109 protein-coding genes, 1 tRNA gene and 1 pseudogene (1 of these 111 only partly in view) are annotated in these 112,047 nt (G+C 65.6%); 62 read left to right on the top strand and 49 right to left on the bottom strand.

Going from position 1 to position 112,047, the window contains the following annotated elements; all coding sequences use genetic code 11:
• Both ACWPM1_RS14190 and ACWPM1_RS14185 read right to left on the bottom strand, forming a co-directional pair.
• Positions 1 to 526 carry the 5' portion of an HpcH/HpaI aldolase/citrate lyase family protein gene (locus tag ACWPM1_RS14190; protein ID WP_455695563.1) on the bottom strand. It extends 362 nt beyond the left edge of the window, so 526 of the gene's 888 nt are visible here — the first part of the coding sequence; it begins with the start codon at positions 524 to 526; its stop codon lies off the left edge, out of view.
• On the bottom strand, positions 523 to 975 hold the full coding sequence (locus tag ACWPM1_RS14185; RefSeq protein ID WP_455695562.1) for a MaoC family dehydratase: 453 nt from the start codon (positions 973 to 975) through the stop codon (positions 523 to 525). Before ACWPM1_RS14185 ends, ACWPM1_RS14190 begins: the two co-directional genes overlap by 4 nt.
• Before the next feature lie 95 nt (positions 976 to 1,070).
• On the opposite strand from ACWPM1_RS14185, the gene ACWPM1_RS14180 reads away from it, so the two are divergent.
• Both ACWPM1_RS14180 and ACWPM1_RS14175 read left to right on the top strand, forming a co-directional pair.
• Positions 1,071 to 1,865, top strand: a complete 795-nt coding sequence (locus ACWPM1_RS14180; RefSeq protein ID WP_455695561.1) for a transglutaminase domain-containing protein — start codon at positions 1,071 to 1,073, stop codon at positions 1,863 to 1,865.
• Positions 1,866 to 1,947: 82 nt separating this feature from the next.
• Positions 1,948 to 2,601 (top strand): L,D-transpeptidase family protein, encoded by a 654-nt coding sequence (locus ACWPM1_RS14175; protein WP_455695560.1) that lies wholly within the window; start codon positions 1,948 to 1,950, stop codon positions 2,599 to 2,601.
• Here ACWPM1_RS14175 and tilS read toward each other — a convergent pair whose 3' ends face one another.
• The 5 genes from tilS to ACWPM1_RS14150 all read right to left on the bottom strand — a co-directional run bounded on the left by tilS (position 2,602) and on the right by ACWPM1_RS14150 (position 8,254).
• The gene (tilS, locus tag ACWPM1_RS14170; RefSeq protein WP_455695559.1) at positions 2,602 to 3,516 is read right to left on the bottom strand and encodes a tRNA lysidine(34) synthetase TilS; all 915 of its coding nucleotides are present in this window, start codon (positions 3,514 to 3,516) and stop codon (positions 2,602 to 2,604) included. It lies immediately after the preceding gene.
• 82 nt (positions 3,517 to 3,598) lie between these two features.
• Positions 3,599 to 4,549 carry a tetratricopeptide repeat protein gene (locus ACWPM1_RS14165; RefSeq protein ID WP_455695558.1) on the bottom strand — a complete coding sequence of 317 codons (951 nt, stop codon included), beginning with the start codon at positions 4,547 to 4,549 and terminating at the stop codon, positions 3,599 to 3,601.
• Between the two features lie 145 nt (positions 4,550 to 4,694).
• Positions 4,695 to 5,531 (bottom strand): helix-turn-helix domain-containing protein, encoded by an 837-nt coding sequence (locus tag ACWPM1_RS14160; RefSeq protein WP_455695557.1) that lies wholly within the window; start codon positions 5,529 to 5,531, stop codon positions 4,695 to 4,697.
• A gap of 126 nt (positions 5,532 to 5,657) precedes the next feature.
• Entirely contained in the window at positions 5,658 to 7,925 is a 2,268-nt protein-coding gene (gene ptsP, locus ACWPM1_RS14155; protein ID WP_455695576.1) for a phosphoenolpyruvate--protein phosphotransferase, read from the bottom strand.
• A gap of 170 nt (positions 7,926 to 8,095) precedes the next feature.
• Complete coding sequence (locus ACWPM1_RS14150) at positions 8,096 to 8,254, bottom strand: YdcH family protein (protein WP_455695556.1); 159 nt, start codon at positions 8,252 to 8,254, stop codon at positions 8,096 to 8,098.
• 216 nt (positions 8,255 to 8,470) lie between these two features.
• On the opposite strand from ACWPM1_RS14150, the gene ACWPM1_RS14145 reads away from it, so the two are divergent.
• Both ACWPM1_RS14145 and ACWPM1_RS14140 read left to right on the top strand, forming a co-directional pair.
• On the top strand, positions 8,471 to 8,668 hold the full coding sequence (locus ACWPM1_RS14145; RefSeq protein ID WP_455695555.1) for a YdcH family protein: 198 nt from the start codon (positions 8,471 to 8,473) through the stop codon (positions 8,666 to 8,668).
• 94 nt (positions 8,669 to 8,762) lie between these two features.
• Positions 8,763 to 9,218: a DUF1465 family protein gene (locus tag ACWPM1_RS14140; RefSeq protein ID WP_455695554.1), complete on the top strand. Its 456-nt coding sequence runs from the start codon at positions 8,763 to 8,765 to the stop codon at positions 9,216 to 9,218.
• Here the strand turns inward: ACWPM1_RS14140 and ACWPM1_RS14135 are convergent.
• A complete protein-coding gene (locus tag ACWPM1_RS14135) occupies positions 9,215 to 10,675 on the bottom strand; it encodes an FGGY family carbohydrate kinase (RefSeq protein WP_455695553.1) in 1,461 nt (486 codons plus the stop codon). The genes ACWPM1_RS14140 and ACWPM1_RS14135 overlap by 4 nt on opposite strands.
• Before the next feature lie 55 nt (positions 10,676 to 10,730).
• On the opposite strand from ACWPM1_RS14135, the gene ACWPM1_RS14130 reads away from it, so the two are divergent.
• From ACWPM1_RS14130 to nadA, 5 genes are all read left to right on the top strand, one after another.
• Positions 10,731 to 11,603: an MBL fold metallo-hydrolase gene (locus tag ACWPM1_RS14130; RefSeq protein ID WP_455695552.1), complete on the top strand. Its 873-nt coding sequence runs from the start codon at positions 10,731 to 10,733 to the stop codon at positions 11,601 to 11,603.
• Positions 11,588 to 12,283, top strand: a complete 696-nt coding sequence (locus ACWPM1_RS14125) for a DUF4230 domain-containing protein (RefSeq protein WP_455695551.1) — start codon at positions 11,588 to 11,590, stop codon at positions 12,281 to 12,283. Before ACWPM1_RS14130 ends, ACWPM1_RS14125 begins: the two co-directional genes overlap by 16 nt.
• Positions 12,284 to 12,337: 54 nt before the next feature.
• Positions 12,338 to 13,132 (top strand): hypothetical protein, encoded by a 795-nt coding sequence (locus ACWPM1_RS14120; RefSeq protein WP_455695550.1) that lies wholly within the window; start codon positions 12,338 to 12,340, stop codon positions 13,130 to 13,132.
• 64 nt (positions 13,133 to 13,196) lie between these two features.
• Positions 13,197 to 13,760, top strand: a complete 564-nt coding sequence (locus ACWPM1_RS14115; RefSeq protein WP_455695549.1) for a hypothetical protein — start codon at positions 13,197 to 13,199, stop codon at positions 13,758 to 13,760.
• Entirely contained in the window at positions 13,757 to 14,755 is a 999-nt protein-coding gene (gene nadA, locus ACWPM1_RS14110; protein WP_455695548.1) for a quinolinate synthase NadA, read from the top strand. Before ACWPM1_RS14115 ends, nadA begins: the two co-directional genes overlap by 4 nt.
• Here the strand turns inward: nadA and ACWPM1_RS14105 are convergent.
• A complete protein-coding gene (locus tag ACWPM1_RS14105) occupies positions 14,752 to 15,669 on the bottom strand; it encodes a DMT family transporter (RefSeq protein ID WP_455695547.1) in 918 nt (305 codons plus the stop codon). The two genes, nadA and ACWPM1_RS14105, sit on opposite strands and share 4 nt — an antisense overlap.
• A gap of 54 nt (positions 15,670 to 15,723) precedes the next feature.
• Between ACWPM1_RS14105 and ACWPM1_RS14100 the strand changes: the two genes are divergently transcribed.
• The gene (locus ACWPM1_RS14100) at positions 15,724 to 16,833 is read left to right on the top strand and encodes an alkene reductase (protein ID WP_455695546.1); all 1,110 of its coding nucleotides are present in this window, start codon (positions 15,724 to 15,726) and stop codon (positions 16,831 to 16,833) included.
• Between the two features lie 3 nt (positions 16,834 to 16,836).
• Here ACWPM1_RS14100 and ACWPM1_RS14095 read toward each other — a convergent pair whose 3' ends face one another.
• Both ACWPM1_RS14095 and lipB read right to left on the bottom strand, forming a co-directional pair.
• The gene (locus ACWPM1_RS14095) at positions 16,837 to 17,166 is read right to left on the bottom strand and encodes a hypothetical protein (RefSeq protein ID WP_455695545.1); all 330 of its coding nucleotides are present in this window, start codon (positions 17,164 to 17,166) and stop codon (positions 16,837 to 16,839) included.
• An 11-nt stretch (positions 17,167 to 17,177) separates the two neighbouring features.
• A complete protein-coding gene (gene lipB / locus ACWPM1_RS14090; protein ID WP_455695544.1) occupies positions 17,178 to 17,843 on the bottom strand; it encodes a lipoyl(octanoyl) transferase LipB in 666 nt (221 codons plus the stop codon).
• Between the two features lie 68 nt (positions 17,844 to 17,911).
• Between lipB and ACWPM1_RS14085 the strand changes: the two genes are divergently transcribed.
• On the top strand, positions 17,912 to 18,739 hold the full coding sequence (locus ACWPM1_RS14085) for a glycerophosphoryl diester phosphodiesterase membrane domain-containing protein (RefSeq protein WP_455695543.1): 828 nt from the start codon (positions 17,912 to 17,914) through the stop codon (positions 18,737 to 18,739).
• Between the two features lie 2 nt (positions 18,740 to 18,741).
• Here ACWPM1_RS14085 and ACWPM1_RS14080 read toward each other — a convergent pair whose 3' ends face one another.
• Positions 18,742 to 19,350, bottom strand: coding sequence for a class I SAM-dependent methyltransferase (locus tag ACWPM1_RS14080; RefSeq protein WP_455695575.1), 609 nt, complete (start codon positions 19,348 to 19,350; stop codon positions 18,742 to 18,744).
• A 126-nt stretch (positions 19,351 to 19,476) separates the two neighbouring features.
• On the opposite strand from ACWPM1_RS14080, the gene ACWPM1_RS14075 reads away from it, so the two are divergent.
• A complete protein-coding gene (locus tag ACWPM1_RS14075) occupies positions 19,477 to 20,826 on the top strand; it encodes an MFS transporter (protein WP_455695542.1) in 1,350 nt (449 codons plus the stop codon).
• Here ACWPM1_RS14075 and ACWPM1_RS14070 read toward each other — a convergent pair.
• Positions 20,823 to 21,167 (bottom strand): arsenate reductase family protein, encoded by a 345-nt coding sequence (locus ACWPM1_RS14070; protein ID WP_455695541.1) that lies wholly within the window; start codon positions 21,165 to 21,167, stop codon positions 20,823 to 20,825. The two genes, ACWPM1_RS14075 and ACWPM1_RS14070, sit on opposite strands and share 4 nt — an antisense overlap.
• 120 nt (positions 21,168 to 21,287) lie before the next feature.
• Here ACWPM1_RS14070 and ACWPM1_RS14065 point away from each other — a divergent pair, with 120 nt between their 5' ends.
• Positions 21,288 to 23,396: a TonB-dependent receptor gene (locus ACWPM1_RS14065; RefSeq protein WP_455695540.1), complete on the top strand. Its 2,109-nt coding sequence runs from the start codon at positions 21,288 to 21,290 to the stop codon at positions 23,394 to 23,396.
• 33 nt (positions 23,397 to 23,429) lie between these two features.
• On the opposite strand, the gene ACWPM1_RS14060 is transcribed toward ACWPM1_RS14065, so the two are convergent.
• Positions 23,430 to 23,969 (bottom strand): (2Fe-2S)-binding protein, encoded by a 540-nt coding sequence (locus tag ACWPM1_RS14060; protein ID WP_455695539.1) that lies wholly within the window; start codon positions 23,967 to 23,969, stop codon positions 23,430 to 23,432.
• 17 nt (positions 23,970 to 23,986) lie between these two features.
• The gene (locus tag ACWPM1_RS14055) at positions 23,987 to 24,745 is read right to left on the bottom strand and encodes a class II aldolase/adducin family protein (protein ID WP_455695538.1); all 759 of its coding nucleotides are present in this window, start codon (positions 24,743 to 24,745) and stop codon (positions 23,987 to 23,989) included.
• Between the two features lie 141 nt (positions 24,746 to 24,886).
• Here ACWPM1_RS14055 and ACWPM1_RS14050 point away from each other — a divergent pair, with 141 nt between their 5' ends.
• The 7 genes from ACWPM1_RS14050 to ACWPM1_RS14020 all read left to right on the top strand — a co-directional run bounded on the left by ACWPM1_RS14050 (position 24,887) and on the right by ACWPM1_RS14020 (position 33,006).
• Positions 24,887 to 27,232: a chemotaxis protein CheA gene (locus tag ACWPM1_RS14050; RefSeq protein WP_455695537.1), complete on the top strand. Its 2,346-nt coding sequence runs from the start codon at positions 24,887 to 24,889 to the stop codon at positions 27,230 to 27,232.
• Complete coding sequence (locus ACWPM1_RS14045) at positions 27,229 to 27,666, top strand: chemotaxis protein CheW (protein WP_455695536.1); 438 nt, start codon at positions 27,229 to 27,231, stop codon at positions 27,664 to 27,666. The genes ACWPM1_RS14050 and ACWPM1_RS14045 overlap by 4 nt, the downstream gene beginning before the upstream one ends.
• 69 nt (positions 27,667 to 27,735) lie before the next feature.
• Positions 27,736 to 28,101: a response regulator gene (locus tag ACWPM1_RS14040; RefSeq protein WP_455695535.1), complete on the top strand. Its 366-nt coding sequence runs from the start codon at positions 27,736 to 27,738 to the stop codon at positions 28,099 to 28,101.
• 5 nt (positions 28,102 to 28,106) lie between these two features.
• Positions 28,107 to 29,210, top strand: coding sequence for a chemotaxis-specific protein-glutamate methyltransferase CheB (cheB, locus tag ACWPM1_RS14035; RefSeq protein ID WP_455695534.1), 1,104 nt, complete (start codon positions 28,107 to 28,109; stop codon positions 29,208 to 29,210).
• Positions 29,207 to 30,061, top strand: a complete 855-nt coding sequence (locus ACWPM1_RS14030) for a CheR family methyltransferase (protein ID WP_455695533.1) — start codon at positions 29,207 to 29,209, stop codon at positions 30,059 to 30,061. The genes cheB and ACWPM1_RS14030 overlap by 4 nt, the downstream gene beginning before the upstream one ends.
• Positions 30,062 to 30,139: 78 nt before the next feature.
• Entirely contained in the window at positions 30,140 to 31,663 is a 1,524-nt protein-coding gene (locus ACWPM1_RS14025) for a putative bifunctional diguanylate cyclase/phosphodiesterase (protein WP_455695532.1), read from the top strand.
• On the top strand, positions 31,660 to 33,006 hold the full coding sequence (locus tag ACWPM1_RS14020; protein WP_455695531.1) for a methyl-accepting chemotaxis protein: 1,347 nt from the start codon (positions 31,660 to 31,662) through the stop codon (positions 33,004 to 33,006). The genes ACWPM1_RS14025 and ACWPM1_RS14020 overlap by 4 nt, the downstream gene beginning before the upstream one ends.
• 12 nt (positions 33,007 to 33,018) lie before the next feature.
• Here the strand turns inward: ACWPM1_RS14020 and ACWPM1_RS14015 are convergent, their stop codons facing one another.
• Positions 33,019 to 36,420 carry an amidohydrolase family protein gene (locus ACWPM1_RS14015; RefSeq protein WP_455695530.1) on the bottom strand — a complete coding sequence of 1,134 codons (3,402 nt, stop codon included), beginning with the start codon at positions 36,418 to 36,420 and terminating at the stop codon, positions 33,019 to 33,021.
• A gap of 157 nt (positions 36,421 to 36,577) precedes the next feature.
• Here ACWPM1_RS14015 and ACWPM1_RS14010 point away from each other — a divergent pair, with 157 nt between their 5' ends.
• The 3 genes from ACWPM1_RS14010 to ACWPM1_RS14000 are packed head-to-tail and all read left to right on the top strand — an operon-like array spanning position 36,578 to position 41,118.
• Entirely contained in the window at positions 36,578 to 38,770 is a 2,193-nt protein-coding gene (locus ACWPM1_RS14010) for a DUF305 domain-containing protein (protein WP_455695529.1), read from the top strand.
• Positions 38,771 to 38,827: 57 nt separating this feature from the next.
• A complete protein-coding gene (locus ACWPM1_RS14005) occupies positions 38,828 to 40,318 on the top strand; it encodes a flavin-containing monooxygenase (RefSeq protein WP_455695528.1) in 1,491 nt (496 codons plus the stop codon).
• 38 nt (positions 40,319 to 40,356) lie between these two features.
• A complete protein-coding gene (locus ACWPM1_RS14000; RefSeq protein ID WP_455695527.1) occupies positions 40,357 to 41,118 on the top strand; it encodes a competence/damage-inducible protein A in 762 nt (253 codons plus the stop codon).
• 62 nt (positions 41,119 to 41,180) lie between these two features.
• Here the strand turns inward: ACWPM1_RS14000 and rplA are convergent, their stop codons facing one another.
• Positions 41,181 to 41,876, bottom strand: a complete 696-nt coding sequence (rplA, locus tag ACWPM1_RS13995) for a 50S ribosomal protein L1 (protein WP_455695526.1) — start codon at positions 41,874 to 41,876, stop codon at positions 41,181 to 41,183.
• A 4-nt stretch (positions 41,877 to 41,880) separates the two neighbouring features.
• Positions 41,881 to 42,312: a 50S ribosomal protein L11 gene (gene rplK, locus ACWPM1_RS13990; protein ID WP_455695525.1), complete on the bottom strand. Its 432-nt coding sequence runs from the start codon at positions 42,310 to 42,312 to the stop codon at positions 41,881 to 41,883.
• A 231-nt stretch (positions 42,313 to 42,543) separates the two neighbouring features.
• Here rplK and ACWPM1_RS13985 point away from each other — a divergent pair, with 231 nt between their 5' ends.
• Positions 42,544 to 43,614 (top strand): retroviral-like aspartic protease family protein, encoded by a 1,071-nt coding sequence (locus tag ACWPM1_RS13985; RefSeq protein ID WP_455695524.1) that lies wholly within the window; start codon positions 42,544 to 42,546, stop codon positions 43,612 to 43,614.
• Between the two features lie 18 nt (positions 43,615 to 43,632).
• Here ACWPM1_RS13985 and nusG read toward each other — a convergent pair whose 3' ends face one another.
• The 3 genes from nusG to ACWPM1_RS13970 all read right to left on the bottom strand — a co-directional run bounded on the left by nusG (position 43,633) and on the right by ACWPM1_RS13970 (position 45,016).
• A complete protein-coding gene (gene nusG / locus ACWPM1_RS13980; RefSeq protein ID WP_455695523.1) occupies positions 43,633 to 44,169 on the bottom strand; it encodes a transcription termination/antitermination protein NusG in 537 nt (178 codons plus the stop codon).
• Positions 44,170 to 44,194: 25 nt separating this feature from the next.
• On the bottom strand, positions 44,195 to 44,389 hold the full coding sequence (gene secE, locus ACWPM1_RS13975) for a preprotein translocase subunit SecE (RefSeq protein ID WP_455695522.1): 195 nt from the start codon (positions 44,387 to 44,389) through the stop codon (positions 44,195 to 44,197).
• A gap of 551 nt (positions 44,390 to 44,940) precedes the next feature.
• Positions 44,941 to 45,016, bottom strand: a tRNA-Trp gene (locus ACWPM1_RS13970).
• A 76-nt stretch (positions 45,017 to 45,092) separates the two neighbouring features.
• On the opposite strand from ACWPM1_RS13970, the gene aat reads away from it, so the two are divergent.
• Positions 45,093 to 45,821, top strand: a complete 729-nt coding sequence (aat, locus tag ACWPM1_RS13965; protein WP_455695521.1) for a leucyl/phenylalanyl-tRNA--protein transferase — start codon at positions 45,093 to 45,095, stop codon at positions 45,819 to 45,821.
• Positions 45,822 to 45,856: 35 nt separating this feature from the next.
• Here aat and ACWPM1_RS13960 read toward each other — a convergent pair.
• The 4 genes and pseudogenes from ACWPM1_RS13960 to ACWPM1_RS13945 form a co-directional block, all read right to left on the bottom strand.
• A pseudogene (locus ACWPM1_RS13960) lies at positions 45,857 to 46,096 on the bottom strand (DUF2155 domain-containing protein); the annotation flags it as partial.
• Between the two features lie 152 nt (positions 46,097 to 46,248).
• Positions 46,249 to 46,662: an NADH:ubiquinone oxidoreductase subunit NDUFA12 gene (locus tag ACWPM1_RS13955; protein ID WP_455695520.1), complete on the bottom strand. Its 414-nt coding sequence runs from the start codon at positions 46,660 to 46,662 to the stop codon at positions 46,249 to 46,251.
• Between the two features lie 54 nt (positions 46,663 to 46,716).
• Positions 46,717 to 47,196 (bottom strand): DUF192 domain-containing protein, encoded by a 480-nt coding sequence (locus tag ACWPM1_RS13950; protein WP_455695519.1) that lies wholly within the window; start codon positions 47,194 to 47,196, stop codon positions 46,717 to 46,719.
• A complete protein-coding gene (locus ACWPM1_RS13945; protein ID WP_455695518.1) occupies positions 47,193 to 47,708 on the bottom strand; it encodes a regulatory protein RecX in 516 nt (171 codons plus the stop codon). Before ACWPM1_RS13945 ends, ACWPM1_RS13950 begins: the two co-directional genes overlap by 4 nt.
• Positions 47,709 to 47,893: 185 nt before the next feature.
• Between ACWPM1_RS13945 and ACWPM1_RS13940 the strand changes: the two genes are divergently transcribed.
• The 4 genes from ACWPM1_RS13940 to ACWPM1_RS13925 all read left to right on the top strand — a co-directional run bounded on the left by ACWPM1_RS13940 (position 47,894) and on the right by ACWPM1_RS13925 (position 52,001).
• Entirely contained in the window at positions 47,894 to 49,633 is a 1,740-nt protein-coding gene (locus ACWPM1_RS13940) for a fatty acyl-AMP ligase (protein WP_455695517.1), read from the top strand.
• Positions 49,634 to 49,736: 103 nt separating this feature from the next.
• The gene (locus ACWPM1_RS13935; RefSeq protein WP_455695516.1) at positions 49,737 to 50,939 is read left to right on the top strand and encodes a toxic anion resistance protein; all 1,203 of its coding nucleotides are present in this window, start codon (positions 49,737 to 49,739) and stop codon (positions 50,937 to 50,939) included.
• 1 nt (position 50,940) lies between these two features.
• Positions 50,941 to 51,708: a hypothetical protein gene (locus ACWPM1_RS13930; RefSeq protein ID WP_455695515.1), complete on the top strand. Its 768-nt coding sequence runs from the start codon at positions 50,941 to 50,943 to the stop codon at positions 51,706 to 51,708.
• A complete protein-coding gene (locus ACWPM1_RS13925; protein ID WP_455695514.1) occupies positions 51,708 to 52,001 on the top strand; it encodes a polyhydroxyalkanoic acid system family protein in 294 nt (97 codons plus the stop codon). Before ACWPM1_RS13930 ends, ACWPM1_RS13925 begins: the two co-directional genes overlap by 1 nt.
• 1 nt (position 52,002) lies before the next feature.
• Here ACWPM1_RS13925 and ACWPM1_RS13920 read toward each other — a convergent pair whose 3' ends face one another.
• Positions 52,003 to 52,443, bottom strand: coding sequence for a DUF2721 domain-containing protein (locus ACWPM1_RS13920; RefSeq protein WP_455695513.1), 441 nt, complete (start codon positions 52,441 to 52,443; stop codon positions 52,003 to 52,005).
• Between the two features lie 87 nt (positions 52,444 to 52,530).
• Here ACWPM1_RS13920 and ku point away from each other — a divergent pair, with 87 nt between their 5' ends.
• The 4 genes from ku to ACWPM1_RS13900 are packed head-to-tail and all read left to right on the top strand — an operon-like array spanning position 52,531 to position 57,099.
• A complete protein-coding gene (gene ku / locus ACWPM1_RS13915; RefSeq protein ID WP_455695512.1) occupies positions 52,531 to 53,427 on the top strand; it encodes a non-homologous end joining protein Ku in 897 nt (298 codons plus the stop codon).
• Entirely contained in the window at positions 53,427 to 53,897 is a 471-nt protein-coding gene (locus ACWPM1_RS13910; protein WP_455695511.1) for an MgtC/SapB family protein, read from the top strand. Before ku ends, ACWPM1_RS13910 begins: the two co-directional genes overlap by 1 nt.
• Entirely contained in the window at positions 53,894 to 56,434 is a 2,541-nt protein-coding gene (ligD, locus tag ACWPM1_RS13905) for a DNA ligase D (protein WP_455695510.1), read from the top strand. Before ACWPM1_RS13910 ends, ligD begins: the two co-directional genes overlap by 4 nt.
• 11 nt (positions 56,435 to 56,445) lie before the next feature.
• On the top strand, positions 56,446 to 57,099 hold the full coding sequence (locus ACWPM1_RS13900; protein ID WP_455695509.1) for a glutathione S-transferase family protein: 654 nt from the start codon (positions 56,446 to 56,448) through the stop codon (positions 57,097 to 57,099).
• Here ACWPM1_RS13900 and ACWPM1_RS13895 read toward each other — a convergent pair.
• Both ACWPM1_RS13895 and ACWPM1_RS13890 read right to left on the bottom strand, forming a co-directional pair.
• A complete protein-coding gene (locus ACWPM1_RS13895) occupies positions 57,092 to 57,892 on the bottom strand; it encodes an SDR family oxidoreductase (protein ID WP_455695508.1) in 801 nt (266 codons plus the stop codon). The two genes, ACWPM1_RS13900 and ACWPM1_RS13895, sit on opposite strands and share 8 nt — an antisense overlap.
• 147 nt (positions 57,893 to 58,039) lie before the next feature.
• Positions 58,040 to 59,203 (bottom strand): acyl-CoA dehydrogenase family protein, encoded by a 1,164-nt coding sequence (locus ACWPM1_RS13890; RefSeq protein WP_455695507.1) that lies wholly within the window; start codon positions 59,201 to 59,203, stop codon positions 58,040 to 58,042.
• A 95-nt stretch (positions 59,204 to 59,298) separates the two neighbouring features.
• Between ACWPM1_RS13890 and ACWPM1_RS13885 the strand changes: the two genes are divergently transcribed.
• Entirely contained in the window at positions 59,299 to 60,189 is an 891-nt protein-coding gene (locus tag ACWPM1_RS13885; protein WP_455695506.1) for an alpha/beta fold hydrolase, read from the top strand.
• 48 nt (positions 60,190 to 60,237) lie between these two features.
• Here the strand turns inward: ACWPM1_RS13885 and ACWPM1_RS13880 are convergent, their stop codons facing one another.
• The 4 genes from ACWPM1_RS13880 to ACWPM1_RS13865 all read right to left on the bottom strand — a co-directional run bounded on the left by ACWPM1_RS13880 (position 60,238) and on the right by ACWPM1_RS13865 (position 63,429).
• Positions 60,238 to 60,369, bottom strand: a complete 132-nt coding sequence (locus ACWPM1_RS13880) for an entericidin A/B family lipoprotein (protein WP_455695505.1) — start codon at positions 60,367 to 60,369, stop codon at positions 60,238 to 60,240.
• A 130-nt stretch (positions 60,370 to 60,499) separates the two neighbouring features.
• Positions 60,500 to 61,441 carry a hypothetical protein gene (locus tag ACWPM1_RS13875; protein ID WP_455695504.1) on the bottom strand — a complete coding sequence of 314 codons (942 nt, stop codon included), beginning with the start codon at positions 61,439 to 61,441 and terminating at the stop codon, positions 60,500 to 60,502.
• 78 nt (positions 61,442 to 61,519) lie between these two features.
• Positions 61,520 to 62,668 carry a CaiB/BaiF CoA transferase family protein gene (locus ACWPM1_RS13870; protein ID WP_455695503.1) on the bottom strand — a complete coding sequence of 383 codons (1,149 nt, stop codon included), beginning with the start codon at positions 62,666 to 62,668 and terminating at the stop codon, positions 61,520 to 61,522.
• Positions 62,668 to 63,429 (bottom strand): crotonase/enoyl-CoA hydratase family protein, encoded by a 762-nt coding sequence (locus tag ACWPM1_RS13865; protein ID WP_455695502.1) that lies wholly within the window; start codon positions 63,427 to 63,429, stop codon positions 62,668 to 62,670. The genes ACWPM1_RS13870 and ACWPM1_RS13865 overlap by 1 nt, the downstream gene beginning before the upstream one ends.
• A gap of 97 nt (positions 63,430 to 63,526) precedes the next feature.
• Between ACWPM1_RS13865 and ACWPM1_RS13860 the strand changes: the two genes are divergently transcribed.
• The 4 genes from ACWPM1_RS13860 to terL all read left to right on the top strand — a co-directional run bounded on the left by ACWPM1_RS13860 (position 63,527) and on the right by terL (position 68,757).
• A complete protein-coding gene (locus ACWPM1_RS13860; protein WP_455695501.1) occupies positions 63,527 to 64,786 on the top strand; it encodes an acetyl-CoA C-acetyltransferase in 1,260 nt (419 codons plus the stop codon).
• Positions 64,787 to 65,265: 479 nt separating this feature from the next.
• Entirely contained in the window at positions 65,266 to 66,774 is a 1,509-nt protein-coding gene (locus tag ACWPM1_RS13855; protein ID WP_455695500.1) for a DNA modification methylase, read from the top strand.
• Positions 66,767 to 67,291, top strand: a complete 525-nt coding sequence (locus ACWPM1_RS13850; RefSeq protein WP_455695499.1) for a hypothetical protein — start codon at positions 66,767 to 66,769, stop codon at positions 67,289 to 67,291. The genes ACWPM1_RS13855 and ACWPM1_RS13850 overlap by 8 nt, the downstream gene beginning before the upstream one ends.
• Positions 67,288 to 68,757 carry a phage terminase large subunit gene (gene terL, locus ACWPM1_RS13845; protein ID WP_455695498.1) on the top strand — a complete coding sequence of 490 codons (1,470 nt, stop codon included), beginning with the start codon at positions 67,288 to 67,290 and terminating at the stop codon, positions 68,755 to 68,757. The genes ACWPM1_RS13850 and terL overlap by 4 nt, the downstream gene beginning before the upstream one ends.
• Before the next feature lie 167 nt (positions 68,758 to 68,924).
• On the opposite strand, the gene ACWPM1_RS13840 is transcribed toward terL, so the two are convergent.
• Positions 68,925 to 69,323, bottom strand: a complete 399-nt coding sequence (locus ACWPM1_RS13840; RefSeq protein ID WP_455695497.1) for a helix-turn-helix domain-containing protein — start codon at positions 69,321 to 69,323, stop codon at positions 68,925 to 68,927.
• A gap of 282 nt (positions 69,324 to 69,605) precedes the next feature.
• On the opposite strand from ACWPM1_RS13840, the gene ACWPM1_RS13835 reads away from it, so the two are divergent.
• Genes ACWPM1_RS13835 through ACWPM1_RS13825 form a run of 3 tightly spaced genes read left to right on the top strand, consistent with a single transcriptional unit; the run spans position 69,606 to position 71,930 of the window.
• Positions 69,606 to 70,688 (top strand): YqaJ viral recombinase family protein, encoded by a 1,083-nt coding sequence (locus tag ACWPM1_RS13835; protein ID WP_455695496.1) that lies wholly within the window; start codon positions 69,606 to 69,608, stop codon positions 70,686 to 70,688.
• Positions 70,685 to 71,545: an ERF family protein gene (locus ACWPM1_RS13830; protein ID WP_455695495.1), complete on the top strand. Its 861-nt coding sequence runs from the start codon at positions 70,685 to 70,687 to the stop codon at positions 71,543 to 71,545. The genes ACWPM1_RS13835 and ACWPM1_RS13830 overlap by 4 nt, the downstream gene beginning before the upstream one ends.
• On the top strand, positions 71,538 to 71,930 hold the full coding sequence (locus ACWPM1_RS13825; RefSeq protein WP_455695494.1) for a DUF968 domain-containing protein: 393 nt from the start codon (positions 71,538 to 71,540) through the stop codon (positions 71,928 to 71,930). The genes ACWPM1_RS13830 and ACWPM1_RS13825 overlap by 8 nt, the downstream gene beginning before the upstream one ends.
• Before the next feature lie 430 nt (positions 71,931 to 72,360).
• On the opposite strand, the gene ACWPM1_RS13820 is transcribed toward ACWPM1_RS13825, so the two are convergent.
• The 4 genes from ACWPM1_RS13820 to ACWPM1_RS13805 form a co-directional block, all read right to left on the bottom strand.
• Positions 72,361 to 73,611: an acyltransferase family protein gene (locus ACWPM1_RS13820; protein WP_455695493.1), complete on the bottom strand. Its 1,251-nt coding sequence runs from the start codon at positions 73,609 to 73,611 to the stop codon at positions 72,361 to 72,363.
• Between the two features lie 550 nt (positions 73,612 to 74,161).
• A complete protein-coding gene (locus tag ACWPM1_RS13815; protein ID WP_455695492.1) occupies positions 74,162 to 74,644 on the bottom strand; it encodes a hypothetical protein in 483 nt (160 codons plus the stop codon).
• Positions 74,645 to 74,789: 145 nt separating this feature from the next.
• Complete coding sequence (locus ACWPM1_RS13810; protein WP_455695491.1) at positions 74,790 to 74,999, bottom strand: hypothetical protein; 210 nt, start codon at positions 74,997 to 74,999, stop codon at positions 74,790 to 74,792.
• 109 nt (positions 75,000 to 75,108) lie between these two features.
• Entirely contained in the window at positions 75,109 to 75,693 is a 585-nt protein-coding gene (locus ACWPM1_RS13805) for a PEPxxWA-CTERM sorting domain-containing protein (protein WP_455695490.1), read from the bottom strand.
• 256 nt (positions 75,694 to 75,949) lie between these two features.
• On the opposite strand from ACWPM1_RS13805, the gene ACWPM1_RS13800 reads away from it, so the two are divergent.
• Positions 75,950 to 76,654 (top strand): FkbM family methyltransferase, encoded by a 705-nt coding sequence (locus ACWPM1_RS13800; protein WP_455695489.1) that lies wholly within the window; start codon positions 75,950 to 75,952, stop codon positions 76,652 to 76,654.
• Between the two features lie 450 nt (positions 76,655 to 77,104).
• Here ACWPM1_RS13800 and ACWPM1_RS13795 read toward each other — a convergent pair whose 3' ends face one another.
• From ACWPM1_RS13795 to ACWPM1_RS13785, 3 genes are all read right to left on the bottom strand, one after another.
• Complete coding sequence (locus ACWPM1_RS13795) at positions 77,105 to 77,377, bottom strand: hypothetical protein (RefSeq protein ID WP_455695488.1); 273 nt, start codon at positions 77,375 to 77,377, stop codon at positions 77,105 to 77,107.
• Positions 77,378 to 77,815: 438 nt separating this feature from the next.
• Entirely contained in the window at positions 77,816 to 78,523 is a 708-nt protein-coding gene (locus ACWPM1_RS13790) for a hypothetical protein (protein ID WP_455695487.1), read from the bottom strand.
• Between the two features lie 121 nt (positions 78,524 to 78,644).
• The gene (locus tag ACWPM1_RS13785) at positions 78,645 to 78,851 is read right to left on the bottom strand and encodes a hypothetical protein (RefSeq protein ID WP_455695486.1); all 207 of its coding nucleotides are present in this window, start codon (positions 78,849 to 78,851) and stop codon (positions 78,645 to 78,647) included.
• A gap of 1,193 nt (positions 78,852 to 80,044) precedes the next feature.
• Here ACWPM1_RS13785 and ACWPM1_RS13780 point away from each other — a divergent pair.
• From ACWPM1_RS13780 to ACWPM1_RS13720, 13 genes are all read left to right on the top strand, one after another.
• On the top strand, positions 80,045 to 80,371 hold the full coding sequence (locus ACWPM1_RS13780) for a helix-turn-helix domain-containing protein (protein WP_455695485.1): 327 nt from the start codon (positions 80,045 to 80,047) through the stop codon (positions 80,369 to 80,371).
• A gap of 581 nt (positions 80,372 to 80,952) precedes the next feature.
• Complete coding sequence (locus ACWPM1_RS13775) at positions 80,953 to 82,164, top strand: hypothetical protein (RefSeq protein WP_455695484.1); 1,212 nt, start codon at positions 80,953 to 80,955, stop codon at positions 82,162 to 82,164.
• Positions 82,165 to 82,331: 167 nt separating this feature from the next.
• Positions 82,332 to 83,003: a hypothetical protein gene (locus tag ACWPM1_RS13770; protein WP_455695483.1), complete on the top strand. Its 672-nt coding sequence runs from the start codon at positions 82,332 to 82,334 to the stop codon at positions 83,001 to 83,003.
• Between the two features lie 118 nt (positions 83,004 to 83,121).
• Positions 83,122 to 83,943, top strand: a complete 822-nt coding sequence (locus ACWPM1_RS13765; protein ID WP_455695482.1) for a metallophosphoesterase family protein — start codon at positions 83,122 to 83,124, stop codon at positions 83,941 to 83,943.
• Positions 83,944 to 84,119: 176 nt separating this feature from the next.
• Positions 84,120 to 85,508 carry an O-antigen ligase family protein gene (locus tag ACWPM1_RS13760; RefSeq protein WP_455695481.1) on the top strand — a complete coding sequence of 463 codons (1,389 nt, stop codon included), beginning with the start codon at positions 84,120 to 84,122 and terminating at the stop codon, positions 85,506 to 85,508.
• Positions 85,505 to 86,548: a glycosyltransferase gene (locus tag ACWPM1_RS13755; protein WP_455695480.1), complete on the top strand. Its 1,044-nt coding sequence runs from the start codon at positions 85,505 to 85,507 to the stop codon at positions 86,546 to 86,548. The genes ACWPM1_RS13760 and ACWPM1_RS13755 overlap by 4 nt, the downstream gene beginning before the upstream one ends.
• Complete coding sequence (locus tag ACWPM1_RS13750) at positions 86,548 to 87,348, top strand: hypothetical protein (RefSeq protein ID WP_455695479.1); 801 nt, start codon at positions 86,548 to 86,550, stop codon at positions 87,346 to 87,348. The genes ACWPM1_RS13755 and ACWPM1_RS13750 overlap by 1 nt, the downstream gene beginning before the upstream one ends.
• A gap of 126 nt (positions 87,349 to 87,474) precedes the next feature.
• Positions 87,475 to 88,179, top strand: coding sequence for a class I SAM-dependent methyltransferase (locus tag ACWPM1_RS13745; RefSeq protein WP_455695478.1), 705 nt, complete (start codon positions 87,475 to 87,477; stop codon positions 88,177 to 88,179).
• A gap of 31 nt (positions 88,180 to 88,210) precedes the next feature.
• Positions 88,211 to 89,614 (top strand): oligosaccharide flippase family protein, encoded by a 1,404-nt coding sequence (locus tag ACWPM1_RS13740; protein WP_455695477.1) that lies wholly within the window; start codon positions 88,211 to 88,213, stop codon positions 89,612 to 89,614.
• Positions 89,607 to 90,581, top strand: coding sequence for a glycosyltransferase (locus ACWPM1_RS13735; RefSeq protein ID WP_455695476.1), 975 nt, complete (start codon positions 89,607 to 89,609; stop codon positions 90,579 to 90,581). Before ACWPM1_RS13740 ends, ACWPM1_RS13735 begins: the two co-directional genes overlap by 8 nt.
• Positions 90,578 to 91,837 carry a glycosyltransferase family 4 protein gene (locus ACWPM1_RS13730; RefSeq protein ID WP_455695475.1) on the top strand — a complete coding sequence of 420 codons (1,260 nt, stop codon included), beginning with the start codon at positions 90,578 to 90,580 and terminating at the stop codon, positions 91,835 to 91,837. Before ACWPM1_RS13735 ends, ACWPM1_RS13730 begins: the two co-directional genes overlap by 4 nt.
• Positions 91,834 to 92,895 carry a Gfo/Idh/MocA family protein gene (locus ACWPM1_RS13725; RefSeq protein WP_455695474.1) on the top strand — a complete coding sequence of 354 codons (1,062 nt, stop codon included), beginning with the start codon at positions 91,834 to 91,836 and terminating at the stop codon, positions 92,893 to 92,895. Before ACWPM1_RS13730 ends, ACWPM1_RS13725 begins: the two co-directional genes overlap by 4 nt.
• The gene (locus ACWPM1_RS13720; RefSeq protein ID WP_455695473.1) at positions 92,892 to 93,863 is read left to right on the top strand and encodes an NAD-dependent epimerase/dehydratase family protein; all 972 of its coding nucleotides are present in this window, start codon (positions 92,892 to 92,894) and stop codon (positions 93,861 to 93,863) included. The genes ACWPM1_RS13725 and ACWPM1_RS13720 overlap by 4 nt, the downstream gene beginning before the upstream one ends.
• Before the next feature lie 47 nt (positions 93,864 to 93,910).
• On the opposite strand, the gene ACWPM1_RS13715 is transcribed toward ACWPM1_RS13720, so the two are convergent.
• Positions 93,911 to 94,696, bottom strand: coding sequence for a WecB/TagA/CpsF family glycosyltransferase (locus ACWPM1_RS13715; RefSeq protein ID WP_455695472.1), 786 nt, complete (start codon positions 94,694 to 94,696; stop codon positions 93,911 to 93,913).
• The gene (locus tag ACWPM1_RS13710; RefSeq protein ID WP_455695471.1) at positions 94,693 to 96,192 is read right to left on the bottom strand and encodes a tetratricopeptide repeat protein; all 1,500 of its coding nucleotides are present in this window, start codon (positions 96,190 to 96,192) and stop codon (positions 94,693 to 94,695) included. Before ACWPM1_RS13710 ends, ACWPM1_RS13715 begins: the two co-directional genes overlap by 4 nt.
• Before the next feature lie 151 nt (positions 96,193 to 96,343).
• On the opposite strand from ACWPM1_RS13710, the gene ACWPM1_RS13705 reads away from it, so the two are divergent.
• The 4 genes from ACWPM1_RS13705 to ACWPM1_RS13690 are packed head-to-tail and all read left to right on the top strand — an operon-like array spanning position 96,344 to position 100,558.
• Positions 96,344 to 97,027, top strand: coding sequence for a polysaccharide biosynthesis/export family protein (locus ACWPM1_RS13705; protein WP_455695470.1), 684 nt, complete (start codon positions 96,344 to 96,346; stop codon positions 97,025 to 97,027).
• Between the two features lie 8 nt (positions 97,028 to 97,035).
• Positions 97,036 to 98,277, top strand: coding sequence for a hypothetical protein (locus ACWPM1_RS13700; protein WP_455695469.1), 1,242 nt, complete (start codon positions 97,036 to 97,038; stop codon positions 98,275 to 98,277).
• Positions 98,274 to 99,758 carry a GumC family protein gene (locus ACWPM1_RS13695; RefSeq protein WP_455695468.1) on the top strand — a complete coding sequence of 495 codons (1,485 nt, stop codon included), beginning with the start codon at positions 98,274 to 98,276 and terminating at the stop codon, positions 99,756 to 99,758. Before ACWPM1_RS13700 ends, ACWPM1_RS13695 begins: the two co-directional genes overlap by 4 nt.
• A gap of 2 nt (positions 99,759 to 99,760) precedes the next feature.
• Positions 99,761 to 100,558, top strand: coding sequence for a CpsD/CapB family tyrosine-protein kinase (locus tag ACWPM1_RS13690; protein WP_455695467.1), 798 nt, complete (start codon positions 99,761 to 99,763; stop codon positions 100,556 to 100,558).
• 17 nt (positions 100,559 to 100,575) lie between these two features.
• On the opposite strand, the gene ACWPM1_RS13685 is transcribed toward ACWPM1_RS13690, so the two are convergent.
• Complete coding sequence (locus tag ACWPM1_RS13685; RefSeq protein WP_455695466.1) at positions 100,576 to 101,631, bottom strand: cell wall hydrolase; 1,056 nt, start codon at positions 101,629 to 101,631, stop codon at positions 100,576 to 100,578.
• Positions 101,632 to 101,825: 194 nt separating this feature from the next.
• Here ACWPM1_RS13685 and ACWPM1_RS13680 point away from each other — a divergent pair, with 194 nt between their 5' ends.
• Positions 101,826 to 102,935, top strand: a complete 1,110-nt coding sequence (locus ACWPM1_RS13680; protein WP_455695465.1) for a glycosyltransferase family 4 protein — start codon at positions 101,826 to 101,828, stop codon at positions 102,933 to 102,935.
• Positions 102,878 to 104,104: a glycosyltransferase family 2 protein gene (locus ACWPM1_RS13675; RefSeq protein ID WP_455695464.1), complete on the top strand. Its 1,227-nt coding sequence runs from the start codon at positions 102,878 to 102,880 to the stop codon at positions 104,102 to 104,104. The genes ACWPM1_RS13680 and ACWPM1_RS13675 overlap by 58 nt, the downstream gene beginning before the upstream one ends.
• 222 nt (positions 104,105 to 104,326) lie before the next feature.
• Here ACWPM1_RS13675 and ACWPM1_RS13670 read toward each other — a convergent pair whose 3' ends face one another.
• The 6 genes from ACWPM1_RS13670 to ACWPM1_RS13645 all read right to left on the bottom strand — a co-directional run bounded on the left by ACWPM1_RS13670 (position 104,327) and on the right by ACWPM1_RS13645 (position 110,883).
• Complete coding sequence (locus tag ACWPM1_RS13670; protein ID WP_455695463.1) at positions 104,327 to 105,406, bottom strand: hypothetical protein; 1,080 nt, start codon at positions 105,404 to 105,406, stop codon at positions 104,327 to 104,329.
• A 58-nt stretch (positions 105,407 to 105,464) separates the two neighbouring features.
• Positions 105,465 to 107,087, bottom strand: coding sequence for an MBOAT family O-acyltransferase (locus ACWPM1_RS13665; RefSeq protein ID WP_455695462.1), 1,623 nt, complete (start codon positions 107,085 to 107,087; stop codon positions 105,465 to 105,467).
• A gap of 123 nt (positions 107,088 to 107,210) precedes the next feature.
• Positions 107,211 to 108,098: a hypothetical protein gene (locus tag ACWPM1_RS13660; RefSeq protein ID WP_455695461.1), complete on the bottom strand. Its 888-nt coding sequence runs from the start codon at positions 108,096 to 108,098 to the stop codon at positions 107,211 to 107,213.
• Between the two features lie 52 nt (positions 108,099 to 108,150).
• Positions 108,151 to 108,843, bottom strand: a complete 693-nt coding sequence (gene epsI / locus ACWPM1_RS13655) for an exosortase-associated protein EpsI, V-type (protein ID WP_455695460.1) — start codon at positions 108,841 to 108,843, stop codon at positions 108,151 to 108,153.
• Positions 108,840 to 109,709 (bottom strand): exosortase V, encoded by an 870-nt coding sequence (gene xrtV, locus ACWPM1_RS13650; RefSeq protein WP_455695459.1) that lies wholly within the window; start codon positions 109,707 to 109,709, stop codon positions 108,840 to 108,842. The genes epsI and xrtV overlap by 4 nt, the downstream gene beginning before the upstream one ends.
• 217 nt (positions 109,710 to 109,926) lie before the next feature.
• Entirely contained in the window at positions 109,927 to 110,883 is a 957-nt protein-coding gene (locus tag ACWPM1_RS13645; protein ID WP_455695458.1) for a UDP-glucuronic acid decarboxylase family protein, read from the bottom strand.
• 296 nt (positions 110,884 to 111,179) lie between these two features.
• On the opposite strand from ACWPM1_RS13645, the gene ACWPM1_RS13640 reads away from it, so the two are divergent.
• The coding region (locus tag ACWPM1_RS13640; RefSeq protein ID WP_455695457.1) for an NAD(P)-binding protein at positions 111,180 to 112,047 on the top strand (868 nt) is incomplete at its 3' end.

The raw sequence follows: 112,047 nt of genomic DNA, 5'->3' as shown, positions 1-112,047 counted from the left end.
CGTCGGGCCCGCGATTGCCGGTCGCGCCCAGCGCGGCGGAGAGGTCTTCTGCGCCCCAGGTGATTCCGCGTAGCCGGGTGAGCCCGGCGGTCGCGTAATCTCCGAGCCGGAATGGCGCGATCGCGGTCTCGGTCGCAACCGGGATTACGCCGATCGATCCCAGCTTGAGGCCGTGCGCCAGCTCCATGTGATCGAGCAGGCTGGACACCTTGGCGACGTCCTCCGGGCCGTCGGGCTTCGGCTGGATGATGCCATCCGGACGTGCCGGGACGATTGCGGCGAGGTCGCTTTCAGCGAGACGGCTGTCGAGCGGGTTGATGCGAACCCACAGCTCGGGGGCGTTCTCGATTCGCTCGAACGTGCGCAGGAACTCGGCCACCTTGTCGCGGGCGTCGGCCTTGTTGGCCGGCGCCACCGCATCCTCGAGGTCGAGGATTACCGCGTCGGCGCCGCAGCCTGCGACTTTGGCGAGCTTCTTGTCGCTGTCGCCGGGGATGAACAGCAGGCTGCGCAGCGCGCGGCTCATGCCGGTTTCCTCCGCTGGAGCCCGCTGCGCTTGCAGGTGGCGACGAGCTTGCCGTCCTGGTTGAAGGCGCGGTGAGCGAAGGTGACGATGCCGGCTTCGGGGCGCGACTTGCTGTCGCGCAGCTCGACCACCTCGGTCTCGATCCGCAAGGTATCGCCGACGAACACCGGCGCGGGAAAGCGCACTTCGTCCCACCCCAGGTTGGCGACCGCGGTGCCGAGCGTGGTGTCGCCTACGGAAACCCCGACCATCAGCGACAGCGTGAAGCAGGAATTGACGAGGATCCGGCCATACTCGCTTTCCTTCATGTACTCGGCGTCGAGATGCAGCGCGGCGGGGTTATGGCTCAGGGTGGTGAACAGCAGGTTGTCGGTTTCGGTCACCGTCCGGCGGATCGGATGATCGAAAGTCTGCCCCACGGCGAGTTCATCGAACCACAGGCCCGGCATACGCGTCTCCTTCGACGAAGCGACTAGCGCGGGGCCGCGATGAATGACAGGGGGTGCGCGAAACCCAGCCCCCTTCCAACCGTTGCGCCCCCACCATGCCCATCGCCATCTCCACCCGGTTCGACTTCATGCTCGACCAGCCGACCGACCTCATCCTCCAATTCGAGGCGGCGACGATCCCTGAGCAGACCGTCCTGTCGGCCCACACCGACCTCACCTGCGGCGCCGACTATGCGCGGGTACCGGCACACGACGGAGTCGGCGAGCGCGTGCTGGTCCACGCCGAGGGGCGCTTCGAAGTCGGCTACGAGGCGCTGGTCGAGGTCAAGCGGCTGTCGCCCGAGCTGGCCGGCCTCGCGCAGCTTCACCCGCACGAGCTGCCGGGGGAAACGCTCGATTACCTGCTCGATTCGACCTACTGCCCGGCCGACCGCCTGCAATCGTTTGCGCAGGACGAGTTCGGCGCCCTCGGCGGCGGCGACCGGGTGCTGGCGATCCGCGACTGGATCGCGAGCCATTTCACCTACACCCAGGCCAGCACCAGCACGACCACGGCGCTCGACAGCTTCGTCGAACGACGGGGCGTGTGCCGCGACTACGCGCACGTCCTCATCACCCTCGCCCGCGCATCGACGATCCCGGCGCGTTACGTTTCCTGCTTCGCTCCCGGGGTCGATCCGCCCGACTTCCACGCGCTCGCCGAGGTGTTCCTCACCGACCCCACGACTCCGGGCGGCGGAGCGTGGTACATCGTCGACGCCACCGGCATGGCGAATCCGGCAGACACGGTGAAGATCGGCATCGGGCGCGACGCCGCCGACGTCAGCTTCCTTACCAGCTTCGGCCCGGCCCAGTTCGGCGACAAGACCGTGGCGGTAACCCGGCGGTAACCTTTTCGCGGGCGTCGTCCCGCGGGGGGACGCGGCCCCGCGCGAGGTGGAACGCAAAGCCTTGCCCGCGCATAGTGACGCCATGGAAGCGATGATCAAATGGATCGGAGGGGCGACGGCCTCGATACTGCTGGGCTTCACCGGCGCTGCGGTAGCCAGCGGCGCGCTCGCCCCCACCGCTCAGCCCACGCCGCAAGCGGCCCAGGCGATTCCGGTCGACGGGCAGCGGTTCGCGCTCCCCAAAACGACCGCCGCGCCTAAGCCTGCCGCCAGCCAATTCACCGTCAAGCGCGTTCTCCCGATCACCGGCCCGATCAAGTACGGCGAATGGCACTGGGACGATGACGGGGTGCCGCCCGGGCCCGTCGTGATCACCGTCGATCTCGAGGCGCGGGTCATGTCGGTGTTTCGCGGCGGTTACGAGATCGGCGCGGCCGCCGTGCTGCTCGGGACCGACGAATACCCCACACCGCTGGGCACGTTCCCGATCCTCGCCAAGCAGCGGCACAACAAGTCCGAGAAGTACGACGACGCGCCGATGCCGTGGAGCATGTTCCTGACCCGCGACGGCGTCGCCATCCACGGCGGCAGCCTGATCGAGAACGGCTACGCCAGCCACGGCTGCATCGCCGGCCCCGACAGTTTCGTCGCCAAGGTCTTCGCTGAGACCGAGCCCGGCGACAAAGTGGTGATCACCCGCGGGGTCCAGTTGGCGATGGGACAGCCGATCGTCTGATCAACCCGAGCGGCGGGGGTTTTCGCGCTCGAACTTCCAGGCGTCGACTTGCGTGCCGGGCTCCTTCCGATGGAAGGCCCGCCGCGCCATCACGCCGGCCAATGTCGAATGATGCTCGGCCGTCAGTTGACCGACCATCTGGGCGATTGCCGAACGCGGCGCTTCCGCGCCAAGCTCTCGCAGGATCGCGCCGACGACCTCTATTTCGATCAACCGTGAGTGGCCCCATTCGAACCAGATCGCGCTGCCGTCGCGATGAACCGCGCGCGCCATGACCACGGCGGCGGCGTCGGCGATGGCATCCTCCGCCTCCTGCAACAAAGCGGCACTTCGCGCGATGGCGAACGGATCGAGCCATGGCATGTCCGCCAGTCGGCGGCGCATCTGCACCCGGTCGAACCGTGCGTCGTCGTTGGAAGGATCGTCCGCTGCCACCAGCCCGACGTGCTCGACGACCGCGGCGAGCTCCGCGCGCCGCCAGTCCAGCAGAGGGCGCGCGACGAGGAATCCTCCGAGCGGCTCGGGCGCGGTCACGATCCGTCGCGCCCTGATCCCCGCGAGACCCGACAGCCCGCTGCCGCGGCCGAGACGCATGAGCACGGTTTCGGCCTGGTCGTCGGCATGATGGGCGGTCGCGAAGACCCGAGCGCCACGCTGCGCGAACGAGGAGCAGAGCGCGGTGTAGCGCGCATCGCGAGCACGATCCTGCAGGTTGCCTGCCTCGACCGCCACCGTCAGCGTCTCGTGCGGAATGCCGCGCTCGCGGCAGACCTCGGCGACCGTCCGAGCCTCGGCAGCGTTTTCTTCGCGCAGCCGGTGATCGACCGTGGCAGCGATCACCCGCCCCGGCAGCGCGGCGTTCGCGAGCAACAGCAGGGCGAGGCTATCGGGGCCGCCGGAAACCGCTACGCCCAACCGGCCGCCTTCGGCGACCTCGGGCCAGACTTTCCGCAGGCCCGCGCGGAAGCGCTCGATCAGGTCAGGATCGATCCCCGTATCAATTGCATTTAACCTTCGCGCGGTTCGCGTCGTACTGCGCCTTCAGACGTCCGGTAGCCGCCGCCGGATATGTCTCGCCGAATTCAGCCAGCGCGATGCACGCGCGCTTGGTGTCCTTCATGGAGATCATCGTTTCCGCGAGGAACAGGAGGCTGTCGGGCGCCCGCGCGCCCTGCTTGTCGCTCTGGTAGTTCTTGAGGAACCACGGCGCCGCTTCCTTGGCCTTGCCATCGTCGAGGAACGCCCGGCCGAGCAGGTTGCGGCCGTAGCTGATCTGCTTGTGGTTGGGATACTTCTCGACGAACAGCGAGAGTTGCTGCTGCGCCTCGGGATAGAACTTGGCGTCCCACAGGCGGAAGCCGTAGCTGTATTCGTCGTCGCCGGCATCGTCGGTCTGCGGCTTGGCGATCGCCTGTACGGCTGCCAGCCGCTGGGCCGTCGGGCCCGCCGGCTTCGCGGCTGCAGGTGTCGTAGTAACCGCCGCCGGCGTCGGCGTAACCGCCACCGGACGCGCCGAGGCGCCGCCGGTCATCGCCGACAGATTGACATCGGCCGCCGCCGGCTTGGCCACGGCCGCGGACGCCGCGGCCCCGCTCGTTACCTCCAGGGCGCCCAGGCGCGTGCCGAGTTGCGCGATCGCGTTGGTGTTTTCTTCGGTCTGCGAGGTCAGCCGCGCGATCTGTCCCTCGAGCGCATCGAGCCGGGCGAGGATGTCGGTGACCGCAGTGGTCGAGGGCGTCGCGGTGCTGGCCGTCGGCTGCGCCGAGGTGATCTGCGGTTCAAAGAACTTGCCGTCGCCGCCCGGGAACACCTTGCGTTGGAGCGCGCGGATTTCGGCCTCGGCCTTCTTCAGCCGCGCGTCGGTCGCGGCATCCTGCGCCTGTGCGGGCACGGCGGCCCCGGCAATGGCGACGAGCGCCAGCGGAGCGGCAGCCCAGCGAATGTTCATGATCCCCATCATCAGTTCCCGTAAGTCTTCCCGTCCGTCGTTTCGCGCGCGGCTGGCGAACCGCTGATGAACGACGCTTCCTCTGGTTAATGCCCCGCTCCGGCCCTTGTCGAGCGACGCGCCCGGCAAAGCGGGGGACAGCCGATCAGGTGCCCTCGGCCATCGCGGGGGTTGCCCGCGTGGCTCCTGAGACAGCGCGGCGAAGAAGCGCTTCCGCCGTGACGGGCACGTCCTTCATCACGCTCTCGCTTTCGGCAAGCTTGGGCACCGTGCGGCCGCCCACGGTTATCGCCAGCGCGTCCGGCCGCCCGGTCCACACCTGCGGTCCGCTCGCATCGGTGGGGACCGTGTAGGTTTCGCCTTTGGCCATCTGCTTCTGCATCAACTGCGCGCCGGTGCCGTCGTAGAATTTCACCCACACACCATCCTCTAGCGAGGTGAACACCACAGGTCCCCCGGTCGGTGCCGTCGGCCCGGCCTTGGATACTGCCGCCTTGGGCGAGGACACCGCTTGTCTGGCAAGTCGCTCCTGATCCAGCAGGGAGCCCGGCCCGGATCCGGGGGAAAGCATCCGATTGTAGAACATGATCCCGCCGACGAGTAGCAGGGCCACGGCGAGCAGGCTCATCAGTGCGAGCCCCCGCGAGGGAACGCGCGCCGGATCGCCCGGTTCGAACCGCGCGCCGCGATAGCGCTCGGCCGGATCGGAAGCCGCGAGCTCTTCGCTCACGTCTTCAACGATCCCCTTGGGCTCCAGCCCCACTGCCTTGGCGTAAGTGCGGGCAAACCCGGTGGCGTAGGTCCGCGCGGGAAGCGCGTTCCAGTTGCTCGCTTCCATGATCACCAGGTGTCGCTGCGGAATGCGCGTTTCTGCCGCGAGCTGCTCGAGCGTCATCCCCGCCTGCTCGCGGGCGACACGCAGCCTCTCGCCGACGCTGTGCAGCGGCAGCTGATCATCGAGCGAACCCGTGTTTTTATCCATCTAGCGTCCCGAAAATTTCGAACAACGCCCCCGCAATCGACTCAACCGAGGCGGCGCGGCGGTGTCAAGCGTTCCGAAGAACCGTCCGGCGGCTAGCGACGAAGCGCGCCGCACCAGCGATGAAAATCAGTCCGTATCGATTCCCCGTGCTTCAGCCCAGGCCTGAAGCTCGCCGCGCAGCGACACGGGCGGAGAAGAAAGCCAGCCGTTCATGGCCGCGCTGATCTCCGCCAGATCAACCTTGCGCACCAATTCCTTGATCGGGCCCACCGCGACCGGCGTGATCGAGAGGCGCCGGAAGCCGATGCCGAGCAGCGCCAGCGCCTCGAGCCGGCGGCCACCCATCTCGCCGCAAATGCCGAGATCGACCCCGGAGCCCGCCGTACCCAGCACCACGCGGCGCAGGAAGCGCAGGATCGCCGGGCTCAGCCAATCGTACCGCTCGGCGAGTTTCGGGTTCGCACGATCGGCAGCGAACAGAAACTGGGTAAGATCGTTGGTGCCGACCGAGATGAAGCTCACTTTGGGCAGCAGGATGTCGAGCGTCTCGGCAAGCGCCGGGACTTCGAGCATCGCGCCGTAGCGGATGGCATCGGGCAGCAGCTTTTTCTGACCCTTGAGATAGGCGAGCTGCTGGTCGAACACCGCCTTGGCCGCGTCGAATTCCCACGGTTCGGATACCATCGGGAACATCACATAGAGCGGCTTGCCCGCCGCGGCCTCGAGCAGCGCGCGCGCCTGCACCTTGAGCAGCCCGCTCCGCTCGAGCGAGAGCCGCAGCGCCCGCCAGCCCATCGCGGGGTTTTCTTCCTGGTCGGTGCTATCGCTGTCGAGATAGGGCACGGCCTTGTCGCCGCCGATGTCGACCGTGCGGAAAATGACCGGCTTCTCGCCGGCTGCCTCGAGAACGTCGCGATAGAGACGGGTCTGTCGCTCGCGCGCCGGTAGGGTAGCCGACACGAGAAACTGGAACTCGGTGCGGAACAGCCCGATCCCGTCGGCGCCGACGAGGCTCAGCGAAGCGATGTCGTCGCGCAGGCCCGCATTGATCATCACCTGGATCCGGGTGCCGCAGCGCGTGAACGGCTCGACATCGCGCATTTCGGCGTAAGCCGCCTGGCGCTGCTTGGTCTGCGTGAGCCGCTCCGCGAACAAGTCCTGCGTCTGCTGGGTCGGGCGGATGTGGGCGATCGCCTTGTCGGCGTCGATGAGGATCTCGTCGCCCTCGCGCACGAGGCCCCGCAAGCCCCGCACACGGCCGAGCACCGGAACCCCCATCGCCCGCGCCACGATGACGACGTGCGCAGTGAGCGAGCCTTCTTCGAGCAGCACGCCTTTCAGCCGCCGCCGGTCGTACTCGAGCAGTTCGGCGGGCCCGAGGTTCTTGGCGATGAGGATCGTGTCGCGCTTCAGGCCCTGCGTCGCCGCTGTACCGAGCTGGCCGGAGACGATCCGCAGCAGCCGGTTCGACAGATCCTCGAGGTCGTGCATCCGGTCGGCGAGCAACGGGTCGTCGATCTCGCGCATCCGCATCCGGGTGCGTTGCTGGACCCGCTCGATCGCCGCTTCGGCGGTCAGGCCTGAATCGATCGCCTCGTTGATCCGGCGTCCCCAACCTTCGTCGTAGGCGAACATCTTGTAGGTCTCGAGCACCTCGTCGTGCTCGCCGCCGACGCCGAATTCGGCCTGGTTGGCCATCGCGTCGATCTGGTCGCGCATCTTGTCGAACGCGCGATAGACCCGCTGGCGCTCGGCTTCGGTATCCTCGGCGACCACCTGATCGATGTGGACCCGCGGCTGGTGGAACACGGCCGAACCGCCGGCGAGACCCTTAACGAGGGTGAGCCCCTGCGCGACATGCGGCCCCGAGAGCGCTTCGCCGAGCGCGGTGTCGTCCTCGTCGACAAGGTCGGCGTTGGCGATGAGTTCGGACAATACCATCGCGACCGTCTGCAGAGCCTCGATTTCCACGTCCTCGTAGCGACGCGGCTCGGCGTGTTGCACGCACAGGGTGCCCACGGCGCGCTCGCGATGGACGATCGGCACGCCGGCGAAGGAATGGAACTTTTCCTCGCCGGTTTCCGGGCGGTAGGCGAAGTCGGGATGGCTTGCCGCTTCGGCGAGGTTCAGGGTCTCGACGCGCTCGGCGATGATCCCGTTGAGGCCTTCTCCGACCGCCAGCCGGGTGACGTGCACCGCGCTCTGCTCGAGACCGCGGGTGGCGAACAGCTCGAGCATCCCCTCGCGCAGGAGGTAGATCGAGCAGACTTCGCTATCGAGGCTCTCGCCGATGATCTCGACGACCCGGTCGAGCTTGCCTTGCGGATGCAACCGCGACGCCATCACCTCGTGCAAACGGGTGAGGATCGTGCGGGCGGCGGCGGCGGCTGTCATGTCTGGCAACGCGTAGCCCATAGTCCGCGCCATAGGGAAGGGCGGCGGGCCGCGTGCATACGAAAAAGCAAATGGCGCGCGCGGCCGCTACAGAGCAGCCGCCGCGCGCCATCCCTCCCGTCGCCGAAGCGTGCGAACCGGCGGCGACTCAGGATCGTCCGCCGGCCAGATCAGATCGCGCTCAGCTCTTCCTTGATACGGAGCTTGGCCTTCTTCAGTTGCTGGATCGTCCCGGCGTCGGGCACCGGCCGACTCATCTCCTCGCGCAGGCGCGCATCGAGCCCGGCATGCTTGGTTTCCAGAGAATTGGCATGGGACGATGATAGCATCTGTGTCTCCTTTCGGGTGGTAAGTTCCGCGTTGCGGCCCCGCCCATTGACGACCCCCGGTCGAGCGACTCGTACCCTCGCAGGCACGAGCCGCGAAATGCCAGTGAACCACAAGAATGATACCTTGCGAACCCCCCGCGATTGCCTAAGCGACGGGCCGCGCCCGTGTTTGCGACGAGGCGATTCTGGGCGGGACCTTTGGGGGGTCGGTAACGGGTGACCGAGCAAGAACTGAAGAAGCTCTTGGCGATGCTGCGCACCGAGCACCGCGACCTCGACGCCGCTATCGACGCGCTGAGCGCGGCGGGCTCGACCGACCAGTTGCAGATCGCCCGGCTCAAAAAGCGCAAGCTGAGGCTGAAAGACCAGATCGCCGTGGTCGAGGACCAGCTGTTACCCGACATCATCGCCTAAAACCGTTCCACTGCGGGACGCCGCGAAGTTACCGTTGGATTCTTTCGTTACCGACATGGCGGCCTGACTCAGGGCCGGTTAGCGGTGTCGAGACATGACCAGTCCCAGCGACATCAACCAGCCGATCATCGAGACGCTGTATTGCGAGGCGCTTGTCCTCGCGGACGAGGTGCGCTCGGCGTTCGATCTTGCGCCGACGCGCGCCGGGGGCGAGGATCTGGTGCGGATTGCCCTTTCGGTGGAGGGACTGCGGACCACGACCCGGATGATGCACGTGCTCGCCTGGCTGCTCAATCACCGCGCCTACTTCAGCGGTGAGCTGAGCGAATTCCAGCTGCGCCGGCACGGCGTGCTGCCGCCCGACCGGCCGGCGGACCCGGAACAGCTCGCGCTGCTGGAAGCCGAGACCTGCGTGCTCATCGCCGAGACCGAGGCGTTCCACAGCCGCATCGCGCGGCTCGATGCAGCATGGCGCGACCGCTTCGTCGTGCGCTCCGACGCCGTGCACCGCTTGCGCGAGCGGCTCGGGCGCGAATTCGGGACCGGCTAGACCGCTTGCAAGGCTCGCGCCCAGCGCGCGAGCCGTTCCTGCCGCACATCGCCGTCCATCGCCGGTTCGAACCGGCGGACGGCGCCGCGCATCGCCCGCGCCGCGTCGGGTAGGCTGGCGAACAGCCCGACGCCGACCGCCGCGAGCATCCCAGCGCCGAGCGCGGTGGTCTCGACCATGTCGGGCCGCTCGACCGGGATCGCGAGCATGTCGGCCAGGTCTTGCGCCATCCAGTCGTTGGCGCTCATCCCGCCGTCGATCTTGAGACTCGCCCAGGGGGCCCCGTCGGCGGCGAAGGCGGCCGCGAGATCGTGTGTCTGGTGCGCCATCGCCTCCAGCGCCGAGCGGGCGATCTGCGCCCGGCCGCTGGCGAAACTGAGGCCGGCGATCACTCCCCGCGCCTCAGATCGCCAGTGCGGGGCGCCCAGCCCCGACAGCGCGGGGACGATCGTCACTCCGCCGCTGTCCGAGACCGAACGCGCGAGGGCCTCGGTTTCCGCAGCGCTCGTGATCAGCCCGAGCGAATCCCGCAGCCATTGCACGAGGCTGCCGGCTACGAACACGGAGCCTTCCAGCGCATAAGTCCGCTCGCCGCCCTCCTGCATCAACACGGTGCCGAGCAGCCGGTTGCCGGATTCGGGCAAGGCCCGGCCCATGTTGGTCAGCACGAAGGCGCCCGTTCCGTAGGTCGACTTGGTTTCGCCCGCGGTGAAACAACACTGGCCGATTGTCGCGGCCTGCTGGTCGCCGGCGAGCCCCGCGATCGGCAAACGCCGCCCCAGCAGATCGGTTGTCGCAAGCGGCCCCTGGGTGTCCACTACCTCCGGCAGCGACCCGCGCGGCACGCCGAACAGGTCGCACAGCCCCTCGTCGAACTGGGCCCCGTCGAGGGATAGCAGCTGCGTGCGGCTCGCGTTCGACGCGTCGGTGAGGTGCGCTCCGCCCGACAGCTTCCACACCAGCCAGCTCTCGACCGTGCCGACCGCGAGCCTCCCCGCCTCGGCGGCGGCCCGCACTTGGCCGTCGTTGTCCATCAGCCAGCGCATCTTGGTGCCGGAGAAGTAGGGATCGAGCAAAAGCCCGGTGCGCCGCTGGACTTCAGCCTCGTGCCCCGCCGTCTTCAGCTCCGCGCAAAAATCAGCCGTCCGCCGGTCCTGCCACACGATCGCGCGGGCCAGCGGATCGCCGCTTTCCCGGTCCCAAGCCACCACCGTCTCGCGCTGGTTGGTGATGCCGATCGCGGCGATCCGCCCGGCCCCCACGGCCTCGGCGACCTCGCGCGCGCAATCGAGCGTGCTCTGCCAGATCTCGCCCGCGTCGTGCTCGACCCAGCCCGGCCGGGGATAGTGCTGCGTGATCGCGCGCTGCGCCACTCCCCCCACTTTGCCCGCCAGGTCGAAAGCGATCGCACGGGTCGAGGTGGTCCCGGAATCGAGAACTAGAATGTGGTCCGCCAAGCGCTTCCTCCCTTGCCCCGTGACATGCGGCAGGCGTGGCCCCATATGCAAGGGCATGGCAGGCCCGCCGCCCAAACCCTGGCCCACCGGCAAGACCGAACAGCTCGAGCCGCTGGTGCGCCGCGTGCTGGCCCCGAACCCCTCGCCCTACACCTACACCGGTACGCAGACGTACCTTGTGGGGAACGAAGATCGAATCGCAGTGATCGACCCGGGCCCTGCCGAGCCGCCCCATCTCGCGGCACTCGAAGCGGCGATCGGCGATGCCCGGGTCGCCGCGATCATGTGCACCCACACCCACCGGGACCACTCACCCGCCGCCCGGCCGCTGGCCGACCGCACCGGGGCGCCGATAGTCGGTTGCGCGCCCCTCGTGCTCGACGACAGCGGCCCCCGTGCCGATGCCGCGTTCGACCGCGGCTACGTGCCCGACAGGGTGATGGAGGACGGCGAGTCGATGACCGGGCCCGGCTGGACGCTCACTGCAGTCCATACGCCGGGGCATACCTCGAACCACCTGTGCTTCGCGCTCGAGGAAAGCGGCGCGCTGTTCACCGGCGACCACGTGATGGGCTGGTCGACCAGCGTCGTGGTCCCGCCGGACGGGGACATGGCCGCCTACATGGCCAGCCTCGACAAGCTCTACGCGCGGGGCGACCGGGTTTACTACCCGGCGCACGGACCGCAGATCGACAACCCGCGGCAGCTCGTGCGCGGGATGATCGGCCATCGCCGCCAGCGCGAGAACCAGATCGTGCGCATCCTGTCGGAAGGCCCTCTCAGCGCCGCCGGCTTCGTACCGAAGATGTACAAGGGTCTCGACCCGCGGCTCAGCGGGGCGGCCGAGATGAGCGTCACCGCGCACCTCATCGATCTGGAACGCCGCGGCATCGCCGGCCGTTCGGGGGATGAATGGACCGCCCAGTAGAAACGGCTTCGGCCCAAACGGACCTCCGCGAGCCGGTGGTCGACGAGCGCCCACTCACCCGCGTGCGGGCGACGCCGTGGCTGCTGGTGATCTTCCTGCTCGCCGCGGCGGCCTGGCTCGGCTGGCGGGCGTTCATCTACAACGAGGAAGGCGATCCAGTGGGAAGCGCCATGCTGGCGTTCGAGAAGCAGAACTCGCTCAACGTCTTCTCCAGCCGGTTCGAAGTTGTCGCCGAAAGCACCGACAATCGCGGCCTGCTCGGCATCGACCTGTTGAAGAGCCGTCAGGCGACGATCATCCCCGCCGATGTCACCTACCGCCTCGACCTCGCGAGCATGGACCGCGACGCGTTCGGCTGGGATCCGGCCAGCGAAACGCTCAGCGTCGTGCTGCCCCCGTTACGCATTTCGCGGCCCAATCTCGACGAGGCACAGGCGCGCGTGTTCACCGAAGGCAACTGGGTCACCGCCAATGCGCAGCGCGATCTCAGCCGCAACAACTCGCTCCAGGCCGAACGCAAGGCTGCGGTGTTCGCCAAGAACCCGGAGGTGCTGGCATTGGCGCGTAACGCGGCGAAGCAGGCGATCCGCCAGAACCTCGCCATCCCGCTGCAGGTGGCCGGGTACCGCGAGGCGAAAGTCGCCGTGCGGTTCGAGGGTGAGCAGCCCGCCGCCGATTGAAGATTACGGACGGATAAAGTATTACCTCCCCCGGGGTCGAAGGAGGGGGAGCCGATGGCCACGCTTGCAGCAGACGTAACGCACGAAGAACCCGCGCGCGAGGAACGCTTCTTCAGTACGCTCGCCATCGCCATGGCGGTGGTCATCGTCGCCGGTTTCTCGACCCAGTATCTGATGGGACGCTCCACCTTCGCCTCGCCGCTGCGCGTGCATGTGCACGCGGTCCTGTTCATGGGCTGGGTTGGGCTGTTCGTTCTGCAAAGCTGGCTCGCGACTCGGGGACCGCTCGCCCTGCACCGCAAGGTCGGCTGGATCGCGGCCATCTGGATGGTGCTGATGGTGCCGGCCGCGATCATGGTCATCGTCGTGATGCTGCGAGGCGGCACCTCCCCATTCTTCTTCCGCCCTCAGGAATTTCTGATCGGAAACCCGCTGTCGGTTTCGCTCTTCGCCGGCTTCACCGTGGCCGCGATCGTGATGCGCAAGCGGACCGACTGGCACGCGCGGCTGCATATCTGCGGCATGACGATGATCATGGGCCCGGGCTTCGGCCGGCTGCTGCCGATGCCGCTCCTGATCCCATATGCGTTCGAGATCACGGGCGTGGTCGCGCTGACGTTCATCTTCGCCGGTATGTTCCGCGACCGCCGCAAGTTCGGTCGCGTTCACCCGGCCTGGTGGATCGGCGTTGCCGCCATGGCGGCGTTGATCGTCGTACCGAAGGTTCTCGCCCCGAGCGCGTTCGGCGAATGGCTGTATGCGACCACTGTGGCGGGGTATCCGGGGGCAAGCGTGGACGGCATGGCCTTTGCGCCGCCGCCGGCAGGCGCCTTGATGACCGGCCGCTAGTCCCCCGGCCGCCACGGCAGGAAGCACTTTCCTACAGCCGGCGGTCTGTGGCTTAAGCTGGCGGATGAAGAGCTATCCCCGCCGCCAGCGCCGCAAGGCGCGTCACCCCCGGGTTCCCGGTTTCCTCCCCGTTCCCTTGCGCGCCCGGGCCGACGGCTGGACCGCCGAACGGCAGGCGCGGTTCCTTGCCGCGCTCGCCGTTACCCGATCGGTGTCGGCCGCCGCGCGCCAGGTCGGCATGGCGCGGGAGACTGCCTATCGCCTGCGCAGCAAGCCCGGGGCGGAAAGTTTCGCCGCCGCATGGGACGCGGTGCTCGGCCGCGGCGCCGGCAAACGCAAGGTCACAACCGCCGAGCTCCGGCGACGCGCGCTCGCGGGGCTCCTCCAGCCCCGGATCTATCGCGGCGAACTCACGCACATCGGTCAGAAGCCGGACAATTCCGCGCTTCTGCGCTACCTCGCGCAGCTCGACCGCGCGGACAGGAACGACTTCGACGCGAGCGAATGGTCTCACAGTTTCGCCGACGCTTGTGTGTGCCAAGGGTCGCCATTGCCGCCACGCCGCCGGGCTCCTATCTCGACCGTGCGGCGCGACGATGAAGCGCCGGTTCTTCGAGGAAGACGATGACTGACCAGACCCGCGTGCCGCTCGCCGGCGCCGACCTGCTCGCCGAGATCGACCGCCTGCGCAAGGAGCGCAATGCGGTGATCCTGGCGCATTATTACCAGGTGCCGCAGATCCAGGACATCGCCGACTTCGTGGGCGATTCCCTCGAGCTGTCGCGCAAGGCGGCGGAAACCGATGCGGACGTGATCGCATTCTGCGGGGTCAAGTTCATGGCCGATACCGCCAAGATCCTCTCCCCCCAGAAGATCGTCGTGCTGCCCGACATGGACGCCGGCTGCAGCCTCGAGGATTCGTGCCCGCCGGAAAAGTTCAGGGCCTTCCGCGAGGCGCACCCCGATCATATCGCGCTCACCTACATCAACTCGTCGATCGAGGTGAAGGCGCTGTCCGACGTGATTGTCACCAGTTCCTCGGCGGAGACCATTATCAGTCAGATACCGCCCGAACAGAAGATCATCTTCGGGCCCGACCGTCACCTGGGCGGCTATCTCGCCCGCAAGTTCGGGCGTGAGATGCTGCTGTGGCCGGGCGTATGCATCGTCCACGAGGCCTTCAGCGAGACCGAGCTCCTCAAGCTCAAGGCCCAGCATCCCGGCGCCCCCGTCGCCGCGCATCCCGAATGCCCGCCGACGATCGTCGAGCACGCGGACTACGTCGGCTCGACCAGCGGCATCCTCCAGTTCGCCAAGACGTTCGAAGGCGACACGCTGATCGTCGCCACCGAGCCGCACATCATTCACCAGATGGAGCTGGCGCTGCCGGAGAAGAACTTCATCGGCGCGCCGGGGGCGGACGGCAACTGCAGCTGCAACGTGTGCCCCTATATGGCGCTCAATACGCTGGAGAAGCTCTACGTCGCGTTGCGCGACCTCGAACCGCGTATCGAGATCGAGGAAGGCCTGCGGCTCGCCGCGAAGAAGAGCCTCGACCGCATGCTCGAAATGGCAGGCGGCACGATCGGCAAGGGCGACCTCGGGCCGCCGAGCGGCGACTAGGCCCGCGCCCGGGGAGCACCGCCGGGCGCTTTGGCGCGGGCGAGCACCAGTGCCACGCTGACCAGCGCCATGCCGAGGAAGTCGAGCGGGCCGAGCGTCTCGCCGAACGCCAGCCACCCCACCGCAGCGGCGATCGCCGGCTGGGTCAGCAGCGCCATGCCGACAATCAACGGCGAGAAATGCTTGAGTGCGTAGACCAGCAGCCCTTGGCCTACCACCTGGCTACTGACCGCTAGCGCTACGACCGGGGTCCACCCGGCCGGGCCCGGCAGGACCGGTTCGCCCAGCACCAACGCGATCGCCAGCAGCGGCGGAGCGGCCGAGGCGCACACCAGCGCCAGCACGCTCCACTGCCCCAGCGTCTCGCGCGCGCGTTGGGCGGGGACGAGGTAGAAGACGTAGAAGACGCCCGCCAGCAGGCAAAGTAGGTCGCCGATGACTGAAGTGGTCGAAATCTCGAGGCTGCGCCCCAGCAGAATGCCCGCCCCGCCGAACGCCGCCACGAGCGCCAGCACTTCGGGGCGGCTCGGCAAGCGGCGCAACGCGATCACGCCCCATATCACCAGCAGCAGGCTCCCCGCGTTGCCGAACAGCGTCGCGTTGCCGAGCCGGGTCTGTTCGATCCCGACGTGCCAGCTGGCGAGATCGGCAGCGAAGAACGCGCCCGCCGCCAGCAGCAGCCAGACGGTCCGCGCGCTCGCCGTCCAGGTGACCCGCTCGCGCCATGCCAGCCAGGCGAACAGGGGCAGGGGCAAGAGCATGCGCCAAAATCCAGCCGCGACCGGCCCGGTATCGGTCAGCCGCACCAACCACGGCCCGAGCGCGAGCGCGGCGTTGCCGCCGATCAGCGCGGCCAAGTGCCAGCCGCCCGCCTGATAGCCATTCTTGTCCGCCGGGTCGGTTGCACTCGACATTCGGGCCAACTAGCTCGGTTGCGAAACGAAACCAGCGAAAAGGACCAGCCGCCGATGCACGAAGCCTTGTTCACGCCTGTCGATCTCGGCGAGATTCGCGCGAAGAACCGCATCCTGATGGCGCCCCTCACCCGCGGCCGCTCGACCCAGCCGGGGTCCGTGCCTAACGAGATGATGGTCGAATACTACCGTCAGCGCGCGGGCGCCGGGCTGATTATCAGCGAGGCGACGGGGATCAGCGTGGAGGGTCTCGGCTGGCCAGCCGCGCCGGGCATCTGGAGCCAGGAGCAAGTCGAAGGCTGGAAGCCGGTTACCAAGGCGGTCCACGATGCCGGCGGCCTGATCGTGCTGCAGCTGTGGCACATGGGCCGGCTTGTCCACCCCGACTTCCTCGGCGGCAATCCGCCGGTCTCGGCGAGCGCGACGTGCGCTCCCGGCCATGCGCACACCCCGACCGGCCGGCAGGATTATCAGCAGGCCCGCGAGCTGGCGAAGGACGAGATTGCTCGCGTGGTCGGTGACTACCGCACGGCGGCTGAGAACGCGAAAGCCGCCGGCTTCGACGGCGTGCAGCTCCACGGCGCGAACGGCTACCTCGTCGACCAATTCCTGCGCGATGCGACCAACCTGCGCTCCGACGAATATGGCGGCAGCGCGTTGAACCGCACCCGCTTCCTGCGCGAGGTGCTGACTGCCCTGATCGACGTTTGGGGCGCGGGCCGCGTCTCGGTGCGCCTCAGCCCCAACGGCGAGACCCAGGGCTGCGACGACAGCGATCCGGCGACCACGTTCGGGGCCGCTGCGAAAGTCTGCGAAGAACTCAGCTTGGGCTTCGTCGAACTGCGGCAGCCGGGGCCCGCCGGAACCTTCGGACGCACCGACGTGCCGCAGCAGGACGGCGTAATCCGCAAGTTCTACACCGGCCCCATGGTGCTCAACAGCGACTACACCGCCGAAAGCGCGGAAGCGGACATCGTGAGCGGGCGGTGCGAGGCGATTGCCTTCGGTCGGCCGTACATCTCCAATCCCGACCTCGCCGAGCGCATCGCGGTCGGCGCGGAGTGGGCGGAAAACGTCAATGTCCCGGCGAGCTGGTACCTCCCCGGCCCGGCGGGCTACATCGACTATCCAGCGATGGACGAGGAACGCGCCGCCGCGGAGTGAGGCTTATTCGGTTGGCTCTTCGCTCTCCGCTGCTTCCGAGTCGGTGGCGGGCGTCGCCGGCGCCGGAGCAGAATCTCGCGGTGGCTCGCCCGGGCCCCCTTCGGTGTCGCGCGGCGGAGCCGTCGAGCCGTCGATCGCATCGGTGCCGCTGCCAGCCTCTTCGCGCAGCGGCGGGCTCTGCGAGGTAACGGTGTCGAGCGGCAGCATTTCGTCGCTGATCGTTCCACCCAGCACTTCACCGGCAGCGGTCTTGCGTTCGCCTTCGGCACCGGCATTGTCCCCGCATCCCGTGAGGGCGAGCAGCGGAAGGCAAAGCAAGGCGGCGGTCTTCATGGCGATCCCCATCACTTTTTCGGGCAAGTTCCCAGCGCGGCGAGGAAGTCGCCGGCGCGAGCGAGCAATGCCGCATCGAAGGCCTCGGGCGCAAGGTCGACGCCCAATTTCTCGAGGCTGGTGACCCCGTATTCCGCTATCCCACACGGCACGATACCACCGAAGTGAGCCAAGTCGGGCGCCAGGTTCACAGAGAACCCGTGCATCGTTACCCATCGGCGAACGCGGACACCGATCGCCCCGATCTTGGCCTCCGAGCCGTCCGCATCGTGGGTCCAGATGCCGATCCGCCCCGGCGCGCGCCAACTGTCCACTCCCACGGCGGCCAGCGTGGCGATGACCCAGCCTTCGAGCGAATGGACGAAGTTGCGGACGTCCCTGCCCCGCTCACCGAGATCGAGGAGGACGTAACCGATCCGCTGGCCGGGCCCGTGATAGGTGTAGCGACCGCCGCGCCCGGCCTCGACCACCTCGAAGCGCGGGTCGAGCAGTTCGCCATCTCCGGCGCTGGTTCCGGCGGTGTAGACCGGCGGATGTTCGAGGAGCCAGATCAGTTCGCGCGCCTCGCCCATGGCGATTTGGCGGTTGCGCGCCTCCATCTCGTCCAGAGCCTGGCGGTAAGGCACCCTGCCTTGCGCGATGCGCAGTTCGATGTCGAATGGAAGCTTTGTGGACACGGGCGTTGCGTGGGGCGGCGCGGGGCGCTTATCAAGAGCCAACTGGTCGCGAGCGAGAGGGATCACCGATGAAGTTCGACATGAGTGCTGCGTGGAGCGAAGTGACGCGGTTGCTGTCGGCCAACCGGCAGGTCCTGCTGATCGTGGCAGGGGTGTTCTTCTTCCTGCCGTCGGTAATCTACGGACTGGTCTTCAACAGCGAGCTGGCCGGCCTCGAAGCGGCCCAAGCCGGCGAGCCGGATCTCGAGGCCATGACCCAGGGCTTCGCGCGTGTCTTCGGGCAATACTGGTGGATCCTGCTGCTTACCACCATCGTGCAATGGTTCGGCACCCTCGCCATGCTCGTTCTGCTCACCGACCGCAGCCGGCCGACTGTCGGCCAGGCGCTCGGGTCCGGCCTGCGGCTCTTGCTGCCCTATTTGGGGGCGCAGATCTTGATGAGCTGCGTCTTCGGCATACTGCTACTGCTGCCCTTCGCCATCGCCGCGAGCGCAGGCACTGGCGCGGGGGTGCTGGTCGGCTTCCTGGCGCTCGTGGCGTTGATCTATCTCTATACCAAGTTCCTGCTGGTCGCGCCCGCCGTGGCGACAGAGGGGATCGTCAATCCGATGGTGGCGATTGGCCGATCCTGGCGGCTAACCAAGGGTAATTCGCTACGCCTGTTCCTGTTCGTGTTCCTGCTGGCCGTCGCTTTTATCGTAGTCGGTGGAGTGGCGAGCATGATCGCCGGCCTGGCGTTCGCGCTTGCGGGGTCTGATGCCGCGCTCGTCGGCGACGCGATCATCTCGGGCCTAGTGAACGCGCTCTTCACCGCGATTTTCGTCGCCGCGGTCGCCGCGGCCTACCGCCAGCTCGCAGGTCCCGCTCCGGCGACGGTTAGCGAGACCTTCAGCTGAAGCTAGTCCTTCCAACCCCAGAACAAGCGGCAAGGGAGCACGTTGAGCGCTTCGAACCCGCTATCGATGCGAGCGAAGTGCTTTGCCATGTAATCGCGCGCGGCGGCGCTGAACTGATACACCAGGAAAGCACCGCCCGGTCGCAGCACACGGTGCGTGGCTGCGGCAATGCCAGGGCCGACACCCTCCGGGAGGGTCGAGAACGGGAGGCCCGACAGGACGTAGTCCGCGTGATCGAAGCCATGGGCGCGCACGATTTCTTCGACATCCGCCGCGCTACCCAAGACCGCGTGAAAGCGGCCGTCGGGGATCGTCTTCTTGAGGTAGTCGATATAAAGCGGGTTCGTGTCGATCACGATCAACGTGCCGTCGCGGCGCAGACGCTCGAGTACCGGGCGGCAGAAGGTGCCAACACCGGGGCCGTATTCCACGAACAGCTGACACTCGTCCCATCTCACCGGACCGAGCATCTTCTCGATCGTGAACCGCGATGACGGGATAATCGAGCCGACCATCTTGGGATGCTCGAGGAAACCGCGGAAGAACACGCCCCATTGGCCGAAGAATCGGCCCGCGCGCTGACCGAAAGTCTCGCCGCGGTCGATCGTCATTTCATTAGTATTGGTCAAGAACAGCGCTCTATCTGGCACCCTGCGGCAGGGCGAAATCCGGCTGGCGGACCTGACAGCTTGGCGTGGCGATTGCAAGCGATGAGCGCTGGCGCTAGCCCGCCGTCCATGGCTGAGACAGACCCTAGCCCGATTGTCACCGCTGCGCCGCGCAAGCCGATCTCGCGCGAACGCATGGCGCTGCTGTTCATGGTCATGCTGACGACGGCAGCGGGCAACACGGCGATGCAATCGGTCATGCCTTCGATCGGCACCGAGCTCGGGGTGGCCGACGTGTGGATCAGCCTCGCCTACACCTGGTCGGCGTTGTTGTGGGTCATCTGCGCGCCGCTATGGGCGCGCCGCTCGGACCGGCGGGGGCGCAAGGCAATGATGGCGCTCGGCCTCATCGGTTTCAGCGCGAGTTTCGCGCTATGCGGCGTGGTCCTCCTGTTCGGACTTGCAGGCACTCTTCCGGCGCTATGGACCCTATTGTTCTTCGCTGCGGCCCGCAGTCTTTACGGCGGATTCGGCTCGGCGGCGCCGCCCGCCGTGCAAGCCTACGTCGCCAGCCGGACGCCGCGCGATGAGCGCACAAAGGCGATGGCGCTGATCGCCTCCAGCTTCGGGCTGGGCACGGTGATCGGCCCGGCCCTCGCGCCGCTGTTGGTCTTCCCCGCCACCGGGCTGGTCGGCCCGTTCTTCGCCTTCGCCGTCGCCGGGCTCATCGTGCTGTTCGCGCTCCGGGCGAGCCTGCCCGACGACGATCCGATGTTCGCTACCCGCAGCGAAGTGGTCGCTGCGCCATTCAGCGCCAACTCGAACCCTCGCCCGAGCGAGCGGAACGAGGAGGACGACGGCGTGGGCGGAGACATTCCCCGCTTGTCCTGGCGCGACCGCCGCCTGCGGCCCTGGCTCGTGGCCGGCCTCGTCGGCGGGCACGCGCAGGCGGCGTTTCTCGGCATCGTGGGGTTCTTCATTCTCGACCGGCTCGGTCTTCGCGGCGACCCCGAGATCGGCGCGGGCCCCATCGGGCTGGTGCTGATGAGCGGCGCGGTCGCCACACTGCTCGCGCAATGGGGCCTCATCCCCATGCTCAAGCTCGGCCCCCGTTCGTCGACGCTGTGGGGAATGGCGCTGGCGGTGCTCGGCATCGGCGTGTTCGCCGCCTCGGCGACACTGCATGCCATGTCGGTGGGCATGGCGATGGCCTCGCTCGGCTTCGGGCTTTACCGGCCCGGCTTTACCGCCGGGGCTTCGCTGGCCGTGACCCGTGCCGAACAGGGCCAGATCGGCGGCATCGTCGCATCGGTGAACGGAGCGGCCTATGTCGTCGCTCCCGCGCTCGGGGTCTGGCTGTACGGCCATCACGAGACGATCGGGTTCGTGACGATCTGCGCTCTGTGCGCCGCGGTGTTCGTTCACGGCTGGCTGGCGCTCGATACCGACAAGGCGCTCGAGGCGCCCCGGTTGAGCTAGAGGATTTCTTCGACCCGCTCGGGCGGACGGCAGAGCCGCACGCCCCTTTCTGTTTCCACCAGCGGCCGCTCGATCAAACGGGGCTCCGCCATCATCGCATCGAGCACAGTGTCATCGTCGGCCGCGGTGAGGCCTCGCTCCTCGGCATCCGTCTTGAAGGTCCGCACACCTTCGCGCGGAGCGATGCCGGCTACGCTATAGAGCTGGATCAGCTTTGAGCGTTTTGGTGGGTCCCGAAGATATTCGATGACGGTCAGCTCCAAGCCGGGACGCTGCTTGAGGATCTCGAGCGTCGCGCGCGACTTCCCGCATTCGGGATTGTGCCAGATGGTTGCCTTCATCGGTCGCCGTTTAGCAGTAGAGGCCGAACCTCGCAAATCGCGAAGCTTTCCGGATCGGCATTTGCAAACGCGAATGAATCGCAATAGTGGACTTGCGAATCGATCGCAAAAAGGGGTCTCATGTCCATTCCTCACTCGTCCGTTGGTGCCCTATGCAGCATCGCCGCGTTGGCCTTCGGCACCAGTTCACTAGCGGCGGAGACATCGGCTGCCGAAGGCGAAGCGCCCGGCGCCAGCCAGATCGTGGTCACCGGTCACCACGACGGCTACGCGGTGGCAGACAGTTCGGCGGCGACGAAGACGCCCACCCCGTGGATCGAAACCCCGCAATCGATCACCGCGATCGGCCGGGACCAACTCGACGATCAGGCGGTGCAGCAGTTGGGCGACGCCCTCCGTTATGTCCCCGGAGTCGTTCTCGGCCAGGGCGAGGGCCATCGCGACCAAGTCACGTTGCGCGGGCAAAACACCACGGCCGACTTCTTCCTCGACGGCTTGCGCGACGATACGCAGTACCACCGGCCGCTCTACAACATCGAGCGGGTCGAGGTGCTCAAGGGCGCCAATGCGATGATCTTCGGCCGTGGGGGTGGCGGCGGCGTCATAAATCGCGTCGGCAAGGCCGCAGATCCCACGACCACCTTTGCAAGGGCATCGATTTCCGGAGACAGCTTTGGCGCATTTGACGTGGCGGCCGATCTCAACGGCCCGCTCGGGGCCGCTGTCGCCGGCCGCCTGAATGCTGTTTACGAGGAGCTGGACAACCATCGCCAGGTTTTCGAGGGGCGCTTCATCGGGGTAAGCCCGACCGTAGCCGCTTCCCTTGGAGAGACAGTCCGACTCACCCTCGGCTATTCCTACGATGACGACGCGCGAGTGACTGACCGCGGAGTTCCGTCGTTCGCCGGCAGTCCCCTGCGCGGGTTCGACGATACTTTCTTCGGCAAGGAGGGCTTCAACCGCAGCCGGGTGAAAGCTCACCACGGCCGCGCACGGATCGATGCCGAGCTGGCCGAAGGCCTGTCTGGCAACGCCACGGCGGTGTTTACCGATAGCGGCAAGTTCTACGCCAACGTCTATGCGGTGGGCGCCGCGGCGACCTCGGCCACGCTCGAAGGCTATGCCGACGGAACCGAACGCCGGAACTTCATCGGTCAGGCCAACCTCGTCTGGACGGGAGCGACGGGAGGCCTGGCCCACACCCTCCTCGCAGGGGCGGAGTTTGCCGACCAGGATAGCGACAACCGCCGCAACAACGTGCTGTTCGCGGGCGGGGTCAATGGCGGATTGCGCGTCGTCGTTCCGCTCGCCGAGCGGATTGCCGCGCCCGCGGTGTCGCTGACCCCGCTAGTCAACAACCGCGCTTCGCGGCTCACGGTGCGTTCCGCCTACCTCCAGGACCAGATTGCGATCGGCAGCCATTTCGAGGTGATCGGCGGCATCCGCTACGACGACTTCGAGATCGAGACGGTGAACCTCGTCAACGGTTTCGCCGCCGCGCGCAGCGACGGCAAGTGGTCGCCGCGCCTCGGCCTGATCGTCAAGCCGGTAGCCAATGCCTCGATCTACGTCAGCTACGCCAAGAGCTTCCTGCCGCAAGCCGGCGACCAGTTCCTCTCGCTCGATGCGACGACCGCCACGCTCGCGCCCGAGATCTTCCAGAATCTCGAGGCGGGCGTGAAGTGGGTGCCCAAAGAAGGCCTCACCGTCAGTGCCGCGGTGTTCCAGTTAGACCGCGACAACACGCGCGCGCCGGACCCCACCAGCCCGACCCGCGTGCTCCAGACCGGCAAGACCCGGACTCAAGGCTTCGAGGCCCAGCTCGCCGGCCAGTTGACCCCGACGTGGCAAGCGAGCCTCGGCTATTCGCATCAGACAGGTGAAATTCGCTCGACCACCTCGGCCGCTCCGGCGGGTCGTAAACTGGCGCAATTGCCACGCGACCAAGTAGCGCTCTGGACGCGGTATGACGTCACTCCTGAACTGGGTCTGGGCCTCGGCGTGGTTCATCAAGCAAAGAGCTTCGCCACCATCAGCAATGCGGTGACGCTGCCTGCTTTCACCCGGGTCGATGCAGCAGCCTTCTGGAGGATCGGTGAACGTTGGTCGCTGCAGGTCAATATCGAGAACCTGTTCGACGAGCGCTATTTCCCGAGCGCCCACACTGACAACAACATCACCCCTGGCGAGCCATTCAACGCCCGGCTTGGCATTCGGGTGAAGTTCTAGAGGAAATCTGCCTGGCCGCCCTCTGGGAGCAGCTTAGTCGTCGCGGTTCATGGCTGGGACGGCCCGAGCGGCATCCTCCGGGCTGATCCCGGGCGCGGGGGCGGCGGTGATGATTTCCACCCGGCGCGCCGCGCGGCCCGCCCGCTGGATCGCCCGCACCAGCCGCGGATAGACCCCGCACCTGCAGAGATTGGGCACCGCCGCCTTGATGTCAGCTTCGGAGGGCGCTGGATTGCGGGCAATCAGAGCCGCGGCGGCCATGGCGATGCCAGGGGTGCAGAAACCACACTGGATCGCTTGTTCCGCCACGAGCGCCTGTTGCACGGGATGGCTTCGGTCGCGGCTCAGGCCCTCGATCGTCGTAACGTAGCGGCCTTCCGCCTCGGCCACGGTCACCAGGCAGCTACGGAGCGCCTCCCCGTCGACGAGAACGGTGCACGCGTGGCAGTCGCCGTCGCCACAGCCGAACTTCGTTCCGGTGAGGTTCGCGGCCTCGCGCAGGGCGTGGAGGAGCGGGGTCGCCGGATCGAGATCGAAGCGGACGGGCCGTCCGTTGACGGTAAGCGCGGTCATGCGGGGGGGTCAGGCCCTCAGTCGCGCCACGAGCGGTCTATGCGGTCGATCTTGCGCTTCCACGCCTCGAAATCGGCCTTGCCCGGCCCGCCTGGGAGCGCAACCTGGCCGAGGTCGCGCTGGTGTACGTCAATAACCTCCTGCGGGACGTCTATCGGCTCGCCCTGACTGAGCGTGGCAATCTGAATTTCGCAGGCACGTTGGAGCGACCATGCGGTCACGAACATTTCGGGGATCGTGCGGCCCATCACGACCGGCCCGTGGTTCTTGAGCATCAGAATGCGCTTCCCGCCGAGGTTCTGTAGCAGGCGCTCGCCCTCTTCGGGCCGCACGGTGACGCCCTCGAAGTCGTGATAGCCGATCTGACCCTGGAAATTGCAGGCGTAGAAGCTGATCGGCAGCAACCCGCCCTTGTGGCTTGAGACGGCCATGCCTTCCGTCGTGTGGGTGTGGCAGATTGCATGCGCCCACTCGAGGTGGCGGTGGAAGTAGGCGTGCTGGGTGAAACCGGCCTTGTTCACCGGGTAGTTGCCGGACAGGACGTTTCCATCGATGTCGATCTTGACGAGGTTCGAGGCCGTGACTTCGTCGTACATCAGGCCGAAGGGGTTGATCAGGAACGAATGATCCTCGCCGGGCACTTTCAGGCTGATGTGGTTGTAGATCGATTCCGACCAGCCGAGGTGATCGAAGATGCGGTAGCATGCCGCCAGTTCCAGGCGAGCTTCCCATTCCGCCTCGGTGCATTCGATCCGCGGCTTGAGCTGGGTGGCCATCACGAGTCTCCTGTAAACGTTGCTCGGCGCTACCTATCGCAGCCTTCGCCATCGCGCCAGCCACGCTGCAGGGGCCTGATCGCATACCCATCGTTAACCATCGCGGCTGCATAGCGGTCTCTGGGGCACTCGGGGGCTTTGATGGACGATCTGTTGGCCGAATTCCTGGCCGAAACACGCGAAATGCTAGAAGCCATGGGCGGCGAACTGGTCGCCTGGGAGGCCGAGCCTTCGGATCGCGCGCGGCTCGACACGATTTTTCGCTTCGTCCACACGGTCAAGGGCAACTGCGGGTTCTTCGACTTTCCGCGGCTCGAGGCGCTGAGCCACGCGGCGGAAGACGCCCTGGCAGATGTTCGGGCAGGCCGTCGCGCGGCCGGTCCGCAACTGGTGACCGCTGTTTTGGCCATAATCGACCGTATCTCGGCCATGGCCGATGCCATCGAGAGTGGGAAAGACTTTCCCCAAGGCGGCGATGATATCCTGATTGCTGCGCTGAACGCCGAAGGCGACGATATCGAAGTCGTCGGCAACGTCGATGCGAGCCCGGTCAGAACAGCGCCGGCCGGCCCGCAGCGCACCATCCGGCTGCCGGTCAGCCTGCTCGACGACGTCATGGCGAGCGTCTCCGACCTCGTGCTCGCGCGCAACGATCTCGCCCGCCGCATCCGCGATGCAGGTGCCGATCCCGCGGTCCATGGCCCGTTCGAGCGCTTGAACGGCATCCTGGACGGAGTTCGCGATGCGGTGACGCGGATGCGGATGCAACGCATCGAGCACCTTTACTCGGCACTGCCTCGCCTCGTTCGCGACCTGGCGTCTGAACTCGGCAAGCAGGTCATGATCGATCTCGAAGGGGGTGAGGTCGAGCTCGACCGTGAAATGATCGAGATGGTCCGAGATCCGCTCACTCACATCATTCGCAACGCAATCGACCACGGCATCGAAACGCCGCCCCAGCGTCTGGCAGCCGGCAAGCGCGAGATCGGTACTCTTCACATTTCCGCACGGCAGAGCGGCAACCGTATCATCCTCACGGTATCCGACGACGGTCGCGGGATCGACGGCGATGCCCTGCTGGCCAAAGCGGTTGCCGCCGGCGCGCTCTCCAACACGGACAGCGCGGCTATGGGTGACGCCGACAAACTGGCTCTCATCTTCGAGCCAGGACTATCCACCGCATCCGCCGTGACGGCCGTCTCCGGCCGCGGCGTAGGCATGGACGTCGTCCGCGCGAACATCGAGCGCATCGGCGGGTCGATCCAAGTCAAGAGCTCGCCCGGCGAGGGAACGCGCATCCTGCTGCGCTTGCCGCTCACCCTCAGCATCATCCCCTCGCTTACGGTGCAATCCGGCAGCCAGCTATTCGCCATGCCCCGCTCGTACGTCGAGGAGATCGTCCACGGGCGCGCCGGTCACATCGAGTTCGCCCAAGCGGGAGATGCGACGCTGGTCACCGTGCGTGGCCGCCGGATCGCCTGCCTGCCGCTTGCCGCCGTGCTGGGACTGCCGGGTGAGATTGCGCCCGAGCGTTGCACGCTGGTGTTGGTCCGCCTCGCCGGTGGCGACCTGTTCGCGCTCGCGTGCGACCGCGTGCTGGATCACGAGGAACTCGTCATCAAGCCGCTGGCGCCTGCCATCATGGGCACGGGTATCTACACGGGCAGCACCCTCCTCGACGACGGCAACCCCGTTCTAATGCTCGACGTGGCCGGCATTGCACGAAGGGCCAACATCGTTGGTGAAGTGCAGGAACGCGCCCGCGCTGACATCGACGACGAGAGCGCCGTTCTGGAGCGCCCCGGCGTGGCCGCGATGCTGTTCGTGGGTCTGGACGGCAGGCGCAAGGCCGTCCGGCTGTCCCTCGTCCGCCGCATCGAGCGGGTTGCAGCTTCGTGCTTCGACCTCGGCGGCGAGCGCCCTCAAGTGGTCATTGGAGACGCCATCTTTGCGCTCGCGGGCGCCGAAGCGGGTCAGCTCCCGCGCGACCAGGCAAGTGTGCTGAGGCTGGGTGATGGAACGAACGAGATTGCCTTCGTGATCGACCGCATCGTCGACACCGTGGAGCTTCCCGACGAAGTCGTGCCGGCCGGGCGTAGCGGGCCGGTCGAGGGGACCGTGCTGATCGGAGGTGAACCCGCCGATCTGCTTGACGCACATTGGCTCTTCGCCGCCTTCGCATCCCCAGTCCGTGCGGCCGGGAGGCCGACTTGCCGCCTACCGGCGGGAGACCCGTGGGCTCAAACCATACTCGCGCCGCTCATCGAGAATGCCGGATACACTGTCGTCGACGAGACGTTCGCAGGCAATGCCGATGTGGCGATCGCCACCGACGATTCCGAGCCGCAGGTCCTCGCGGGGGCCACTGTTATCACATTGAGTGCCGACCCCGGAGGCACACTCGACGGCAGCGAGAAACTCTATCGATACGACCGTGCGGGCCTCCTCGCACGGCTAGCTGCGCTGCGCACCGGGAGGGCGGCATGAACGATCTTGTCCTGGTTTTGATCGTCGCAGGCCAGCGCTCCGCTCTTCGCACTGCTGCGGTTCATTCCGTAGTCGAACTGGACGTTGTAGCCTCGGTGCCTCAGGCGCCGCCATTCGTGCTCGGTCTCAGCGCCCTGCGATCGATCACGCTGACGGTGATCGATACCGCCGCGGCGCTCGGCTTGAGGTCTCCCGTCTGCCCCGAACCTGGTGCCCGCGTGGCGGTCGTGGATCATGCAGGCCATCGCTATGCTCTGGTTGTCGACGAGGTTGAAGACGTGGCCGAACTGCTCGCCGCGCCTGCGCCGGTGCCGGGAGAAGTCGGAGAGGGCTGGCACCGCGCGAGCGAAGGTCTGGTCGAAACGACCCGTGGGCCGGCGCTTCTTCTTTCCCTCGAAGCGCTCATCGCCGGGCCCGCGGCCCTCGCGGCTTAACGGGATGCTTACCCCCCTAACCTACGCAGAACCTCCAACGGGTCGACAAGAAAAACGGATCGCTTGCCCATGAAACACTGCCTCGTCGTCGACGACTCGCGGGTCATCCGTAAGGTGTCGCGCCACATTCTCGAATCTCTCGGCTTCTCGGTCGACGAGGCGGAGAACGGTCAGGAAGGTCTCCAGCGCTGTGAAGAGGCGATGCCCGATGTGGTGCTGCTTGACTGGAACATGCCCGTGATGAGCGGGATCGAGTTCATCGTTCAACTCCGCCAGCGGGATGGGGGCGACAAGCCGAAGGTCGTTTTCTGTACCACCGAAAACGATGTCGCCCACATCCGCGAAGCAATTAGCGCGGGCGCCGACGAATATGTGATGAAGCCGTTCGATCACGAGACGCTGCAGATCAAGCTTCAACTCGTCGGCTTCGCCTGACTCGAATGAACCGGGGGGTCGCAACCACCGAATTGCAGCCCGTGAGGGCGCGTCAGCATCACATCCGGGTGATGGTGGTCGACGACTCGCTTGTTGCCCGCACGGTTCTTTCACGGATCATCGAAGCCGAACCCGATCTCGAGATCGTGGCCAAGGCCACTACGGGCGAAATGGCGATCGCGCGTCTCGCGGAAACTCCCGTCGACGTCATCCTGCTCGATCTCGAAATGCCTGGCATCGGCGGAATGGGCGCGTTGCCGCGCATCCTGCAACTGGCGAGGGGTGCCAAAGTCCTCGTCGTCTCATCGCTGACCGAACAGGGTGCCGAAGCGACGCTGGGGGCCCTCTCGATGGGCGCGGCCGATACCATGCTCAAGCCGCGCTCCGGAGAGTTCGATGCCGGCTACGGGCGCATTCTGGTCGGAAAGATCAGGGCATTGGCACCAGGACCGCGAACGCGGTCCGCCAGCGCCCTGACCAAGATCGCAATGCCAGCATCGAGGGCTTCTTCAAGTGGACAGCCACAGGCACTTGCCATCGGCGCCTCGACGGGCGGAATTCACGCACTGTGTCTCCTTCTGGGAGCGCTGCCAAACCGCTTCACAGTGCCTATCCTCGTAGTCCAGCATCTGCCCGAAAGTTTCATGGCGACCTTGGCGCGCCAGCTCACGCTGGCCTCGGGCCGTCCTGCCAAGGTCGCCGGCGGCGATACAGCGCTTAAGCCCGGCGAGATACTGGTCGCGCCCGGCAACGGTCACATGATCGTCCGACAGGTCGCGGGAAGGCTAGTTACTGGAATAGCTCATCACGCCGCCCCGAGCGGCTGCACGCCCTCCCTCGACCCGCTGTTCGAAACGCTGGCCGATGCAACCGGCGGGAAGGCGCTTGGGGTGGTCCTGTCGGGCATGGGACGCGACGGAGTGATCGGTGCTGCACGCCTTGTCGGCGCCGGAGGCACCCTCTTTGCACAAGACGCCGCCACCGCCGCCGTCTGGGGCATGCCGCGCGCGGTCGCCGAGGCCGGGCTGGCCACTGCGGTCCTGCCGCCCGAGGCCATTGCGCACCGGCTCATGCTGCTGTCCGGAGTCGACGAGCCGGTGCGGTCATGAGCGAGATCTCGCATCGCATCGTCGCAGACTTGCTCTTCACGCGGACCGGGCAGCACCTGACCGAGAGCCGCCGGTGGCGCATCCAGACCGCGCTGGCTGGGCTTTTCCGGGAACGGGGGATCAGCAATCTCGACCAGCTCGTGTGCCTTCTGGCCGATCCCCGAGAACAGACGCTCGCACAAGAGGTGGTCGAGGCGTTGCTCAACAACGAGACCTACTTCTTCCGTGATCGGATCATGTTCGACCTGCTAGCGCGCGAAGTATTGCCGGATCTGGCCACGAAGCGCTCGGCCACTCGCCGCCTGTCGATCTGGTCGGCAGGTTGCTCCACCGGCCAGGAAGCGCTTTCACTTGCCATGCTGTTCGCCGACGAACCGAAGCGGTGGGACGGCTGGCGGATCGATATTCTGGGCACCGATATCTCCTCGAAGGCGATCGGTGCGGCTCGCTCGGGATGCTACTCGCAGTTCGAGATCCAGCGTGGGCTGGGCGTCACCCAGATGTTGCGCTGGTTCAACGAAACCCCGCAAGGCTGGCGCCCGCGGCGCGAGCTTGATCGTCGTGTGCGGTTCGAGCAGCGCAACGTGCTCGATCCGCCGCCCGGTCCGGGCTGCTTCGACCTCGTGCTCTGCCGGAACGTCCTACTGTACTTCGATCGCGCCAATCGGGCTCGCGGGTTCGCGCAGCTGGGTGAGGCCGTGGCGCGGGACGGCTGGCTGATGATCGGAGCGGGAGAATCCGCCTCCGGGCATTCGACCGAATTCATTCCGGCCTGCGACACGAGCGGGCTTTATCGGCGGAAGCTTATCGAGAGCCCGACGCCCGCCTGCTTGCGTCGAAATGCAAGGTAAACAGCGATTTAACCGCTTGTTAGGCTCTCCCTTCTACGGTCTCCCGGGGGCGCGTAAGAAGCGCTGGGGGGAGCGCGCGTGACAGCACTAGGCGGCCGAGAACCGATCGGATCGAAGGTGCTCGTGTTTGCACCTTTGATTATCCTGTCTGCGCTGTTCGGCGGTTTCGCCGCTTTGTTTGTGCTCGGGGCCCATGTGCCAGCCATTCCACTGGCCTGGATCGCCGGAGCCGCAGTGCTTACCTATGGAGCCGTCGTCGTTCTGCTCGGGCGATATGGCCTTCGCCAGATAACCCGTCTGGAAGGACTGAGCCGGACCGATAGCCTGAGCGGTCTGCCCAATCGGCGGGCTCTCCATGAGGATGCTGCACGGCTTGGGAAGTCCGGAGAGGAAGTCGCGGTCGCGTTGATCGACCTCGACGGCTTCAAGCTCGTGAACGACCACTATGGTCACGTCGTCGGCGACCAAGTGCTGTGCGAGTGTGCCGAGGTTTTGCTGGAGATCTGCGGCAGCGAAGCCCGACCCTACCGCCTGGGCGGTGACGAGTTCGCCATCCTCAAGGTCGGCCCGCTGGCAGGCACGATCCTGGAAGGAATTTGCCGCAGTCTCATCGAACGAATGGGTTCGCCTATTCCCGTCCGGGATAGACGCATCCCCGTGGGCGCGAGCATCGGCCTTGCCCGATCTCCCAGTGGCGAGAGGCATGGCTCCTCCGAGTTGCTACGGCGGTCCGACGTGGCGATGTACGCTTCCAAACGCGGCGGCAAGATGCGCTGCACGTGGTTTTCGGACGACTTCGACCGCACGCGTGAAGCGACCCACCAGCTCGATATCGAATTGCGGGAGGCGCTCACCCGCGGCGAGTTCGCAGTCGCCTATCAGCCGCTGGTCGACGCGCGAACCGGCGTGATCGTGGCGGTCGAGTCCCTGGTCCGGTGGAACCGCCCCGACGGCAAGAAAATCGGTCCCAATGTGTTCATCCCGGTGGCCGAGGAGTCGGGTCTGATCAACGCGATCGGCCTGTGGGTTCTGGAAACCTCGTGCCGTGACGCGCTGGATTGGGATGGGATCAAGCTATCGGTCAACCTTTCTGCGGCCCAACTGCGCAACCCAGAATTTCCCATTCAGCTCGGTCAGATCCTGGAAGACACCGGTTACCCACCCGAGCAGCTCGAGTTGGAGATCACCGAAACCTGCCTCGTGCTCGATCCGGTGGTCGCCGAGCGCAGCCTCGGCCTGATCCGTCAGTTCGGGGTCAATATCGCGCTCGACGATTTCGGCACAGGCTATGCCTCGATCGGCTTCCTGCGGCAGTTTCGGTTCGAGAAACTGAAGCTCGACCGTTCGCTGGTCGTGCAGGCCCAACTGGATAACGGCAGCCGGGCGATGATGCTTTCGAGCATCTCGGTTGCCCGCGCCATGGATATGGACGTCACGGCAGAGGGCGTCGAAACCGAAGAGCAGGCCGATCTGGTCCGCGCCGCCGGGTGCGACCAGATCCAAGGTTGGCTCTATTACAAGGCGATGCCCGCCGAAGAAGTGGCGGGTCATCTAGGAAAGACCGCGAGCCGTCATCGGGGCGCGGGGACGAGGGCAGCATGAACGCGATGACTTCAATTGAGCAGGATCTGCACCAGGAAATCGCTAGCGTGACGCTGGCGGCGGGCACGGTGTCACAGCAACGCGAACGATGGATCGCGGCGCGCTGGTTCAATGACCTGCCGCTCGCCCGCAAGCTGGCGCTTCTGATTGGCGGATTGCTATTCGGTCTGACCGCCAGCACGGCAGTCACCTACGCCGCCTATATCGCGTTGCTCAGTTTCGAAGCCGCATTAAGCATGATAGCAGCGGTCTGGTTTCTCGGATTCGGGCTTGGCGGAATCGCGTTGCGCCGAATCCTGATCGATACCGCCATCCCGCTCCGGAAGCTGACCGACGACATGGAGCGCCTAAGCGCGGGAGACCGCTCCTTCACGCTGGGATATCTCGACCGGGCGGACGAGATCGGCGGCATGGCGCGAGCTTTCCAGGTCTTCGTGAAGTCCGGGCACAAGCTCGATGAAATGTTCGAGCAACGCAAGATTGCCCGCATAGAACAACAGAGAATGCTACTTCAACTGGCCGCCAACTTCGAACGCGAAGTAGGCGATGTGGTGACCGCGGTCGCCTCAGCTGCCAATCAGCTTGAACATGCAGCAGGGTCGATGGCTACGGCCGCCGACCAATCCGCCAACCAGGTCGATCTGGTCTCCCACTCGATGAACGACGCTTCGTCCGGGGTCGCAGCCGCCGCCGCCGCGAGCGACGAATTCGCCATGTCGATCGGCGAGATAAGCCGCCAGGCCGCTCAGTCAGCCGGTCTGGCACGAGAGGCGACGACGGCCGCCGAGCAGGCAGACGGCACGGTTCAGGCGCTGGCGGCTTCGGCGGAGCAGATCGGCCAGATCGTCGAGATGATCAGTTCAATCGCCCGCCGCACCAATCTCCTTGCGCTGAACGCCTCGATCGAGGCCGCCCGCAGCGGCGAAGCGGGTCGTGGCTTCGCGGTCGTTGCAAGCGAGGTCAAGGAACTCGCGGCGCAGACCGGGAAGGCGACGGACGAGGTCGCAGCCCAGATCCGCGCTATGCAGGAATCGACCGGCGCGAGCGTGGGCGCGCTCAAATCGATTGCCGAGCAAATTCAACAGCTCGAGGCGACGGCGGTATCCATTGCGTCCGCCGTCGATCAGCAATCGGTGGCCGGGCAGGAATTGGCACGCAACATCGACACCGCCGCGCGCGGCACGGGGGATGTCTCCGCCAGCGTAGTGCAAGTGCGCGAGACCGCATTGGCAACGGGCGCGACCGCCAGCCAGGTCCTAAGCTCTGCGAGCGAGCTTAAATCTCAGGCCGCCAGCCTACGCAGCCAGGTCGACGGCTTCCTGAGGCACGTCCGCGCGGCTTGAGCGCTGCGGCGGCTAGTCCCTGTCGCCGTGGCTGGACGACTGGCCACGGCCAGGGTTGGCCGAGCCCGTGCGGCTTGTATTCTCCCACCAATATGGTGCGCGGCGAGCGGAGCCGGTCTCCACCTCGTCCATCGTCCGGGCATCGTAGAGCCGGCCACCCAGCATGACCTGGTCGATCTTGTCCGAGTTACGAATGTCGGCGCTGGGGTCGGCGGAGAGCACGATGAGGTCCGCGAGCTTGCCCGGCTCCAAACTGCCGATATCCTTGTCCATTCCCAGCGAGCGGGCAGCGGCGATCGTTCCTGCACGTAACGCATCGACCGGGGTCATGCCGCCGCGCACGAAGCTCCACAGCTCCCAGTGCGCGGCGATGCCGGGCTGCTGGCCGTGGGCACCGATGGCGACCTCGATTCCCCGCTCCGCGACCTTCTTCGCCTCGCGCGCGCTATCGTCGTCGACGAACGACCACTCCGGCGCGGTCACACGCCGGGCGGTATCCGCCAGCAGTTGTTTGGGGGGTGTGTGCACCATCAACGGGTTTTCCCACACATTGGTAGCCTGCCGCCAATAGGGATCGCCCGCCAGCCCGCCGTATGTGACGCCCAGCGTCGGCGTGTAGTTGGTCTGCGACTGGCGCCAGTACTGCAGCACGTCATGGTAGAAAGTCTCGATCGGCACGTTGTGCTCGAGCGTCGAGTTACCATCGGCAATGAGGTTCATGTCGAACCCGAACAAGCTTCCTCCCTCGGCGACGACGAGCATGTCCTCGGCCCGGCTCGCAGCGACGATCTGCTGCCGCTGCTCGCGGCGGGGCTGATTGTAGTTCTTGATCGAATGGCCGCCCTGCGCCTTGATCCGCCGGACGTGCGCCAGCGCATCGTCGTAGCTGTCGATCCTCGCATATACGTCCGGGGCCTTCGCGCCGTAGACGATCTCACCGGTCGAGAAGATGCGCGGCGCGAGCAGGAGCCCGGCGCGCTGACGCTCGGCGGCGGCGAATATCTGGCTTGCCTGCGCCGAGGGATCATGCAGCGTGGTGCTCCCGAGGGCGAGCGCCTGGATGAGCGCCCAATTCTGTTGCGGCACCAGGTCGCCCTCGCCCTGGGGTCCGTGCGCGTGGGCGTCGATGAGTCCGGGCATAATCGTCTTGCCCGAAGCGTCGATCACCCGCGCTCCAGCGGGGATGATCACGGCGTCGCGTGGACCGACCGCTGCGATCCGGTCGCCCTCGATCACTACTACGCCGTCATCGATCGCCCCGGCCTCCTCGCCGGCCATAGTAAGCACGCGTGCGCCGACCAGTGCTACGCTGCCGCGCGGCTTGGCGGCCGCGACGGACCGGCCGAGGTCGATGCCGCTCGAAGGGGAAACGAACTTGGCCGCATCCTTCTCGTGGGGGGCATCGGCAAAAAAAGAGGAGCGCTCGGCGGTGTACACCGTCGGCCCCATGCTCCAATGCAGCTGCGAGCCATCGCCCGACCAATGGATATAGTCCGCGCCGCCCGACGAGACCTTCGTTACCGGCAGGGGGCCGCCTTTCTCGTCAACAGAGACGGCCTGACCGCCGGGCATCAGGGGCATGGCGAAGACTTCGTAGTTCTGCCGAAAAGCGACCGTCCTGCCATCGGGCGAGACGCGGAAGTCGTTCACCAGTTCGCCCTCGGCATGGACGCGCTTCGCCTCGCCGTTCAGGTCCGTCGAGATGAGCTGATTCTTGCCGCTCGAACTTCCCACCATGAAGACGCGCGAACCGTCCGCTCCGAATTGCGGAGAGGCATTCCCGCGCCCGATCAGCGTGGGGATCCCACCGGCGGCCGGCACGCGGTAGACGCCGGGATTCTCGGACCAATCGGGCGACGTGAGCGAGCCTCCGCCGCGCTTTTCAAATACGATCGCTGTCCCGTCGGGCGAGAACGCCGGGTTGGCATAATGTCCGGGCTGGCCGGTAAGCGCCTTTACCGCGCCTCCACCGGCTGCGACTATCATGAGCTTGCCCAGCCTATCATCCGTCCAGCTAACGAATGCGATGCGCTTTCCATCTCGTGACCACGCAGGGTAAAGCTCGAGCGCGTCGCCGCCACTGGAGACGAGACGGCGGGCCGACCCGCCCTGGGTCGGCCGGATCCATAAATGGCCCAGCGATTCGTAGACGACCTGGCGGCCATCCGGCGAGATCGCGGCGAAGCGGATCATCTTGGTCTTGAAACTGTCCTCCCCCACCGGGATGCGGGGATGAGGCGCCTCGGCAACCGAGCGGGTGTCGTCGATCGCAAACGGGATCACGCCGGCCGCCCCACTATTCGCGTCGATCCGGCGAATCTTCCCGCCCGACCAGAACACGATCGATCCGCTGTCGGGGGTCCAGTCCATGTTGGGGTAGACCCCGGTCACGGCCCAAGTCTCCTGCACGTCCCGATCGAGATCGTCGGCAAGCCTGCGCTCGATCCCGCTGACGATGTCCTTGACCCACAAGCCGGTCTTATCCGCGTCACGCCTTACGAACGCGATCCGCTTGCCATCGGGCGATGGCGTCGGGCGAACCGCTCCGCCGAGGCCTGAAACCGCGTCGGTGGTTTCACCCGTGGCGATATCGTAGCGCTGGATGTCGAATATCCCCTGCACCGAATCCTGGGCGTATTCGAAGATCGGGCCGGGGGTATTGTTGCGGGTGAAATAGACCGACTTGCCATCGGGCGCGAACGTCGGCTCTCCCAGTTCCTTCTGATGTTGCTCGCTGGGCCGCGCCACCAGCTTTACGCCGCCACCGCCGGACACGTGATAGAGCCATACTTCGCCGGTGCCGAGTGAGCGACCGGTCGTGAAATGCTTCTTGGCGACGATGTACTGCCCGTCCGGGCTCCAGCTGGGCTGGTTGAGCAGGCGGAAGTCTTCCTTGGTCAGCGCCACCTTGCCGCTGCCGTCGGCATTCATGAGCCAGATGTTGTCGCCCCCGCCCCTGTCGGTGACGAAGGCGATGCGGCGGCCATCCGGGCTGAAGCGCGGCTGAACCTCCCACGCGAGCCCCTCGGCGATGCGTGTGGGCGTGCCGCCGGCAATCGGCATGGTGTAAATGTCGCCCAGCAGCGAGAACGCGAGCACGCGGCCGTCGGGCGACACGTCCACGTCCATCCACGTGCCCTCGATGGTCCGTATCGTTGCGTGCCGCAGAGTAACTCCGCGCGGCGCCGTGACATCCCATTTTGCCTCGTCGCCAGGCGCCGGGTCGGCAGGTGCGACGGACGTGGCCTGACCGCTATCAGGAAGTGGCAACTTGCCCTCCTGAATGACGGGGCTGGTCGCTTCGTTCTCGGGCGCCTCGGTCGTTTCCACGGGGGGCAGGGGTTTAGCCTCCTGTGCCTGTGCAGCCGATATCGCGAGCAGGCCGGCAAGAACCGAAGCGACCGAATAATGCATGAAATGTGTCCCCGGGTATGAATGGCCGGGCGTCTAATGTGCGCGGTTCGCCACGTCACGTCGCTAATCGACGAACGCCATGAACATCCGAGCGGCGTGCTTGACGGACTGCAAAGCCGGTTGGCAGAAGCGCAATTCGTCTTTGGGGACTCTTCACATGACCGTTCGCGCCGCTGCCGTGCTTCGCCTCGCCTTGCTTGCGGGGGTTTCCTTCCCCGCCAGCGCTTTCGCCGCCGATGAGGCGCCCATCTCCCTCCCCGGTGCGCCGGGCCAGCCGAGCCGGACGCTCACTCCTGCGGAAGCGACGCAGCTTGCCAAAACCCGTTACGCGCCTGGCGACGTCGCGTTCATGCAGCACATGATCGTCCATCACAAACAAGCGCTCGACATGGCCACGCTCGCCCGTTCGCGAACGAACAACGCTGCCATCCTGAAGGTCGCCGACCGTATCGAGTCGAGCCAGAAGGACGAGATCAAATTCATGACCACCTGGCTGACCGACCGCAACGAAGCGGTCGCCATGGCTGGCATGGGACACGCGCATCACGCCATGAAAGGTATGGCCTCGCCCGAGCAGATGGCCGCGCTTGCCGCCGCCAATGGCACTGCGTTCGACCGCATGTTCCTTCGTCTCATGACCGCCCATCACCAAGGTGCGGTCGACATGGTCGAGGAACTACACGAGCAGCCCGGTACCGCCTACGATCCGGTGATGTTCGAATTCACCAGCGAGGTGGTAACCGACCAGAAAGCCGAGATCGACCGCATGAACTCCGTCGCGGCCAGCCTTTCGCGAGATCCCCGCGCAACCCTGGCCGCGGGTTTTCGCGACGCCGGGGAAGCGATCCTGAACATGCGCAAGATTGCGGCATTGCCGAAGCCCCCCGGTTTCTTCGACCCCGCCAACCCGGCGCAGCTCCAGCCGCTCAAGCCCAAAAAGGATGGCGAGGCGCCGAAGCCGGACAAGGATGGCGAGCCCGCGAAGCCGGACTTCTCCGAGCGCGGCTCGCTGCTCGATTTCGCGACGACCGACATCGCGTTCAAGGACGACTTGATGTTCGCCGGCAGCTATCACGGGTTCAACATCTACCGTCTCGGCGCGGACGGCGTGCCCAGCCTCGTGAGCTCGACCGTCTGCCCCGGGGGACAAGGCGATGTATCGGTAGTCGGCAACTTGCTGATCATGAGCGTGGAGGACAACCGGGGCCGGGTCGATTGCGGACTACAGGGCGTGAGCGACAAGATGAGCGCGGAGCGTTTCCGCGGCATCCGCGTGTTCGACATCTCGAACCTTTCGCGCCCCGTTCAAGTCGGCCAGGTGCAAACGTGCCGCGGCAGCCACACGCACTCGGTGGTCTTGGCTGACAAGGACCGCATCGTCGTCTACAACTCGGGCACCAGCTACGTGCGCGACGAGAAGGAGCTTGCCGGCTGCTTCGATACGCAGGGCGACGACCGCACAGCCCTGTTCTCGATCGACGTCATCGAGATTCCGTTGGCCAATCCGGCCCAAGCGCGCATCGTCGACCGGCCGCGGGTGTTTGCCGCGGGAGGCCAGATCGCCGGGCTGTGGCGCGGTGGGGACCATGGCGACGGAACTCAGGAAACCAGCCAGACTGACATGTGCCACGATATTACCGTCTTCCCGGCCAAAAAGCTGGCCGCGGGGGCATGCTCGGGCAACGGCATCATTCTCGACATCTCGGATCCGCTTAAGCCAAAGCGGATCGACGACGTGACCGACAAGGGCTTCGCCTACTGGCACTCGGCCACCTTCAACAACGACGGCACCAAGGTTCTGTTCACCGACGAGTGGGGCGGTGGCGGCCGGCCGCGCTGCCAGGCCGGCGACCCGATGAACTGGGGCGCGAACGCGTTCTACGCGATCGAGAATGGCAAGCTCGTATATCGCGGCACATACAAGTTGCCCGCGCCACAGAGCGACAAGGAGAACTGCGTCGCGCACAACGGCTCGATTGTGCCGGTGCCTGGACGCGACGTTTTCGTGCAGGCTTGGTACCAGGGCGGCATAAGCGTGATCGACTTCACCGATCCTGCAAACGTGAAGGAGATCGCGTACTTCGACCGCGGCCCGGTCGACAAGGACCAACTCGTCACCGGCGGCTACTGGTCGGCCTACTGGTACATGGGGCGCATCTACGCGACCGAGATCGCCCGCGGAATCGACGTGTTCGCGCTCTCACCCAGCGAATTCCTGACCGCCGAGGAGATCGCCGCCGCCGAGGCGGCGCAGTATCCTGGCGACGTGTTCAACCCACAGACGCAGACGCAAGTCACCTGGCCTGCCGGCGTAGCGGCGGCAGCGGAGGCCAGCCGCACGGGCGGTTAGGAATCGTTGCACACTGCAACGGAACGGTTTACGCTCGCGTCAACCGGGAGAGATGCGATGGCCCTGACTCACTGCGACCACGACGTGCTTATCGTCGGGGCCGGAATTTCCGGTATAGGAATGGCCGCGCATCTCGAGATGATGTCCCCGCGCCGCACTTACGCGGTCCTCGAGCGGCGCGCCGACCTCGGCGGCACGTGGGACTTGTTCCGATATCCGGGCATCCGCTCGGACAGCGATATGCACACGCTCGGCTTCGTGTTCGAGCCATGGAAGCACGAGAAATCGATTGCCGATGGCCCGGCGATCCTCGACTATCTCCACCGCATCGTCGACGAGCGCGGCATACGCGAGAAGATCAGCTACGACTGCAAGGTCATCTCGGCAGACTGGCATTCCGGCGAGGCATGCTGGCGCGTGACCGTGGAGCGGGGCGGCAAGCGCGAGACGATGACGGCCAACTGGCTCTACCTTGGCACCGGATACTACGATTACGACGATCCGTACGACGCCGGATTCGATTTCTCGTCCTTCGAAGGCCAGGTAATCCACCCGCAATTCTGGCCGCAGGATCTGGACTACAAGGGCAAGAACGTCGTCGTCGTGGGCTCGGGCGCGACCGCGGTCACCATCGTCCCAGCGATGAGCGAGCAGGCGGCGAAGGTCACCATGCTCCAGCGCACGCCGACATGGATGTTCTCACGCCCGGCGAAGGATGCGATCGCCAACTTCCTGCGCAAGTGGCTGCCGGAGGAGACCGCCTACAAGATCACCCGCTGGAAAAACGTTTTGCTCCAGGACATCGGCTTCAAGCGCGCGCGCAGCCAGCCCGAGAAGGTCAAAGAAGCGCTTCATAAGCGCATCAAAACGTCTCTCGGGGACCGTTACGATGCTGAAACATGGACGCCGCCGTACAATCCCTGGGAGCAACGGCTTTGCCTGGTGCCCGACGACGACTTGTTCCAGGCGATCCGTCACGACAAGGCCGACGTCGTAACCGGCAATATCAAGGGGTTCGAGAGGGACGGCGTGCGGCTTACCGACGGGCGCTTGCTTCCGGCCGACATCATCATCACCGCCACCGGCCTCAAGCTGGCGGTGGCGGGCAAGATCGCCGTGAGCCAGGACGGCGCGGCGGTCCAGTTCGCGGACCGCTTCTACTACAAGGGCTGCATGTTTTCGAACCTGCCGAACTTCTCGGTCGTATTCGGGTATCTCAACGCCAGCTGGACGCTGCGGGCCGACATAAATTCGGAGTACGTCTGCAAGGTGCTCAACCACATGGAGCAAGTCGGCGCCAACGTCGCCTGCCCCGTGCTCCCCGAGAACCATGGCTTGGTGGAGGACGACCTGTTCGACTTCTCGAGCGGCTATATCCAGCGCGGCAAGCACATCATGCCCAAGAGCGCGACCACCCTCCCCTGGCGGCTCAATCAGGATTACCGCTTCGACCGGAAGGCTCTGGCGACCACGCCGGTGGCCGACGGGGTACTCAAGTTCGATCATGTCGAGGCGGGCCAGGAATCCCAGCTCGAAGCGGCCGAGTAACTCTGGCGCCGGTTGTGCCTTTGGCCTAGCGCTCGCCGATGGCAACCGATCGCATCTGGACCGCCGCCCTCGTCGTAATCGGCGACGAGATCCTTTCCGGCCGCACGCACGACAAGAACATCGCACAGATCGCGAGTTGGCTACAGGTGCAAGGTATCCGCCTCGCCGAAGTGCGCGTGGTGCCCGACATCGAGGATCGCATCGTCGAAGCGGTCGACGCCCTGCGGGCCCGCAACGATTATCTGTTCACCACCGGCGGGATCGGACCGACGCACGACGATATTACCGTGGACGCCGTGGCCAAGGCGCTCGGGGTGCCGGTCGTCATCCACCCCGAAGCGCGGGCCATGCTGGAGCGATACTATACCGGGCGCGGCCAGGCGCTGAGCGAGGCGCGGCTGCGCATGGCGCGCGTGCCCGAGGGCGCCCAGTTGATCCCCAACCGGATGTCGGGAGCGCCCGGCATCCGCATCGGCAACCTCTTCGTGATGGCCGGCGTCCCGCACATCACCGCGGGCATGCTCGAGGCGCTCACCGGCACGCTCGAAGGGGGCGCGCCCCTGGTCAGCGAATCGATCGGCTGCTGGGCCGCCGAGAGCGAGGTCGCCGACCTCCTTCGGGGCGCCGAGCAGGACCATGAAGGGGTGCAGATCGGCAGCTATCCCTTCTTTCGCGAGGGGCGCGTTGGCGCCAACTTCGTCGTCCGCTCGACCGATCCCGAAACGGTCGCGCGCTGCGTCGAGGCCCTGTTCGCGGCGCTCGCCGAACAAGGGCATTCGGTCACCCGCGGCGAGATCTGATCGCACAAACGAAAAGGCCGGCGGATCTCTCCGCCGGCCCTCTTGCCGCTAGTGCGTAATGATCAGGCGCCTTCGACCTCGGCGAGATCGACCTTGAGGCCCGGGCCCATCGTGGTGGTCAGCGAGACCTTGCGCACGTACTTGCCCTTGGAGCCCGACGGCTTGGCCTTGACGACCGCCCCGGTCAGCGCGTCGAAGTTCTTCTTCAGCGCCTCGTCCGAGAACGACAGCTTGCCGAGGCCCGAGTGGATGATGCCCTGCTTCTCCACGCGGAATTCGACCTGGCCGCCCTTGGCGTCCTTCACGGCCTGCTCGACATTCGGCGTGACGGTGCCGAGCTTGGGGTTCGGCATCAGGCCCTTGGGCCCGAGGACCTTACCCAGGCGGCCGACCACGCCCATCATGTCGGGGGTGGCGATCACGCGATCGTAATCGAGATTGCCGGCCTGCATGTCTTCCATGAGGTCCTCGGCACCGACTTTGTCGGCTCCGGCGGCAAGCGCCTTGTCGGCGTTGTCGCCGCGGGCGAAAACCGCGACCTTGACGTCCTTGCCGGTACCCGAGGGCAGCGAGACCATGCCGCGGACCATCTGGTCGGCGTGGCGCGGGTCGACGCCGAGGTTCAAGGCGACTTCGAGAGTCTCGTCGAACTTCTTGCTGGCGTTCTCGCGGAGCATCTTCAGCGCATCGCCGAAGGTGTAGAACTGGTCACGGTCGATCTGGGCGACGACCTTCTGCTTTTTCGATTGCTTGGCCATCGGATCAGCCCTCCACCACTTCAAGGCCCATCGAGCGCGCGGAGCCCTCGATGATGCGGGTCGCCATCTCGATGTCGTTGGCGTTCAGATCTTTCATCTTGATCTCGGCGATTTCCGAGAGCTTCGAGCGCTTGATCGTGCCGGCCTTGACCTTGCCCGGCTCCTTCGAGCCTGACTTCAGGTTTGCGGCCTTCTTGATCAGGAAGCTCGCGGGCGGCGTCTTCGTGACGAAGGTGAAGCTACGATCCGCAAAGACGGTGATCACGGTCGGGATCGGCATGCCCTTGTCGAGGCTGTCGGTCGCGGCGTTGAACGCCTTGCAGAATTCCATGATGTTGACACCGCGCTGCCCTAGCGCGGGGCCGATCGGGGGTGACGGATTCGCGGCGCCCGCAGGCACCTGCAGCTTGATATAGCCGTCGATCTTCTTGGCCACGGATGGCCTCCTTTCTCACTGTCGCTCCGTTGCAACGGAGCTCATGGTAAGCGGTCGAACGAAGTGCCTTGCGGCGCCTCTCCCGCGTGGATTCCCGATGCTATCGCTTGGGAAGGCGCGCGCCTAGGCGAATGACGCCCGCAAATCAAGGGCGAAGCGGTTCGACGGCGCCTGTGGCCACCTTGCCGAGCGCTATTGGCAGCAGGACGTACCTGACGGTATCGTGCATCGATGCCGAACCCGATCCCTCGCCTTGTTTTCCTGCGCTTCGCAGCTTGCGCGCTCTGCCTCCTAGGCACGCCCGTCCATGCCAATGAGCTGGCCGCGGCCGAGAAACCGAAACCGATCGATCCCGCGGCGAGGATGGACGATCTTCCGCCGGCGGTGATCGACGATGCGCTGGCGATCGGCGGCGAGGATATCGCTGCGCGCAAAGTGCGCACCCGCATGACCGTGGCGGTCAACGTGAACGGAACCGGGCCGTATCGCTTCGTCGTCGACAGCGGTGCGGACACGTCGGTCGTCGGCGAACGGCTCGCCAATGCCTTGAAGCTCCCTTCCGGCACCCCGGTCCTTCTCAATGGGATAACTGCGAGCAGCATGGTTGATCGGGTGCGGGTGGACCAGCTCCAAGTCGGGCCAAGCTCGATCTACAACCTTCACCTGCCCGTCCTCAAAGAGCTACATATCGGCGCAGAGGGAATGCTGGGTCTCGACGCCCTGGTCGAGCAGCGGTTGATGCTCGACTTCGAGAAGCGCGCGATCAACGTCGATGATGCTTTGAGCCCCGCGCCCCGAATGGACGGCGAGATCGTTGTCACGGCGCGCCTGAAGCGCGGTCAACTGATCCTGACTGAAGTGAAGGCTGGCAATACCGCGGTCGACGCGGTGGTCGACACCGGCTCGGAGATTACCATCGGGAACACTGCGCTGCGCGACAAGCTGTTCCAGCGCTACCATGACGACTTCGAAACGGTTCAGGTCGTTGGGGTGACCGGGGTCGTGTCCGACCTGCAACTCGTGCGCGTGCCAGAACTTAGGCTTGGCTCGATCAGGCTACGCAACGTGCCGATCGCCTTCGCCGACATCCCGCCGTTTCAGGTGTTCGGGATTAGCGAGAAGCCTTCGCTGCTGCTCGGCACCGACCTGATGGAAGTGTTCCGGCGCATCTCGCTCGACTTCCGCGCGCGGAAGGTGCGGTTCCAGCTCCGCAAGTGCGATCAGGCCCAGATCAGGATCAGTAGCATGCCGAGCGGTTTCGCCCGGCTTAGCACGGACAACGCATCGACTTGCATCCGCTGAGCGGAACACTCGAGAGGGTTACTTGACCAGTTCGACCTGCTCGAAGTCGAGCTCGACGGGGGTAGCCCGGCCGAAGATCGAGACCGAAACCTTGACCTTCTGCTTGTCGAAATCGAGCTCCTCGACCAGTCCGTTGAAGCTGGCGAAGGGCCCGTCGAGCACCTTGACCTGGTCGCCGATCTCGTAGTCGACGTTAACGTGCTTCTTGGGCTCCGCCTTGGCGGCTTCGACGCCGCCGAAGTAGCGGGCGGCCTCGCGCTCCGAAATCGCCTGGGGCTTCTGGCCGGAACCGAGGAAGCCGGTCACCTTCGGGGTGTTCTTGACCAGGTGGTAGACGTCGTCGGTCAGGGCCAGCTTGGCGAGCACGTAGCCCGGCATGAACTTGCGCTCGACCTGGACCTTCTTGCCGCGCTTGACCTCGGTCACGGTCTCGGTCGGCACTTCGACCGCCTCGACCGCCTCCGACAGGCCCAGCCGCTCGGCCTCGGAAATGATCGAGTCGCGAACCTTGTTCTCGAAGCCGGAGTAGGCGTGGATGATGTACCAACGAGCCATGAAAGTGCGTTCGTCCCGTAGCTGCTCAGGCGAGCGACAAAAGCCAGCGCATACCCGCGCTGAACAGGGTGTCGACGCCCAGGAAAAATATCGAGAGGATCAGCATCATGATGGCCACGAAGATCGCGGTACGAACCGTCTCTTCACGGCTCGGCCAGACAACCTTGCGCGCCTCGGCACGAACCTGGTTGATGAATTCTGCCGGACTTGTCTTGGCCATGACGATGAAGCTTTCGCCCCCCACAAAATGAACGCTGGTTCCGGGATGGGGTCAGCGCCGCCCCGGTTCAAGTCCGGGAGGGCAAACAGTCGTTCCATCTGTGCGGAAAAAGCCCGGTCGCCCTAGCCCCGGCAATAGGCAAAATCAAGCGGCCCCGAAACGGCGCGGGGCCGGCCACCCTCAGGCGACCGGCCCCGGACGTCGTTGGCTGGGTAACGTCAGCGCAGGCCGAACAGGCGCGCAAGCAGTCCCGGCTCTTCCATCGGCCGGATGGGGCCGAAGATCCGATAGCGCTGCGACGCATCGCTGAACGGACGTGGCTGGACCCATGAATCCGGCCGACTGCTACGAAACGACAAACCTGACATGGTAACCTCCATGAACCGAATTGCCCCTCCGGCTGTCGCTGATAACCCTCGGCTGGTCGGCGCGGTTCCCGGCTAACCTGCTGCTAACCCTCCGATTGTCGCCTAACTCACAGGTGCGAACGGACAAATTTTCTCGCGGCGGCCCGGGGACCGCCGATCCGTTAATCCAGCACGAAAGGAAATTGGCAGGGGTGACAGGATTCGAACCCGTGGCCCTCGGTTTTGGAGACCGATGCTCTACCAGCTGAGCTACACCCCTGCGCTCGGGTGGCGCGCTTTAGGTGCAAAAGCCCTGCATCGCAAGCGGGCAAACCCTGCTAGTAGCCAGGCAACCGATGCACGCGCCCGCCCTCCCGATAATTCCCAGCGACCTCTTGCTGTTGGCTTATCGCAACGGCATCTTTCCCATGTCCGACAGCCGCGACGATCCCGAAGTATTCTGGGTCGAGCCGCGGCGGCGGGCGATACTACCGCTCACTGGGTTCCGGGTGTCGAAGTCGCTCGCCAAGGCGATCCGCCAGGACCGCTTCCGCGTGACGTGCAATGCTGCTTTCGACGAAGTGATCGCCGCTTGCGCGGAGCCCCGGCCGGGGCACCCGGACAGCTGGATCAGCGACCGCATCATGGCCAGCTACCGCGCGCTCCACGAGGCGGGCAGCGCGCATTCGATCGAATGTTGGGACGCCGACGACCTCGTAGGCGGGCTCTACGGCGTCGGGTTCGGCGGCGTGTTCTGCGGCGAGTCGATGTTCAGCCGGGCGGACAATGCCAGCAAGGTCGCGTTGGCATGGCTGGTCGCGCTGATGTTGCGGGGCGGCGCGAAACTGCTCGACTGCCAGTTCATGACCGAACACCTCGCCTCGCTCGGAGCGATCGAGATTCCGCAGGACCGCTACGTGACGTTGCTGGGCGAGGCCTCCGGACTCGGCGAGGGTGACGCGGCAGGCCGAGGCGGAGGCTCCGCCTCGCTACCCGATGCCTTCGGGGCGCTGCTCGCCGAAGCGGAAGGAGCGGGCCTGCCGCCGTCGAAGGTCATCCTGCAATCCTTGACCCAGACGTCGTAGATCGGGTGCTCAACGACGTTCAGGCTGGGCGTTTCCTTGAACAGCCAGCCCGAAAAGACCTTGCCCCAGTCGCCGTCCTCGCCCGCGGCTCGGACGAAGACCTGGGCGAAGGCGCCCGTCTGGCGCGGAAACTCCCACGGCGCCGTGCGTTCGCATGCCGCGAGCCGCACGATCAGGTCGCCCCAGCGCCGCGCTTCGCCCGGCTTCACCTCGATGGTTTGCGTCAGGTTGTTGCGCTTGTTGAGCAGCCCGATCACCGCCACGCGGTCCTTCATCGGCATGCCCTGCCCGGCATCGACCGGACGCACCGGCCGCGGCGCGCGCAGTTCGGCCGGAATCTCCGTCTCGACCGGGCGCGGCTCCGGCGGCGCCTCGGAGCAGGCGGCCAACACTCCGAGTGTGAGAACGGCGAGCGCCCGGCGCATCGTCAGGCGTCCGGGGTCCATGCCTCGTAGTCACCCGTGGCCGCGGCCCGCTTGCCACCGCGCTCGAGCGCGCCTTGCGGGCGATAGGCAGTATCAGTGCCGGTGGCGTTCGGGCTGTAGTCGACTTCCCAGATGCGCGCCGGGGGCAAGCGGCTTTCCGGCACGTCGTCGAAGCTGCCGTGAAGCCAGCCGTGCCACTCGGGCGGCACGTTGCTGGCGTCGTTCGCGCCCGAATAGATGACCCAGCGCCGCTCCGACCCAGCGAAGGGCTGGCCGTTGGGCACGCGCTTCTTGGCGCGGAAATACTTGTTGCCGGCGAAATCGGTGCCGACCTGCTCGCCGTTCAGCGCGCTCCACAGAGAGGTGCCGATGGTCGCGCCGTCCCACCAAGTGAAAATCTTCGAGAGCATGCCCATGGGCCGCGCGCCTAGCCGATTCGGCCCATGCCGCCAAGCATCTCGGCGAGCCCATTACCAGTTGACCCGCGTGCCCGGGCCGATGCCCAGTTCGGCAGCGCGGCCCGCGTTGAGTTCGAGCACCGCCGCCGTCAGTCCACGCGCCCCGACCGGTTCGAGGGAATACGGCACGGTGTTCGCCGCTACGTTGATAACCTTGCGGTCGGTGCCGATGAAGATGATGTCGAGCGGCAGCGGCGTGTTCTTCATCCAGAAGCTCGCGATGTCGGGCGGATTGCGCGGGAAGATCATGCCTTCGTCCCGCCCCATCTCGGTGCGGAACATCAAGCCCTGCGCCTGCTCGGCGGCGGTAGCTGCGACTTCGACCCGGAAGGCGTGCTTCCCGCTGTCGGTCGTGACCGTCAGCGGGATCACCCTCAGCCCGGATACGGAATGGGTCGCGCTGGTTTGAGCGGCGGGCGTCGCCTGGGCAGCCGGTTGCGGCGAACACGCCGCCAGCAGCACGGCGATAGCGAGGACGGGAAAGCGGATCATTCATTCTCCTCGGCCTCTTCGGCCCATGCCTCTGCGTCGGCGATGCTGGCCGCGTCGACTACCGCGCGGGCGGCGTCGAATCCATGGCCTGCGCGCAGCATGGCGGCGATTTGCTTCTGCCGCCTGTCGCCATCGTCGGTCCGTTCGCCCCATGGGCCGAAGCGGCGGCGCGAGGCGAGGGCGAGCGCGGCGCGGCGTTCCTCCGCTTCCCCCAACCGCGCCTCGTTGCGGATATCCTCCGCGATGCCCGCCGCGGCCAGCGTCTGGTTCACCCGCCGCTGACCGTAACCACGGCGCGAGAGCCCGCCGCTCTTGGCCCGCGCCCAGGCCTCGTCGTCGATATAGCCCAGTTCGACGAACCGATCGACGATCGCGCGCGGGTCTGCGGTCTTCTTGTCGTCCCAGCCCCGCTCACGCAGCTTACGGACAAGATATTGCTCGACTTTCGCGGCACTCGTGGCGAACCGCGCGACGTAGGCCAGGGCCAATTCGTCGAGCTTGCGCGCCGTCAATGGCGGCGCCTGCCGGCGCTCCGTGTTCCGATTGCGAACCATGGCCGCCATATTCGTGCCACACTGTGTAACGAATGGGAAACCTTGGACCATGCGCGGGGAAGCGCTAAGAGGGATTGCGCACGCCGAGACTGCATACGGGAAGCGCTTAAAAAGCGCGCAGACAACGGGTTTACGCTCCACACATGACCGATTCGATACTGAAGCCGACGCCGAATGACTGCCCGCTGCCACGGCGGCGGTCGGACTTCGCGACTTTCGCCGAGGCCATCGATTACGCCGCCAAGAGCGAAAAAGGACTCAACTTCCACGATATGCGGGGCGATCTCGACCGCGCCTATCCTTTCGCGGAGATGCGCGCCGACGGCCTCGAGATGGCGCACCGGCTGGTGGCCGCCGGCATCGGCAAAGGGGACCGGGTCGCCCTCGTCGCCGAAACCAGTCCCGAATTCGCCGCCCTCTTCTGCGGTTGCATCTACGCCGGCGCGTGGCCGGTGCCGCTGCCCCTGCCGACCACCTTCGGCGGCAAGGAAAGCTACATCGAACAGCTCGCGGTGCAGCTCGAGAGCAGCGATCCCGAGGTGCTGTTCTATCCCGCCGAGATCGCCGAGATGGCCAAGGCCGCGGCCGACCGGCAAGGCTGCAAAGGGATGAGCTGGGAGGACTTCGCCGCCAACGACGCGCCCGAAGTGCCCCTCCCCGCGCCCCAGCCGGACGATATCTGCTACCTGCAGTATTCGAGCGGCTCGACGCGCTTTCCCACCGGCGTCGCGGTCACTCACCGGGCGTTGCTGCATAACCTCTATGGCCACGCGACGGGGGTCGATCTCGGCACCAACGACCGGGTGGTGAGCTGGCTCCCTTGGTATCATGACATGGGCCTCGTCGGGTGCTTCCTATCGCCGATCGCCAACCAGGTAAGCTGCGACTACCTCAGGACCGAACACTTCGCGCGCCGGCCGCTGGCTTGGCTCGACCTCATCAGCCGCAATCCGGGCCACACGTTGAGCTATTCGCCCACCTTTGGCTACGACATCTGCTCGCGGCGGATCTCGTCGCAGAGCCACGTCTCGGAAAGGTTCGACCTCTCGCGCTGGCGCACCGCGGGGAACGGCGCAGACATGATCCGGCCCGACGTGATGCAGAATTTCGTCAACGCTTTCGCGGAAGCCGGCTTCAAGGCGAGCGCCTTCACACCGAGCTACGGCCTTGCGGAGGCGACGCTGGCCGTGACCGTGATGCCGCCAGGTGAAGGCATCCGGGTCGAACTGGTCGAGGAAGAACGCCTTTCGGGAAGTCCCCGCGACCTCAGCCGCCCGGCGCGCTACCGGGCAATAGTCAATTGCGGCAAGCCGCTCCCCGGAATGGAAGTCGAGATTCGCGGCGAGCACGGCGAGATCAAGGGCGATCACCAGATCGGCAAAGTCTGGTGCCGCGGCGAGAGCGTGATGCACTCCTACTTCCGCAACGAGGAAGCTACCAACGACTGCCTGGTGGATGGCTGGCTCGACACAGGCGACATGGGCTACCTCGGCGACGGCTACCTGTTCATCGTCGGACGGGCGAAGGACATGATCATCATCAACGGCAAAAACCACTGGCCGCAGGATATCGAATGGGCGGTCGAACAGCTCCCCGGCTTCAACCACGGCGATATCGCCGCATTCAGCGTCGAATCCGACAACGGTGAGGAAGTCCCCGCGGTACTGGTCCACTGCCGCGTGTCGGACCCCGAAGAACGGGTGCGATTGCACGACCAGATCCGCGACAAGGTGCGCTCGATAACCGGCATGAACTGCGTCGTAGAGCTTGTCCCGCCGCGCACCTTGCCGCGCACAAGCTCGGGCAAACTCAGCCGGGCGAAGGCCAAGCGGCTCTACCTCGCGGGTGAGATCGAGCCGATTAAGCTGCTCGAGGCGGCCTGAACTTCTCGCAGAACTGGTTCACCCTCGCGTCTGGCGTGCTAGACGGGGTTGAAACGCGCGTAGACTGTCTTATCATGCTAACACAGCGCGCTGAGAGGAATCCATGGCCGAAACGCAGACCAAGACCGCGACCGACCTAAACCTGACCCCGCCCGACCCGGTGCCGGTTGTGGCGGCAGCGCAGGCTTCGGGCCTGGTCCCGGTGACCGACGAGAAGAAATCGAAGCTCGAGGAAAAGGCCGATGCGTTCGTCGCCGACCTCGTGGCACAGGACGCCAACTCGCCGGAATTTGGCAAGAAGGTCGACCAGATCACCAACATGGGCCGCAAGGAAATCATGGCGGCGGCGGGCCACTCCAACCGCTTCCTCGACCGGCCGGTGCGGGCGATGAGCAAGGACGAAGGCGTCGGCGCCAATCTCGCCGAGCTGCGCCGGGTGGTCGAGGATCTCGATCCGGGTCGCCGCGGGGCCAAGAGCGGCACGCGCAAGTTTCTCGGGATCATCCCGTTCGGCAACAAGCTGACCAACTATTTCCGCAGCTACCAGAGCGCGCAGACGCACATCCAGTCGATCCTCGGCAACCTCGCCAGCGGCAAGGACGAGCTGCTCATGGACAACGCGGCGATCGACGTCGAACGGCAGAAGCTGTGGGAGGCGATGGGCAACCTTGAGCAGATGATCCACATCTCCAAGGTGCTCGACGAGAAGCTGGAAGAGAAGGCCGCCGATCTTGACGCGACCGATTCGGCCAAGGCCAAGGCGATCCGCGAGACCGCGCTGTTCTACGTCCGCCAACGCACGCAGGACCTGCTCACCCAGATGGCGGTTTCGGTGCAGGGCTACCTGAGCCTCGACCTGGTCAAGAAGAACAACGTCGAGCTGGTGAAGGGCGTCGACCGCGCCAGCACCACCACCGTCGGCGCACTGCGCACCGCGGTGACCGTGGCCGAGGCGATGACCAACCAGCGGCTGGTCCTCAACCAGATCACCGCATTGAATACCACCACCGCCAACATCATCGACAGCACGAGCACGCTGCTGCGCGAGCAGACCGGCAAAATCCACGAACAGGCCGCCGCGAGCACCATCCCGCTCGAGACGCTGCAACGCGCGTTCCAGAACATCTACGACACGATGGACGAGGTCGACGCGTTCAAGCTGCGCGCGCTCGATTCGATGAAGCAGACCGTGACCACGCTCTCGGCCGAGGTCGAGAAGTCGAAGGGCTATATCGCCCGCGCCGAAGGGCAGGCGAAGGCTTCGGCGTCGGTCAGCGAATCCAAGTTCCTGACCGCGGAGGCCTGAGTTGGGCGAATTGACCCGCCAGTCCGACCGCGTGCTCGACGAAGCGCGCCGGGTGCGCGACGACAATCGCGCGGGCGGGCGGCACCGCCGCGAGCTGGGGCGGTCGATCGGCACGGAATCGCGAAAGCTAAAGCGGCGTCATCGCGGGAAGAAGCTGCGCAATATCGTGATCGCCCTGTTCGCGATTTGGGTGGCGACCGGGATTATCGGGTCGATGATCGAGGGCATCGGGTTGATGGGGGTGGTGGCGTTGGTGCTCGCCAGCGTGCTGGTGATCACCCTGCTGGGTCAGTTCCCGAAGATGAAGGTCCCCAGGCGCGCGGACCTCACCAAGGCCGCCGATGCAAAGCAGTTGGTCGGAAGGACCGAACTGTGGCTGGAGGCGCAGCGGCCCGCCCTGCCCGCTCCCGCCGCCGACATGGTCGGCAAGATCGGTGTCCAGCTCGATGCGCTGGGATTGCAGCTCGACGGGATCGATCCGCACCATCCTGCCGCCGCCGAGGTGCGCACGCTGGTGGGCGATACGTTGCCCGAAATGGTCGACAGCTACCGCCGCATCCCCCAGCAGTTGCGCACGGAGCAGCGCGGAGGGGTCACGCCCGACGACCAGCTCACCAGCGGTCTCGGCAAGATCAGCAGCGAGATCGACCGGGTCACTCGCCAGCTTGCCGAGGGCTCGCTCGACGATCTTGCGGTCAAGACCCGTTACCTCGATTACAAGTATGGCGATGAAGCCATGCTCGAAGACAAGACCAAGGATCACGCCTGATGCGCGTCGCCATTCCCCACAGTCTCGATAACGACACGGTGCGCGAACGACTGAAGTCCAAGAGCCACCAGATCGGCAACGCCATCCCCGGCGGCGGCGCGGTGAGCACGGCATGGCCGAGCGAAGACCGGATGACGATGGACATTTCGGCCATGGGCCAGAACCTGCGCGCCAACGTCGATCTGGAGCCCGGCCAACTGGTTCTCGACGTCGACCTGCCGCCGGCGCTGGCGTTCATGGAGCCGATGGTGGCCGGCGCCATCAAGAGCCAGGGCCAGAAGCTGCTGACCTGAGCTAGAGCCGCCGTTCGCGCTCGAGATACTCCTCCGGAATTCGCAGAGCGGCCGAGGCGGCCTGGGTCTCGCGCAGGAACAACACCAGCGCCCACATCATCATTCCTACGGCGAGCAGGAATGTACCGGCCGCGACCCTCTGCAGGTCAGCGTCGACCAGCTCATCGAGAAACAGCACCGCTACCGTGACCCCGATCGCGAGGCCACTACCGACCAACAAACGCAGCGCGCGCCCGATCAGGCGGATGCGAGTATCGACCACCCGAATCTCGCGCACCACCATGTCATGCTCGCCGCCCTCGGTCTTGCCGTGGCGCTCTTGCAGCGCGCGGCTGCGATCGACCACCCGGCCGAGGCGGGTGGAGAGCAGGTTCATGATGTTGCCGATCGCCACCAGCACGAACACCGGTGCGAGGGCTAGCTGGATGGTCTGGGCGATCATGCGCGCGCGATAACCGCCACCGGATGCGATTGGAACCGAATCCCCGCGTGAATCGCTGACTTGGCGAATCCGAAGGGGAATACGAAAATGGCCGCACGCGCCTATTGGCAGGGACAGATCAGACTCGCGCTGGTTTCCATCCCGGTCGAGATCTATCCGGCGACGAAATCGGGCGCCACCATCAGCTTCCGGCAGATCCACGAGCCGACCGGCAAGCCGATCAATTACGAGAAGGTGGTGCAGGGCATCGGCCCGGTCGACCGCGACGAGATCGTCAAGGGCTACGAGGTGTCGAAGGGCAACTTCGTGCTGCTCGACGAGGACGAAATCGAGGCCGCCAAGGTCGAGAGCAAGCGCACGCTCGAGCTCGTCCAGTTCGTCGACGCCAACGAGATCGACATCTTCTACTTCGAGAAGCCCTACTATGTCGTCCCGCAGGACGACCTCGCGGAGGAAGCCTACGTCGTGCTGCGCGAGGCGCTGAAGGCGAAGAAGAAGGTCGCGCTCGGTCAACTGTCGGTGCGCGGGCGCGAGCAGCTCGTCAGCCTCAAGCCGTGCGGCAAGGGCCTAGTGATGGAGACCTTGCGTTACGAAGATGAGGTCCGCCGCGCCCAGGGCTACTTCAAGGACATTCCGGCGACCAAGCCGGCCAAGCCGATGCTGGACCTGGCCGGATCGCTAATCGATCAGAAGAGCGGTCCCTTTGATGCCAGCGAATTCCACGACCGCTACGTCGAAGCGCTCAAGAGGATCATCGACAAGAAGGCCAAGTCGAAGGGCAAGAAGGTGCTGGAAGACGTGGAAGAGCCCGCTGCCCGCGGCTCGAACGTCATCGACCTGATGGCGGCGCTCAAACAGTCGGTCGGCGGCAAGGCCGCTGCGAACGATAGCGGAGACGCGAAGCCCGCAGCGAAGAAGGGCACGACGAAGAAGGCGCCGGCCAAGAAAGCCGCGCCCGCCGCGAAGGCCCGGAAGCGCGCCTGATGGAGCTCAACCCGCCGGTCTTCGTCCATTGGATCGATACCGATGTAATAATGCGGATCGGCGCGGCCGCGATCATCGGGCTCCTGCTGGGGATCGATCGCGAAGTGCGCGGGCGGGCGGCGGGACTACGCACCCACGGCCTGATCTGCGTCTCCGCCGCGACGATGACGGTGGCGATGATCTCGCTCTACCACCAGGTCGGCGGCGAAGGGGCCGACGTGCTGCGCATCTTCGAAGCCACGGGCACCTTCATCGGTATCATCGGCGCGGGGCTGATCGTGTTCAGCAAGGGCAAGGTCAAGAACCTGACCACCGCCGCGCACCTGTGGCTCACGGCCGTGATCGGGATCGCTTGCGGCGCCGGTTTCTGGCCGCTGGTGGTGATCGGGTCGGTCATCTCCGTGGTGATGCTGACTGGGATCGGGATGCTCGAGCGCAAATTCTGGCCTGACGAGGACTTCACCGAATGAGCCGCGCCGACCCGCTAGCCGAGTACAACAAGAAGCGTGACTTCAAGAAGACCGCCGAGCCGGCTGGCAATCGCACTACGGGCGCGGCGGGCAAGGAAGGCGGGCGGCTGGTGGTCCAGAAGCACGACGCGACGCGCCTCCACTGGGACCTGCGACTGGAGGCCGATGGCGTGCTCAAGAGCTGGGCGGTCACCAAGGGCCCCTCACCCGATCCCGAGATTAAGCGGCTCGCGGTGCAGACCGAGGATCACCCGATGTCCTACGGCGACTTCGAGGGCACGATTCCCAAGGGCGAGTACGGCGGCGGCACGGTGATGCTGTGGGACACCGGCACCTGGGAGCCGGTCGAGGGCAAAAGCTGGAAGGACCTCGCCAAGGGCCACCTCCACTTCCGCTGCGACGGGGAGCGGATGAGGGGCGAATGGCTGCTCATTCGCCTGAAGCGCCGCCCCGGTGAGAAGCGCGACAACTGGCTCTTACGCAAGATCAACGACGAGTTCGCCCAGGAAGGCGACCCGCTGGTCGAGCACGCGCTGACCAGCGTGAGCACAGGTCGCACGATGGCGGAGATCGAGGCCGACGTCGCGGGTTCGCATTCGCTCAAGGGCAAGCGCGGCAACGCCTTCGCCGCCGAGATGGAGAGGGCCAAGAAGCATACCGGCAGTGTCGCCAAACGAGTGGTGAAGAAGGGCACCAAGGTTTCGGGCAATCCGCCCCAGTTCCGGGAGCCGCAACTCGCCACGCTGGTCGACAGCGTTCCGGCCGGCAACCGCTGGATGCACGAGATAAAATTCGACGGCTATCGGGCGCTGATCGCCGCGGCGGGGGTCAAAGTCAGCGTCTACACCCGCAAGGGCCTCGACTGGACCGACAAGTTCGCCCCGCTCGCCGAAGCGGTCGCCGCGCTCGACCTTCCGCCATGCCTGATCGACGGCGAGATCGTCGCCTACGGCGAGGACGGCAACCCGGATTTTTCCTCGTTGCAGTCGGTGCTGAAGCGCGGACATGGCGCACAGTCGAAGAAGGACAAGCTGACGTTCCATGCGTTCGACCTGCTCGAGGCGAACGGCGAGGACCTGGCCAAACTCCCGAACATCGAGCGCAAGGAACGACTCGAGGGGCTACTTAAAACCGCGCAGCCGCCGATCCACGTCGCCGACCACGTGATCGGTGCGGGCGAAAAGCTGTTCAAGGCGATGTGCGATGCGAGGCAGGAAGGGATCATCTCCAAGGCAATCGACGCGCCCTATCGCTCCACTCGGACCAAGAGCTGGGTCAAAGTGAAGTGCACACGGCGCCAGGAATTCGTCATCATCGGCTGGAAGAAGTCGAGCGCGGCGGGGCGGCCGTTCTCCTCGATCCTCCTCGCGCAGCACGAAGGTAACCAGCTAGTATACAAAGGTAACGTCGGCACCGGGTTCAACATGGACACGCTCGGCGATCTCGCCGCGCAGTTCGCCAAGATCGAGCAAAGCGAGCCCGCGGCGGAAGTCGACCGCCCCTCACGCAGAGGTGTCACCTGGCTCAAGCCCGAGTTAGTCGCCGAGATCGCCTTTGCCGAATTCACCGCGGACGGCAGCGTGCGCCACGGCAGTTTCCTCGGCCTGCGCGGTGACAAGAAAGCCGCCGAGGTCGTCCCCGAAGTGTCGCAAGCCGCTCCGGCCGAGCCGCCCACGAGTTCGGTCAAGATCTCGAATCCCGACCGGGTGATCTTCCCCGAGACCGGCGAGACCAAGGGCCAACTCGCCGATTACTACGCCCGGATCGCGCCGCTGATGCTGCCGTGGGCGGCCAACCGCCCCGTCAGCCTCGTCCGTTGTCCCCAAGGGCGCGGCAAGAAATGCTTCTTCCAGAAGCACGACAGCGGCTCGTTCGGCCCCCACGTCCACCATGTCCCGATCCGCGAGAAGAAGGGCGACATGGAGGACTACCTCTATGTCGAGGATATGGAGGGCCTGCTTACCTGCGTGCAGATGGGCACGATCGAGTTCCACGGGTGGGGCAGCCGCACCAGCGACGTCGAGGCGCCCGACCGGATGGTGATCGATCTTGACCCCGACGAGGGGCTCGATTTCGAGGACGTGAAGCAGGCCGCGATCGATTTCCACGCGCACCTCGAGGACCTCGGCCTCGCCAGCTACGCGATGCTCTCGGGCGGCAAGGGCGTGCACGTGGTGATCCCGCTTACCCCGGGGCACTCGTGGGAAGCGCACAAGGACTTCTCCAAGCGCTTTGCCGAGGCGATGAGCATGGCCGAGCCCGACAAGTACCTCGCCAACATGAGCAAGGCGAAGCGGGTGGGGAAAATCTTCATCGACTACCTGCGCAACCAGCGCGGCAGCACCGCCGTGCTGCCCTACTCCGCCCGCGCTCGCGCCGGCGCGCCGGTGGCGGTTCCGGTGTCGTGGGACGAGTTGCCGGGCTTCAAGACGGCGCACGAGTTCACCATCCTCGACGCGGACAAGCTGCTCGAGCGCGCGCAGAGCAAGGCGCTCGCCGGCTGGGGCTTTGCCGAGCAGGCGCTGCCCGATCTCTAGGGAGAACGCGCGTGAAGCCGGTGATCACTGCCTTCAAGGATTCGCCCGACGGCGGGCACGGCCATGCGCGCGACATGCGAGTCCGCTGGGCCCTGGAGGAAGTCGGCCAGCCCTACGATGAGCGTCTGGTGACGTTCGCGGAGATGAAACAGCCGGCGCACCTCGCGATCCATCCGTTCGGCAAAATCCCGACTTATCAGGAAGGCGATCTCGCGCTGTTCGAATCGGGCGCAATCGTGCTCCATCTAGCCGAGCGCCACCCGGGGCTGCTGCCGGACGAACTCGACGGCCGATCGCGCGCTATCGTGTGGCTGTTCGCCGCGCTCAATACGGTTGAGCCGCCTATCGTCGAGCGCGAGCAGGCCCGCGTCATGGAAAGCGAAAAACCGTGGTTCCATGCCCGCTCGCCGTTGCTCGACGATGCGGTGCGCCAGCGGCTCGGCGAATTGTCGGCGTTCCTCGGCTCGGGCGAGTGGCTCGACGGTGCCTTCTCGGCCGGCGACCTGATGATGGTGATGGTGCTGCGCCGGCTTGAAGATGGGCCCAACCTGCTCGAGGAGTTTCCCAACCTGCTTGACTACGTGGCGCGCGGCGAAGCGCGCCCCGCCTATCAGCGCGCTTTCGCCGCCCAGCGCGAAGTTGCCGTGCGGGCCGCGGCTAGCTGAGGCCCTTGGCGATATCCATCCGGCCCGCGTCACCCACCGAGCTGCCGCCGTCGACGTCGAGGATCGTGCCGGTCACGTAGCTCGCCGCGGGCGAGCAGAGGAACACCGCCGCCTCGGCGATTTCCTCGATCTCGCCCCAGCGCTTGAGCGGAATGCGGTGCTCGCTCGCCTGCTTTAGCTCCGGATTGGGCGCCAGCCGGGCCATGCCCTCGGTACCCGCGATCGGTCCAGGGGAGATGCCGTTGACGCGCACGTCGGGGCCCCATTCGATCGCCAGCGTGCGGATCACCTGGTTGACCCCGGCTTTGGCCGCGCAGGCGTGGACCTGCAGCGCCATCGCCTGCTCGGCCTGGCCGGCGGTGATCGCGATGAGCGAGGCGGGCGTGGCGAGCAGGTCGTGACAGGCCCGAAAGGTGTTAAAGGTCCCGAGCAGATCGATGTCGACCACGGTCTTGAAGGCGTTCGCCGACATGCCGAGCGCCGGTGCGAGGAAGTTCCCCGCCGCGCCCGCCACGACGATGTCGAGCTTGCCGAAGTCGCCTGCCGTCTGCTCGAGCGCGCCGCGGATCGCGCCGAAGTCGCGCACATCCGCCGACAGCCCGAGCGCCCCGCCGCTGCCGTCGCCGCCAATCTCGCCGGCCGCGCGCGCGGCTTTCTCGGGGTCGCGCCCGCAGACTGCGACACGCGCCCCGAGCTCCGCGAAGCGCTTGGCGATGCCGAGGTTGATGCCGCTGGTCCCACCCGCGACGAATGCCACTTTGCCCTCGAGCAGGCCGTTACGGAATGTGGTCATGATCGCTTCTCCCTCTCAACCTCGTCATCGCGAGCCGCGAAGCGGCGCGGCGATCCATCACCCGCCGGTCCTACCGCCCGCATAGGTCGACGAATTGCTTAGTCGCCTGCCGCTCCTCGCAAAGACGAAGGTGGTGGGACGACTTAGTCACATCGACCGCGCTATCAGCATCTTCATGATCTCGTTGCTCCCGCCGAAGATGCGGGTGATGCGACTGTCGCGGTACATCTTCGCGATCGCGTATTCGTTGATGTAGCCCCAGCCGCCGTGAAATTGGAGGCACTTGTCGACCACTTCGCCCTGCAGCTCGGTGCACCAGTACTTGGCGATCGAGGCGGTGGTGACGTCGAGCTCGCCCTTTAGCACCTTGGCGATGCAGTCGTTGACGAACACCTTGGCGGCCGTCGCCTTGGCTTTGAGGTCGGCAAGCACGAACTGAGTGTTCTGGAAGTCCCAGATGGTCTTGCCGAACGCCTTGCGCTGCTTGACGTACTCGACCGTGGTGTCGAGCGCCTTCTCGATCGTGGTCATTGCGCCGATTGCGATCACCAGGCGTTCCTGCGGCAGCTCGCCCATCAACTGGTAGAACCCCCGCCCCTCGACCCCGCCGAGCACGCTGTCGCTAGGCATGTAGACGTCGTCGAAGAACAGCTCGGACGTGTCGGACGCGTCCTGCCCGATCTTGTCGAGCTTCTTGCCGCGAAGGAAGCCTTCCGCGCCCTCGGTCTCGAGCACCATCAGGCTGATGCCCTTGGCGCCTTCCTTGGGATCGGTCTTGGCCACGACGATGATCAGATTGGCGAGCTGGCCGCTCGAGATGAAAGTCTTCGCGCCATTGAGCCGGTAGCCGTTGCCGTCCTTGATCGCGGTGGTGGTGATGCTCTGCAGATCGCTGCCCGCGCCCGGCTCGGTCATCGCGATCGCACTGATGAGCTCACCGGTGACGAGCTTGGGAAGCCACTTTTTCTTCTGCTCCTCGGTGCCATGACGCACGATGTAGGGCAGGATGATCACGTTGTGTAAGCTCGCGGCGAACCCGTCGACGCCCTTGTTGGCCTGCTCGCTCAGCACCACAAGGTCGTGGCGGAAATCGCCGCCGTGGCCGCCGTATTCCTCGGGTACCGTCATCCCGAGCAGGCCCGCGGCGCCCGCCTCGCGCCAGAATTCGGCCTCGACCTGCCCGTCCTCGCGCCATTTCTCGACCCGCTTCTGCGGCGCGTGCTGCTCGTAGAACTTGCCCACCGCATCCTTGAAGATCGCGATTTCCTCGTCCTGCATAAACTCTGGGTCGGGAACGTCGATCACGGGCATCGGGCTGGTCCTCTCGTCGATTCTGTGGTTGCAGGCGAACGTATCAGGCGGGTAGCGATCCGCAACGGAAATTCACGCTTACGTAAAGGGCAACAATGTTCGATACTGATCGGTTCGGAGGGGGCCCCACCAGCCAGAGCTACATTTCGCAGCGGACGAAGCTGCACTACGCCGATTGGGGCAACCCGGAGGCGCCACCGCTGGTCCTGCTCCACGGCGGGCGCGACCACTGCCGCAACTGGGACTGGACCGCCGAGGCGCTGCGCGCCGACTGGCACGTCATCTGCCCCGACCTGCGGGGGCACGGCGACAGCGAGTGGAACAACAACGGCGTGTATACGACGATGGGCTATGTCTACGACCTCGCCCAGTTGATCCATCAGCTCGGCCTCGCGCCGGTGACGATCGTGGCACACTCGCTCGGCGGCAATATCGCCACCCGCTACACCGGGCTCTACCCCGATAACGTCCGGCGTCTGGTGGCCATCGAGGGGCTAGGGCCCAGCCCCAAGATGATCGATCAACGCCGCGAGCGGCCGTACGGCGACCAATGGACGAGCTGGATCGACAAGAAACGCGAGGCGAGCGCGCGCTCGGTGAGGAAGTACGACACGTTCGCGGACGCGCTTCAACGGATGCGGGAGGCGAACAGCTATCTCTCCGACGAGCAGGCTCGCCACCTCACCCTGCACGCAGTGATGCGCAACGAGGACGGCACCTTCAGCTGGAAATTCGACCCCCACCTCCACGCCTGGCCCCCGGACGACGTGCCGACCAAGGGCCAGCACGCGCTATGGGCCGCGATCACCTGCCCGACGCTGATGATCTACGGCGCGGACTCGTGGGCCAGCAATCCGGAGAATGATGGGCGGCTGGCGTACTTCGGCGATAACGTGCGGGTTAGCGAATACGAGCGCGCGGGCCACTGGGTGCACCATGACCAGTTCGAGGATTTCGTAGCCGAGGTGCGCCGATTTATCGGGTAGCGGGATGCTTGAGCGGGGGCAGTTGCGCCCCCGCTCAAGCATATGCGATCAGCAGTTGCCCTTCTGTCCGTCCGTGCAATCGCCGACGGATTCGACGTCGTCGACCGCGCCTTCGACCGTGTTGCACGCCGAGAGAGCCAACCCGCCAGACAGTACGAGAGCCATAAGGATTTTTTTCATAACGCATTCCCTTGCAATGCCGGGAGCTCCACGGCCGCCGGGCTGATGAAGGAAAACGCCGCATAGTGGCCAGTTCCCGCCGGGGCGGTAGTCCGACGCCCAGTTGCGATGGGAACCGGCACGTCGGAGCTCAGCGCCCGCTCGCGATGTCCCTGATCTCGTCCATCCGGTCGAGATAAGCCTGCGCGACGCAGGCCTCGTCCGCGCAGCGCTCGCGATAGCCGAGGAAGCGGTCGCGCGTACGGCGGAGCTCGGCGCGCTGTCGCTCGCTGCCGCGGCTCAGTGCGGAGTAAAAATGCGATGACATCTGTCGGTCGAGTGCCGCCAGGCGATCGCTGCTGCAAACCATGCGTTCGCTACGCGATTGGCCGGAACGACACCTGAAGCTGGGTGAGGCGAAGGCCGCGCGCTGGGGCGGGCTCACGGGCGCCGCAGCCGTTCGGGTAGGCGCGCTCGTCGGCTTGGCCGCCGGGGTGGGACGAGGCGGCGCCTCCGAAGGCTCGGAGGCTTGCGTCGCGGTGGGCGGCGACTCCGGCGGTTCCGCCGCAGCGACCCTCGGTGCAGCAGCGGGGCGGTAGGCTTCGGAGCGCAAGTCGAACGTCGCGAGGCGGTAGATGATCGGCTCGGCGCCCTTTATCTGGTAGACCAATCCGCTGCCATCGGCGGCGGCCTGAGCGGCGTACTCAATATCCGCTGCCAGCTGGCGCTCACCATCGAATGCGCGCTCTGCCCCCGGGGGAACCTGGAGAATGAAGCGCCCGCTACACACGGTGACGTCGAGTTTCTCGTCGCGGCTCTTAACGATCGGATTTTCGATCCGAACAAGCGAATGGGTGGAAAGCGTGTCGAGGTTGACCGGATCGGCATTCCGGATCCGAATCGCCTCATCGAACGCCACCTGCTTCAGCCGATCGTAGGTTGCCTGGGACGAACAGGCGGCTTTCAGGCGCTGGGCCAGCGATCGTTCTCGCTGGGCCCGGGCCTCTTCGGCGCCGTCATTAGGCTTGGTGAAACCACATGCGCCGAGCCCGAGAGCCAGCGCGGGGAGCAAGAGCGATGCGGTCGTCTTCATTCAACAGGTCTCCGTAAGGAGCCTGAACGCACGACCTCCCCGACTGCTCCAAACAAGGGTGGAACCGGGCGACAATCCTCAGGCGACGGTGCCCGCCGCCCGCAACTTGCCGATCTCGTCCGCCTTCATCCCGAGCGAGCCGAGGATGTCTTCGGTCTGATCGCCCGGCATCGGCGCGGGTCGCGGGGTCGCGTTAGCGGTCGCCGAATACCTCGGCGCCGGCGCCGGCTGCATCGCGCCGCCGACCTCGACGAAGGTCCCTCGCGCCGTGTTGTGGGGGTGCTCGTAGGCCTCGCTCATCGTCAGCACTGGGGCGTAGCAGACGTCGGTATGCTCCATCAGCGCATCCCATTCGGCGCGGGTCTTGGACTTGAACAGCGCGGTGAGTTTGTCCTTGAGCGGTCCCCACGCCTTGCGGTCGTGCTGGGCGTCGAAGTCGGGATCGTCGGCCAGCCCCGCGCGGGTGTGCAGTTCGGCGTAGAACTGCGGCTCGATGCTGCCGATGCTCACGAACTTGCCGTCCGCCGTCTCGTAGGTGTCATAGAAGTGCGCGCCGGTGTCGAGCATGTTGACGCCGAGCTCCTCCGACCACACGCCCATCGCCTTCATCCCGTGCATCATGCTCATCAGCACTGCGGTGCCGTCGGTCATCGCGGCGTCAATCACCTGGCCTTTACCCCCGCGCGCGACGTTGAGCAGCGCGGCGACCATGCCGAACGCGAGCATCATGCCGCCGCCGCCGAAGTCGCCGACCATGTTGATCGGCGGGGTCGGCTTGCCCCCGGCGCGCCCGAAATGCGCCAGCGCCCCAGCGAGCGCGATGTAGTTGATGTCGTGCCCGGCGTACGGCGCGTAGGGCCCTGTCTGGCCCCAGCCGGTCATGCGGCCGTACACCAGCTTGGGGTTGTCCTTGAGCAGCTCGTCCGGCCCCAGCCCCAGCCGCTCCATCACGCCCGGGCGGAAGCCTTCGATGATCCCGTCCGCACTGGCACACAGTTTGCGCGCGAGCGCGACGCCCTCGGCGCTCTTGAGATCGATGGCGATCGACTTGCGCCCGCGCGCGAGCACGTCCTTGCTCGTCACCGGTTGCGAGCCGCCGCGGCTGCCACTGGCGCGGTCGATGCGGATGACCTCGGCGCCGTGGTCGGCGAGCATCATCCCGCAGAACGGCCCCGGCCCGATGCCCGCGAACTCGACTATCCGCAGCCCCTCCAGCGGGCCGGGCATTACTTGCCCTTCCAGTTGGGCGCACGCTTCTCGGCAAAGGCGAGGCTGCCCTCGCGTGCGTCCTCGCTCATAAACACCTGGGGCATCAGCTCGCCCTGCTTCTGCCAGCGCTCTTCCATGCTCCAGCCGGGCGATTCGTTGATCACCTGCTTGGACACTCGTACCGCGACCGGCCCGTTGGCAGTGACCGCCTTGGCGAGCTCGAGCGCGGCATCTAGCGCGGGGCCGTCGGTCACCCGATTAACCAGGCCGAGATCGTAAGCCCGTTGCGCGTCGATGAAGTCGCCCGTCAGCGCCAATTCCATCGCGATCTTGGGTGGGATCATCTTCGGCAGCTTGACCAGCCCACCCGCCGCCGCGGCCAGCCCGCGCTTGGCCTCGGGGATGCCGAACTTGGCCTTGGAGTTGGCGACCACGAGATCGCAACTGATCATCAGCTCAAACCCGCCGGCGAGCGCATAGCCTTCGACCGCGGCGATCAGCGGCTTGACCGGGCCCTTCTCGGTGATCCCCCCGAACCCACGCCCCTCGACGCTCGGACGTTCGCCACGCAGGAAGCCCTTGAGGTCCATGCCCGAGCAGAACGTGCCGCCGGCGCCAGTAAGGATCGCGACGCGCAGGCTGTCATCCGAGTCGAGCCGGTCCATCGCGTCGGCAATTCCTTGCGCGGCGGCCGCGTTCATCGCGTTCTTTGCCTCGGGCCGGTTGATCGTGACGATCAGCACACCGTCACGGACTTCGGTCAGCAGTTCTTCGCTCACGGCAACTCTCCATTTCGCTTTGCAACTCGTCTTGTGCCGGTTGTCCGCAAGGTTTACGCTTCCGTCAACCTGATTCCAGAAACGAGAGGATTCCCCCATGCCCGAAGCCTACATTATCGACGCGGTGCGCACCCCCCGGGGCGTCGGCAAGCCGGGCAAAGGCGCGCTGAGCCACCTCCACCCGCAGCACCTCGCCGCCACCGTCCTCAAGGCGATCAAGGAGCGCAACCACCTCGACACCGCTACGGTCGACGACATCGTCTGGTCGACCAGCAGCCAGAACGGCAAGCAGGGCGGCGACCTGGGGCGGATGGCCGCGCTCAGCGCCGGCTACGACGTTAAGGCCAGCGGGACCACGCTCGATCGTTTCTGCGGGGGCGGGATCAGCGCGGTCAACTTCGCCGCTGCCAGCGTGATGAGCGGGATGGAAGACTGCGTCATCGCCGGCGGAACCGAGATGATGAGCTACACCGCAGCGCACGCCGCCGAGCAGGCCAACGCGGGCCTGCCGCCGCGGCTCATGGGCAGCGGGCACGAGGCATTGGACGAACTCCACCCGCAATCGCACCAGGGGGTGTGCGGCGACGCGATCGCCACCATCGAAGGCATCGACCGCCAGGCGCTCGACGATCTCGCGCTGATCAGCCAGCAACGCGCCGACCGCGCGATCAAGGAAGGCCGCTTCGCCAAGTCGGTAGTGCCGGTGCACAATTCGGACGGCACCGTGGCGCTCGACCGCGAGGAGTTCCCCCGCCCCGAGACCACTGCCGAGGGCCTTGCCGCGCTGCAGCCGAGCTTCGCCAAGATTGCCGACTTCGAGATCGGCGGCACCACTTTCAGGAAGCAGATCAACCGGCGCTATCCCGACGTCGAGATCCAACACTTCCACCACGCCGGCAACAGCAGCGGCGTGGTGGACGGCGCGGCCGCGTTGCTGATCGCCTCACCTGAATACGCCAAGGAGCATGGCCTCAAGCCGCGCGCGCGCATCGTCGCTTACTGCAACCAGGGCGACGACCCGACGCTGATGCTCAACGCCCCCGTCCCCGCGGCGAAAAAGGTGCTCGAGAAGGCCGGTCTCAGCAAAGACGACATCGACGTGTGGGAGATCAACGAAGCGTTCGCGGTGGTTGCCGAGAAGTTCATCCGCGACCTCGAACTCAACCGCGAGAAGGTGAATATCAACGGCGGTGCGATGGCGCTGGGCCACCCGATCGGCGCGACCGGCTCGATCCTTGTCGGCACCGCGCTCGACGAGCTCGAGCGTTCGGGCGGCCGCTACGGCCTCATCACCATGTGCGCGGCTGGCGGCATGGCCCCCGCGGTGATCATCGAGCGGATCGACGCGAGCAGTTGATCCCCCTCCAGTCACTACGGTGATGACCCGGCCAGGTGCGCGCTATCGCAGGATAACGTCGAAGCCGGCGAAGAGAATTCCCGTTGCACGGGAATTTTCACGGGAATTTTCAATTTAGCCGAGCTGCCAACTTCAAGTTTGAAATTTTATCGCTGCCAGTCATCCTCGACCTACTTGCTTGAATCACAAGTAGAGCTGTTGCACGCGTAACCCCTTAGTCGAAATCTGCAGAGCAAGTCGCAAATCCTTCGTTAAGCTTTATTTTCATTGGACTTTTTCCTTGCTATGCTGTCTTGGTTGGCTTAGCAACCCTTTCGCGCCGGCACATGAAGACCCTGGCGTTTCGAGCAGCAAGATCTCATTCTGGGACGCCCCTCCGTTCCTCCGAGTGCAGCAGCATGAAACCGACCCCATCCCTCTCAAGAGGGGTCGTTTCCGCCCGATGGTCTTCGGGCGTCTGCACACGGAGACCCTCTCCCATGAAGCTTAAGCCTGTTCGTTGCCGGCAGCGTCCGGCAACGCCCGCCCCACCCTCGCTCCCGAACGGTGAGTTAGCGCAAATCCGCAACTCGCTGCGCTTTGCCGAAGTGCCCACCGACCATGTACGGCCGCCTTCGCGTGACGTCCGGCACCGCAATCAACGCCAGGCGGCGGCCTACAAGGCTCACGTCCAGCGTTGCAACCTTGTGTTCCCCATCTTGGTCGGGCGCGATGGCACGATCGTGGTTGGGGTCTCGTTCTGGATGGCGGCAAAGGAGCTCGGTCACACCACGGTTCCGGTGTTGTACGCCGAGAACCAGACACCCGACGAGCTCCGCCATTACCGGATCGCCTACCACAAGCTGATCTCGATGGGCGGATGGGACGAGGACGCTCTAGCGATGGATCTCAAGGAGCTAGGGGAGCTCGCGCTCGCGCTCGACCTCGACCTTAAGCTCGACCTCCAGCTGACCGGCTTCTCGACCCGAGAGATAGACGAGATAACCCTTAGGGACCGGCCCGAACAAAGCGAGACCGACGCGGCCGACGGCACCGACGACCTGTCCCCTGCGCCGGTCGCGGTGTCACGCCCTGGCGACCTCTGGCTTGTCGGCGAGCACAAGGTGCTGAACGCCGATTCCCAGAAAGAGGAGAGCCTAAACACGCTCCTGGGGAACGAACGCGCTCAAATCGTCATATGTGACGGCCCCTACAACTGCCCAGTGCGCGGTCATGTCAGCAGCCGCAAAGATTCGCGCGAGTTCGCTTTCGCGAGCGGGGAGATGTCGAGCGGTGAGTTCATCAACTTTGAACGCACCGTGATGAGCCTGTGCGCCAAATACAGCATCGACGGCTCTATCCACTATCACTTCATCGACTGGCGGATGGTCTACGAGATGATCGCTGCAGGCCGCGAGGTGTACACCGAACACAAAAATGTGCTGGTGTGGGTCAAGGGAAACGCTGCGAGAGGTTGGTACCGTAGCCAATTTGAGCTCTGTTGTGTTTTTAAGAACGGGACGGCACCTCACATTACCACCTTCGGGATCGAGAAGGGTGCACGCTGGCGGTCCAACGTCCTGACGGGATACCCCAGCTGCAACAGCTTCGGCGCCCACCGCGACGAGGACCTCGCCGATCATCCCACAGTGAAGGGTACGAGCCTCATCGCTGATCTGCTTCGCGATTGCTCGTCGCGCGGCGGAATTGCCCTTGATGTATTCGGCGGATCCGGGACGCTGCTGCTCGCTTCCGAGCTGACAGGGCGCCGCGCGCGCCTGATCGAGATCGATCCGCTATATGTCGATGTCATCATCCGCCGTGCCGCCAGGCGATGCGGGCTCGAGGCCGTGCTGGCCGCAACCGGGCAGACCTTCGAGGAAGTTGCCCGCGAACGGCTCGGTAATGCGGCCGACCTTGCGCTCGGCCTCACGGATGAGGGGTTCGACAACGAGGATGACTTCGGCAAGGACGAAAACCTCGAGGACGAGGAGGCGATCGATGACTGATCGCCAAGGCAAGACCAAGCCGCGCGCAAGGCGCCAGCGCGCCGCGGCGGACCAAATCAATGGGGGCAGCGCCAGCGCTGCCTCCACCTACGAGGTCGGCTACCGCAAGCCCCCGCGCCACACTCAGTTCCAGAAGGGTCAGCCCCGCCCTCCCCGCAAGCCCAGGCCGGAAGTCGAGCCGAGCTTCGAGGACTGGTTCGAAGAGGAGCTGCGGCTGCCGATGAAGTTCGTCGACGAGACCGGCAAGGAGCAGGTCATGCCCAAGGGCAAGGTGCTAGCCAAGGCTACCGTCAACAAGGCGCTCAGGGGCGGGGACATCCGCCAGATCAAGGACTTCATCCCGCGTCGTCCGGCGAAGACCGACAACGAAGTAAGCAAGGCCGATCTGGAGATGGTGGCCCGCTTCTTTGCCAACCGGTTCGGTGTCGACGTCGACTTCCCCATGAGCGTCTCCGGGGAAGAGGAGGATAAGGTGGACGAGACCTGGCCTGAGGACGACGAGGAGGACGGCCAATGAACCTTCTGCTCGCGCTTTACGCCCTTTGGCGGCTCGACTTCCTCTCGTTCATCGGCAAGTGCATCGACACCATCGACCCGGGCGCCGGGTACCGCGAGAACTGGCACATCCTCGTGTTGGCGCTGAAGCTGGAGCTTGTTCGGACCGGCAAGTGCAAGCGGCTGATGATCAATTTGCCGCCAAGATCCCTAAAGACCCACATCATCAGCGTCGCCTACTCGGCCTGGGTGCTCGGCCACGATCCGATGAAGAAGATAATCTGTGTCACCTACAGCAACGACGTCGCCAAGACGCAGGCTCAGCTGTTCCGCCAGATCGTCGACAGCTCGTGGTTCAAGCAAACCTTCCCCGAGTGCCGAGTGCGACGGCCCACGAAGCTCATGGACTGGCACACGACCAAGGGCGGCCACCGTCTGGCCACGTCGATCCAGGGCTCCATCCTCTCGCGCGGCGCGGACCTCATCATCATCGATGATCCCAACAAGGCCCAGGAGATTTACTCGAAGCTAATGCGCGATAAGGTCAAGGACACTTACGACAAGACGATCTACACCCGCCTCAACAAACCCAGGGAGAGCGCAATCATCTGCGTCATGCAGCGGCTCCACCCCGATGACCTTGCCGGCCACATGCTCGACGAGGAGCCGTGGGACATGGTGGTCATGCCAGCGGTCGCAACGGAGCGCGAAGTCTGGGATCTCGGCAATGGCCGCACCAAGGTGCGCAAGCCTGGTGAGCTCCTTCAGCCGTTTCACGTCGGGCATGAGGAACTCGAGTTCAAGCGCCGCAACATGGGCCTGATGGCGTTCGAGGCGCAATACCAGCAGCATCCGGTTCCAGCCGAAGGCGGGGTGGTCAAGCGGCGCTGGCTCAAGTTCTACGACGCCCCGCCCAACGGAATCGAGTTCAAGCTGGTCAGCTGGGACTGCGCCTCGACCCTCTCCGAGGACGCCGACTGGTCGGTCGGTACCGTGTGGGGGGCCGCAGTCGGCGAGTTCTACCTGCTCGACCATGAGCGTGAGCGCCTCGAAGTGCCTGACCTGCGCCGCCTCATCGAGGGCTTGCACGGCCGCCACCAGGCCGACGTCACAATCATCGAGGATGAAGGAATCGGCCGCGCAATCGTCCAAGACCTCCGCCGCACCTCGAGCGTGTGCCGCCCCCTGCTGATCAAGCCGCAGTACGAGAAGCTCGCACGAATGGAGGCGCGCGCGGTGATGTTCGAGACTGGCAAGGTCTTGGTGCCGCGGTCAGCCGAGTGGCTTGGGACTTATCTCGAGGAACTGCTGTCGTTCCCCAATAGCCGCAAGGACGATCAGGTCGACTCCACGAGTCAGGCGCTCGACTATCTCCAGCAGCGGTTCTCGCAGACCCTGCGCGAGCGGCCGCTCGGTACAAAGCGTCCCAAAGGAGACAAACGGCCTGAAGGTGCGCCGTTGCGGCCGATCGGACGTCGCGGTTCCTGACCGGATTGGTCCCATTGTAGCGACTTCGCGCAACGCTCCACCGCGGCGGGTATTGATGGATCACAATGGTTGCCCCGGGCTTATCAAGCCTTCAACCCGTGTCATACAGTGCTGCTGAACCTCTTACCTTCCTAAACTTGCGCTCGAGGTCGTCGAAGTCGCGCTGCTTAGAGTTTTGGATTGAGGGTGCTGACTGCCGCGAGGTTGATCTTGATTTCGATAGCGTCGGCCGAGATACCAAGCTCGGCAGCAATCCGGCGTCGGCAGTCGCTCACAAGCTCAGCCAGATTGCCCGCCGAACTGGGCTCCACATTCATCAAATGAGCAACTGAAAGGCCCAGAGCCTCAGATAGGCGGGTTAGCGTTTCCAGTCTCGGATGCGATTGATCGTGTTCCCAGCTCCACACAGATGTCTTGGAGACGCCAACCAGCTCAGCCAGATGGTCTAAGGTCCAGTCGCGACTGCGGCGAGCCTCCCGAATACGACTGCCTAGATTCTTTGGTGCAGCAATGTCCGCCGGACCCTCCGAGGTCTGGATTTCAATAGGATCAGTGAGAGAATTCATTCGTTATCGTTAGCCCGCCGCGGACAACACGCGCAACGGAAAGATCGTCTCGCAGCAGTCCCAGTCGTGGACGACTGCGCGCTGTCAAGGTTCTAAAGCAGCGCTTCACTGGGATGCTCCGGGATCGCTGCTCAGCCCGCCGCCCAAGAGAGCAGGCGTCGCTCAAATCAGCCGGCCCATTAGTTTAGCCTGAAGGTGGGCTTGGACGGCTCCACTCGAGCTGGGGTTCATCATTGGCTGGTGTCTCGCTCGAGAGACAGTTTGCACCAACATGCTCGCTAAATGGCCAAACGCGCAAGTTCCAGTTCCACTTCCCGGTGGATCGAGCACACCTCTTTGCACGAGCTGAAGCAGCTCGACTGGAGAAAGCAAAGGGAAAACAAGGTTATGACCACGACCACTGCTAAACCCATCGCGGTTGGCTCCGGCCTGCCAGACTGGTTGAGTGCTGCCACCGCTCCGGCCACTCCGGCCAATACGGCCACTCCGCCCCTACCTCCCACCGGATCGAAAGGGCGCCGGCGGCCCAGGGCGAACGGGGCATTTTGCACCTGGCCGCCGCTGTCATCGCTTGGTCTATCGCCCGAAGATAAGGACGCACGGATTAGATCAATCGGTGGGAGCGACGCAAATACGATCCTCTCAGGCTCGCCCGAACGCGTGCTTCGGCTGTGGCGCGAGAAGCGCGGAGAGGAGGCGCCCGAAGACCTGTCCGGTAACCTGGCGGTCATGCTCGGCTGCTGGAGCGAGGCGTTCAACCGGCAGTGGTACGAGCGCGCGTTCGGTGAGCGTGTCAGCCGCGTGGGTGAACAGGTCTTCTGTCCTGATAACGCATGGCGTTCGGCGACGCTCGACGGCTACGTGGCGAAGACAGGTTCGGTGTGGGAGGCCAAGCACACCAACGCATTCGCCAAGGCAGACGAAGTGCTCGCGCGCTACATGCCCCAGCTCCAGCATAACATGGCGGTGGCGATGTGCGACCGCGCGGTCCTCTCGGTGATCTTTGGCAACTCCAAGTGGGAAGTGTTCGAGGTCGCCGCCGACTGGCTCTACCAGCAAGACCTGCTCGATGCCGAGGAGCGGTTCCGTGAGTGCGTGCACTCGGGCACGCCGCCCACCGCTCTCCCGCCGCCGCCCGCCCCGAGGCCCATCGGGGTGCGCGAGGTGTGCCTTGAAGGCAGCAATGAGTGGGCGGCCGCGGCAGCCGACTGGCTCGCCAACCGCGAGGCCGCGCGTAAGCATCAGGCGGCCACCGTCAGTCTAAAGGAACTCGTCGAGCCAGATGTCGCGCGCGCGTTCGGCCACGGGATCGAGGCGCGGCGCAGCAAGGCCGGCGCGCTTACCATCAAGGAGCTCGGGGCATGATCGCGCGGGTGTATCACGCGATCAACGCCGTGGGCGCCGCGCTGGCGGAGGACGGGGTCGCCAAGACCAGGCTCAACGCCCGCGACAACTACCTCTACCGCAGCATCGACGACGTGCTGGCGCGATTGGCCCCGCAGCTGGCTACCCACCGGCTGTGCATCCTCCCTCGGGTCCTGGAACGAGAGGCTACCGAACGACAGGACGAGGCTGGTGGCCTGCTCGTCTCGGTGACCTTACGGGTAGCGTTCGACCTCGTGAGCGCGGAGGACGGCTCGTGCCACACGATCGAGGCCTATGGCGAAGCGCTCGACGCCGGGGACAGGGCGACGCCCAAGGCAATGCAGTCGGCCTACAAGTACGCCGTACTGCAGGCGTTCTGCGTGCCAGCCATCCAGCAGGAGGACGCCGATGCACGTTCACACCGGCTGGTACCGGCCAACCTGCCCGCAGAGCCTGCAGGCGGATGGGAGCCATGGTGCGATAACCTCACTGCCCAGCTGGAGGCTTGCGCATCGCTCGATGCCATGCGGCAGCTGCAGGACGACAACCGCGCCAGCCTCGCCGCACTCTCGCGCGAGCGGCCCGAGCTTTATCGTCAGATCGGCGAGGCAATCGTGAGGGCCAGGGCGGTGGTTGGCCGCGCGCCAAGCATCGAGGAGATGCCGGCTGCAAGGCAGCTAGAGACACCGCCGCCCGAGGTCGCTGAAGGCAATCAGAGCGGGGCAAACGATGAGCCAGCAACGGCGGAGAAGCCGCGGAAGACCCGCACCGGTCGGCGAAAGAATGGCCCGATCACCAACCCTGCTGCCAAACGCTGCCACCCCTCGCGCGCCAACGGGAGCGGGACGCATGGCTAGCCTTCATCTGCCAGGACGCATCGCTCGGCCCCGGATCAAGGGGGACAGCCGCTCCTGTCCCTCCCACCGGGCTTGGGTGCGCCGCCACCATTGCTGTGTGCCCGGGTGTCTCCTTACCCCCATTGAGTGCGCCCACGTTCGCACCGGCACCGACGGCGGAACAGCGCTCAAGCCGTCCGACCGCTGGACTGTCAGCTTGTGCAGGACCCACCATGCCGAGCAGCACCGCATCGGCGAAGCCGAGTTCGAGCAGCGTCACGGCATCAACCTGCACGCGATCGCCGAGGCGTTCGCCCGCCGGTCGCCACATTGGTTGACGCTCGTGCATGGTGAGAAGCCTACAGTCGGGTCGAACCTCAGAGCGTTGCGGACACCCAGGTTATGATCAATTGACGCCCTCGGGTTCAGAGGTCAGCCCAGCGCTATCAAATTCTTCGCAGTCATCAGCCGAGAGAGGTGAGAAGCCCATTCTAACAAATTCCGCAAGAGCCGGGCCACTGTTAGGGATTATCGCAAACGACACGGTGCTTGAGTTGCGTGCTCCCGGTGCAACGTACTACTTTTCTCGCTGATCAGAAGCGGCGACTGCGCGGATTCCCGCCTTCGGCCGAACAGCACCGGTTACCATAAGCGCAGCGGACAGGATAGGTAATAGGTCTGGACGCCTTTTTCGGAACCTCGCTGAAGTTGGAGGACGCCCCATCGTTTGACGCCAGCGCGGCGGGCGCCGCTGCTGGCGTAGGCCTTGCGCAAGTTGCAGCTACACCAGCATTAATAAACAGTCAGCTCTTGCGGACCGGTAGACACACTCAAACTTAGCCAGCCCCGATCTCTCGCGATGGCTGCAAAGACATGTTCGCGGCAGCGCGTCGCGACCAGTCGCGAAACGGAACCTCGACCAAGCGGAAGCACAGGTGGCTTATGAAAAGCACGGCACAGAGACAGGCCGCGGTCGCCGCCACCGCCTCCGCCGAGTTCAAAGCTGCGCCCTGTGCGTAATTCTCCCCGATGCCAGACACGCCGACACCGCGCTTCATGATCAACAGGAACACACTGATGATCAGGCTGTGGCTCATGTATACCGAATACGAAATCGAGCCCAGCCACACGAGTACTTTAGCTCGCATGATGCCCGTGGTTGGCGAAGGTTTCGAGCGGAGCAGGGCCGCTATCAGGGCGGCAGAAAAGGGGAAGACCGCCCAATCGGATTCCTGCGGCGCCTTCAAACAGAGGTATGCTACGAAAGCTGCCGCGCACAGCGCGAAAGACCAGCTTGGCAGCTCGAACGTATACCGTTGAAGTGCCGCGCAGAGCAGGCACCCTATGAAAAAGCCGACAAGACAGAGAAAGAGCAGCGCGGCCTCGCCCGGTCCCAACCAAACAGTCATTAAAAAGGCCGAAGCGGCCAGCGCTGCGAAAACCAGATGCCGCCAGCGAGCAGCGCCCAGAAGCACGATCGCAAACAAAAGATAAGTATAGAACTCGGTGCTGATCGACCAGGCGGGTGAGTTGAAGCTGTAGGCATTCCCTGTCGGGCCGATCGCTTGAACGAGAAACAGTTGCTGGACAGCGGCTGTGGGGCTGTTGGCGCTGAAGGCAGGTTCGGACGCGGTCACGCTGCCCGCCATAACAGCCTTGCCCACTTCGAGAGCCAGAAATCCGAGCAGAAACAGCAGGTGGATGGGGTAGAGCCGTCCGAAGCGCAGCCATTGGAACTGAAGCAGATCCCGAACGCTGCCGATCCGGTCATGATACGCATTGAAAATCACGAAGCCGGACAGAACGAAAAACAATTCCACCATGAGATAGCTGTTGTTGATAAGGCCGATGTCGAGCCACGGCTGCCATCGGGGAAGGTGAAACAGGACGACGAACAGCGCGGCGATGCCGCGAAGGCTTTCGAGTTCGTCGATTTTTCGGACCGGTGGCCTACCTTTTGATGCTTCAAGTCCTGAGGCAGGATCCAGCACGAAAACCCCCACGTTGCGACTGGGATGCTTATCGCCAACTAAGTCCGCGGATTGTTTCACTCCCATAGACCCAACATCGCGCTTGCAAAACTGCATGCGGATCCTTCCTTCTTGGGGGAGTCGCCGGAGAAGCCGGCGCGAAGGGGCTCGGCGAGTCCTGACAAATTGCAAACCATCATCAGTTGCCACTGGACGCGACCCGCTGTGTACCGGTGTGAGCCTGGTCGGGGCTGACTGTTACGCCTTTGACGCCGTCGTGACGCAGGAGATTTCATATCAAAGACTTCTTCATCGCCCGGGATATCCTGCGATCGTTGGCATCTGTGACGGTTTGGGAAGTAATCGGTCCGGCTCAACGGGTCTATAAAACGGTGTGCGTCGCCAATTTCGGGACGCGGTCGCAACGCAATGTTTCGACCAGGGCGCCATATAACTGATCGCGAATTGTGAAGCTGTCTACGGCGTAGATTACCGCTGCGATTCTTTGCGGGGGCGGCAGAGGAGCTCGTGCCAGCCGCCGGTGCTGCCACGAAGCTAATCTGACGATGTGGGAACAGCATTGACGGCGCTTTCCACCCAAATGCGGACGTTAAGAGGAGCACCAGCACTCGACAGAGTGCAGTCATTCCGCCTCTTCCTGGTGCCGCTACGGCTTGCAGGCCTTCCCCTCGTACTGAAACCGTACGACGGCATACTCGCTGCCGTTCCAGCGCTGCACCGGAAAGCAGAAGCCCTGGCCGCCGATCTCGATGTCGGGCCAGCCCTTCACGCCTTTTGAGTTCAGCACCGTCGGTATGCCTTCGCTCGAGGTGATCAGCTTCCAGCTCTTATCGGACTGCTTGCTGACGATCGCGAAGCCGACTTCATCGCCGCCGTAGCAGAAGGTGCTCCCCTCGGTGATGATCGCTTCGGGCCGGCCATCGCCGTCGAGGTCGCGGACCTGTTCGATCCTGCCCGGCGTGTAGATGCTGTCCGGCGGCGCGTCGCACGCTCGCCACGTTCCCTTTGACAGCTTGAAGCCTGCGGCACGGAATGCGGCCGCGCTGTCCGCCCTCGACAGCTGCATCTGTGCGACGGCCGGCACGGCCAGTAGCACCAGGGGCAGGAACAACAGTGGATTGAGACGCATCACGCTCTCCAGCGAAGGAAGCGGCCCGCGCCAGCCTAGCCCACCCGGCGCAGAGCGCAACGCCCGCGACCTATCCACCGGATTTTCGGGAAAGGACGCCCGAGCCAGCGAGCGGACCGGCAGCAAACTACCTGGATGTAGTCGCCTAACTCCAGCGGGATCCTTCACATGTAGCCCCCCGCTCAATGTCATCGGCCACGCAATTCAATGCGCTCGCGATACCCATCCAAGTTGCCTTCGCCTCGCTGTCGATCAGATAGCGGTCCGGCAACCTGTGCAGGACTTCGACGCAGTGGTCGGCCTGCTGGCGGATGAAGGAGACAATCCGCTGTTTCTCTGAAGTCGCCATGCGCATCGCCCAACCGGAGCACACCCCTCAAACAGGTGCAAAGCCGCTGGCTAATCTGTCAGCTTTTGGGACTAGGTGATCTTGCCCCAGCAGTGGTCATAAGCTCAGGTGGAGATCAGCCGTAGGAAACAGTCAGCTTTTGCCTCTGGCGGGCGGAGCGCATTGCGCCGCCGATCAAACCGAAGCCCAATAGCATCAGAGCCCAAGTAGCGGGCTCCGGAACGGCGCTAGTCGTTGCGAGGAGCGCCGCGTTGGAGAGGCCGGAGTTGTTCGCGCCTGCGCGCCCCGTGATCTGGATAACGTCGGTGTTAGATGCGTTGAAGGAAAAGAAATACGTCGCGTTGCCATTAGGATCGCCGGCCTTGCCAGTGTGTATACCGAACACTGTCAGACCATTCAGAAAGGAGTTGAAATTGATCGTGCCGTTTGCGTTAAGGCCATCTAGCTTCGGCTCGACGAAGATGCCGGTATTGGGGCCGCCGAGCGCTTGGACTGCAGCTATCCCGATAGGATCGGTCAACGTATCCTGAAGCAAGTTGCCGTCGTACCCCCCCGCGCAGGAGATGATAGACACGTTGAACGAGAAGTTATTGCAGGAACTTGCGCTGGGGGGCGGCCCAACCACAGTAGCGGCCTGCGCAGTGGAAGGAGCAGTGAGACTGGCGAGAACCGCGGCGCTGATCGCTAAGGCCTGTTTCACGACATATATTCCTCGTGGGCAGGTCCGTGACCATTCACTGACCGCGATTGCGTTCTGCAGCGCGAATCAGCCTTTCAGTCAATTCGCACGTCCCGATACAGTTAGCCAATCAACACAACTCCGACTAACCCTTTCTGAATGCTCGTCCCGAATTGGGATTTAGCAGCTAGGCGACGGTATCGCCACGGACAAACACCAGGCTCCCCATCTCTATTCCGGAATAGCTGGCGCCGCTCCGGTATGTTAGCCGTGGACTATGATCATTCAATCAATCGCGAAAGTAGCTAGAACAGCCCTGGGCAAGTCATCGTTTGTAGGCGAAGAAGAGCGCGCTTACAGGCGCCTTTCAGCAATGGGCTTCAGGCCCTCAGGCATCGTCGACGTGGGGGCCTACGAGGGCAACTGGACACGCCTGGCACGTCGGGTCTTTCCGCACGCCCCGATAAGGATGGTTGAACCTCAAGAAAGCAAGCGGGCCGTCCTGGAGGCAACCTGCGCGGCGTTGAACGAGGTGAGCTACGTGAATGCGGTGCTCGGCGAACGAGCCGGGGAAAGCGTGAAGTTCTACGAGATGGAGACCGGCTCCTCGATGATGCCGGAGAATAGCAATGTGCCGCGCATCGAGCGCAGCCTCATAACCTCTACTCTGGATGAAATTGCGGATGACGTTCCGGGGCCGCTATTTCTGAAGATCGACGTGCAGGGTGCGGAACTGAGGGTTTTGGAGGGCGCGGCCGAGACCCTCGATCGCTGCGAGATAGTGCAGCTCGAAGTGGCGATGCTGCCTTATAACAAAGGCGCGCCAAGCTTTCTGAAGACAATCGCTTACATGGATGATCGAGGCTTTGTGCCGCTCGATTTTTCGGGGTTCACCCGCCCCAATGGCCGCGATCTGGTTCAGGTGGACATCCTTTTCACCAAGCGCGCCTCCTCTTGGAGGCCCAATTTTTTCCAATTCTGATCGGGAAAGTTCGCAAGCGACACGCGGAAGCAGCCGAACCAATTACATCTTTCGCGCGGCGTTTAAGCTCCCTGGCGGAGCGGGTGCTGGCCGAGATTGATGTCATCCGCGGCACTCGACAGCGTTCCAGCGATCGCGAGACGAACGGACCTCGGTGCGGCGTCGGTGAGGCAGTCACAAATACAGCCAGTTCAACCAGTGAGACATTGGGCTTAAGCAACCAGCGCCGTCTCGCAGGCCCTATTAAAGGCGATCATGTACTATACGAACCTAGTCGCTGGAACGCGTTACTTGGGTTTTAGTAGGCCCACGATCCACTCGGCAAGCGACGCCAGCCAACCCATTTGAAACGCGAGCCACAGGAAACTCATCCCGACTACGCCGATCGCCAGGCTCACCAGCTCGTTTCGGAAGCTGACCTTCTCTCGAGGTCTTTGCCTTGCCATACTGTTATCCGACCAGTTCGAAGAAGAATCGCATCGTCAGATATCCTAATGGGGCCAGCGCTCCGAACAGCAGCATCGTGAATTCAAGCTCGGTACGGTCGGGGCGGCGCATCCTGTCGGGTAACCTGGCGAGATGGCTGTAGGAAAGCGGTTTAGCGTACGCGAGGCTATCCCAGTTGGAATCAGCCGACCTGCCTTCGATGCAGAATTGAGACTTGGTATATAGACGAACCCCGCCGGTAGTGGGGACGGGGCAGTTCTTCAGGGGGGCGCTCATCCACGGCCGAGTTCACTCGCCGAATGATTCAAGCGGTCGAGTCGGTCGAGCGGCCCGCTAAGGATTTGTGGAGTGCGGGACGATGAGTTCCTGGTAACCTACGTCAATATCCCCCCAGCTACGACGCGCCGTGAACCGGAACGCTACACGCCGCGCCGAAACCGTAGGCTAGCAAACCTAGTTGTCCAGCCGGTCGGATCCGCAGCTTCGTCATGGGCGCCATGCAGCCGAAAGATCGTGTCGGGTTCCTGGAATTGAAGCCGGGCTCGGACCGGGCAACTATGAATGCACACACCGCAGCAATGCGGCGCTGTCCGCATGCATAACGCCAAGTCAAAAAGCGGCTAACCGAAGGGGCCGCGCTAAGCGATCCAAGGCATCGAATCAGGCGGATTTCACTCACTCCGGTGCACAATGCCCCTGTGATCCTAACCAAACCTACCGTTCCAGCGGGCCGAACACATATCCCTTCGAATCGGGACGCTTGAACCGCCGAGCGAAAGCTGCGGCATCCCGAATCACGGGAACCCGATCAAACCAGCGTTGATCGCCGATGTCTGTTCGCGAAGGACGCTGATAGCTCAGGTCGGCAAAGACGGTCGCCAGATCGGGATAGGTTCGCCGGAACCACACATGAGCGCCGTCGATGCCGGGGCGCGGGACAAGGTTTTCGGGGGCACGGGTCGCCAGCACAGGCCTGAAGTCGGGCGAAAGATAGGAGCGCAGGTACTCGGCTGACATCTTCGCCGCACGGGCCGAGAAGCCCATGAAGTGCGAACCGATGATGTCGCTACCGACAAGATCGTCCGGATCGGAGGCGATATAGCCGCCATAGAATATCTCGCACTCCGGCATCTCGTAGGCGAGTAGCTCGGGCACGCGAAAGTTGCAGTCGTCCTCGAACACGAGGACCGATTGCCCGTCGTCGGCGGCCTGCTCAATAGCGGTCCTGTGGCTCTCAAAGCAGCCGTGCGCGCCGTTGCTGGTGAAAAGGCCTGGCGCGGAAGGTGAAAAGGCCGGGAAGAATTCGACCCGCGGATCGCCCAGCAAGCCCACTCGGGCAAGCTGGCGATTCATCTCGCTTTGTCGATCTTTCCGGTGCGGCAGGTTGATGATCCGAATACGGTCGAAGTTATTGAAAAGCATCGGTCAAGGTTGCCACGCCCGCCTGAGTGAGTCACCTAGCAATTCCGGGCCCTGCGCGATGGCGCACGGCCATGTCCGGACCCCTCGAATTGGGATCGAACCAAGGGCGGTCCGTTCTTCGCTACCACTCATTGCTCATCAGGTGCTGGCCTCGATTGATGTCATCCGCGACACTCGACAAAGCTCCGGCGATCGCGAGCCAGACTGACCTGGGTCCGGCGTCGATCAGGTAGTCATCGGGCAACGAGTTCGAGACTTCATGGCAGTGATCAGCCTGGCGGCGGATGTAGGAGATGATCCTCTGCCTTTCGGACGTCATCATGTGCATTGCGCCAATCCAACAGACGACAGCGATCGCCGCAATGTCATTTGCCAAGATGTAAGATTCTGGAACGATAATCGGAACTGCCGCACCCACGCGCCGTTGAGAGGCCGGGCGCCGTCGACTCCCCCTGCCGTCGGCGCCCCGACCCGTTCGAAAGCAAACCTCATCCTCCTGTTCCGGCGGGAGTTTTTTGTTTGACCGCGATGGCCCGTTCGCAAGCAATCCTGCATTTTCCTCAATTCGGGTCAGGCAATGCTCCTGGTACGCGCGGGGAACCGATTTTCCAGTCTGACCGTATCGCGATCACACCGCTAACCTGGCGCTGCATGATGCAGCCAGCCTTTTGCTCCCGCCTCGGCGGGAGTTTTTTCGTCTTGGCTCTCCGGGTCGGTGCGCTGAGTTCCTCGGCGGGATGGAAGCTAACTCGGCGCCGATAGCAGAGGCTTCTTGGTGCCATCCGGCAGTCCAATCCGCGTTTGCGGGTAGCACGCTAGGCCCGGGTCGCTTGGACCTAGCGTGCCGACTGGCACAGTAATTTCGCGTCGAAACTTGTCCAGCCGAGTCTCTATTTGCACACTGATTTCTCGAAGCAGCACAAATCGGTTAGCGGGGATGCGATAAAGCGTTGCAAGACGTCTCCCCATTCGTGATTAGGTGCCGTCCTTGATCTGTGCTCGTTTTTGGTTATCGCCGATGACCAGCCTCGTATGCTTCGGCGGCTCATAGTTGCGTTTGCTGCCGCATGCGAAGTCGGAACGCCTGATATGCTTCAACAACCGTCCGCCGATCTCCGACCGTTCCTGAGACGATTGTTGCAGCGGTCCGACCTCAAAGAAGCCGAACAGGACGCGATCCTACGATTGCCCACACAGGCTTTTCAGGCCAGGCGCAATCAGTACATTGTGAGGCCGGGCCAGCGCGTCGATCACGCGTGCTTCGTGGTTGACGGGCTCGTAGCCCGATCGGTTCAAGTCTCGAACGAAGAACGGATAATCACCGCCCTGCATATACCAGGCGATATACCCAACTTGTGATCGCTTGTGCAGCCAATTGCGACCTCCGGGCTTCAAGCGCTCTCGACATCTACGATCCTTCAAATCCCGCATACCGCCTTGCGGGAAGTAGCGGCGACTCAACCCGCCCGTCGCAGAGGCCTTCTGGAGGGATTACGCGGCCGACACGGCAATTCTCGAACAATGGTTGTTAAACCTTGGCCGGCGGGGTGCAAAACGTCGCATCCCCGCCTGTTGTGCGAGATGGCAGTCCGCTTCAGTGTGATGAAAAAATCTCCGATCGAATACGAACTGCTCATGACGCAGGAACATCTGGCAGATGCGACCGGATTGACCTCGGTCCATATCAGTCGGTCGCTCAAGTCGTTGCGAGAAGTGGGAACGGTCTTTCGCAATTTCGACGTGCAGATCGAAGACTGGGATGCCTTGGTCGCCGTTGCCGAATTTGATCGGTCATACCTCCAAGTCGATTTGACGGACCGCGTGCGTCTTGCAGCTGCCGCGGACTGATCAGGCCAGCCGCGTCCTGGCCGTCGGCCCGTCGCGCGCGGCGGCAAAAGACTTCCCGGCCCCCATTTATTGCCACAGCTGGGCATGTGCGGCAGATGCTGCTTACTGATAAAGACCGACGGAGAACCGGGCTCAGACGCCGGCGCGATCTATGCAGTTCGAGCTCGAGCGGAGAAACCTGGTTGGAACCGCCAATACCGCCGGAGACGCACACTGCCCCCCGCGTAGATGGAAAGGGCTGCCGATTGGCGCGCCATCGGTTTGTTCCAGCCTCCCGATACAGGCGGGAACACCCCTGTTAGGTTTCACACAACTTCGAACGAAAAAGAACCTAAGTGCGGTTAAAGCACAGGTGCAACGACAGCACATTCGGCTGAACTGGACCGTCGTGTCCGGCCTCAATCTGTTCGCGGAGCCCTTCTTTTAAGCGAACCGGCTTTCCCGCTCGGAACCGCCGATGCGAGGCGGTTTCCCCCGCAAAGTTCGCTGCGCGGCTTGACCGCTCGCGCCGATTAGCCTTGTTCTGTTCATCTAGCTAACGATTTGCCGAGTGACGAATGCACTCCCGCAGGCAGCCCATTGTGACGTACGGATTCGCTCCTCGCCAGGCGAAAGGGAGCTTTCGGAACAACGCGAAAGGGCTGGCCACCACCGCGGGCGCGACATCGCTTGCGTTCGCCGCGTACCTCGTATTGTACCAGCAGTCGCTCTCGGAGCAACCTGCACCCGTCTATCGGGAGGGCCGGGGCAGCGAGGATACGGCAAGGGCTCCGGAGCCCGTGTTTCGCGCCTCGCTGAAACGGGAAGACGCTTCACAGTCCAGCGCTCGCGCGGCGGGCACGGCTCCCGGCGCAGTCCTCGCACGGGTGCACCATGCCACGATCGCGCCGGTAGCCCACACGCAGCCGATCGTTAGCGCCACCGCAGGAGGCGTGGAAGCGCTGCCCGCCACCGTCGGAGGAGCGAATGCACTGTCGTCACCGGAGACACCCCGGGAAGCGGACGGGATCCCGGAGCGCACCCTGCTGGCAAGGCTCGATAATGCGCCTTTCAGCACACCCGGCAACGCACGGCTGATGGCGGATGACGCGCCCCGCCTTGCCCCCGACTTCAGCCAGCTCGCAGATGAAACGGATGGCAGACCCGCCCTGATTGCCGATCTCGGCGCGCCGGCGTGGCCGGTAATACAGGTGAGCGCGACCTCGGGTACGGTCCCGGACGAGGTTTCACCGTCTGAAACGGGGACCGCGGCGCCCGTCGATGCGTCGGGCTCGGCCGTCCGACAACCTGCCCCGGAGCGGACAGCTGCGGCACCCGCTCCCGCCGAGACCGCTTCAGCCAGCGAGCCAGTGCAGCCGGCGGGGGCGGCCTCACCGCTCGCCGCCGTACCGGCCGCTCCATCGGCAGGCAATCGCCAGCTCACAGAGCGGGTGCGACGGCTCGACAGCCGGATCGCCCGGCAGAAAGCGGCCGCGGTGCCGACCGAGGGCAGGCGCCTGAAATCGGCCCGTCTGACCGCCGACGGCGCCGGGCTCACGCCGATCGCGGGCACCACGGGAGAGCGCCTCGGAGGTGACATTTCGCTGCAGATCCGGGACGGCGAACTGGTGGCGGTGCAGCTGAGCGAGCTCATCTCGCTGTTCGAGGACCGGCTCGACCGCCCGCTCTTCGTCTGGCTCAAGACATCGTCCAACGCCGACAAGTTCGTCACGCCCCAGACACTGGCGCGCGCGGGTATCCGCATCGCGTACGACGATGCGACCGGAAAGGCAGTGCTCTCGTTGACCGAGTGAGAGTCCCAGGGACGGCACAGGGCCCGAGACCGGGTACCGCGTTCTCCCGATTGACCCAGAATGGCACATCGTAACTGGTCCGCACTCGATGGCTTGCATATCCAGCGCGTGCGTGCTCTGGAAATCTCGGCAGTGAAGCCCCAACTGACTGAGTCTGAATGCCAATCATGGAAACCCCGACGCGCAACGCGCCATGGAAACGGTGGGCCGCTCTTGCGGTGCTGCCGTTCTCGACCGGCGTTGCGATCGTCGCCCTCGGCCCGCTGACGTCTTCCGGAGTGGTGGACTCTGGGCTTGTCGCCGTGGGCCGTGCTGCGGGCAGCATTCTGGCGGGCGGCGCTGCGCACATCGCCGAGGCCCAGCTCGCCGGTCAGCTGCTGGTCAAGAAGGCGGCCGCGACCACCGCCGCCGCGGCCAGTAATCCGCGGCCCCCGTCCCCGACATCGTTCGTGGCTCCCGTCCAGACGTCACGTCCATCCGTACCCGGGGGGTCCGGGGAGACTCCACTGAGCTACGGCGAGATGCCGTTCGCGCCCGCAACCGAAGGCGCGCTGTTCGACGCGGCAACGCCAGCGCCAGTGGGTGCCTTCCAAGGAGCCGGTGGTCCGCCGCGGTTCGGCAGCGTCAGTCTTGTGGCGCCGCCGGCGGGGGCACCGCCGGGAACGGCCACACCGCCCCTCACACAGGCGCCGGTTTCTGCCGTGCCGGATGCGGCCACCTGGCTCACCCTCATCGTCGGGTTCGCCGCCGTTGCATCGGTCCTGCGCCGCCGTCGGAAACGGCGGTTCGCCGAAGAGCCGCAACCGCTTCCGCGGCACGCGTTTCGCCCCGCCCTATAAGGCAACCACTCGAACGGCTTCGGCCATTCCGGCGAAGTTTCCGGCGCAGCGGGCGCCGGCCTGCGGTCGGTGCCCCATAGGGCTTGCGGGAACCGACATCGCGAGCGATCAGTCAACCGTGCCTCGAACTGCACCTGCCTGCACCGCCCGCTCGGTGCCGCTCGTTGCCCGGGCGACCGCCGCGCCCGGCGGCCACGACCGCATCTACGCGATCGGCGACGTGCACGGCCGCGCCGACCTTCTCACCCTGATGTTGCGACGCATTCAGGAGGACTCCCGGTGGCGCCAGACCAGGAGCGCCACACGGATCGTCCTCCTGGGAGACCTGATTGACCGGGGTTCCGGGTCGAGCGTCGTGCTGGCGCTCGTGCAGCGCTTTGTCGAAGCGAACTCGGGAATGATCGCGCTTCGCGGCAATCACGAGGACATGTTGCTGCGCGCCGCGCGGGGCAGCGCGCTGGCGCAGCGCGTCTGGCTGCGAAACGGCGGCGCGCAGACCCTCACGAGCTTCGGGTTGGCGCCGGAGCATCTGCTCGGTCTCGGCCCGTCGGATCGCGGCCGCGCCATTGTCGACGCCATCGGCGGCGCGGTTATCGACTGGATGCGCGCGCTTCCCACCCGGTTCGTCTCGGGAGACTACTTCTTCTGTCATGCCGGGATCCGCCCCGGTGTCGCGCTGGACCAGCAGAAGGAGCGCGACCTGCTGTGGATCGGCGAAGAATTCGTCCGCAACACGGCCGACCACGGCGCGGTAATCGTGCATGGCCACACCGAGGCGCGCGAACCTGAGTTTCATCCCAACCGGATCAACGTCGATACGGGTGCATACCGGACCGGGAGACTGAGTGCGATCGGGCTTGAGGGCACCGCGCGGTGGGCGCTTCAGGTAGAAATCCCGCCGGTGCGACGGCAAGAAGGTCGGCAGACCGCCCCCGGGTAGCATAGCCCGAAGGAACCACGTCGCTGCTTATGGCGCCATCGGGGCGGCGACTTGCCCTACTATGAGACATCGACGATTCGAGTGGCCCGCGGGCCGCCAAATGATCTTGAGTTTGCGCGAAGAACGTCGGATGCAGGTTCTACCTCCGGTAAGGCGATTTTCTGGAAAGGGCGGAAATGCGCTGGGCCGGCCTCGCCGTCATCTTATTGAGCTTTCCGCTGTTCGCGGCCCTTCTCGGACGGGTCGTCGCGCGCCGGGACATGGCCGTGATCGCTATCGGCGCTCTGCTGTTCTTCGCGGGCACGCTGTCGCCTTCGGCGGCGCTTTACGTCTGGCCAGGCTGGCTCGGGCTTTCGAAAGGCGTGTTCATTTCGCTCGTCGATACGGCCGCGCTCGCCCTGCTGGTCACGCGGCCGCCGGGCCGCTACCGGGCTTCGTTCCTGCCGCTCATCGCCCTCTATCTCCTCACCGTCATCGCCTCGCTGGTACTCGCCGGCAACCGGGTCGCCGGCGCGTTCATCGTCTTCCAGGTGCTGCAGACCGGCCTGCTGTTCTTCGCGCTTGCCGGCGAGTTGCAGCGGCCGAGCGCCGTGCGCGCCCTGCTCAAGGGCCTGTCGATCGGCCTTCTCATCCAGGCCTCCTACGTCGCCCGTCAGAAGGTCGGGGGAATGATCCAGGCTCCGGGCACATTCGAGCATCAGAACGTTCTCGGACTGGCGGTCGAGCTCAGCATTCTTCCGCTGATCGCCGCCGTCATGGAAGGAGAGCGCAGCAAGCTCGTCTATGCCGGCATCCTCGCCGGGGCGATCTGCGTGGTGGGGGGCGGCTCGCGCGGGACGATGGGCTTTCTGGCCATCGGCGCGGTAGTGGTCGTCGCCGGCAGCGTGATCCGACGCGGAACAAGGCGCAAATGGCAGGTGGTCGGGCTGGGGGCGGTGGCCGCTGCGGCAGTGGCGACGCTCGCGGTAGCGACGCTGTCGGAGCGCTTCGGCAGCGGTCCGTTCGAGACTGAGGAGACGGCTCGGACCGCTCTCGCGGAGGCCGCCCGGAGCATGGCGGCGGATCACCCGTTCACAGGGGTCGGCGCGAACAATTTCGTCATTGCCAACAACGTCGGCGGCTACGTCGAGCGGACGCGCACCCCGTTGACTCCGGCCACCCGTTCGCAGCCGGCGCACAACGCCTACCTGGTGGCGCGGGCCGAGAGGGGCTTTCCTGGTGAAGCATCGCTCATCCTCCTGCTTGGCGGGCTGGCCACGGCGGCGGTCCTGACGGCATTCAAATACCGGCGATCGGCCTTCGCCGGGATTTCCTTCGGGGCCGCTGGATCGATTCTCGCGGTGAGCCTGCACAGCAATTTCGAATACGCCCTGCTGACCCCGAACCTGTTCTCCTTGCTGCTGGTGATCGGTGCGCTCGTTTCCGGCTTGCGGGTGCTGGCCATTCGGGAACGGCAGGCGGCGGTGGAGAGGCGCGCCGGCCCGGTCATCGCGACGGCAGCGCACGGACCGGATCGCGGCGCCGCGAGGGCCGCTGACCGACCGCCCGCGAGGGGCCGGACATGAGCGAACCCGACCTGTCGGTTGCGCTCGCGACGTGCAACGGAGAGCGCTACCTGCGTGACCAGCTCGCCGGCCTCGCCGGCCAGACCCGCCCGCCCTCCGAGCTGGTGGTATGCGACGACCGCTCGTCCGACGCGACGGTCGCCATCCTGCGCGAGTTCGCCCGGCACGCCCCCTTTCCCGTGCGCATCGCGGTCAATCGCGAGCGCCTCGGTTATGCCCGCAACTTCCGTCAGGCCGCCGCGATGTGCACGGGCGAGCTGATCGCGTTCTGCGACCAGGACGACTGGTGGCACCCGAGCAAGCTCGAGCGGACCGCTGCGCTTTTCCATGATCCGCGCGCTATGCTCGTGTACCACAATGCGCGGGTGGTCGACGTCCAGCGGCAGGGCGCAGCGACCCTTTACGACGCCGCGGCCGAAAGAGCGAAGATCGCGGTGCGTCCGTTCTCGCCCTGGCATCATTCGTATGGCATGACGCAGGTGTTCCGCGCGGATTTGCGGCGGTTCGACGGGCTGTGGAACCTCTCGCGCAACGACGTGGCCGACCCGGTGGACATCATGTCGCACGACCAGTGGTATTTCTTCCTAGCGTTGGCGTGCGGCGAGGTCCGCTTCCTCGACGAGGCGCTGGTCGACTACCGGCAGCACGCGGCCAACTCCGTGGGAGCGAACCCCGGGCGCCGGCTCCTGCGCTCGGGCATCCTGGCGCGTCTCGAGCATTATGGTCGCCAGGATGCGCGCTGCGCCGAGGCGGCCCGGGCGCGGGCCGAGGTCTTGCGGGCCATCGCGGCGGCGGAGCCGGCGCTGCGGGACCGCGCCCTCGCGCTGGCAATCGGCTATGTCTCCCTCGAGGGCCGGCACAGGCGGCGGTGCACCACCTACTGCGGGTCCGCGCTCACCGGTCGGCTCCGCGGCCTCGTGGTCTCGGTCGCGCGCGGCGATTACCGCAACTGGCCATGGGGCTTCGACGCTCGATCGATCGTCCGCGACTTCATCAGCGGCGTCGTTCTCGGCCGGGCCAACGCCCGCGAACCGACCTGATGGACCGGCTCAATACCCTGTGGTTCGAGGGGCGTCTGGGCTACATGGAGCAGCTCAGTATCGCCAGCGCCCTGGCGCAAGGGCACCAGGTCAGGATCTTCTCCTACAATCCTGGAACTCTCGCCGGCGTCCCTGATGCGGTCGAGATGCGCGACGCCCGCGAAGTGATGGACGACGAGCGACGCGTGCGGCTGTTCGAAGGGAAATACAAGGCGCTGGGCTCCGACTTCTTCCGCTACGAGCTTTTCGCCAAAGGCCTGGGATACTGGATGGATCTGGACGTCATCCTGCTGCGACCGCTCGACTATGAACTCGACCATGTCTTCGGGTGGGAGCACGACACGTCGATCAACGGGGCGATCCTCAAGCTCCCCGCCGACTCGCCCATGCTGCACGAGCTGCGCAATGTCCCCGAGACGAACTGGCTCCCGCCGTTCTTCGGCCCCAGGCGGACCCTGCTCTATTACTGGCAGCGGTTCAGGCGCGGCGAGGTGAAGCTCGAGGATTTGCCATGGGGCGCCGCCGGACCGGCGCTGATCACGTACCTTGCGCGGAAACATGGAAAACAGCATCTGGCGCAGGCGCGGGAGGTCTTCTATCCCGTGCCGTACGGACGCGCGGAAGACCTGTTCGCCGAGGCCCGGATCGTCGAGGGCATGCTCACGCCGGCCACCCGCGCCGTTCATATGTGGCATTCGCGCCTGACGGCCTGGCACGACCGCGCCCCCCCGCCTGGTTCGTACATGGACCGCGTGTGCCGGACTTACGGCATCGACCCCATCCGGCGCATGCACAGCTGAGGTCCTCCACTGAACCCGCCTCGCGCGCCGTGGGCCACCGTTGAAAAATGGCACACCAATCGAAAATCGTGAGACCTTCGCCCGAACGCCGCTATGGCCGGCCTGTCGCAAATCAAGGAAGCGTAGATGGGCATTGCAAGGGCAAAGTCGTGGGACACCGCGATGCTCGGATTTGGCGAGGAGCTGAATACGATAGTCGGCCGCTACGACCGTGCCGACGTGCTCGAGCTGGGCGCGGGCCGCCGGCCATCGTTCACGCTGTCCGAAATGCCTCGGAACGTGGCCAGCTATACTGTCAACGATGTCTGCGAAGACGAGCTGGCGCTCCTGCCCGACGGCTATGCCAAAGCCTGTTTCGACGTCAGCGGCGATGCGTCGGGCTTCGCCGACACCTACGACGTGGTGTTTTCGCGCTTCCTTGCCGAGCATGTGCCCGACGGCGAGGCCATGCACCGGAACGTGTTCGCGGTCCTGCGGGACGGCGGGGCTGCGTTCCATCTGATCCCGACGCTCTACGCGCTGCCCTTCCTCATCAACAAGTACCTGCCCGAAGCGGTGACCGAGCGGATTCTCGATCTGCTGAGCCCGCGCCGCGCGATCAGCCCAAAGTTTCCGGCGCCTTATTCGGCGTGCTACTCGAACCCCGACCGTATGCGCCGCATGTTGCGCGCCATCGGCTACAGCCAAGTCGAGATCCGCACGTTCTACGGCCACTTCTACTACGAGAAGGTTCCTGGCCTGAAACAGGTGCACGAGAAGTTCTCCGAGCTCGCGGCCGACCGCGACTGGCATGTATTCGGCACGTATGCATACATCCATGCGGTCAAGTAAACGACGCCCGCTGGCGCGCTGAACCTCGGTCATGCCCCCCCTCTCCCTCCGGCGACGGCAACTAGCGCAATGGATCGATGGCTGGCGCCTGCGCCCGATCACCGGACAAGTGGGCTGGGTCGTGGCCCCCTTCGCCGCCCAGCAGGTCATCCGCCTCGCCACGCAGATCGCGCTCGCGCGCCTGCTCGCCCCCGAGATGTTCGGGCTGATGCTCCTGGTCAACACCCTGCGCACCGGCGCCGAGCTATTGTCCGATATCGGCATCGGCCAGAGCGTCGTCCGCTCGCCGAACGGCGACGATCGCCGGTTTCTCGATGTTGCGTGGACGCTGCAGGTGCTGCGCGGTGCCGGCCTCAGCCTGATCATGCTGGCCTGCGCGTGGCCGATCGCGCAGTTCTACGCGGAGCCCGGTCTCCTGCAGATCCTGCTCGCGGTCAGTCCGATATTCCTGATTTCCGGATTGCTCTCGCCCGCGCTCTTCGTGATGCAGCGCCGCATGCTGGTGAAGGCACGCGCCGGCTACGACATGGTCGGCCTCGTCTTCCAGTGCCTGTTTACGATCGCGCTCGCCGCGATAATGCCGAACGTCTGGGCGTTGGTTTTCGGCCTGCTCGTCAGCACGGCGTTCACTACCGGCATCAGCTACCTCTTTCCCGGCGGGCACCGCGTCCGGCTCGCGTGGGACGCCGGTTTCGTCACCGAGATCCTCCACTTCGGCAAATGGATCTTCCTGTCGACGGCGATCTATTACGCGGCGACCAGCATCGACCGCATGTATTTCGTGGGCGTGCTGCCGCTGGCCCTCGCGGGCGTTTTCGGGGTGGCCCGCACTTTCTCCGACATGCTCAGCGCCCTCGCTCAACGGGCGGGCTCGTATCTAGTGTTCCCCAAGGTCGCTGCGCTGCACAACCGGCGGGAGGCGGCGCCCTTTCTGCGCAAGACCCGGCGCGCCACGCTGGCGCTGGTAGCCGCCGCAGCCGGGCTCGGCATGGCCATCTCGGACGAGTTCATCTTGCTTGCCTACGACGCCCGGTACCACGCGGCGGCCTTCATGATCCCGGTACTGCTGTTCGGCGCATGGTTCGGGATCCTCTCGTCTTTCGCGGAAGCCATGCTCATGGGCGCGGGACGGCCGGCACCGGGCGCCTGGGCCAACGGGTGCAAGTTCCTCGTGCTTGCGATGGGCCTGCCGCTAGCGATGGCGCAGGCCGGCCTGCTCGAGGCATTGCTGGTGCTTGTGGTAGCGGAATGGGCCCGCTGGCTCGTCCTCGCCCGCCCCTCGCAGACCGAGGGTTTCGCGACCGTTTCGGACGACATCCTGCTTACCGGGCTCCTGGTCGGCGTTGCGCTTGCCGCGAAGGCTCTATTGGCAAGTGCGGGCCTGGTGCCCGGCCCTGGCGAGTGGTGGAGCATGCGGGGGCTGTTGCATGGCTGACCCGGTCGCCGCCTCCGGCTTCGTGGTGATCGGCCGGGACGAAGGGGAGCGACTCGTGCGCTGCCTGCGCTCGCTGGTGCCGGCCGGCCGTCCGATCGTCTACGTCGACAGCGGCTCCCGCGACGGCAGCTGCGACAACGCGGCCGAACTCGGCGCCGCGGTTGTGAGGCTGGGTCCCGGGCGCCCCTTCACCGCCGCGCGGGCCCGCGCGGACGGCGCCGCCGAGCTGCGCAAGCGGTGGCCCGAGACGCAGTATGTCATGTTCATCGACGGCGACTGCGAGCTCGAGCCGCGCTTTCTGCCGACCGCCGCAAGGCTGCTGCAGGAGGACCCCGGGCTTGCGGCCGTCTGCGGGCGACGGCGCGAGCGGTTTCCCGAAGCGTCGCTGTACAACCGGCTGATCGACCGCGAGTGGGACACACCCATCGGAGAGACCGGGTCCTGCGGGGGCGATGCCCTGTTCCGGACGCAGGCCTACGAGCAGGCCGGCGGCTTCGATCCCGGGATGCTGGCCGGCGAGGAACCCGAATTGTGCAGCCGTCTGCTGGAGCGGGGGTGGCGAATCCGGCGCATCGACGCGCCGATGACGATCCACGACGCCGCCATGACGCGCTTCGCGCAGTGGTGGCGGCGGGCCGTTCGGAGCGGGATGGGGTACGCCCAGGCGTGGCGGAGAACGCGCCGCCGGTCGACCGGCCCGCTCTACAGTCGCCAGATCGTGCGTGCCGCCGGCTGGGCGGGAGTCCTGCCCGCCGCCTCGATAGCGCTCGCCCTTCTGGCTTCTCCTTGGCTCTTCCTCGTATGGCCGGCCGCGGCTGCGCTCCAGTTCGTCCGTTTGGCCCGCAGGGGTGGCATGGCCGCCGGCGCCCTCGCGGTGGCCGGCAAGTACGCTGAGCTCCTTGGCATGGCGAAATTCACCATGCGCGCAGCGACCGGCGCGCACAGCGACGCGGTAACCTACAAGTGACCGCCGAGCGCCATCCGGAGCCCCCTGCCCGCCCGCGGCCGGTGGGCTATGTGCTGACGCACTATCCGCAGCTGGCGCAGACTTTCATCGCCGCGGAAGTGGACGCCGTCGAACAGGCCGGACAGCCGATCCGCATCTTCGCGATGAACCCGCCCGGACCGACCGAGAGAGATCGCCCCGATGCGCCGCGCCACATCGGTCGAACCACTTATCTCAAGCCGCGCATCTCCAGGGGCGCGATCGAACTGCTCGGGTTCACCGTACGCCGCCCGCTCGGCCTCGCGAAAGTCTGGGGCGCCGCCATCGCGAGCGCGGGCGGCTCGCCGGTGCGGACCGCACGCTGCCTGTCGCATCTTGCGCAAGCCGCCCTCCTCGCGCGCCACGCGATGGACCACGGCATCGAGCGACTGCATGCCCATTTCGGGCTCGCGCCGGCTACGATCGCCTGGCTCGCCAGCGCCATCATGCGCTCCTGCGGGCGCGATGCCTCCTTCAGCTTCACCATTCACGGGTTTCACGATTTCGTCGACCCTGCCGAAAGCAGGCTGGACATCAAGGCCGCGCAGGCTTCGGCCGTCGTGTGCATTAGCCGCTATACGCTCTCGCAGCTGTGCCTTGTGACCGAACCGTGGCACTGGCCGAAGTTCACGGTCGTGCGCTGCGGCGTCGACAGCGACGCATTCGAGTACCGCGATCCTCCGGAGATCACGGGCATCCCGCGTCTCGTCTCGGTCGGGCGGCTGTCGGCGGAAAAGGGGTTCGAAATCCTGCTCGAAGCGGTTGCCCGGCTTCGCCTAGAAGGCCTGGCGGTGGAACTCAGGATCATTGGCGACGGACCCGCGCGCCAGCGGCTCGCGACGCGCATATCCGAACTCGGAATCGAGAACGAAGTGGTTCTCGCGGGCGAGCTCATGCCTATCGAAGTCCGCCGCGAGCTCGATGCCGCCGACGTCTTCGTGATGCCCTCGTTCAGCGAGGGCTTGCCGATCTCGTTGATCGAAGCGATGGCGACCGGCACACCGGTCGTGTCGACCTGGATCGCCGGCATCCCGGAACTTGCCCGCCATGGAGAGACTGCCTTGACCGTCGCACCCGCCGATGCCGGGGAACTCGCCCAGGCGATCGGCCGGATGATCGGCGACGGGCAGCTGCGGATCCGCCTGGCGCGCGCGGCCCGGGACCGGGTGAGCGCGCAGCACGACCTGCGGCGCAGCGGCGAGGTCATCTCCGCGCTGTTGCGGCAGCCCGGGCCGTGACCGCCCGCCGGCAGCTGCGCGCCGCCGTAATCGGATGCGGCGCGATCGCCTACGAGCACTTGCCCTTCGTGGCTCGGTCCGGCGCGGCGCATCCCGTCGCGCTCTGCGACCGCTCGCGGGCGATGGCGTCGGCAGCGGCCGGGATGTTCGAACTGGACGTCGGAATCTACACCGATGCCGAGGCGATGCTGGAGAGCGAGCGCCTCGACATCGTGCACGTTCTCACCCCGCCCGAGACCCACGACCGGCTTGTGCGGCGGGCGCTCGAGGCAGGGGCCCATGTCGTGTGCGAAAAGCCGATGACCGGGACGGCGAAAGAGACGGCCGCGTTACTGGACGCCGCGCGGGCTGCGGGCAGGCTTCTTTTCGAAAGCCGCAATCTCCTGTTCAACGACGTCGTCGTCGAGCTTCTGAAGATGGCCCGGGGGGGGCTGCTCGGGGAAATCCGCGAGTGCGACATCCTCCTCAGTCTCGACTTTCTTGCGGGGCCGTTCGGCGACACCAACCTCAGTGGCACCGGGGTCGCCCTGCCGGGCGGCGCGGTACACGATTTCCTGCCGCACCTGGTGTATCTGTTCCAGGCTCTTACCGGCACCACAACCGCCGAGCGTGTGCTGGGCGAATACGTTAACCGGAGCGGCAATCGCCGCGCCGTCTACGATGCGTGCGACATCCTGCTTTCGAGCGGGGCGGTGCGCGGTCGACTGCGGATCGCGGCCGACGTCGAACCGGCTGCGTTCCGGATTGCGCTGCGCGGCACGCGGGGATCCGCCGAAGCCGACCTTTACAACCCGTACCTGCGGTTTGAAGGACCGCCCTTCACCGGAAAAACCTACCCCGTCGGACAGGTGAGCGCAGGACTCGCGCTGGCCCGGGCGGGCGCGACGAATCTCTATCGTAAGATCGCCCAGCACGGTACCATGCACGGCATGCCTCGCATGCTCGCCGCGATATACGCGGCGATCCAGGACGGCACGCCGCCGCCCATGACCCCCCACGAGATTCTCGCGACGGCCCGTCTGACCGACCAGATCGTCGCCTTGGGCCGCATGGCATGAGCGTGTTCCTGACCGGTGCCGGGGGATTCCTCGGCAGCGCCGTGCTCGAGGTGCTGAGGGAGGCAGAAATCCCGACAACCGCCCTCTTCCGCCCTTCGGGCCGGGGCTCGGCAAAGAGCGCGAGCTTGGGCATGGTTCAGGTGCTCGGCGACCTGCGCCAGCCAGGAAGGTGGCAGGAGCCGCTCTCGGGGGCGACTGCGGTGATTCACTGCGCAGCGGCGGCGACGGGCGACCTTCCAACCCAGCTTGGCGGCACCGTGCTCGCGACCGAGAATCTCCTGGCGGCTCTCCCCGCCACGCTCAAGCGTTTCATCCACGTGTCGAGTCTCTCGGTCTACGATTTCTCGGCCCCCGGTTTTGGGGGGCGGCTGGACGAGAAGACGCCGCTCGAACCGCGTCCCTTGCGCCGCGACGCCTACACTCAGACCAAGCTAATCCAGGAACGAATGGTGCGCGCGCACTGCCGGAGCAAGGGTATCCCCCTGGCGATCATCCGTCCGGGCGCGATATACAGCCAGCCGGGTGACTGGGATCACGGGCGGGCACTGCGGATGGGACCGTTCGACCTGATCTTCGCTCCGCTGGGGTCAATGCGCCTCGTGCATGTGGACGACTGTGCGCGTGCCATCGTCGCGGCTCTCGGGGCAGAGATCGAGGGAGAACTGGTGCTCAATCTGGTTGGAGACGAACAGCCGAGCCACTGGGGCTTCCATCGCCTGGCGCGCAAAAGTGGGGTCGAGACGGGTATTCCTGTCCCGATTCCCTATGCGCTCGTGCGGCTGGCGGGGGCAGCGGCGGCATTGGCTAGCCGGCTGTTTTTCGGCGGCCGCGCCCGCCTGCCCGAGATGCTGGACCTTCCTCGGCAGCAGGCGCGCTGGCGGCCTTTGAAATACTCCAACATGTGCGCCAAGACGGCGCTGCGATTTGCGCCACGGGGAGGCGGGGACACCGATCGCATCGGCCCGTAGCCCGGCATGCGTTGACCAATTGCAACAGACCGGCCGGCACCGGGTCCTTAGGCGTTGTCGGCCGATTTCCGCATGGCCCGCCTTGCCCTGCACCAGATAAAGAATATGCGCGGACCGTCGAACAGGTAACGGCGCCATAGCCGCGCCGGTTCGGTGCCCAGGCGGAACAGCCACTCGAGGCTGGCCTGCTGCATCCAGCGGGGCGCCCGCCGCTTCCGGCCGCTGAGAAACTCGATCGACGCACCGATGCACAAACCGACTCCGCGCGCGGCGCCGCGGCGGGCGATCAGGTGCGCGACAATCTCGCTCTGGGGCGCGCCGATCGCGAAAAAGGCGATGTCGGCGTCGGAGTGCTCGACGAACCGGGCAATCTTGGCCTGGAGCGCGGGGTCGTCCCGCACGCCCATCGGGGGGGCGAAATGGTGAACCCGGTGTCGGGGCAGCGCAGCCGCGAGCCACTGCGCGTCGAGCGCCGATCCGCCGATCAGCGTCACCGACCCTTCGGCGCTCCGGCGAGTGGCGATGAGGCAGCGGACGAGGTCGCTGCCAGGCGCGAGCGGGAGCCTCTCGCCCGAGATTCGCGACAGGCGTTGAAGGATGCGGCTGTCATTCAAGCACAGGTCGCTCGCGTGTACCGCGTCGCGATAGTCCTGGTGCCAGCTCTCGCCCCTTGCCCGGTGGTACTGGACGACGTGATCGACGTTGGGCGTCACGACATAGGCAAAGCTTTCCCGCGCGACCGCTTCCAGGACCCAATCCCTGGCCCGTTCAAGGTCGCAGTCGGCGAAGCGGATGCCCAGAAACTCGATCGTGCGCAGTAGGGGCTGGGTCACACCCAGCTCCGCCCGAAGAGCTGATCGGAGGGCCTGACGCCGGGGAGGGGGTCAAGGGCGTATTGCGCTTTCGCCTTGCGCAGTCCCGCGGCCGCCACAGCCGCGCAGCCTGCGTTCCTGGCCTCCCGGCAAACTGCCTGATACAGACGCCAGGTCGACGTGCGCGACGGCGCGACCTTGCTGAGCCGCCGCACCGCCGAGACGGCGGCGTCCGTCCGGCCCCTCGCCAGCAGCCACCGGGCGAGTTCGCCGGTGAGGATGCGGTCCTGCGGATGGGCCTCGATGCCCTCGCGATAGACCCGCTCGACCGCGGCTGCCCGGCCCAGGCGATCGTATGCCAAAGCTTGCTGGCGATAGCCTTCGATCCGGTCGGTGCATTGGGTCGCGAGAACCTGCGCGGTGACGACGGCATCACCCGGAGCGCGGTGGGCGAGATGCCACTCGGTCAACGCCGCGAGCGCGTCGCAATTGGTGGTGTCGTCGGCGAGAATCTGGCGGGCGAGGTCGCGCCCGGTGGGCGCGCCACGGCGGACGTGCAAGCGCGCGACGAGGCCCATGTACCGGCGGTCGGGCGCGTGCTCAATCAGTCGGCGCGCAGTGCTCGCGTCGCCGCGGTCGAGGTAAAAGCGCGCCGTCGCCAGCCGCGCCGCCGCTCGCTCGCTCAGTGCCAGGTCCTCGACCAGGCCCGGCGCGAGCGGCGACGCATCGTACTCTGCCCAAAGATCGACCAGACCGTTCATTTTCTCCACGTCCTCGCCGAAGCGGTCGATGAAGGCGGCGCCCATGCTGCGCGCCGCTTCTTGCCGCCCCGACTTGTACAGGGTGTTGATCTCGTCGAGCGCGAGGTCGACACTGGCCGGATTGGCCTCCCCGAGGAGCGCAAACTGCTCCAGCATCAACGGCACGTCGCCGGCGGCTCGGGCGTTTTCGAGCAGCGCCGCGGCGATCCACTGGTTGTTCCCATGGGTCTCGGCCGAGGCCTTCAGGAGAGCCATTGACTCCGCCGCCCGGCCCAGGAGAAACAGGCTCCGGGACTTGAGCACCGTCCCGCGCGGATCCTGCGGGTGCGCCGCGAGCAACTGCTCGGCGCTCGCGATCGCCCGGTCGTACTTCTTTTCCTCGATCAGGAGTATGCCCTGGCTCAGCAGGACCTCGGGGTTCCCCGGATCGATCGCCAGCGCACGGCGGATCGCGTCGCGGGCGATGTCGCGCTCGTTCGCCCGCACTCCCAGTTGCGATACGGCAGACAGCGCTTCGAGGTTGTTCGGGTCGAACGCCAGCACCGTACGGTAGGCGTCGAAGGCCGCGCGCAGCTCCTGCGACAGGTACTTTATCCGGGCGTCGAGGAGAAGGATGTCGACCTGGTCGTCGCGGTGAGCGAGCGCGCGCGCTATGGCGACTCGGGCGCCGGCAATATTGCCGGCATCGAGCTCGGACCTCGCGACCGCCGCCTCGCGCTGCGCCTCATCGAGGCCGTTCGAGCAGGCACCGAGCACCAGGGACCCAGCGCAAGCAATCGCCAACAGCATGTCTCGTAATGAGATGGCCCGCTTTACATCTGTTTGGCCGCCACGCCATCGCGTGTTAAGCGCGTTGCACAAACCGTAAACCAACGCCAAGGCAGTCTACCTTTTGGAAAAATCATCAATGACCGGCCGTTTCACCGCAAGTCCGTTAGTCGCGGCGCTTCTTATTGCAATACTCGCGCTGGCCGGTTCACCGGCCCATGCGCAGACTGTCATGCAAGCGCCCGCCACGCAATCGCCCGCCACCCAGCCGCCGGCCACGCAACCGCCGGTGTCCGGAGTTCCGACCCCGTCGATCTCGTCGTATCGGATCAACCCGGGCGATGAGCTCGAAATCTACGTCTGGGGCGAGGAACGGCTGCAGCGCGATCTGACGGTCCTACCCGATGGCACGATCGCCTTTCCGCTCGTCGGCCAGCTGCAGGTCGCGGATCGCCTGCCCCAGGACGTGGAGCGGATGGTAAGCGATCGGCTGAAAGACCAGTACCGGGGGGAAGTGCCATACGTCACGGTCTCGGTGAAGGCGCCCACGGGGATGCGGTTCTCGGTGCTCGGCAAAGTCCGGTCTCCCGGCACCTTCACCACCAGCCGCTATGTCAACGTGCTCGAGGCGCTGAGCCAGGCAGGCGGCGCAGATGAGTTCGCCAACCTCGACAACGTTCTGCTCATCCGTGGCACCGGACCCCAGAGCAGCTCCTTCCAGGTCAGGCTCGGCAGCCTGTTCAAGGCCGGAGCGGGCGAGCAGGCGGTACGCCGGGCCGGCATCATCGGGGTGCAGCCCGGCGACGTGATAATCGTTCCCTGAGGTACCGCATGTCCGCACTCCCACGCGCGCTTTGGAAAAGCTCGGTAGCCGCAGGCGCCCTTGCCGCGACCTCGGTGGCCGCGCAGGACACCACCACCGGGGTCAATGTCAGCGCCGCGGCGGGGGTGACCTCGAACCCATACCTGACCGAGGAGAATTCCCGTGAAGCCGGGGTCCTCGACGTAGAGGTCCGGCCGTGGATGCGTATCGAGACCGCGCGCACGACCTTCGATCTCGCCGCTTATGCCAACGGCCGGGTCTTCTCCAACACCTACGATTTCGAGGATTCGGAAGGCGCGTCGGTCGCCTTTCGCAGCAAGCGCAGCTCGCGCACCTCGCTCTACGGCTCGGCCGCCCTGGATTCGACCAGCGCCCGCTCGATATTCCCTCGCTCCGGGGCAAGCCCGGGGGTGACCGATCCCGTCAATCCAGTCGACCCGGGCACCCTCCAGACCGAAGCGGCGACCTTCCTCCCCGGTGACGATATCACTCTGCTTGGGCTGACCGGTCGCACGACCAGCATCAGCACCGATCTGGGGGTGGATCACCAGCTGAGCGCCCGATCCTATCTGGGCGCGAGTGCCGGTTACCAGCACCTCTCCGCGAGTGGCAGCGCGGTGATCGGCTACGACAGCTTCACCGCAGGCGCGGCCTACTCGCGCCAGGTTTCCGAGCAGACCCGCGCCGGCGCCCGGCTCCAGGCGCGCCGCACGGCCTACGATGCGGGCGGGCATTCGACGATCCTCGTCGTCGAGGGAACGCTGGAGCAGCGGCTTGACGCCTACTGGACCCTGACGGCCGCCGCGGGCGTGTCGACCGCGCGCACCAGTGCGGTCGGGGCGTTCCCCGCGAGCCGTTCGACCGGTGTCGGCGGCATGGTGGCATTGTGCAACGAGCGCCCCTCCCGCAATTTTTGCGCAAGCCTCGAACGCTCGCAGCTCCCGGGCGCCGTCGGACGCACGCAGAGAGTGGACAATGCGGTGCTGAGCTACGGCGAGCGGCTTTCCGCACGCGAGCGGGTCGAGATCGGCGCCCGGTACGCGCGCAGCCGGACCCTGTCCCGGGGCCCCTTTGCGCAGCCATCCGTAAAGATCGCAAGCGTCGAGGCGAACTACACCCGTACCCTCGGCGAGCGGACCGAAGCCTACGCGTTCGCGTCCGTCGCCCGGTCGTACAGCGATCTCCTCACCAGCGGTGCGAGCGTGAATGCCGGGGTGGGCATCCGCTTGCGTCTGGGGAGGACCAAGTGAACTATCACGCGCTCGATGACGAGCAGCTGACCGAGGGGCCCGCCACCGGCAAGTTCCTGTCCCAGCTTCCAGTGGTACTGGCGGAACGCAAGTGGTGGATCGTCGGCCCGGCCCTGATCGGTCTGTTGGCGGCCTTGGCCACCGCGTTCCTTATGCCCAGCAAGTACGAATCCGCGGCGGTCCTTCTCGTACAGGCACCCAGCCTGCCCCCGGAAGTGATCGGCGTATCGGGCAATGACGCGGTTGCCCAGCGGATCGAAGCGATCCGCCAGCGGCTGATCAATCGTCCGGCCCTGATCGCGATGATCGAGCGCAACGGTCTCTATGCCCAGGAGCGCAAACGGACGCCGCTGTCGGAAATCGTCGAGGATATGCGCGAGGCCATCGCGCTCGAACCGCAGACCGTCGATCTAGGACCCTCAACTACCGCGGACAAGACGATCTCGGTGCGGCTGGCGTTCGAATACGGGGATCCGGTGCTGGCGCAGGCGGTTGCGCAGCAGCTCATGGAACGCGTGGTCGAGGTCGACTCGACGACGAACGCAGAGCAGCAGACGGAGACCGTCCAGTTCCTCAGCGACCAGCAGCAGGAACTGCAGACGCGGATCGCGCGGGCCGAAGGCGACCTGGCGGCCTTCAACACTCGCAACGGGCGCGTCATGGCATCGGGATCGCTGGCGACCATCGGTGGCGGAAGCGGTGCCTTCGACCTCCAAATCTCGAACCTCGAGCGCGAGATCGCCGAGCTCCAGGGACAAAAGCGGCTGCAACAGAGCGCCGAAACACGCGATCCCGCGGTCGTGCAGGCGGAGGGTGCGCTGGCGGCCGCACGGGCCGTTTTCGCCGAGTCGCATCCCGACGTCGTGCTGGCGAAGCAGCGGCTCGAGCAAGCGAAGCAGTTCGCGAAGCAGAACGTGGCGCGAGTGCCGAGCGGCGCGATCGATGAGCGGATCCGCCTCGCGCGCAGCCAGATCGTCGAGCTGCAGGTGGCCAAGCAGCGCGAGTTCGCGCAGGCGGCGTCGGTCATGGCCCAGCGCGCGCAGGCGCCCGCGGTCGAGCAGCAGGCCGCGCAGCTACAACAGCGGATCGAAACCCTCTACAAGCAGGCCGAGGAAATTTCGGGCCGGCTCCTCGCCGCGAGGGCCGCCGCGCGGGCGGACCAGGAGCAGATGGGCGAGCGCCTGCTGGTGGTAGACCCGCCGGTCGTTCCCGACACCCCGATCTGGCCCGATCGGCCGCTGGTCATCGGCATCGGCGCTCTCGGAGGCCTCGCGCTCGGTTTCTTCCTCGCCTTCGGGATCGAAATCCTGCTGCGTCCGATCCGCGATCCGGCAGCGCTGGCCAAGATCACCGGATCGAGGCCGCTCGCGACGATCCCGGTGTTCGTGCCGCAGGGCGGCGACGCACGACGGGGCGCGCGCTCGCGCTCCGGCGGCTGGCTGTCGGTCCTTCGCCGCCGGCTATCTTCCCAGGGACGATGACCATGAACTTCCCCCTGCCCGGCGCGGACGGGTCCGCGGCCAGCACAGCCGATCTCATTCCGCATGCGGGGTCGCTCGCGCTGTCCCAGGCGCGGCCCGACCACGCCCGCATTTTCGGGTTCGACGAAGCCGACGAGAACATGCGGCCGTTCGCCCTGCTGCGAACGCAGATCGCACGGATCATCGACGAAAGCGGCCACCGGTTGATCGGCGTTACCAGCGCCACCCCCGCAGCGGGCAAGACCTACATCTCGCTCAACCTCGCCGCAGCGCTGGCAAGCCTCAACAACCGGCCCGTAGTGCTGTGCGACCTCGATCTGCGGCGCGGCTCGGTACGCGAGGTTCTCGAGAGCGAACCGCCTGTCGACATCTCGGCGCTCCTGCGGGGCGAGACCTCCGACTGGACCGATGCGCTCTACCGGATCGATAACAGCGGGCTCTACGTCGTCCCTTGCCGGCCGCGCGCCCGCGGCAGCAGCGAACTCCTCAGCGCTCCGCCCTTTGGTCAACTGATAGCCGGCCTGCGGGCGTTGCCGGAAGAAGTCATCGTTCTGGTCGATCTTCCGCCGGTCTTTGCCAGCGACGACGCGCTCCTCACGGCGAGCCGCCTCGACGGGTATCTGCTTGTGGTCGAGTACGGCCGCAACACGGCCGAGCAAATCACCGAAACGATCCGCTTGCTCGATCCCGTGCCGTGCCTTGGCACGGTCCTTAACCGGTACAAAGGCGGGCTCTTCGATGCCTACGGGTACGGGTACGGCGACCCCTACGGGCTCAAGCACTACGGGCTCGACGAGTAGCATCGCGGTCGGCGCGTTCAGCGTCCCTTGGGTTGCTGCCGGTCGGCGAGGAGTTCCGAGCCACCGCCGGCCTTGAGGGATCCGGCGACTTCATCGGCCCGCAGGCGCCGCGCATCTTCCGCCAGTACCCGAGGGTCGGCGATCAGATCGCCGGCCTCGGCATCGCTGCGCAGGCGTGGCAGGGCGGCGACCGGCTGGGCGGCCGTCCCGCCCTCGATTGCGGGAATGGCCACCCCCAATGCATCCTCGCCTGCCGTCCACCCCGGAGCCGATGCCAGTTCGCCCTCGAGGTCGTAGCGCGCGTCGAAACTGGCGATGGCGCCCAGGCGGCCGCGCAGCTGGTAGAACAGATGAGCGCCCTCGCGGCCAACTTTCGCGAGCGAGGAGGCCCAGTACGGCACTACGTAGTCCGCATGATAATGAGTGGCGAGTCCAACGTCCGGATAGACCGTACCCTCGAGCGCCTCACGGGCGATACGGCGGGCGCGCGCGAACCCTTGCGCCGACGGCCTGCGCGACAGGCTGCCATCGCACGTGAAAGTGAACTGGCAGCCGGTCGCCCGCGCAGACCCCTGGTAAACCACTCCGCAGACGGTGTGCGGGAAGGCCGGGTGCCGGACCCGGTTGAGCACAACCTGAGCGACCGCCCGCGCGCCCGCGTCGGTCTGGTTCCCCGCTTCGTAGAAAACCGCCTGGGCAAGGCACTGGAGGGCCGCCGCGTAGGCCGCCGAAGTCCCGTCGCCGGCTGTCAGCCCGAAGGGGCGTGCGGGCTGCGGGAGCGCAATATCGACGGGGCGTGCGTCGTTCAGCGCCTTCGCTTCTTGCGGCGCGATCGGCAGGGTGCCCTGATCGAAGATGACCGAGCCCGGTGAAATCGAACCGAAATCGGTCCCCGCTGCCGCCCGGCCGAGATCGGCGCCGGCCGGCCGCGATTGCGCCGCAACCAGCACCCAGGCGATTATCGCCACGGCGACCACCGCGGACAGCGCAAAGATCGCGGCGCCCGGCCGGCGCAGCAGCAGACCGCTCGACGGCGCCGGCTTGGCCTCGAAGGCTCGGATAAGGTCACGCATTCGCCAGGCCACCGATGACTCCGGATGAGCCCCGCCCCGGTGCCCGGGGCGAGCAGCCGGCAGTTAGCTTGCACTCCTAACGCACGATCGGGCGCTTTCCAATCGGTGTGTACCGGCGGCGCGATGCGAAGACCGTTATGGGACAGGGCGAATTGAATTGCGCGTCCGCACCGCTTCGCGCTTATGCAGCAACCATGCGCGAGCGGCCCGAACCCGAGCAACCTTCCGAGCAGCTTCGCTTCCTCTTCGCGCTGCCTGGGTTCCACCAGGAAGAGCGCGGCGCCGAGGTCGCACTGCTCGCCGTTGCCGAAGAGATTGCCCGCGCCGGCGACGCGGTCACGGTCATCGGGGCGGGACCGCCGCGCACGGGTACTGCCTACGCTTATCGCCAGGTCAGGACGATCAACCGGCGTACCTTCGAGCGATTCCCCCGCATCCCCCCATTTCGCTCGGAGACCGTGTGGGAGGATGCTTCCTTCGCCGCCGGACTGGTCCGGGCCTACAATCCGGCCGACTTCGACATCACGCTGACCTGCAACTTCCCGTTCACGCACTGGTGCCTGCGGCGGGGCGGCGCTACCCGTCCGCGGCATATCTTCGTCACGCAGAACGGCGACTGGCCCGCGGCCAGCGACGCGGCGGAGTTCCGTTTTTTCGACTGCGACGGGCTGGTCTGCATCAATCCCGATTACGAGGAGGCCAATCGCGCACGCTGGACTACCGCGCTCATCCCCAATGGCGTGTATCCCGAGCGTTATCGGGACGCACCACCCGATCGCGCTGCTTTCGGCCTCCCTGAAGACGTCCCGGTGGTCCTAATGGTGAGCGCCTTCATCGACACCAAGCGGGTGCTTGACGGGATGCACGCGGTCGCGGCGCTGCCCGGAACCCACCTGGTCGTGGCCGGCGATGGCCCCCTGCGCGCCGAGGCGGACGCCCTCGGCGCCCGGATCCTGCCGGGCCGCTTCACCCGGATCGCGCTGCCGGCCGCAAGGATGCCCTCGCTGTACCGCTCTTGCGACGCTTTTCTCCATATGTCGCTCTTCGAATCCTTCGGTAACGTCTTCGTCGAGGCCATGGCCTGCGGCCTGCCGGTGGTGGCGCACGACACGCCGAGGGTGCGCTGGATCGTGGGCGACCGGGGCACCCTTTGCGACACTCGCGACCCCGGCGCGACAACCGCGGCACTGGCGCGAGCGATGGAGGTCGGGCGCGGCGCGCCCGATCCCCGGGTCCAGGCTTTCGCGTGGCCGGAGATCGCCGGACGTTATCGCCGCTTCGCGCAGTCGGTCGCCGCGCGGTGATCCTGTCGTTCCTCGCCTGGTCGATCGCCGCCGCCGCGAGCCTGCCGCTGGCCGTGCTCTCGCTCGAAGTCCTCGCGGGGCTTGCGCGGACCGTCCCCGCGCGTTTCGCCGCCTCCGGCTGCACGATCGCCGTGCTGATCCCGGCGCACAACGAGGCCGAGGGCCTTGCCGCGACGCTCGAGGCCCTGAAGCCGGTGGTGCCAGCCGGCACGCGCATTCTCGTAGTGGCCGATAATTGCGACGACGAGACGGCCCAGGTGGCGCGCGAGGCCGGTGTCGAGGTCATCGAGCGCCACGACCTCTCGCGGCGGGGAAAGGGCTACGCGCTAGCCTTTGGCCGCGACCACCTTGCCGCGACCGGTCCGCCCGAGGTCACGGTAATTCTCGACGCCGACTGCCGAATGACTCCCGGGAGCCTCGAGGCGCTCGCCTCGGCCGCGCAGGCGCGGCGGCTACCGGCGCAGGCGATCAATCTGATCGCGGCCGATCTGGCCGCCGATCCTATCGTCCAGATATCGAGCTTCGCGATGCTGGTGAAGAACAGCATCCGCTCACGGGGCATGCAGCGGCTTGGCGGCGCCGCGCTGCTGACCGGCACCGGAATGGCGTTTCCCTGGCCGCTGTTGGCACGGGCGCGCCTCGCCAGCGGGTCGATCGTCGAGGACCTCGCACTCGGTGTCGAAATGACTTGCGCTGGATATCCGCCGTTCCTGGTCGAGACGGCCCGGGTCACCAGCGCTCCGGCTCATCGCGCCGATGCGCTCGAGCAGAAGAAGCGATGGGAGCACGGGTTTCTGGACACGCTGCGACACACCGCGCTGCCAACCCTGGCCCGCGGCGTTGTGCGCAGGTCGCGCGCCGAGTTCGTTCTCGGGCTGCATCTGCTCGTTCCCCCGCTGGCGCTGCTTGGCATGATAGCAGGAGTTTCGCTTCTTGGGCTTCTCGGCCTCGCAGACCTCGGCGCAGGCATGGGACCCGTATTGACGGTTGCAGCGGCGCTGCTGGGCGCGTTGTTGCTGGTTGCAGCATGCTGGTTCGCCGGTGGGCGCGCTTACGTGAGCGGGGGCGCGGCGCTGCGCGCGCCGTTATATGCCTTATGGAAACTACCGATCTACCTCGCTTTCCTGCGCGGTCCGTCGACCCGCTGGACGCGCACGCCGCGGCGGTGATCCGGTCCGCCCCACGCGATAATCCGCCGCCAACGAATTGAGGTAAGCGGTGCGCGCCTTTCGAGTAGACAGGCACGGGAGTCCCCCGGGTGTCGCCCCGAACAATGCCAACCTGTGGTGATCGTCCAGCCTGGCCGGCGCAGCCTGGCGATCGTCCGCGATCGACGGTCGCCGCCATCCGCTAGCCGATGACCCGAGTTCGGTCATATGCGTCGAATACTCTCACGGGCCCTCTGTGCCGTTGGCGATATGGGTGTCGATGAGCTCGGCGAGGGCTTGGGCCAGAACGCGGTCGTTGGCGTCGGTGAAATGGCTGTCGGGCAGATAATTGTTCGGCCGGGTGGGGTCGACGTGTTGACTGCTAGACAGGTACGGGATCCGGTTACGCCTGAGGGTCGCCTCGAGCGATCGAGTCAGCTGGTCTCGATAGCCGAAACTGTCGACGATGTAGATGACCGGCAAGATTCCGTCGGCGCGCGCCTGGCGCGCAAAATCGGCGACGATCGCGTTGGCCACGCGCACAGGCTCGCTGTTGCCAGCAAATCCCGCGGCGCTCAGCACCCCTTCGCGCCACGAGTGGTCCCGCCGCTGCGACCAAGCGCGCCGCGCCAGGCGGACGATCACCGAGTTGTCCAGCACCGTCGCCTTGACCAGCAAAGGGTCGTAGAAGGGATCGGTTCGCGCGAACCGGTCGAGCGCCATTTCCCACGCGGCAGTATCCTCGAGCGTGCGGACGTACTCCGGGAAGCTGTCGTAGGGGGGAGCGATCCGCTGCAGCCGCCCCGTGCTGCCGTCAATCGCGAAGCGATCGGCGGTATAGGGCATGGCAAAGCTCGTGTTCCAGTCCATCGGGGTGGGCGACAGGATCATCGGCAATGTCGAGGACATGATCGCGAGCACCGCCACGCGGCTTTCACGGCGGTCCCTGTCGCGCAGAAACGCCCCATATGACCAGTTGGTGGTCGCGCCGGGTGCGCCCACCGAACGCACGCGATAGCGGGGCGCTACCCCCGGCAGCGCATCGGCCAGGCGCACCGCGTGCGACATGCCGTACATTGTCACCCCAGTGGTCCCGGGCCCCGCAGGCCGCTCGACCGCGATGAGGGGATCGTACCAGCCGGCAAGAGTAATCGGGGCGGTGCGGGCGGGATCCGTCCGTGTCGCGCGCCGCAGCCGGCCTTCCATCGACCGGCCATAGTCGAAATAGAGCGCGAGCGCGCCAGGTTCGGTGTCTCTGGGATCCTCCGGGTAGGCGAACGCCGCGCCCACGGCGACATCGATAACAGCAAGCCATGCCAGCACCCAGGCAAGCGTCGACCAGCCCCGCCGACGAGCGTACGGCGCCCCTGTCGCGGATGCCTCAGAACTGGAAATAGATGAACTGGGCGGGCTCATTGCTCGTTCCCATCAGTGTTAGAAACAGCATTGCTGCCATCGCCAAGCCGACTGCGGCGGCCGGCCATCGGCGATAGAAGCGGGCGTCGCCGCCGCTTCGGTACTGCGCGATTTCCCAGGCGACGAGCAGCAGCACGCCGGCCGCGGCGGAGACCGCGGGCCGGCCCGCCTCGATCGCCATCCCGCCCCCGCCGGTGAGCAGCGTAACGGTGTAAGTCTCGATCTGCTCGAACGACCGGGCGCGGAATAGGAGCCAGCCGTAGAGCGTGAGCACGCCGAAGCCCGCCATCTTGAACACGGCGCCGACAGGACCATCGCGGGCCTGGCCGAACCGGTGCACCAGAACGCGATGCCCGCTGAGGATAGCCCCATGGTAGATGCCCCATAGCACATAGTTCCATGCGGCGCCGTGCCAAAGGCCGCCGAGCATCATCGTGATCATTAGATTGCGGCAAGTGAAGGCCAGGCTGCCGCGGTTTCCGCCCAGCGGCTTGTACAAGTAGTCGCTCAGCCAGGTCGAGAGACTGATATGCCACCGTTGCCAGAACTCGCGCGGCGAACGGGCGAAATAGGGTTGGTCGAAATTGCGCATCAGCTCGACGCCGAAGAGCTTGGCAACCCCACGCGCAATGTCCGAGTAGCCCGAGAAGTCGCAGTAGATCTGGATCGCAAACGCAGCCGTCCCCGTGACAACCGTGCCCCACGATGGATCGGGCAACGCGAACGCTTGGTCGGCGGTCATCGCCATCCCGTCGGCGATAGCGACTTTCTTGAACAAACCGAGCGCGATGAGGAAGAGCCCTCGCCGCGCCTGATCCGCGCTGAGAACACGCGGGCGGGTCATCTGGGGGAGCAGGTTGCGCGCCCTTTCGATCGGCCCGGCGACGAGTTGCGGGAAGAACGACACGAACAGCGCGAAGTCGAAGAACCGGTCCGTCGGCCGGAGTTCGCGCCGGTATATGTCGATGGCGTAGCTCATCGATTGAAAGGTGTAGAACGAGATTCCGACCGGAAGGACAATATCGAGGCGGCTGGCTTCCATCGGAACGCCGATCCCTGCGAGCGCTTCGGCGAGACTTTCGGTGAAGAAGTTGAAGTACTTGAAGAACCCGAGAATGGTCAGCTGAAGCACGATGCTGAGGATCACGGTGGCCTTGCGGCGACGTTCCTCCTCGAGCGCTGCAAGCACCCGGTAGATGGCAGCCGCCGCTGCCAGGAAGGCCGGGATTCCGACGAGGACATACGGCATGAGCGGCGTCAGCAGGGGGCCGGCGGCGGGATCGCCAGCCGCGCGGTTAAGAACCTCCGAAAGGTCCACGCCAAGGAGGAGCAGCGCAGCGCCCGCCAGGAATATCGCTGGGACGTATTTCGCGCGCGCATGGAGGCGGCCGTATTCGAGAACCAGGCCGGTCCAGAAGTCGATCGAAGTCGACAGGATCATCAGGAACAGGAAACGCCAGTCCCACCAACCGTAGAATACGTAGCTGGCAGCGAGCAGCATCCAGTTCTGCCCGCGGAAGGACAGAACGCGATAGAGGCCGTAAACAACGGCAAGGAAAACCAGGAACGTGAGCGAGTTGAAAAGCACCGCGGCTACCGATCCGACTGCTTGAGGCGCTCCACCAGGCGGCCCCCCGCGGAGCTCAGTGCATTCCCCTGGCGCACGTGCGGAGCCGGCCGACTCTCCACCGCGGGGCGGCCGGCACGCAGCTTAGGGTTTGGCGGGTGCGGTAGTTGCGGTCGAGGCGCCGGCCGAGGGCGCGCCGTAGCCCGACTGATAGGTTATCTCGGCCTCGCCGCGGGCAGACTTGAGCAGCTCCCTCAGTCGTTTCTGCGTCTCTTCGCGCCGGTATCCGGTGCCTGCCAGCGGCCTTGCGGCATTGCCGGTTATCGGTACGGCCCGCTCGGCGACGATCTTGGCCACGGTGACCGATGGGCCGGCGGCCATGATCATCGGCTCGCTGGTCCCGATCCTCTGAAACTGGGCGAACATTTGCGGCGTGAGAGTCACGCTGTCGACCGTCGTGCTGCCACGCTGAAATTTGATCCCGGCCCGGTTGAGCACTGCGGCGACCTCGTCCATCGTCTTGGTCGGCTCAAGGGCCTCGATGATGCCCGGCCGCTTCGGTGCCTGGAACACCAGTTGATCGAGCGCGTAAACGGTCCGCCCGCTGAACGCCTGGGGATTGCCGGCGATCATCTTGTCGATATCCTGCGCCGAGGGGTCCTTGATCTCGCGAGCGAGCTTTTCGTTGAGCATCTGGACAAGCAGCGTCTCGCGCAGCTTCTTCTCGCGCAGGATGTACTCAGGCGAAGAGTCGACGCCTTGCTCGCGCGCGGCTTCGGCCAGCAGCAGGCGCTCGACCACACGGTCGAGAGCCGCGTTGCGGGTCGCCTTGTCTCCCTCGGCCGAATTCGCCTGGGGGGGGAGCTCGCCGTTCAGCTCGTCGGTCGTTATTTCCTCGCCGTTCACCACGGCGACGACCTGGCCCTCGGGGGCGCGGTCGCAAGCGGCCAGCCCCGCGAGAATGGCGGCGCCGGCGAGGAGCAGCCCCGATCGACGGATGGTGGCTCCCAGGCGATTGTGACAGGTGTTCATTGGACGGGTCCTTTCGGCATCTCGAGTTGCTCCGCGTGCAACCATTCGCGGGTCAGCTCCTTGCGAAGAGCAGCTGGCGCAAGGCGCCAGGCGATTGTCGGTGGAGGTCGGTCACGAAACTTGTCAGCAACGGCAGGTCGTCCGCGCCGCCGCCGGACAGGGTCGAGACGCGCACGAGGACGCCGTCCGGGATGACCCCTTCGAGGTTCCTCCGCGCGACCACGAGACGCTGCTCGATCCACCGGCGCGGGAATGCGTCGTCGACCCGCGTCCAGTAGAGGACGGTCTCCGTCCGCATTTCGCTGCGGGCAACGAACGTCTGGCTGGGGAGCGGCGCACCCCCTCCAAGTGGCGTATCGACCGGCCGGGTCGGGGTCAGGACGAACCCGCCCGCGGGGTAGCAGATCTCCGGGCGATGGATCTGCAGGACGCCGTCCTGGCGATTGTTGTAGGCGATCAACAGCATTGCCACCTTGCCGTCAGGCCGGGCGTAGGTGCGGGTGATGAGGTTGTCGTACAAGCGATCGGACAGCGCGTCGGGCGGCGGGAGCACCAGCCCGCTGGTCGTATCGAATGCGAAGGCGCCGATGCGCGCCGGGATCATCGCCCCCAGCGCCTTGGTTTCGAGCCGAGGATGGTTGGGCACCGGTTGCCGCGCGATCGCGACCCCCGAACAGGCGGCGAGCCCCAGGCCGATCAGGACCTTGCGGCGGTCAAGCACGGCAGGCTCGATCTCGCCGCTCATGACACCTCGTACCCGGCCGGTTGGCGACGGCGCATGACGCGGCCCAGAACCGCGTCGATCGACGCCATCAGCAGCAACGCAAGAACGAACGTCGTGACGCCCGCAAGGTCGTGCAGAAAGCTTTGGGCCACCCCTTCGCCCGCATAGTAGGTGAGCAAGATCAGGATTAGAACGCGCAGGAAATTCACCGCGATCGCCACCGGCAGGACAAAGGCGAGCAGGATGAGCTGCCGGCGACGCTCATGCTGGTGCATCATGTAGATATAGAACAGCGTCAGCGCGGAGAGCGAGACGATCGAGTTCAGCCCGGAGCAGGCCGCCGCGACGAGGAGTTGGTACTGGCCGATCTGGATCATGACACCCGTTCCGCCGATCGGGAGCCCGGCGAACTGCAGCATGGCGATCGAGCTCTGGGTGATCGCGACCTTGATCGGCAACGTCAGCGTGTAGATGAGCGTCTCGGGCGGAGGGAACGCAAAGAATAGGTAAATCAGCGGAAAGGCGAGCGCGCGCATCACCCGCCAGCCGACAATGGCATACAGCGCGCCGAGGGCGAGCAGGTACATCGCATAGCCTTCCAGCTCGACGATCTGCGTGATGCGCGCCAGGAGGTACACCGGGGCGGCCAAGACGAAGACCAGCAGCGCCGCCCCGGCCGACGGCGGACGCACAAGGTGGCGCACCTCGGGCCACTTGTGAACCAGCAGCCACAGCCCGGTGGCGAGAATGATCGGGCCGTGAGCGCCCGATTCGCTCGACCAAGTGCTCCGGCCGACCAGCACCAGCGTCGGCAAAGCGATCGCGAGAAGGCCCGCGGCGAGCAGGAAGTCGGCCCATCCGAACGCTGCCAGGCGTCCGGCGCGCAACCTAGGCCCCTCTGGCGGACGCGCCGCAACCGGCCGGCGCGGAGCGGGTCCCAAGTCTCTTACCGGGACGTCGGTGCCAGACGTTATCACCGGGTCGACGCCCTGCTCGGCCGGGCCGTTGCGGAAGTCGCAGGTGTCCTCGGAGACGCACGAAGGCCGCCCCCGCGGTGGCCGTCCATCCGCCGGGCCCGGGCAAGGGCGAGACCGCGCCGCGGCATCAAGGCGCGAGCCTCCTGAAATATTCGATCGTCCGGGCCAGGCCGTCCTCGAGCGCAATGGCAGGCTCCCACCCCAGCCATTCGCGGGCCAGCGCGATATCGGGCTGGCGCTGCACCGGATCGTCGGCCGGTAGCGGCATTTCCACCAGCTTGGAGCGCGAGCCGGTCATGCGGATCACGAGCTCGGCCAGCTCGCGGATCGTGAACTCCCGCGGATTGCCGAGGTTCACGGGACCGGGACGGCCTTCCTCGCTCTCCATCAGCGCAAGAAAACCGTCGACCAGGTCGTCGACAAAGCAGAAGCTCCTGGTCTGATTGCCCTGCCCGTAGATCGAGATCGGTTCTTCGCGAAGCGCCTGCATGATGAAGTTTGACACTACGCGGCCGTCCGACGGATGCATCCGCGGGCCGTAAGTGTTGAAGATACGCGCGACCTTGATGTCGAGGCCGCACTGGCGGTGATAATCGAAGAACAGCGTCTCCGCGCAGCGTTTCCCTTCGTCGTAGCAGCTGCGTGGACCGATCGGATTGACGTTGCCCCAGTATTCCTCGCGTTGGGGATGCATATGCGGGTCGCCATAGACCTCGCTGGTCGAGGCCTGGAAGATGCGGACCCCTAGGCGTTTGGCGAGGCCGAGCATGTTGATCGCGCCATGGACCGATGTCTTGGTCGTTTGCACGGGATCGTGCTGATAGTGCACGGGACTGGCCGGGCAGGCCAGATTCCAGATCTCGTCGACCTCGACGTATAGTGGAAAGCACACGTCGTGCCGCATGAACTCGAAGCGGGGATGACCCGCGAGGTGATCGAGGTTGCGCTTGTCGCCGGTGAACAGGTTGTCGACGCAAAGTACCTCGTCGCCCCGCGCAAGGAGACGGTCAATCAGATGCGAACCAAGAAACCCGGCGCCACCGGTAACCAGGGTCCGGCGCCGGCCATACGTCTGACGAGCCATCTAGACCCTCCTTGTCAGAGGGTGGTGAGCACGAGTGAACTAACGTTGTCAACGCTCCCATCCCCTTGATCCGACTGCGTCTCTTTGCGGCACGGCTCGCGCTAAGGCGCGCCGTGGCGTGATGGCAACCGGCCCCCGCCCCGGGGAGCGCTCTGCTGAGCGGGCTCCAACGGTGGCGCCGCTCCCGAAATGGCACGGCTGCGATCGCCCGTGTGGCGTTAGCCTCGTTAGGTCCGTACCTATCTATCTCGAATCGCAGCGACTCGCCGTGTCGTTGCCGACCTTGGGGATCGCAGGTGCCAGCAGCCAAAACAGCAGCCACAGTCGACGTCGACGTCGCGATTATCGGCGCCGGCCCGGCGGGCCTCACGGCCGGTTACCTGTTGACGAAGGCCGGCAAGACCGTCGCGATCATCGAGAAAGATGCGACTTACGTCGGCGGCATCAGCCGGACGGTCGAGCACGAAGGCTACCGCTTCGACATCGGTGGACACCGCTTTTTTTCAAAGAGCCAGCAGGTCGTGGACCTGTGGAACGAGATCCTTCCCGACGACTTCATCCAGCGCCCGCGGATGAGCCGCATCTACTATGAGGGGAAGTTCTACAGCTACCCGCTGCGTGCGTTTGAAGCGCTTCATAACCTTGGAATCATTCGCTCGACCGTATGCATGGCGAGCTTTGTCTGGTCGCAGCTGTTTCCAATCAAGGAGATCAAGAGCTTCGAGGACTGGACCAGCAACCAGTTCGGCAAGAAGCTCTACTCGATCTTTTTCAAGACCTATACCGAGAAGGTGTGGGGCATGCCCTGCAATGAAATGAGTGCCGACTGGGCGGCCCAGCGCATCAAGGGACTTTCCCTGTGGGGCGCGGTCACCGACGGGCTCAAGCGCAGCCTTGGCCTCAACAAGCGCCCGAACGACGGGCAGGAGGTGAAGACCCTGCTTGAGACTTTCCGCTATCCTCGCCTTGGCCCCGGCATGATGTGGGATGCCGCACGCGACAAGATCGTCGCTACCGGCAAGGGGCAGGTCCTCATGGGCCACGGCATGAAGCAGTTGGCCGCCGCTGGTAACGGCTGGCGCCTTACCGCGGATGGTCCCGAGGGCGAAGTCGTGATCAACGCCGCCCACTCGATCAGCAGCGCGCCGATGCGCGAACTGGCCA

It is taken from the genome of Tsuneonella sp. HG249 (assembly GCF_053819205.1).
The sequence above is the reverse complement of the archived record's forward strand: the minus strand, read 5'-3'. Positions and strand labels throughout refer to the sequence as shown.

Coding starts and splice junctions, on each gene's coding strand:
- ACWPM1_RS14185 (WP_455695562.1), bottom strand. CDS start 975: ATGCCGGGCCTGTGGTTCGATGAACTCGCCGTGGGGCAGACTTTCGAT.
- ACWPM1_RS14180 (WP_455695561.1), top strand. CDS start 1,071: ATGCCCATCGCCATCTCCACCCGGTTCGACTTCATGCTCGACCAGCCG.
- ACWPM1_RS14175 (WP_455695560.1), top strand. CDS start 1,948: ATGGAAGCGATGATCAAATGGATCGGAGGGGCGACGGCCTCGATACTG.
- ACWPM1_RS14165 (WP_455695558.1), bottom strand. CDS start 4,549: ATGAACATTCGCTGGGCTGCCGCTCCGCTGGCGCTCGTCGCCATTGCC.
- ACWPM1_RS14160 (WP_455695557.1), bottom strand. CDS start 5,531: ATGGATAAAAACACGGGTTCGCTCGATGATCAGCTGCCGCTGCACAGC.
- ptsP (WP_455695576.1), bottom strand. CDS start 7,925: ATGACAGCCGCCGCCGCCGCCCGCACGATCCTCACCCGTTTGCACGAG.
- ACWPM1_RS14150 (WP_455695556.1), bottom strand. CDS start 8,254: ATGCTATCATCGTCCCATGCCAATTCTCTGGAAACCAAGCATGCCGGG.
- ACWPM1_RS14140 (WP_455695554.1), top strand. CDS start 8,763: ATGACCAGTCCCAGCGACATCAACCAGCCGATCATCGAGACGCTGTAT.
- ACWPM1_RS14130 (WP_455695552.1), top strand. CDS start 10,731: ATGGCAGGCCCGCCGCCCAAACCCTGGCCCACCGGCAAGACCGAACAG.
- ACWPM1_RS14125 (WP_455695551.1), top strand. CDS start 11,588: ATGGACCGCCCAGTAGAAACGGCTTCGGCCCAAACGGACCTCCGCGAG.
- ACWPM1_RS14120 (WP_455695550.1), top strand. CDS start 12,338: ATGGCCACGCTTGCAGCAGACGTAACGCACGAAGAACCCGCGCGCGAG.
- ACWPM1_RS14115 (WP_455695549.1), top strand. CDS start 13,197: ATGAAGAGCTATCCCCGCCGCCAGCGCCGCAAGGCGCGTCACCCCCGG.
- nadA (WP_455695548.1), top strand. CDS start 13,757: ATGACTGACCAGACCCGCGTGCCGCTCGCCGGCGCCGACCTGCTCGCC.
- ACWPM1_RS14105 (WP_455695547.1), bottom strand. CDS start 15,669: ATGTCGAGTGCAACCGACCCGGCGGACAAGAATGGCTATCAGGCGGGC.
- ACWPM1_RS14100 (WP_455695546.1), top strand. CDS start 15,724: ATGCACGAAGCCTTGTTCACGCCTGTCGATCTCGGCGAGATTCGCGCG.
- ACWPM1_RS14095 (WP_455695545.1), bottom strand. CDS start 17,166: ATGAAGACCGCCGCCTTGCTTTGCCTTCCGCTGCTCGCCCTCACGGGA.
- ACWPM1_RS14085 (WP_455695543.1), top strand. CDS start 17,912: ATGAAGTTCGACATGAGTGCTGCGTGGAGCGAAGTGACGCGGTTGCTG.
- ACWPM1_RS14080 (WP_455695575.1), bottom strand. CDS start 19,350: ATGACGATCGACCGCGGCGAGACTTTCGGTCAGCGCGCGGGCCGATTC.
- ACWPM1_RS14075 (WP_455695542.1), top strand. CDS start 19,477: ATGGCTGAGACAGACCCTAGCCCGATTGTCACCGCTGCGCCGCGCAAG.
- ACWPM1_RS14070 (WP_455695541.1), bottom strand. CDS start 21,167: ATGAAGGCAACCATCTGGCACAATCCCGAATGCGGGAAGTCGCGCGCG.
- ACWPM1_RS14065 (WP_455695540.1), top strand. CDS start 21,288: ATGTCCATTCCTCACTCGTCCGTTGGTGCCCTATGCAGCATCGCCGCG.
- ACWPM1_RS14060 (WP_455695539.1), bottom strand. CDS start 23,969: ATGACCGCGCTTACCGTCAACGGACGGCCCGTCCGCTTCGATCTCGAT.
- ACWPM1_RS14055 (WP_455695538.1), bottom strand. CDS start 24,745: ATGGCCACCCAGCTCAAGCCGCGGATCGAATGCACCGAGGCGGAATGG.
- ACWPM1_RS14050 (WP_455695537.1), top strand. CDS start 24,887: ATGGACGATCTGTTGGCCGAATTCCTGGCCGAAACACGCGAAATGCTA.
- ACWPM1_RS14045 (WP_455695536.1), top strand. CDS start 27,229: ATGAACGATCTTGTCCTGGTTTTGATCGTCGCAGGCCAGCGCTCCGCT.
- ACWPM1_RS14040 (WP_455695535.1), top strand. CDS start 27,736: ATGAAACACTGCCTCGTCGTCGACGACTCGCGGGTCATCCGTAAGGTG.
- cheB (WP_455695534.1), top strand. CDS start 28,107: ATGAACCGGGGGGTCGCAACCACCGAATTGCAGCCCGTGAGGGCGCGT.
- ACWPM1_RS14030 (WP_455695533.1), top strand. CDS start 29,207: ATGAGCGAGATCTCGCATCGCATCGTCGCAGACTTGCTCTTCACGCGG.
- ACWPM1_RS14020 (WP_455695531.1), top strand. CDS start 31,660: ATGAACGCGATGACTTCAATTGAGCAGGATCTGCACCAGGAAATCGCT.
- ACWPM1_RS14015 (WP_455695530.1), bottom strand. CDS start 36,420: ATGCATTATTCGGTCGCTTCGGTTCTTGCCGGCCTGCTCGCGATATCG.
- ACWPM1_RS14010 (WP_455695529.1), top strand. CDS start 36,578: ATGACCGTTCGCGCCGCTGCCGTGCTTCGCCTCGCCTTGCTTGCGGGG.
- ACWPM1_RS14005 (WP_455695528.1), top strand. CDS start 38,828: ATGGCCCTGACTCACTGCGACCACGACGTGCTTATCGTCGGGGCCGGA.
- ACWPM1_RS14000 (WP_455695527.1), top strand. CDS start 40,357: ATGGCAACCGATCGCATCTGGACCGCCGCCCTCGTCGTAATCGGCGAC.
- rplA (WP_455695526.1), bottom strand. CDS start 41,876: ATGGCCAAGCAATCGAAAAAGCAGAAGGTCGTCGCCCAGATCGACCGT.
- ACWPM1_RS13985 (WP_455695524.1), top strand. CDS start 42,544: ATGCCGAACCCGATCCCTCGCCTTGTTTTCCTGCGCTTCGCAGCTTGC.
- nusG (WP_455695523.1), bottom strand. CDS start 44,169: ATGGCTCGTTGGTACATCATCCACGCCTACTCCGGCTTCGAGAACAAG.
- secE (WP_455695522.1), bottom strand. CDS start 44,389: ATGGCCAAGACAAGTCCGGCAGAATTCATCAACCAGGTTCGTGCCGAG.
- aat (WP_455695521.1), top strand. CDS start 45,093: ATGCACGCGCCCGCCCTCCCGATAATTCCCAGCGACCTCTTGCTGTTG.
- ACWPM1_RS13955 (WP_455695520.1), bottom strand. CDS start 46,662: ATGGGCATGCTCTCGAAGATTTTCACTTGGTGGGACGGCGCGACCATC.
- ACWPM1_RS13950 (WP_455695519.1), bottom strand. CDS start 47,196: ATGATCCGCTTTCCCGTCCTCGCTATCGCCGTGCTGCTGGCGGCGTGT.
- ACWPM1_RS13940 (WP_455695517.1), top strand. CDS start 47,894: ATGACCGATTCGATACTGAAGCCGACGCCGAATGACTGCCCGCTGCCA.
- ACWPM1_RS13935 (WP_455695516.1), top strand. CDS start 49,737: ATGGCCGAAACGCAGACCAAGACCGCGACCGACCTAAACCTGACCCCG.
- ACWPM1_RS13925 (WP_455695514.1), top strand. CDS start 51,708: ATGCGCGTCGCCATTCCCCACAGTCTCGATAACGACACGGTGCGCGAA.
- ACWPM1_RS13920 (WP_455695513.1), bottom strand. CDS start 52,443: ATGATCGCCCAGACCATCCAGCTAGCCCTCGCACCGGTGTTCGTGCTG.
- ku (WP_455695512.1), top strand. CDS start 52,531: ATGGCCGCACGCGCCTATTGGCAGGGACAGATCAGACTCGCGCTGGTT.
- ACWPM1_RS13910 (WP_455695511.1), top strand. CDS start 53,427: ATGGAGCTCAACCCGCCGGTCTTCGTCCATTGGATCGATACCGATGTA.
- ligD (WP_455695510.1), top strand. CDS start 53,894: ATGAGCCGCGCCGACCCGCTAGCCGAGTACAACAAGAAGCGTGACTTC.
- ACWPM1_RS13895 (WP_455695508.1), bottom strand. CDS start 57,892: ATGACCACATTCCGTAACGGCCTGCTCGAGGGCAAAGTGGCATTCGTC.
- ACWPM1_RS13890 (WP_455695507.1), bottom strand. CDS start 59,203: ATGCCCGTGATCGACGTTCCCGACCCAGAGTTTATGCAGGACGAGGAA.
- ACWPM1_RS13885 (WP_455695506.1), top strand. CDS start 59,299: ATGTTCGATACTGATCGGTTCGGAGGGGGCCCCACCAGCCAGAGCTAC.
- ACWPM1_RS13880 (WP_455695505.1), bottom strand. CDS start 60,369: ATGAAAAAAATCCTTATGGCTCTCGTACTGTCTGGCGGGTTGGCTCTC.
- ACWPM1_RS13875 (WP_455695504.1), bottom strand. CDS start 61,441: ATGAAGACGACCGCATCGCTCTTGCTCCCCGCGCTGGCTCTCGGGCTC.
- ACWPM1_RS13870 (WP_455695503.1), bottom strand. CDS start 62,668: ATGCCCGGCCCGCTGGAGGGGCTGCGGATAGTCGAGTTCGCGGGCATC.
- ACWPM1_RS13860 (WP_455695501.1), top strand. CDS start 63,527: ATGCCCGAAGCCTACATTATCGACGCGGTGCGCACCCCCCGGGGCGTC.
- ACWPM1_RS13855 (WP_455695500.1), top strand. CDS start 65,266: ATGAAGCTTAAGCCTGTTCGTTGCCGGCAGCGTCCGGCAACGCCCGCC.
- ACWPM1_RS13850 (WP_455695499.1), top strand. CDS start 66,767: ATGACTGATCGCCAAGGCAAGACCAAGCCGCGCGCAAGGCGCCAGCGC.
- terL (WP_455695498.1), top strand. CDS start 67,288: ATGAACCTTCTGCTCGCGCTTTACGCCCTTTGGCGGCTCGACTTCCTC.
- ACWPM1_RS13840 (WP_455695497.1), bottom strand. CDS start 69,323: ATGAATTCTCTCACTGATCCTATTGAAATCCAGACCTCGGAGGGTCCG.
- ACWPM1_RS13835 (WP_455695496.1), top strand. CDS start 69,606: ATGGCCAAACGCGCAAGTTCCAGTTCCACTTCCCGGTGGATCGAGCAC.
- ACWPM1_RS13830 (WP_455695495.1), top strand. CDS start 70,685: ATGATCGCGCGGGTGTATCACGCGATCAACGCCGTGGGCGCCGCGCTG.
- ACWPM1_RS13825 (WP_455695494.1), top strand. CDS start 71,538: ATGGCTAGCCTTCATCTGCCAGGACGCATCGCTCGGCCCCGGATCAAG.
- ACWPM1_RS13820 (WP_455695493.1), bottom strand. CDS start 73,611: ATGCAGTTTTGCAAGCGCGATGTTGGGTCTATGGGAGTGAAACAATCC.
- ACWPM1_RS13815 (WP_455695492.1), bottom strand. CDS start 74,644: ATGCGTCTCAATCCACTGTTGTTCCTGCCCCTGGTGCTACTGGCCGTG.
- ACWPM1_RS13810 (WP_455695491.1), bottom strand. CDS start 74,999: ATGCGCATGGCGACTTCAGAGAAACAGCGGATTGTCTCCTTCATCCGC.
- ACWPM1_RS13800 (WP_455695489.1), top strand. CDS start 75,950: ATGATCATTCAATCAATCGCGAAAGTAGCTAGAACAGCCCTGGGCAAG.
- ACWPM1_RS13795 (WP_455695488.1), bottom strand. CDS start 77,377: ATGAGCGCCCCCCTGAAGAACTGCCCCGTCCCCACTACCGGCGGGGTT.
- ACWPM1_RS13790 (WP_455695487.1), bottom strand. CDS start 78,523: ATGCTTTTCAATAACTTCGACCGTATTCGGATCATCAACCTGCCGCAC.
- ACWPM1_RS13785 (WP_455695486.1), bottom strand. CDS start 78,851: ATGCACATGATGACGTCCGAAAGGCAGAGGATCATCTCCTACATCCGC.
- ACWPM1_RS13780 (WP_455695485.1), top strand. CDS start 80,045: ATGGTTGTTAAACCTTGGCCGGCGGGGTGCAAAACGTCGCATCCCCGC.
- ACWPM1_RS13770 (WP_455695483.1), top strand. CDS start 82,332: ATGGAAACCCCGACGCGCAACGCGCCATGGAAACGGTGGGCCGCTCTT.
- ACWPM1_RS13760 (WP_455695481.1), top strand. CDS start 84,120: ATGCGCTGGGCCGGCCTCGCCGTCATCTTATTGAGCTTTCCGCTGTTC.
- ACWPM1_RS13755 (WP_455695480.1), top strand. CDS start 85,505: ATGAGCGAACCCGACCTGTCGGTTGCGCTCGCGACGTGCAACGGAGAG.
- ACWPM1_RS13750 (WP_455695479.1), top strand. CDS start 86,548: ATGGACCGGCTCAATACCCTGTGGTTCGAGGGGCGTCTGGGCTACATG.
- ACWPM1_RS13745 (WP_455695478.1), top strand. CDS start 87,475: ATGGGCATTGCAAGGGCAAAGTCGTGGGACACCGCGATGCTCGGATTT.
- ACWPM1_RS13740 (WP_455695477.1), top strand. CDS start 88,211: ATGCCCCCCCTCTCCCTCCGGCGACGGCAACTAGCGCAATGGATCGAT.
- ACWPM1_RS13735 (WP_455695476.1), top strand. CDS start 89,607: ATGGCTGACCCGGTCGCCGCCTCCGGCTTCGTGGTGATCGGCCGGGAC.
- ACWPM1_RS13720 (WP_455695473.1), top strand. CDS start 92,892: ATGAGCGTGTTCCTGACCGGTGCCGGGGGATTCCTCGGCAGCGCCGTG.
- ACWPM1_RS13705 (WP_455695470.1), top strand. CDS start 96,344: ATGACCGGCCGTTTCACCGCAAGTCCGTTAGTCGCGGCGCTTCTTATT.
- ACWPM1_RS13700 (WP_455695469.1), top strand. CDS start 97,036: ATGTCCGCACTCCCACGCGCGCTTTGGAAAAGCTCGGTAGCCGCAGGC.
- ACWPM1_RS13690 (WP_455695467.1), top strand. CDS start 99,761: ATGAACTTCCCCCTGCCCGGCGCGGACGGGTCCGCGGCCAGCACAGCC.
- ACWPM1_RS13685 (WP_455695466.1), bottom strand. CDS start 101,631: ATGCGTGACCTTATCCGAGCCTTCGAGGCCAAGCCGGCGCCGTCGAGC.
- ACWPM1_RS13680 (WP_455695465.1), top strand. CDS start 101,826: ATGCGCGAGCGGCCCGAACCCGAGCAACCTTCCGAGCAGCTTCGCTTC.
- ACWPM1_RS13660 (WP_455695461.1), bottom strand. CDS start 108,098: ATGAACACCTGTCACAATCGCCTGGGAGCCACCATCCGTCGATCGGGG.
- epsI (WP_455695460.1), bottom strand. CDS start 108,843: ATGAGCGGCGAGATCGAGCCTGCCGTGCTTGACCGCCGCAAGGTCCTG.
- ACWPM1_RS13645 (WP_455695458.1), bottom strand. CDS start 110,883: ATGGCTCGTCAGACGTATGGCCGGCGCCGGACCCTGGTTACCGGTGGC.